The sequence below is a fragment of the Dactylosporangium maewongense genome (assembly GCF_039531485.1).
GTDB classification, from domain to species: domain Bacteria; phylum Actinomycetota; class Actinomycetes; order Mycobacteriales; family Micromonosporaceae; genus Dactylosporangium; species Dactylosporangium maewongense.
Window position 1 is genome coordinate 451,999 of sequence record NZ_BAAAQD010000002.1, and the last position, 110,659, is coordinate 562,657.

A 110,659-nucleotide genomic window follows, 5' to 3' on the forward strand; every position below is an offset into this window, starting at 1 on the left:
GAGATCTACACCGACGTCGACGGGATCTTCACCGCCGACCCGCGGGTGGCGAAGAACGCAAGACACATCAAGCAGATCACGTACGAGGAGATGCTCGAGCTGGCCGCCTGCGGCGCGAAGGTGCTGCACCTGCGCAGCGTCGAGTACGCGCGGCGGTTCAACCTGCCGATCCACGTCCGCTCGTCATACTCGACCGCCAACGGCACCATGGTCACCGGATCGATAGAGGACCTTTCTGTGGAGCAAGCACTCATCACCGGCGTCGCGCACGACCGCAGCGAAGCGAAGATCACCATCGTCGGCGTGCCCGACCAGCCCGGTGTCGCCGCGCGGATCTTCCAGACGGTCGCCGCCGCGGAGACCAACATCGACATGATCGTGCAGAACGTGTCGACCGAGGGCACCGGCCGCACCGACATCTCCTTCACGCTGCCGAAGACCGACGGCGCCACCGCCAAGGCCGCGCTCGAGCGCGTCAAGGCGACCGTCGACTTCCGCGAGATCCTGTTCGACGACCACGTCGGCAAGGTCTCCCTCATCGGCGCCGGCATGCGCTCCAACCCGGGCGTCGCGGCCAAGCTCTTCGCCGCCCTCGCCGAGGCCGGCGTCAACATCGAGATGATCTCCACCTCGGAGATCCGGGTGTCCGTCGTCTGCCGCGACACCGACCTCGACGTGGCCGTCCGTGCCATTCACGACGCCTTCGAGCTGGGCGGGTCCGAGGAAGCCGTGGTTTATGCGGGGACCGGACGGTAGGTTCGCTCTTTATGGGCGCGCTACCAACGCTGGCCGTCGTCGGTGCGACCGGCGCCGTCGGCACCGTCATGTGTGAGCTGCTCTCCTCCCGCAAGAACATGTGGGGGGAGATCCGCCTCATCGCCTCCAAACGCTCCGCCGGCCGCACCCTGGTCGTGCGGGGCGAGGAGGTCGTCGTCCAGGAGCTGTCCGGCGACGCATTCGCCGGCGTCGACGTGGCGATGTTCGACGTCCCCGACGAGGTCTCCGCCGAATGGGCCCCGGTCGCGGTCTCCTACGGCGCGATCGCGGTCGACAACTCCGGTGCGTTCCGCATGGATCCGGACGTCCCGCTGGTCGTACCGGAGATCAACCCCGAACAGTCCCGCAACCGCCCCAAGGGCATCATCGCCAACGCCAACTGCACCACCCTCGCGATGATCGTGGCGCTCGCCCCCCTGCACCGCGAATACGGGCTCAAGGAACTGGTCCTGGCGTCCTACCAGGCGGTCTCCGGCGCCGGCAAGGACGGCGTCGACACCCTGCTCAGCCAGCTCGAACGCGTCAGCGGCGACCGCAGCCTCGGCTCCCGCTCCGGCAACGTCCGCCAGGCCGTCGGCGACGACCTGGGCCCCTTCCCGGCCCCGCTCGCGCTCAACGTCGTCCCGTGGACCGGCTCCCTCCGCGACGCCGGCTGGTCGTCCGAAGAGCTCAAGATGCGCAACGAGTCCCGCAAGATCCTCGGCCTGCCCGACCTGAAAGTCTCCGCCACCTGCGTCCGCGTCCCCGTCGTCACCGGCCACTCCGTCGCCATCCACGCCGTCTTCGGCGTCGAGGTGGACGCCGAAGGCGCCCGCGAGGTCCTCCGCCACGCCCCCGGCGTGATCCTCGTGGACGACCCCGCCGCCGGCGAGTTCCCCATGCCGATCGACGCCGTGGGCACCGACCCGTCCTGGGTCGGCCGCATCCGCCGCTCGATCGACGACCCGCGCGCCCTGGACCTCTTCGTCACCGGCGACAACCTCCGCAAGGGCGCCGCCCTCAACACTGCCCAGATCGCCGAGCTCCTCTCCAAAGAGCTCCAGGCGCTGTAATGCTGTAAAGCTGTAATGCTGTAATTCCCCCACCGCTGCCGCGGCGGGGCCCGGCGGGGATTCTCACCCGCACCCCAATGCGCCGCTTCGCGACGCACTGCCCGCGCTGAGGCGCGAGGCAGGCCAAGCGGCGCATGCGCGCCGCATCCATCCGGTGGTCGCCCTCCGCAGTGGCTGGGTGGGGTGCTCCTCATGACTCCGTGTGGCTCTGATGGCTGGTCCGACCTGGTTCGGCCGGTTCAACTTGGTCCGCCCGATCCGACTTGGTCCGGTCGGTCCGACTTTGGTCCTCCTGTCTTGCCGGTTCGACCTGGTCCGACTGGTTCGACCTGGTCCAACCTGGTCCGGCCAGACCGGCCTGGTCCGGGATCGAGTCGGCTGTCAAGGCCCTAGCCGTCGGCGGCGAGCCGGTTGGGCGTGCCAGCTCGAGCGCATCGCCCTCAGTTCGAGTGCCCGACGCAGGCCGGCGCGGACCTGGTTCAGCAGTGCAGCCTGCAACCGCCGCCCGACCCGGCCCGACCAGCCAGGGCAGTTCGAGCCGAGCCGCCGCAGACCAGCCCCGCAGACCAGCCCCCGCAGACCAGCCTCCGCAGACCAGGCCCCACGGGCCAGGCCGCCGCGAGGCCGGTGGGGGTGGAGTCGGATTCGGAGCGGAGCTTGGGTCGTGAGGTCTACCGCCCGGAGTTGCGAGTGGTCGGACTCCGGGCGGTAGCGGCTGCGGTCTACGGGGCTAAGACGTCGTCGGCGTCGGTGATGGTGTACGCGTAGCCCTGCTCGGCCAGGAAACGCTGCCGGTGGGCGGCATACTCGGTGTCGATCGTGTCGCGGGCGACGACCGTGTAGAAGTGGGCCTGACGCTTGTCGGCCTTGGGGCGCAGGACCCGGCCGAGGCGTTGGGCTTCTTCCTGGCGGGAGCCGAAGCTGCCCGAGACCTGGATCGCCACGGCGGCTTCGGGCAGGTCGATCGAGAAGTTGCCGACGCGGGAGATGACCAGGGTCTTGAGCTCGCCGGTGCGGAACGCGTCGAAGAGGCGCTCGCGCTCCTTGTTGGTGGTCGAACCCTGCACGATCGGTGCGTCCAGGAACTCGCCCAGCTGATGCAGCTGGTCGATGTAGCCGCCGATGACCAGGATCTGCTCGTCCTTGTGGCGGTCGACGAGGGCGCGGACCACAGGCAGCTTGGTGCGGGCGGTGGCGGCGACCCGGTAGCGCTCCTCGGGCTCGGCGACCGCATAGGCCATCCGCTCGGCGTCGGTCAGCGTGACGCGGACCTCGACACACTCGGCCGGGGCGATCCAGCCCTGCGCCTCGATGTCCTTCCACGGTGCGTCATAACGCTTCGGGCCGATCAGCGAGAACACGTCGCCCTCCCGGCCGTCCTCGCGGACCAGGGTCGCGGTCAGGCCGAGGCGGCGCCTGGCCTGCAGGTCGGCGGTGAACCGGAAGATCGGGGCGGGCAGCAGGTGGACCTCGTCATAGACGATGAGGCCCCAGTCGCGGGCGCCGAAAAGGTCCAGGTGCGGGAACACGCCGCCCCGGCGGGTGGTCAGCACCTGATACGTGGCGATCGTGACCGGGCGGATCTCCTTGCGCTCGCCGGAGTACTCGCCGATCTCCTCCTCCGTCAGGCTGGTGCGGGCGATCAGCTCGCGCTTCCACTGCCGGCCGGCGACCGTGTTGGTGACCAGGATCAGGGTGGTGGCTTTGGCCTCTGCCATCGCGGCCGCACCGACGAGCGTCTTGCCGGCGCCGCAGGGAAGGACGACGACGCCGGAGCCGCCGGCCCAGAACGAGTCGACCGCCTCGCGCTGGTAGGAGCGCAGGACCCAGCCGTCCTCGGCGAGGTCGATCTGGTGGGCCTCGCCGTCGACATAGCCCGCGAGGTCTTCCGCCGGCCAGCCCAGCTTCAGCAGCGCCTGCTTGAGCCGCCCACGCTCGGACGCGTGCACGATGAGCGTGTCGGCGTCGATGTTGGCGCCGAGCATGCCGGCGAGCTTCTTGCTCTTCGCGACCTCGATCAGCACCGCCCGGTCCAGCCCGTGCAGGACGAGGCCGTGCACGGGGTCGTTGAGCAGCTGGAGTCGGCCATAGCGGTCCATCGTCTCGGCGATGTCGACGAGCAGCGCGTGCGGCACCGGATAGCGGGAGAACCGCAGCAGCGCGTCGACGACCCCCTCGGCGTCGTGCCCGGCGGCACGCGCATTCCACAGGCCGAGCGGCGTCAGGCGATAGGTGTGCACGTGCTCCGGCGAGCGCTCCAGCTCGGCGAACGGCGCGATCGCCATCCGGCACGCGAGCGCGTCGGGGTGGTCGACCTCAAGCAGCAGGGTCTTGTCGGACTGGACGATCAGTGGACCTTCGGGCACGGCACCAGTGTCGCATGCACCTCTGACAGTTCCCGATATGTGGGAGGATTGGAAATGCTGCAACCATCCGGGGGTCGAATCGCGTCTGTGCTTGTGACGGCCACGCGATGGATGCGATCAGATTCGCCTCCATCGCTTGTCTTGTCACTGCAGTGCCCGCAAGTCGGTGGTGGAGCCGGACGTCCGCGTTCGGATCGGAAGATGGCGGTGTGGTCGCGGGGGCTGGCGACCGCTGCCTTCCGATCATTGATCGGGGGTGGGCGCGGCGTCCGCTCCACCTCCTAGACTGGTCGGTGTGGGCCGGCGGTTGGGTGACAAGGCTGCCCTGACGTTCGGCGGGTTCGCCGCAGCGGCGGTGGCCGTCGGCTGGTTCCTGCTGTCCTCCCAGGTGGCGCACACCGACGTGGCGACCGCTGTCAGCGAGTCACTCGGCGCGATCCTCGTCCTCCTGCTCGTCGTCTCGGTGATCGGCTCCATCCGTCGCGGCTGATTTCGGACCGTGACAGTGGGCGATGAGTCGGTACGCTGTGGAAGGTGACCGACCTGGAGGGCACGCAAGCATCGTCCGTCGACGATGCCGCCCGGTCCGGCTTCTCCTTGTCGGCGTTGCTCGGCGTCGGCGCGGTCAGCGCGCTGGGCCTGACGTGGTTCCTCGTCTCGTGGCTCGTGCTCGGCAGCCCGCTCACCGACGCGATCGGCGAGACGGTCGGCAGCCTGGCCGCGATCCTGCTGATCGTCTCCATCATCGGCGCCGCCCGCGCATCGGACCCCACCGGCCGCGGCTGACGCCCCACACCCACCGGCGAGCTGATCGCTATCCGCCATGACAGGCCGCACCGCCGGTAGGTGCCGTACTCACACGCGCACCACGCCGCGCCGGGCGACGACCTCACCGACCGGGAATGTTGGCGTCGCGGGGCTGGTGGGCGGGTCATGGCAGCGGCCGACCGCAAGGTCGCGTCGTGGCCTTGGCCGGGTGGGTCGCGGAGGCGCCCGGCCGGCGGCCATGAAAGACCAGCTATGCGGGGCCCTCTTCGGGTGCGGCGGCGGTGATTCGGTGGAGGGCGAACGTGTGCAGCATCTCGGTCCGCTCGTCCTCGGCGCGCAGGTAGCCGCCGCCCATGGAGACGGGCCTGACCAGGCGGGACGCGGTGGCGCCGTGGGAGTCGACATAGCCGACCCAGACGCGGGTCTTGTCGCGCAGCGCCTGCTGGAGGATCTCCAGAGCCTCGGTGTGGGACGACGTGCTGGAGCCGTTGGCGCGGACGGTCACGGGGGCGCGGCGGGCGACCCTGGCGGCGGCGTCGCCCTTGCGGATCTGCTCGATGACGCCGGCGAGGCGGGGGCTGGAGAGGCGGGCCGCGGCGGCCGGGTCCTCGATGCCGCGGTGTGCCCAGCTGGGGCGGGGTGGGCCGCGGCGGGCCTTCGGGCGGGTGAGGACGGCGGCGCCGGTCGAGTCTTCCTGGACGGGCGGGTAGCCGGCGTCGCGGAGGGCCTCCAGCAGCCTCGCGGGGGTGTGGCGGCTGGCGAGGACGGTCGGTGCGAGGCGGCGCAGCGTCAGCGGCTGGAGGCGGCGGTCGGCGAGAACCTCGGCGATCAGGGACTCGTCGTCGCTGCGGACATAGGAGTTGGCGGAGCCGATGCGCATGCCGCCGTGGCGGCGGGCCATGTCGTCGATGAGGTAGGTGAGCGTCTGCGGGACGGGGGTGCGGGACCGGCGGGCGAGGAGGGCGTGCAGGTCGGCGGCGCTGTAACCGGCGTCGAGGCTGCGGCGGACCGAGTCGGCGGTGATGCGGAAGACGCTGGCGGACTCCTGCACGCCGAGGAGCTCCAGCTCGCCGGCGAGGGTCGGCTCGGGTGGGCCGGGGACGATGACGGACAGGTCGGCCTGCAGCAGGACGTGGTCGACCGGGGCGGGCAGGAGCGTGTCGAGCAGGGCGGCGGAGCCGGTGAGGGCGGTGCCGTCAGGGGCGTTGAGGCCGAGCGGGTCGTCGGTGTCGACGCTGCCCGACGTGACCTCGTCGAGGAGGAGCCGGCCATAGCCGGTGAGGCCGTCATAGCCGATCAGGCCGAGGAGGGCGGCCTCGGCGAGATTGGCCTCCACCACCGCGGCGGCGCCGCGGGAGACCCGGCGCGGGGTGCGCCACGACAGCAGGTCGACCACGTCGGACGGGGCGATGGTGGCGCCGGGCGGCAGCTCGGCCAGGACCTGCAGCGCGGCGCGGCGCTGGGCGGGTGCGCCGGGGCGGGACAGCTCGGGCGCCAGCGCGTTGAACGGGCGGTCGCGGTCGTCCCGCTGGCCGATCAGCGACGGGGCGCGGGTCATCGTCAGCCAGGTGACGGCGACGCGGTGCCAGCGGGCGGCGATTCCGCACGCCCGCCACACGTCATAGGCGACGGTCGGCAGGAAGACACTCTCGACCCGCTTGTTGTCGATGATCTCCTCGCCGAGAAGCCCGGCGGCGGCGGCGATCTCGATCATGAGGGCGGTGGCCTGCTCGTCGACGCCGACGAGCTTGGCGAAGCGGCGCAGCTCGCGCACGCCCATGCCGCCGGAGCGCAGCACCGACGGCGGGTCGGCGTTGACCGCCTCGATCAGCGTCTCGAGATTGCGCACCAGCTCCAGGACCTGGCCCGCGCCGGCGCGGTCGAGCTGGGCGGCGTCGCGGGTCGGCGTGTCGACCTGTGGCGGGTCGGGGTGCAGCTGGCCGAGCGGGCCGCCGTCGCGGCGCAGCACGAGCGACACCTCGACGGGCAGCTCGACGGCGTCGCGGCTGACGGCGACCAGCAGGTGCTGCTCGACCAGCCAGCGGACGGGGGAGTCGGGGTCGGAGCGCAGGCTGGCTGGGGTGACGGTGCCGACGGGCGGGCCGGCGGCGAGCCGGTCGAGCACCGCGCGGGCGGCGGGTGGCGCGGCGAGCAGCGTGCGGCGCAGCCTCGCGGCGTCGGCGACCAGGGCGCCGGCGAGCGGGTCGAGCTCGGCGGCGGGCCGGCCGAGCCCCGCCGGATAAGGCGAACAGACCTCGTCGACGGCGCCGACGATGCGCAGCGCGCTGTCGTGCCCGAAGACGATGCCGTGCTGCAGGAGCAGGTCGATCGCGCCCCGCACCCTCGCCGCCTCGACGCCGGACGCCGCTGTGAGCGCCAGGACCGTCTCGGTGGACGTGGTGTGGCCGATGCGTGTGTACCGCAGTGCGTCGAGGATCTCGAGGGTGAACGTGTCGAGCCCGTCGAGCGCCCGGGCCACCGCCACTCGGGACTGGGCGCGGTGCGCCAGCGCCGAGAAGTCCGACGGCGGGGGGATGACCAGGTCCGGGCGCAACCGGATGAGCGCCATCAGCCCGTCGTCGGGCAGGGCGCGGAAGTGGTCTGCGAGCGAGGTAGTCATCTCACCTCATACGCTAACCGCCCCGTATGACAAAAGAGGGCGGGGCCGACGGCCCCGCCCTCTTTCGAAGGGGTTGTTACTTCAGACCGTTGCTCACCGCGGTGATCAGTTCACCGTTGGTGGTGTCGCCCGAGAGCTCCCAGAAGAAGGAGCCGCCGAGGCCCTGCTGCTTGGCGTAGCTCATCTTGCCGGCGATGGTGGCCGGGGTGTCGTAGCTCCACCAGTTGCTGCCGCACTTGGCGTACGCGGTGCCGCCGACGGTGCCGGTGGCCGGGCAGGTGTTCTTGAGGACCTTGTAGTCCTCGATGCCCGTCTCGTACGTGCCGGGTGCGCCGCCGGTCGCCGTGCCGCCGGGCGCGGTCTGGGTGACGCCGGTCCAGCCACGGCCGTAGAAGCCGATGCCGAGCAGCAGCTTGTTGGACGGGACGCCCTTCGCCTTGAGCTTGGCGATCGCGGCCTCGGAGCAGAAGCCGGCCTGCGGGATGCCCGAGTAGCAGCTCAGCGGCGAGTGCGGGGCGGTCGGGCCCTGCGCGGCGAACGCACCGAAGTAGTCGTAGGTCATCGGCATGAACCAGTCGAGGTTGCCGACCGCACCGGCGTAGTCCGCCGCGTCGATCTTGCCGCCGTTGCTGCCGTCAGCCGTGATGGCCGCGGTGACCAGCTTGCTGGTGCCGAACTTGGCGCGCAGCGCCGAGATCACGTTCTTGAACGCAGCCGGGCCGCTCGCGTCGCACTGCAGGCCACAGGCGTTCGGGTACTCCCAGTCGATGTCGATGCCGTCGAAGACACCGGCCCAGCGCGGGTCGTTGACCAGGTTGTAGCAGGAGTTCGCGAACGCGGTCGGGTTGGCGGCGGCCTGGGTGAAGCCGGCCGACCAGGTCCAACCACCGAAGGACCAGATCACCTTCAGGTGCGGGTACTTCGCCTTGAGCTTCTTGAGCTGGTTGAAGCTGCCGCGCAGCGGCTGGTCCCAGGTGTCCGCGACGCCGTCGACCGAGTCGGCCGCCGTGTACGCCTTGTCGTAGTCGGCGTAGCTGTCACCGATGGAGCACTGGCCGCCGGTGGTGTTGCCGAACGCGTAGAGGATGTGCGTCAGCTTCGCCGCCGAGCCGCTCGTGTCGATGTTCTTCACGTGGTAGTTGCGGCCGTAGACGCCCCACTCCGCGAAGTAGCCGACGACCTTCTGGCCGCTCGGGGGGTTCGTGGTCGGCGGGTTGGAGGTCGGGGGGTTCGAGGTGGGCGGGTTCGACGTCGGCGGCTTGGAGGTCGGCGGCGTCGTGGTCGGCGGGTTGGTGGTGGGGGTGCCACCGCTACAGGTCACACCGTTGATCTTGCAGTTGGTCGGCGGCTTCGCGCCGCTGCCGTTCATGCCCCAGCTGAAGCTGGCGCCGGCGGCGAGCGACGAGGCCCACGACTTGTTCTTCGCCACGTAGTGCTGGCCGGTGCGCACGACGTCGGCGTCCCAGAAGCTGGTGATCTGACCGCCCGTGGGCAGGTCGAACTCGAGAGTCCATCCGTTGATGGCGCTTGAGGTGCCGTTGGTGATTTTGTACGTGGCGCCCCAGCCGCTGCCCCAGTCCTGGTCGACCGTGAACGTTGCGCTGAGGTTGCCGGCGGCGTTGGCGGTAGTGGTGACGATTGGGACGACGGCCCCGGCCACTGCCAGCGCGGCGGCGACGATGAGGCCGTTGCGGACGGATCGTTTCATCGCGTCTCCTGGATGATCCTTTAGGAAACTTTCCTAAAAGTATTGGAGACGTTAGTGGCCGAAGTCTCACCTCGTCAACTGGTGACCGGTGGGTATTTCGATGGCTTACCTATCGTGACCTGGGCATCCTTAAGGGTGTCTCAACAACCGGTTGTCATTGGCTTTGACCTTGACATGACGCTCCTCGACACTCGGCCAGGAATCGCGGCTGCGTATCGCGCCCTCACAGCGCGTACTGGCGTCCATGTCGACGCCGATCTGGCGGTGTCCCGTCTCGGACCACCGCTCAGGACGGAACTATCCGAGTGGTTCCCTCCTGAGTCGGTCGAGGAGGCTGTCGTTATTTATCGGAGTTTGTACGAGCATCACGCGATCGCTCCGGCGTTGGTGCTGCCCGGTGCCCTGGCCGCCCTTGCGGCGGTGCGCGCGGCCGGAGGCCGGATCGTGGTGATCACGTCGAAGCTCGGCAGGCTCGCTTCACTGCATCTCGCGCATCTGGACATTCCGGTCGACGAGGTGCATGGCGACGTCTTCGCCGCGGAGAAGTCGACGGTACTGAAGGCGGTGGGCGCGACGGCGTACGTCGGGGATCACGTCGCCGACATGCAGGCCGGAGTCCTGGCCGGCGTGCCCGTCCTGGGTGTCACCACCGGACCCTGCTCGGCCGCGGAGCTGCAGGCCGCGGGCGCGACGGCCGTGGCCGCCGACCTGCACGCGTTCCCCTCGTTTCTCAAGGGCGTGATCTCGGTTGGCCGTCCGCCAAGCGGTGACTAGCCTTGAGGTGTTGTGGGTGGGACGGGTCAATCACTGGGGAGCAGGACAGCGTGCCGACGGGTCGAGTGAAGTGGTACGACCAGGAGAAGGGTTTCGGGTTCCTCACCAGCGACGATGGCGGCGACGTCTTCGTGCACAAGGCGGCGCTGCCGACTGGTGCGGGTGAGTTGAAGACCGGCCAGCGGGTCGAGTTCGGGGTGGTTGACAGCCGCAAGGGCGCTCAGGCGATGCACGTCAAGTTCGTCGATGCGCCGCCCTCCGTGACCGAGGCCCGCGCTGTCGCCAGCCGCCGCCAGCCGGACGAGTTGCACGGCCTGATCGAGGACATGATCAAGGTCCTCGAGGCGAAGATCCAGCCTGACCTGCGGCGGGGGCGCTACCCCGACCGCAAGATCGCGAAGACCGTCGCCGAGGCGGTCCACCTCGTGGCGCGGGAGCTGGAAGTCTAGGTTTCTGTTGCTCGTCTGGGTTGCTGTTGCTTGCTCAGTGCTTTGTTCAGGCGCCGACGAGGGGTGTGGCTGGGACCAGCCCCTCGGCGGCGGCCCTGGTCAGCAGGGCGTCGACCGCTGCGTGGCCGTCCGGGCCGAGCGACGAGGTGAACTCGTTGACGTACAGGTTGATGTGCTGGTCGACGACCGGCTGCTCCATCTCCTGGGCGTGCGCCAGCACGTAGTCACGGCTGCGGGACGGGTCGGCCCACGCCTGCCGGACCGACTCCTTGATCCACGCGGTCGCCTGCTCCGGGTCGACGCGGTCGCGGTGCGCGATGATCGCCCCGAGCGGGATCGGCAGCCCCGTGTCACCCTCCCACCACTCGCCGAGGTCGGCGAGCGCGTGCAGGCCGTGCCGCTGGAACGTGAACCGCGCCTCGTGGATCACCAGTCCCGCGTCGAACTGCCCCTTGGCCACCGCCGGCATGATCTCCGCGAACGGCACGATCTCCACGCTCTTCGGCGGCGCCCCGGCCGACCACAGGCGCATCAGCAGATACGCGGTGGTGCGGTCACCCGGCACCGCCACCGTCCTGCCCTCCAGGCTGGTGATCGCCTGGTCCTTCACCAGCACCAGCGGCCCGCACCCCCGGCCGAGCGCCCCGCCGCACGGCAGCAGCGTGTATTTGTCGAGCAGCCACGGCAGCGCCGCATAGCTGACCTTGACCAGGTCGAACGCACCCCGCTCGGCAGCGGTGTTGGTGACGTCGACATCGGCGAACGTCACGTCGAACGCGGGCGCCCCCGGCACCAGCCCATGCGCGAGCGCATGGAAGACGAACGTGTCGTTGGGGCACGGCGAGAATGCGAGCGAGAGCGTCACAACCCCGAATCTAACGCCGTTCGCCGCCACCGCACGACGAGTCGCGAAACGCCCAGTGTGACCCTTACTACGCAGTCGACACCCGTGAATCCCGCCCTGTGCCCGGGGCGAGGATCACCGCCAGAGCCGCGCTGCTCGCCGACCACCCAGTCAATGGCGTGCCAGGCGGCGCCGCGCTGGGGCCGACACGGCTCGGCGTCCTCGATCACCTGGGGCGCCGAGTGGGCGACGTCACCCGGCGCCCGCCGAGGCTGGCCACGGTCACGGGTGACGCGCAGTGATCTGAAGATGGCGGATCCAGGCAGCAGGGGTGTGGGCCGTCAAGGCATGGGCGATCTCTCCGGCAGCCGCGGGGTCGGTCTTGTACTGGTGGCGGCAAGGGCTCTGGCTGTGCGGTGGCGGCGGAGGCTGGCCGCCGTCGACTCAGGCCCGAGGACTTGCGGCCGGTGCAGGCGGCGTGATCCGGTCCGGCCAGTCGGTGGTGCGGGCGGCTTGACTGGGCGCGGCCGAGTCGGTGGTGCGGAGGTGGCGTGATCCGGCCTGGCTGGGTCGGTGGTGGGGCGTGAGTGGGTTCGGCCGGTCGGTGGTGGTGCGGAGTGACGTGGTCGGGTGTGGGGTCAGCGGCCGGCGAGGGTGGCGAAGGCTTCGCGGAGGGTTTCGAGGGCTTGGGGGATGCGCCAGGCGGCTCGGTCGCGAGGGCCGACGGCGTTGGAGATGGTGCGGATCTCGCCGAAGGCGGTGCCTGGCCAGAGGCGGGCGGCGGCGGCGACGCCGAAACCCTCCATCGCCTCGGCGACGGCGTCGGGGTGCCGCTTCTGGATGGCCTCCTTGGTCTCGGCCGTGCCGGTGACCGTGGAGACGGTGAGGACGGGGCCGCCGACCGCCTCGGGGAGGGCCTGGCGCAGGGTGCGGAGCAGGGCCGGGTCGGCGTCGTAGCGGCTGGTGCCGAAGCCGAGGTCGTCGACGCTCTCGAAGCCGTCGGCGCCGGCGGCGCCCAGGTCGGCGCCGATGCTCTCGGTGGCGACGACGAGGCCGCCGATCTCGACGCGCCCGGCGAAGCCACCGGCGATCCCGGTGGAGAGGATCACGCCGAAGGGCCGGCCGTCGTGAACGGCGGTCGTCGCGAACTGGGCCGTCACGGCCGCCGCGGCGGCGGGGCCGACCCCGGCGGCGACGACGACGATCGGGGCGCCGGACTCGAGGTCGTCGGGCTGCGGGTCGGTGATGCCGAGGCCGGCGAGCACCTTGGCCCGCTCGACCTCGACAGCGGTGACGATCAGCGCGCGGTCATGTCCCAGGAACGGTCTCATCGGTCGTCATCCTCCAGGGACCTGGTCGAGTCGATGCCAGACGGGCGGTACAGCGAGTATCCAGGAGGTGCCAGCGGCGCCGTCCCGTCGTCCACGTCGACGGCGGGCATACGCCGGGTCGCGTCGGTGGGCCGGCGCGGCCCGGCCGGGCCACCCGCAGGCGAGTCACCCCGTGCCGGCGAGCCGGAGCCGCCACCCGAGCCCGCACCTGCGCCAGAACCAGAGCTCGAGCCGGAGCCGGCGGCTGGGCCGGTGCCGGCCGGTGTGTTCGCGGGGTCGGCGGAGCGGCGGCGCCACCCGAACCGGCGGCGGGAGCCATCGCCCCCGGCACTCTGATCGACGGTCTGGGTCTCGTCGCTCGTGCGGGACTGGAACGGCATCCGCCGGGTCGCCCCAGCCCCAGCCCCAGCGCCGGCCCGGGAACCGCCGGAGCCACTTGTCGCAGCGCCCGTCCCGCCGCCCGACGCCGAGCCGGCAGGACGGGGCACGGTGGTGGCATCGGACCCGCCCCGCTGGCCGGACCCGCCGCCGCTTCCGGACCCGCTTCCGGAACCGCTGCCGGAACCGCCCGGCCTGCCCGACCAGCCACCCGAGCCGGCGGAACCGCCGCCGGGCGCACCAGGCCCGCTGGCCGAGCTGCCGGCGGCGACAGGGTCAGTGGCCTGCTCGTCGTGGTCGAGAGGGGCGCCGCGGAGGCGCTCCTTGCGCAGGGCGACCGCCGACCAGACGGCCTTGACCGCGCCGAGCGTGATGAACACGGCGGCCACGATCATGCCCCAGCCGCCGGTGAACGGGATGAGCCCGACGGCGCCGCCGAGGACCCAGGCGACCATGAGCAGCGTCTCGGAATGGGCGAAGGCGCTGGCCCTCACCTGCTCGTCGGCGCGCTCCTGGATCGAGGCGTCGACGGCGAGTTTGGCCAGGCCGCTGGCGATGGCTGTGACCAGGCACAACAGCGCGACCGCGCCGAGCGAGCCGCGGTCGGCGGCGATCAGCGCCACGAACGCCGTCAGGCCGATGCCGACCGCCTGCAGCAGGGCGGGCCGATGGATGCGCAGCCGGGTGCCCACGGCGGTGGCCAGGAAGGAGCCCACGCCGAGTGCGCCGGCCACGATCACGACCGCCACCTTCTCGGACAGCTGCCACGGGCCGAGGCCGACCGGCAGCGAGCGCTCCTTGATCGCGAACGCCAGGAACAGCGTCAGGAACCCATAGAGCGCGCGCAGGGTCGCGCTGCCGATCAGGGCGCCGATGACGACCCGGCCGGCGAGCACCTTCGCGCCGCGGTGGCTCGGCCGCTGCAGGACACGCGGGACCTGCTCGGGCGGGTCGGAGTCGGCGCGCGGCGGCAGCCGCAGGGACGTTACCATCCCGTAGAAGAACACGATGATCGACAGTCGCAGCGGCCACTGCGGGCCGAACTGGGCCGCGATCAGGCCGACGGGCAGCACCAGAGCGCCCGCGAACGTGCCGTAGACGGAGGCACGGGCGCCGGCCTCGGACAGGCCGAGCCCCTTGGGCAGCACGCGGGGGACCGCGGCGCTGCGGGCCACGCCATAGGCCCGGGACAGCACGAGCATGCCGAACGCGGCCGGATAGAGCGCCCAGCCGGTGAGGTGCTCGGAGATCAGGACCGCGAGGAAGGCCCGCCCGAGCATCGTGACGGCGAGCGCGTAGCGGCGGCCGTGCCGGAACCGGTCGAGCACCGGCCCGACGATCGGCGCCAGCAGCGCGAACGGCAGCATCGTCACGATCAGATACAGCGCGACCCGGTCGCGGGCCTGGCCCGCCGGGACGGAGAAGAAGATGGTGCCGGCGAGCCCGAGCGCGACGAGGGTGTCGCCGGCGCAGGAGGCCGCGTGCAAATCGAGCAGGCGGAGCATGCCGGTCTCGCCGCCGGCGCCCTTCTGGCGGACGCGCAGCAGGTTGCGCCCCACGAAGCGGCTGGCCTTGGCGCCGCCGACGGTGGCGACCCGTGCTGCCCGCGCGGTCGTCACCACGGTCTGCGCCACACCTCGAATCACCGACATGCCCCCATCCTGAACCATGGGTGCGACAGTTTCCGGCCACGCCGGGGCCACCGTGCTCGCCGGGCGTGGCGATGAGGAACAATGGTGGGGTGACAGCCTCGACTTCCCAGACCCGTTCCAGCGGCCGCGCGGGGAAGCCCGACCAGGTCTGCGCGGACGCCGTGGAGATCGCCCGCCTCGGGCTGGACGTCGTCGATCCCGAGCACATCGGCGAGCATCTCGGCGTCGTCTCCGAAGGTGAGCGGCTCGTCACACATTTCTTCGCCTGTGGCCTGCCCGGATACCGGGGCTGGCGCTGGGCGGTGAGCGTCACCAGGATCCCGCGCAGCAAGCAGGTGACGATCTGCGAGTCGACGCTGCTGCCCGGCCCCGAGGCGCTGCGCGCCCCCGAGTGGGTGCCCTGGCAGGAGCGGCTCCAGCCCGGCGACCTGGGTGTCGGCGACCTGCTGCCGACGCCGCCGGACGATGTACGACTGGCGCCCGGCTATGTGCAGTCCGACGACCCGGCGGTCGAGGACGTCAACTGGGAGCTCGGTCTCGGCCGGGTCCGCGTGCTGTCGCGCGAGGGGCGGCTGGACGCCGCGCAGCGGTGGTATGACGGCGACCGGGGCCCCAACGCGCCCATCTCAGTGGCCGCGCCGAGCTCCGCCCGGTGCGGGTCGTGCGGCTTCTACATGCAGCTCGCCGGCTCGATGCGGCAGGCGTTCGGCGTGTGCGGCAACGAGTACGCGCCCGACGACGCCCAGGTCGTCTCCGTCGACCACGGCTGCGGCGCGCACTCCGAGGTGCTGATCGAGCAGGTCCAGGCGGTCGACGAGCTGCCAACGGTGTTCGACGACAGCGAGGTCGAGTCGGTGTCGGTCAGCCGGGCGCACGGCTCGGTCGACGAGTCCGAGCCCGCCGAGCCCTATGGGCACGGCTGAGTCCGGCTATCAGGAGCGACCGTCGCGGGTGCTGGCCGCGACGGTCTGGCGGCTGAGCCCGGACCCGGGCAACGAGGACGGCGAGTTCCGCATCCTGCCCGACGGCTGCATGGACGTCATCCATCAGCGGGGCGGCGAGCTGCTGGTGGCGGGCCCCGACACGGTCGCCAAGCTCGGGAGGAGCCCGGCCGGCCTCTCGTACACGGGGATCCGCTTCGATCCGGGGACCGCTCCGGGCCTGCTCGGAGTCCCCGCGGACGAGCTGCGCGACCAGCGGGTGCCCTTGGCGGCGCTGTGGCCCTCCGCGCGCGTCAGGCGCCTCACCGAGCTGCTCGACGAGGCCGCCGACCCGGCTCGCGCGCTCGAGGACGCGTTCCAAGGGGCGGCATCCGAAAGGAACGACAAACCGGACGAGCTGTGGGTGCCAGCGGTGGTCGAGCGGCTCAGGGCACGGCGGCCGGTCGCGGCGATCGCCGCGGACGTGGGCCTCAGCGAGCGCCAGCTGCACCGCCGTGGCCTGGGCCTTTTCGGGTACGGGCTGAAGACCCTCGCCCGGATCCTCCGCGTCAACGCGGCGCTGGACCTGGCCCGCGGCGGCATGCCGTTCGGCCTGGTGGCCGCCGCCAGCGGCTACGCCGACCAGGCGCACCTCTCGCGGGAGGTGAAAGCGCTGGCCGGCGCGCCGCTGCGGGAGGTCATCGGATAGCGCTGTAGAGGTCGACGGGGTTGCCGTCGGGGTCGTGCAGGATCGCGTACCGCTGGCCCCAGAAGGCGTCCCAGGGTGCCTTGTGCCCGCCGTACCCTGCGGAGATCAACGAGTCGTAGACCTTGTCGACCTCGGCGGGCGTGTCGCACTCGAAGCCGATGGCGGACCGGCCGGTGCCGACCGGCGGCGTCCATTCGGGGTCGAACGAGCGGATCGTCTCCTCCGTGTCCCACGCGATCCTCATGCCGCCGCCCAGGCTGCACTCGGCGTGCGGGGCGGCGTCCTGATCGGCCGGGATGTCCAGCCCGAGCTGCCGGTAGAAGGCCAGTGACCTGGCCATGTCCGTCACGACGATGCCGATGTAGTTCAGTGTGGGTGCCATACCCCAGAGGCTAGGCGCCGCCGGTCTCCCCGGTCTTGAACGAATCGGACGCCGCCCGCCGGCGCTTGCGGTTCCGGTCGTGGACGACCATGGTCAGCCCGCCCGGAATGCCCCACAGCACTCCGGCCACCGCGATGCCGAACCAGTCGCCGTGCCCGGCGTCGGCCAGCTCGTCGCGGAACGGCAGCATCACGAGCACCGCGAGGATCCACAAGCCGATCCCGGCGAGGGCGAACGGCACCATCGGCGGGTCGAGCGGCTTCGGCTGGCTGGTCACGCCCGACACGGTACTCCCGTGATCGCGAACACAGGTCGTTAGCCAAGCTTATTAGGTAAGCTAACGATTGTGATGGTGCGAACTCCGAAGATCACTGGCGCGCAGCTGGCGGCGGCGTTGCGGGACAGCATCACCCGGCTCAACCGCAGGCTGCGGCAGGCCCGGCCGATCGGCGACCTGACGATCACCCAGCTATCCGCATTGACCAGCCTCGAACTCAACGGCGCGCTGACACCCCGCGAGCTGGCCGACGCGGAGCGCGTGCAGCCGCCGACGCTCACCAAGATCGTCGCGAAGCTGGAGGAACGCGGCCTCGTCCAGCGGACCCCGCACCCGACCGACGGCAGGCAGGTCATCCTCGCCGCGACCGAGTCCGGCCGGGCGGTCGTCGTCGAACACCGCCGCGCCCGCGACGAGTGGCTGGCCAGGCGGCTTGCCTCGCTCTCCCCGGACGAGCGCGAGACGCTCGCGAAGGCGGCCGAGATCCTCGGCCGATTAGGTCGAAGCGAATGAGCGTCTTCAGTTCGCTGAGGGTCCGCAACTACCGGTTGTTCAGCACCGGACAGTTGGTCAAGCTCCTCGGCACATGGATGATGTTCGTCGCGCAGGACTGGCTCGTCCTGCAGCTCTCGCACAACTCCCCGACTGCGCTGGGTGTCGTCACCGCGCTGCAGTTCACTCCCGTTCTGCTGCTCACACTGTACGGAGGGCAGCTCGCCGACCGGTTCGACAAGCGCCGGCTGCTCCTCTTCGCCAATGCCGGATCGGCTCTGGTCGCGACCCTGCTGGGCGTCCTGGTCGTGACCGGCGTCGTGACCCTCTGGTGGGTCTTCGTGACGGCCGGCCTCTTCGGCGTGATCAGCGCGATCGAGACGCCGGTGCGGCAGGCGTTCGTCTCCGAGCTCGTCGGTCCAGAGCTGCTGCCCAACGCGCTTTCGCTGTCCGCCGCCACGTTCAATGCCGCACGGGTCGTCGGGCCGGCGGTCGCGGGGCTGGTCATCGGGCTGCTGCACGAGCGCACCGGCCCGATCTTCCTGTTGACGGCCGGGCTGTGTCTCGCGCCGCTGGTGGGGCTCTCCCGCATGCGCACCGCCGAGCTGTTCCGGGTGGACCGGCCGCCGGTGTCGGCCAGCGATGCCCGTACCGCCGACGGACTCCGCTACGTGAAGCGCCGCCCCGACCTCAGTCTCGCCATTCTCCTGGTGCTCGTCGTGGGCCTGTTCGGCTTCAACTTCCAGCTCACCCTCGCGGTCCTCGCCAAGGTCGAGTTCAAGGTCAACGCGGAGTACTTCGGCCTGCTCACCACCGCGCTCGCCGTCGGCGCGCTCGGCGGTGCCCTGGCCAGCTCCCGCCGCCGCGCCCGCCCCTCGGCCTACGTGGTGCTCGCCGCCGCGGTGCTCTTCGGGGGGTTCGAGACGCTGGTCGGGTTCGCGCCCACGTTCGTCACGGCCGTGCTGCTCCTCCTGCCGACCGGCTTCTTCATGATCTACTTCGCACAGGCCGCCAACCAGCGCGTCCAGCTCGGGACGGACCCGGAGTTCCGAGGGCGGGTGATGGCGCTGTACGTCCTGGTCTTCCTCGGCACCACGCCGCTGGGCGCGCTGGTCATCGGCTGGTGCTCCGAGCGGTACGGGCCGCGCTCCGGCATCTGGGTCGGCGGGCTGGTGTCCGTCCTCGCCACGCTGGTGATGGGCGCCATGCAGCTGCGCAGGGTCGGCGGGAAGGTGCGGGTGCACCTGCGGCCGAGCCCGCACCTGCACGTCTTCGAACCGGCCCGCAAGGACACCCCCGCCTTTGAGCTGCGGGTCCCGGCCGTTCGCTGATTTTTTGTCGTACCCATGTGGTTAGGTCGCGGGCATGGAGCGATCGCGATTGCTGGAGTGTCTTGCCGCTGACTACGGGCGGCTTCGGGAGGTGGCGGCGTCGGACCTGACCGCGGCGGTGCCGAGCTGTCCCGGCTGGACCGTCGCCGACCTGGTCAGGCACGTGGCCGAGGTCTACCTGCACAAGGCCGAGTCCATGCGGCTCAACGCCTTCCCCGACCCCTGGCCACCGGCCGGCCTCGACGCCGAGGGGCCGATCGCGCTGCTCGACCGGGGCTATGCCGACCTCGTCGCCGAGTTCGCGGCCCGTGCCTCCGACGAGCCGTCGCGCACCTGGCACGAGCCCGACCAGACCGTCGGCTTCTGGGTCCGGCGGATGGCACAGGAGACTGTCATCCACCGCCTCGACGCCGAGCTGGCGCTCGGGGTGCCGGTCGCCGAGATCCCCGACGACCTGGCGATCGACGGGATCGACGAGGTGCTGAAGCTCTTCGTCGACTACGGGTCGCACGCGTGGCGGGAGGAGTTCGAGTCGGTGCTCGCCGACGCCAAGGGCCGCACGGTGATCGTCGGCGTCAACGGCGGGCCGGGCTGGCTGCTCCGCACCGATTCGACCGGCGCCACCGTCACCGACGCCGACCCGTCGGCGTCCGCCACGATGCTCTTGGACGCCACGGTGAGCGGGACGGCGCCGGGCGTGCTGCGCTGGCTCTGGTCCCGCGAGTCCCCGGGCGTCTCGGAGGTCGTGCCCGAGGGCGACGACACCGCCTTGGCCGAGCTGCGCGGGCTGCTGGTGGCCTCGACGCAGTAGGCACGCCGTCACGCCCGCCTGCCGCTGTCCGGGCGGGCCGGTCGCCAGTCTGGCCGCCGTGTTGGTTGTCAGGTCGGTTGCCGGGTGGGGCTCGGTGGCCGGCTGTGCGAGCGCGGTGCATGGCGATTGCTGCACGGGCGCGACGGTCGCCAGGCAAAGCCGGGGCGAGCAGGCAAGGCCGGGGCGGGTGGGCGAGAGCCGTGGGGGCGCAGGGCCTCAAAGGCTCGGGCTGCGGGATCGGCCCGTGGGGGCGGCAGGCCTCACGGGTTCGGGCTGCGGGTTCGGCGTGCGGGTTCGGCGTGCGGGTTCGGCCTGTGGGGGCGGCCTGTGGGATCGGCCTGTGGGGGCGGCAGGCCTCACGGGCTCGGGTCGCGCGGGCTCGGGCTGTGGGGTCGAGTCGTGGGGGCGGATCACGGGGGTCTGGCCACCTGACTCGGAGGTCGGGCGTCGGACTGCGGGCTTCCGTGCCACGGCCGGCCGCGGGGGCTTCGGACTACCCCGGCGCGCTGGTGTCGTGGGGCAGGGCGTGGCAGTCGGGACGGTTGATTCAGAAGGGAGCGTGCGGGCGGCAGCAGGTTGCGGTTGCTGGTGGGGCGAGATCGGCCGACCGACGGGGGCGGCCGATCGAGCAGCGAAGGCGCCGTCGTGCGGCATCGCGTCCGGGTGAGATGCGGTCACGGCAGCGCCCGGAGCGACCACTTCGATCAAGCCGGACCACGAGGACCACGGGTCCGAGCCCGGCGCCCGGATTCGCTGGTCAGCGATGCCTCACAAGGAAGCCGGCAGCGGCACGGACACAGACCTGCCGGCATCCGCCGGGCGCTGCGGCGCTGGAGGAGTCAGCGCGGTGGCGGGGCGGGCTGCCGGGGTGAGGGTTGACGGGGGTGGGGATGATCGAGGGCCGGACGGCAGCACGGTCTCGGCGGGGCGGTCCGGTGGCGACGAGGGGTGCCACCGGACCGCCCCGGTTTCGTCGGGGGCGGGGGCTGGCGGAAGTGGGGCGCGGATGGTTGCGAGTCGGTGCCGAAGTTGGGTTGATCGGTGGCGGTCGCTGTCTGCGGGGGCTTAGCCTCGGAGTGTGGGCGTGCTGCACGGCCTGCTGGTCGTCGGTGCCATCGGGCTGATCGCCGTGGCGCCGTGTCTGGTGTGCCTGCTGCTCATCTCCGCGGACGAGATGCTGGAGCGCGGGGTGCGGGCGGTCAAGCGGGGCGGTCGGGGGATCGGTCGGGGGATCAGGAAGGTGCTCGTCCGGAAGGCGGGCAGGCCCGGGTGGCAGGACGGGCGGGTGCGGCGGTGGTGGCACCTGAGCTGGGCGGGGCGGGTGCTGCACACGGTGGCCGCGGAGAGCCCGCCGGCGCCGGCGGGGCCGCCGATCGAGCAGCTGGCAGGGGACCTGCGCCGGCTCAACAGGCTGCGGATGGGAGTGGCGACCAGGTCGCCCGTGTGGTTCAACGCGGTGCAGCGGGCCTATGACGAAGCGTTGCGGGTCGCGTGCGGACAGTTGGGGGTCGACCAGTACCTTGGCGAGGTGAGCGGGGTCGATCTGGAGGTCGAGCGGTTGCGGGTCGAGGGTGAGCTGCAGCGGGCGGGGCTGGCGTTGCGCGACACGAAAACCGGGCAGCGGTGAGGTTGTTCATCGCGGCGTACCTGCCGGCGGAGGTCGAGCGGCACTTCGCGGGGATGGTCGGCGGGCTCAACGTGGCCAGGCCGATGCCGGAGGGGCGCTCCGTGAGGCTCGTGCCGGCCGGGCAGTGGCACCTGACCCTCGCGTTCCTCGGTGAGGTCGAGGACGAGCGTAAGGACGACGCGGTCGAGCTGGTCCATGGGCTGCGGGAGCAGGGGCCGGGGCCGGTGGTGCGGATCGCCGGGGGTGGCAGGTTCGGGCGGGGGAAGTTCACCACGCTGGTCGCGAAGGTCGACGGGGAGGTGCAGCCGCTCGGCGACGCGGTGCGCCGGCAGCTGAAGAAGCGCAGGCTGCCGTTCGACCGGCGGCCGCTGCAGCCGCACGTCACGATCGCCCGGCCCGGGGACCGGTTGCCCGCGGGGGAGCTGGAGAGCGACCTGGAGACGCTGCACGGGTATCAGGGGCCGCAGTGGCACGCGGACGACGTACGGCTGATGAAGAGCGAACTCGGGCCGCGGCCCACCTACGAGGTGCTGGCCACGGCCCGGGACACGTGAAGCTTTACCAGGCCCAGGCTTCCGGGCCGGGGCCGCCGTTGCCGACGGGCGGGAAGAGCTCGTCGAGCCGCTGCAGCGTCGCCTCGTCCAGCGGGAGCGACAGGGCGCCGAGCGTCGAGTCGAGCTGCTCGACGGTGCGCGGGCCGATGATCGGGGCGGTGACGCCGTCCTGGGCCAGGAGCCACGCGAGGGCCAGGTTGGACGGGTCCACGCCGAGCGAGGCGGCGAGCTTCTCGTAGGCCTCGATCGCGGCGCGGTGCTTCTCCAGGCCTTCGGCGGCGCGGCCTTCTGAGGACCGGCCGGCGGAGCCCGCGGCGGCCTTCGCGATGGCGCCGCTGAGCAGGCCGCCGTGCAGCGGCGACCAGGGGATGACGCCCAGCCCGTACTGGCGGGCGGCCGGCAGCACCTCCAGCTCCACCGTGCGGGCCATGAGGTTGTAGATGCACTGCTCGGCGACCAGGCCGAGGAAGTGCCTGCGCTGCGCCGACTCCTGGGCCTGGGCGATGTGCCAGCCCGCGAAGTTGGACGAGCCGACGTAGAGGACCTTGCCCTGGGCGACGAGCACCTCCATCGCCTGCCAGATCTCCTCCCACGGCGTGCTGCGGGAGATGTGGTGCATCTGGTACAGGTCGATGTAGTCGGTCTGGAGACGCTTGAGCGACGCATCGGCCTCGGCGATGATGTGGCGCGCGGAGAGGCCCTGACCGTTGGGCCACTCCTGCATCTTGCCGTAGACCTTGGTGGCGAGGACGACCTTCTCGCGCCGGCCGCCGCCCTGGGCGATCCAGCGGCCGATGATCTGCTCGGTGACGCCCTCGCCGAGCTTCCACCCGTAGACGTTGGCGGTGTCGAAGAAGTTGATGCCGTGGTCCAGGGCCCGGTCCATGATCGCGAAGCTGTCAGGCTCGGTGGTCTGTGGCCCGAAGTTCATGGTGCCCAGGCACAGGCGGCTGACCGAGAGGCCGGTCCGCCCGAGGTTGGTGTACTCCATGACCACCAACCTATCCCGCAAACCTCAGCTGGTTTCCCGAGCGGCGGAAGGCGCCCCGCCGAACAGCACGTCGTCCCAGCTCGGCAGGCGCTTGCGCGGCTTCTCCGCGGTGGCCGGCTGCTCGGGAGAGGCGGCCGAGGGCGTGTTGCGGCGCGGGCGGAGCACGGCGAGCGACGGCACCGCCGGGATCTCCTTGCTCTGGTCGCTGTCGTCGTCGAACGGGGAGCGGCCGATCAGCGCGGCGGCGCCGCGGGCCCGGTTCTCACCCTGCGCGACCGGGGCGGGCGCGGCCGGCTCCTCGGAGGAGCCGGGAGCGGCGCCCAGCGGACGGTCGAGCGACGCGAGCAGCGCGTCCCGCCCGGCCCGGATCGGGTCGTTGGTGAGCGCGCCCAGCCCGCGGCCGCGGCGCTCCGGCTGGACGGTCGACGGCTGGACGTTGGACGGGCGGATCAGGTCGTGCCCGCCGCTGCCGTGCCGCAGCGGGTCGGGGCGCACGCCGAGGTCGCCGCGGCTGGTCTCGCCGCGGCTCGGCAGGGCGCGGTCCGGCGCCGGCGGCTCCTGGCCCAGCACGTGCGGGGCGCGCTCGGTGCACAGGTACTGCGCCATGTCGTCGTGCGGGGCGACCTGCTGGCGGGCCTTGTCGAGCTCCCACACGGCCTGCGCGGTCGCCTTGCCGCTCGGCCACGTGGCGGTGATCCGCCAGGTGCCGTCCTCGCGCCGGTACGCGTCCCAGGAGATCTTCTCGGTGTCGATGCCGTGCTGGCCGAGGCGCGCGTCGACGACCTCGGCGAGCGAGGAGCCCTTGTCGGACGTCTTCAGCCGGGTGCGGCGGGCGTGCTGCGCGAGCATCGCCCGCTCCTGCAGGACGGGGCCGGCATAGCGCAGGACGCGGTCGACGGGGACGCCGGCGACCCGGGCGACCTCCTCGGCGGACTCGCCGGAGCGGATGCGGGCCTGGATGTCGCGCGGCGCGAGCTGCGAGGCGGCGGTCTCCATCGTCGCGGTCGCATGGCTCTGGTCGGGGCGCAGCGCGCTCTGGACCCGGTCGTCGATCGGGAGCGCGAGCAGTCGGCCGACCTCATCGGCGAGGACGAACGCTTGGCCGTCCTCGGAGAGGGCGACGAATCGCACAGGCCGCATAGCGTGCCTCCGTCCCACCCGCATCGGCGCCGACTTTCCCGGCACCACTCGGTCACAGTACGCGTAACCCTAGCTGGAACGAAGTGTGCCGCGCCGACAGAAAGCAAACAGGAACGCCCGCCACCTCAGCAAACAGGCGGCGGGCATTCGTACACACAAACTAAAGTCGCTCGATGACGTAATCGATGGACGCCGTCAGCGCCTCGATGTCGGCGGGGTCGACGGTCGGGAACATCGCGATCCGGAGCTGGTTGCGGCCGAGCTTGCGGTAGGGGTCGGTGTCCACGATCCCGTTGGCGCGCAACACCTTGGCCAGCGCCGTCGCGTCGACGGACTCGTCGAAGTCGATGGTGCCGACGACGTTGGAGCGGACCGAGGCGTCGGCGACGAACGGCGTCGCGACCGGCGAGCGCTCGGCCCAGCCGTACAGGATGGACGCCGACTCGGCGCTGCGCTTGGTCGCGAACGACAGGCCGCCACCGGCCAGCATCCAGTCGACCTGCTCGGCGGTGAGGAAGATCGTCGACAGTGCCGGCGTGTTGTAGGTCTGCTCGAGGCGCGAGTTGTCGATCGCCGTCTGGAGGTCGAAGAAGTCGGGGATGTACCGGCCGGACTCCTTGATCTCCGCGACCCGGGCGATCGCGGCCGGCGACATGATCGCGATCCACAGGCCGCCGTCGGAGCCGAAGCACTTCTGCGGGGCGAAGTAGTAGACGTCGGTCTGCGACACGTTGACCTCGAGGCCGCCGGCGCCCGAGGTGGCGTCGGTCAGCACCAGCGCGCCCTCGTCGGCGCCGTCGACGCGCTGGACCGGCACGGAGACGCCCGTCGAGGTCTCGTTCTGCGGGGAGCAGTACGTGTCGACGCCGGCCTCGGCGCGCAGGAACGCGGCGGTGCCCGGGTCGGCCTTCACGATCGTCGGGTCGCCGATGAACGGCGCCTTCTTCGCGGCGCTGCCGAACTTCGCGCCGAACTCGCCGAAGCTCGCGAACTGCGCACGGTCGCGGATCAGGCCGAAGACCGCGATCTCCCAGAACGCGGTGCTGCCGCCGTTGCCCAGGACGACCTCATAGCCGTCGGGGATGCTGAAGAGCTCGGCGAAGCCACGGCGGAGGCGGGCGACCTCGTCGCGGACGGTCTTCTGCCGGTGGCTGGTGCCGAGGTACGAGGTCGCGACACCGGCGAGGGCCTGCACGGCCTCGGGCCGGACCTTGCTCGGGCCTGAACCGAAGCGGCCGTCGGCGGGCTTCAGCTCATCGGGAATGCGGATGTCGACCATGTGGGTACTCCGGGATGCGGCGGCGGGCGGGCAGGTACGGGTACCCCGCGAATCCTGCCACCTCCGCCGCCGCGATCCAGGTCGATTCAGCATCGAGGGCGACGCGCGTCACACCGGACGCGCGGCGCGTCACGCCACGTTGGACCAGCCCTCGACGTCCTGCGGCTTGCGCGGGCCGGGGCCGACGTACGTCGCGGACGGCCGGACCAGGCGGCCCAGCTCCTTCTGCTCGAGGATGTGCGCGCTCCAGCCGGCGACCCGGGCGCAGGTGAACATCGACGTGAACATGTGCGCGGGGACCTCGGCGAAGTCGAGGACGACCGCGGACCAGAACTCGACGTTGGTGGCGAGGACCCGGTCGGGGCGGCGGGCGTGCAGCTCGGCGAGGGCCGCCTTCTCCAGGGCCTCGGCGATCTCGAAGCGCGGCGCGCCGAGCTCCTTGGCGGTGCGGCGCAGCACGCGGGCGCGCGGGTCCTCGGCACGGTAGACGCGGTGGCCGAAGCCCATGAGCCGCTCGCCGCGGTCGAGGACGCCCTTCACGTAGCCCTCGGCGTCGCCGCTGCGCTCCACGGCCTCGATCATGCCCAGCACGCGCGACGGCGCGCCGCCGTGCAGCGGGCCGGAGAGCGCGCCGATGCCGGAGGAGATGCAGGCCGCGGCGTCGGCACCGGTGGAGGCGACGACCCGGGTGGTGAACGTGGAGGCGTTCATGCCGTGCTCGGCGGCGGAGATGAAGTAGGCGTCGACGGCCTTGACGTGCCGCGGGTCGGGCTCGCCCCGCCAGCGGCGCATGAACCGCTCGACGATCGTGTCGGCCTTGTCGATCTCCTTCTGCGGCACGGCCGGCAGGCCCAGGCCGCGGGCGGCCTGCGCGACGAACGACAGGGCGGTGACGCTGACCCGGGCGAGGTCCTCGCGCGCCTGCGTGGTCTCGATGTCCAGCAGCTGGCCGAGGCCCCAGTAGGGGGCGAGCATGGCCACCGCGGACTGCACGTCGACCCGGATGTCACCGGAGTGCACGGGCACCGGGAACGGCTCGGCCGGCGGCAGGCCGGGGCCGAACTTGCCGTCGACCAGGAGCGCCCAAACGTTGCCGAACGACACCTGGCCGATGAGATCCTCGATGTCGACGCCGCGATAGCGCAGCGCGCCGCCTTCCTTGTCGGGCTCCGCGATCTCGGATTCGAAGGCGATGACGCCCTCGAGTCCCGGCTTGAAATCGGACATCTCGCACTCCTGCTGGTCTGGGGTGTCTGACTAGGTTTGTTACCCGCCGGTGTTCCCTTTTGTCATCTTCGCCCCGGTGGGGTGCCAGCGCCGACTGAACGGGGGCTCAATGTGTCTTCCGTGACACATCTTCACGCATTTGCGACCGTCGGAGGAAGGATGTGAGCGTGAGACCCAGCACATCGCCGCAAGATTTGTCGCGGATGAGAAACGAGTACAGCGGCGAGCTGACCGAGCAAGGACTCGCCGGGACGTGGCTGGAGCAGTTCGCCACCTGGTTCGCCGACGCGGTCGAGGCGGGCCTTCCCGAGCCCAACGCGATGCTGCTGGCGACCGCCGACGGCAGCGGGCGGCCGAGCGCGCGGACGGTGCTCCTCAAGGGCTATGACCAGCGCGGATTCACCTTCTTCACCAACTACGAGTCGCGCAAGGGCCACGACATCGCGGCCAACCCGCGGGCCTCCCTGGTGTTCCCGTGGTACCCCCTGCACCGCCAGGTCATCGTCATCGGCGCGGTCGAGAAGGTGTCCCGCGAGGAGACCGAGGAGTACTTCGCGATCCGCCCCCACGGTGCCCAGGTCGGGGCGTGGGCAAGTCCACAATCGCGGGTCATCGGATCCCGCGACGAGCTGGAGGCGTTGGTCGCGTCGGTCGAGGCCGCCGAGGGCCCGCTGACGGCACCCCCGCACTGGGGCGGCTACCGGGTCAGCCCCGACGAGGTCGAGTTCTGGCAGGGCCGCCCCAGCCGGTTGCACGACCGCCTCCGGTACACCGGCGGCAAGGTCGAACGGCTCGCGCCTTGAGCGTGCAGGAGGCCCTGCGCAAGCACGTGATCGACGTCCGGCCGCTGCGGCACGTGGCCTACCGGCGGCTGTTCGTGGGCAACGCGGTGTCCTTCTTCGGCGTCCAGTTCACAGCCGTCGCCGTGCCGGTGCAGGTGTACGAGATCACCAAGTCGGCCCTGTGGGTCGGCATCGCCAGCTTCGTCGGCCTGGTGCCGCTGATCGTGTTCTCGATCTGGGGCGGCGCGATCGCGGACGCGTTCGACCGGCGCAAGGTGCTGCTGACCAGCTCGACCCTCATGTGGCTGACGACGCTCGGACTGCTCGCGCAGGCGGTCCTGCACGTGGACAACGCCTATCTGATGCTCGCGCTGATCGCGGCGCAGTCCGCGGCGTTCGGCGTCAACAGCCCCGTCCGGCAGGCGATCATCCCGGCGCTGATCGACGAGGGCGAGGTCGCCTCGGCCAACACGCTGAGCTTCACCGCCTCCAGCGTCTCCTCGATCTTCGGCCCGGTCGGCGCGGGTCTGGTCATCGCCAACGCCGACTTCGCCGTCGCGTACGCCGTCGACGCCGTCCTCTTCACGATCGTCCTGTGGGCGGCCCTGCGGTTGCCGGCCCTGCCGCCGGCCGGGGTCGCGAAGACCACGGGCGGGCTGCGGGACATCCGCGACGGCCTGCGGTTCCTCGCCGGCTCGAAAGTGATCCTGCTGACGTTCGCGATCGACATCGCCGCGATGGTCCTCGCGATGCCGAAAGCGCTGTTCCCCGTCGTCGCCGATCAGCGCTACGGCCCGGCGTCGCTGGGCTGGCTGTACGCGTCGATCGCCATCGGTTCGACGCTCGCCGGTCTCACGTCCGGCTGGATCGGCCGCGTGCACCGGCAGGGCGTCGCGCTCGTGCTCGCCGTCGTCGGCTGGGGGCTCGCGGTCGCGGCCGCCGGCGCGGTCCCGTGGCTGTGGGCGTGTGTAGCTTTCATGGCGCTGGCCGGTGCGGCGGACATGATCAGCGGGGTGTACCGGCAGACGGTGCTCCTCAGCGCCCCCGACGAGATGCGCGGGCGGCTGCAGGGCGTGTTCTTCGCCGTCGTCGCAGGAGGTCCACGTCTGGGTGACCTTCGGGCCGGCTCGATGGCCGACGCGACCGGCGCCACGTTCTCCTGGGTCAGCGGCGGGATCGCGGCCGCCGCGGTGGCCGTCCTCCTGGGCCTGACATTTCCCGTCCTGCTTCGGTACACCGACCGGTCGGACTGACGATATTGTCGCGGCCATGGACACCGCCGCCGCCGCGCAGCTCTCGCACGCCCCTTCCGGTACACAGTGGACGATCGCCTCGGGCGGCCATGAGGCCGTCATCGTCGAGGTCGGCGGTGGCGTGCGCAGTTACACCGTCGACGGCGCCGACGTCGTCGCCGGCTACGCCGAGGGGGAGCACGCGGTCGGCTGCGCCGGCCAGGTCCTCGCCCCGTGGCCCAACCGCATCCGCGACGGGCAGTACGCGTTCGGCGGCGACCACCTGCAGCTGCCGCTGACCGAGCCCGAGCGTCACAATGCCATCCACGGCCTGGTCAACTGGGTCCGCTGGCGGCTCGTCGACGCCGCGCCCGACAGTGTGACCGTCGAGCACGACCTGGTGCCGCAGCCGGGGTACCAGTGGCCGCTGCGCCTGCGCACGACCTGGTCGGTCGGCGAGGGCGGCCTGCGGGCCGAGCACGAGGTGACCAACGTCGGCGCCGAGGACGCGCCGTTCGGGCTGGCCGCCCACCCGTACGTGCTGGTGCCGGGCGTCGCGGTCGACGACCTCACCCTGAAGGTCCCGGCCCGCAGCCGCCTGCTCGTCGACGCGCGTCTCCTGCCGATCGGCGCCGCCCGGGTCGCCGGCAGCGAGTACGACTTCCTCGACGGCCGCCGGCTCGGCGGCACCATCCTGGACACGGCGTTCGGCGAGGTGGTCCCCGACGCCGACGGCGGCTCGCAGGTCACGGTCACCGCCCCCGACGGCCGCGGCGTCACGGTCTGGGCCGACTCGTCGTTCGGCTGGTGGCAGGTGTACTCCTCCGACACGCTTCCCGCCGATCGGCTGCGCAAGGCGCTCGCCATCGAGCCGATGACCTGCCCCCCTGACGCGTTCCGGTCCGGGCGTGATGTGGTGACCCTGGAGCCGGGAGCGTCCTGGCACGGGGTTTGGGGGATCCGTGGAACTGTCTGAGGCGATCCGCCGGCGGCGGATGGTCCGAAACTACGACGCGTCGCGGCCGGTGGACCCGGCCGTGATCGACAAGCTGCTGGGGTACGCGACGCACGCCCCCTCGGCGGGGTTCTCGCAGGGCTGGGAGTTCCTGGTCCTGACCTCCGACGAGGACCGGGCCAGGTTCTGGGCGGCGACCTCCCCGCCCGACACGGCCACGACCTCGTGGCTGGACGGGATGAGCCAGGCGCCGGTGATCGTCGTGCCGCACAGCCACCGCGACGCCTACCTCTCGCGGTACGCCGAGCCCGACAAGGGCTGGACCGACCGCGACGAGGCCCGCTGGCCGGTGCCCTACTGGCACATCGACACCGGGATGGCGAGCCTGCTGGTGCTGCTGGGCGCCGTCGACGAGGGCCTGGGCGCGTGCTTCTTCGGCATCCCGCCCGCCTCCGACGCGGCCTACCGGGCGGCGTTCGGGGTGCCTCCCGAGTACACCCCGATCGGCGCGATGACCATCGGCTACCGGGCTCCGGACGTGAAGTCGCCGTCACTCAAACGGGGCCGCCGCGAGTCCGGCACCGTCACGCACCGCGGCCGCTGGGGGTCTTGAACACGCTCGGCGGCGATTCTGTCGCACCTAGTCGGTACCCTGACACGGTCAGGGGGGTGAGACGTTCATGATCTTCAAGGCGGTCCGCGACGGTCGGCCTTATCCGGAACATGGGCTGACGCTGAAACAGTGGTCCGAGATCCCGCCGCGCCCGGTGCGGCTCGACCAGCTCATCACCACCAAGCGGGAGCTGGCGCTCGACAAGCTCCTCGCCGAGGACTCCACGTTCTACGGCGACCTGTTCCCGCACGTGGTCCAGTGGGAGAACGGGCTGTATCTGGAGGACGGCCTGCACCGCGCGTTACGCGCGGCGCTGCAGCAACGCACCTCGATCCACGCACGGGTCCTCCAGGCCTGAGACCCGCGCCCCGGTGCGGGCGGGCCTTCGGTGCCAAGGGTCGGAGACGGTCGCCTTCGAGAGGCCGTCTCCGCCTCTGCACGTTCGCGTCCTGCTGTTTCGCACGCCCCACCGACGCGGCCGGTCCGCGGGGTTGACCGCTGCAGAACGGCCCCCCGGCTTGCCTTCCTCCCACATGCAAGGCCCGTGATCCAAGGACGAGTCCGGTCGCCCGAGCAGCCACCTGACGACTTGGATCACGCCCGCCGCGCCGAGCCTCGTGTCCGCTCGGCGGTCCGGCTCCCGTGCTGTGATCCAAGGATGGAACTGGTCGTCGGGGCAGCCGCCTGGCGACTTGGATCACGCCGGGCCGCGCCGAGCCTCGTGTCCGCCTGGGTGTTCCGCCGTTCGCCCGTGATCCAAGGACGGATCTGGTCGCGGGGGTGGCCGCCTGGCGACTTGGATCACGCCCGCGGCGTCGAGTCTCGTGCCTGCCCGGGTGACCCGCCGTCCGTGCTGTGATCCAAGGACGGGACTGGTCGTCGGGGTGGCCGCCTGGCGACTTGGATCATGCCGGCCGCGTCGAGTCTCGTGCCGGGCGGGGTGACCGCCGCGCGTGCTGTGATCCAAGGATGGGACTGGTTGTTGGGGTAGCCGCCTGGCGACTTGGATCACGTCGGCTGTGTTGAGCGTCGTGTCCGCCCGGGTGTTCCGCCGGTCGCTCTGTGATCCAAGGAGGGAATTGGGCGGTGGGGGTCGGCCGGCGAGTTGGGTGGCGAGTGCTGTCGGGTGGGGTGGTTTGGGGGGTTGGGCGGCGTCTGGGCGGGAGAGGTGGCGGCTGACTTACAGTGTTAGTTATGACGATGCGGCCTCTGGACCTGCTGGACGTTGACGCGCTGCACTCGGAGGAGGAGCTGGCGATCCGGGCCGTGGTGCGGCGGGTCGTCGACGACCACGTGCGGCCCAACGTGGCCGGCTGGTACGAGCGCGGGCAGGTGCCCGTCCGGGACCTCGCCAAGGAGTTCGCGTCCATCGGGCTGCTCGGCATGCACCTGAGCGGGTATGGGTGTGCCGGGGCCAGTGCCGTCGCGTACGGGCTGGCGTGTCTGGAGCTGGAGGCCGGCGACTCGGGTGTCCGGAGCCTGGTCAGCGTCCAGGGTTCGCTGGCGATGTTCGCGATCTGGAAGTACGGCTCCGACGAGCACAAGGACCGCTGGCTGCCCGGCATGGCCGCGGGCGACCTGATCGGCTGCTTCGGGCTGACCGAGCCCGACCACGGATCCGACCCGGGCGCGATGACCACCCGCGCCCGGCGGGACGGCGACGACTGGATTCTCGACGGCACCAAGATGTGGATCACCAACGCGCCGGTCGCCGACGTGGCGGTGGTGTGGGCGCGGACCGAGGCGGGGATCAGCGGGTTCGTGGTGCCGATGGACACGCCGGGGGTGACGGCGCGCGAGGTCAAGCACAAGTTGTCGCTGCGGGCCTCGTGTACGGGCGAGATCGTGCTGGACGGGGTGCGGCTGCCCGGGGAGGCGCTGCTGCCGGACGCGAAGGGCCTGAAGGCGCCGCTGTCGTGCCTGACCGAGGCGCGGTACGGCATCGTGTGGGGCGCGCTCGGGGCGGCCCGTGACTGCCTGCACACCGCGCTGGACTACGCGGGGGCGCGGGAGCAGTTCGGCCGGCCGATCGCCGGGTTCCAGCTGACCCAGGCGAAGTTCGCCGACGCGGCCGTCGAGCTGCAGAAGGGGTACCTGCTGGCGGTGCACCTGGGGCGCCGGGCCGACGCCGGGGTGCTCAAGCCGGAGCAGGTCAGCGTCGGCAAGCTGAACAACGTGCGGGAGGCGCTCGCGATCGCCCGGCAGTGCCGGACCGTGCTCGGCGCCAACGGCATCAGCGCCGAGTATCCGGTCATGCGGCACGCGGCCAACCTGGAGACGGTCCTCACGTACGAGGGGACGTCGGAGATCCATCAGCTGGTCATCGGGCAGAAGCTGACCGGGCTGGCGGCGTTCGGCTGAGATCGATTCGCGGCCCTTTGCGGACCCCTCTACCGTGATAGCAAGAAGATCCTCCCGGAGGAGTCAGCATGGCCCGCAACGACGAAACCGTGACCCCCGACGACTCGGACGACGTGCCGACGCAACGGCGCGGGTCGGACCCGAAGACCTCCGAATACCCCGCGATCGCGTCCGGGCCCGCTGACGACGCGCCGACCACCGGGAAGGGCAAGGGCTGGTCGCCGAAGATCGGCGAACCGGTCGACCCGCGTGGGCGCGATGAGCGGGACGCGCCGATCGTCGTGCCGGTCAAGGCCGGCGGCGGGGCGATGCGGGGCCTGTTCTGGCTGGTGGCGACGATCGGGCTGGTCGTCGCGCTGGTGCTGGGCGCGAAGACGATCGGCCTGTTCCCGGACCTGAAGAACCCGTTCGCGAAGGAGCAGACCGACCGCAGCGGCCCCGCGCTGCTCAAGTCCGTGCAGGACCTGAGCCAGTACGTGGCGGCCGAGGGCAACTTCGAGGTCATCGTCGACGTGCAGAAGGACCGCAAGTACATCCCGGACTTCCTGCTCAACGAGCGGATCCTGTTCGTGGCCGCCGGGTCGGTGGAGGTCTACGTCGACTTCGCCGGGATCGGCCAGGGCGCGGTGAAGGAGTCCGACGACCGGCGGACGGTCGAGATCACGCTGCCGGCGCCGCAGCTGCGGCCGGTGCGGATCAACAACGACCGCAGCTACGTCTACCAGGAGGACCGCGGGCTGTTCAACCGGCTGGCGGACGCTTTCAAGTCGGACCCGAACCGGCTGCAGGAGGTCTACAAGCTCGCCGAGGAGAAGATCGGCACGGCCGCCAAGGAGGCCGGTCTCAGCAAGCGGGCCGAGGAGAACACCAGGAAGATGCTGCAGCAGTTCCTCGGGGCTCTCGGGTACACGTCGGTGACCGTAAACTTCCCCGCGTCGTGAGCGGCGGCCGTCACTGCCAACTTTCCTACCAGTAGTTGTGTGGTAACACGCTGAACACTGGTCATTTACCCGATGGACCAACTTGCGTGCCCCTCGTCACAGTACTTGACTCGGGGTGACTGAGTTATCCGCGAATTGCACTGCTGACTCGGGGTGGAGGTGACGGTGGCTACCGTCGCACTCAAAGATGTGATGAAGGTCTTCGCCGACGGCACGGTGGCCGTCGACCGAGTGAACCTTGACGTGGGACAGGGCGAGTTCATGGTGCTCCTCGGTCCCAGCGGCTGCGGCAAGTCGACCTTGTTGCGCATGGTCGCGGGCCTGGAGGACCCCACCTCCGGTGCGATCATGCTCGACGGCGACCTCGCCAACGATCTCCCGCCGCGCGAGCGTGGGGTCGCCATGGTCTTCCAGGACTTCGCGCTCTATCCGCACATGACCGTCGGGGAGAACATCGGCTTCCCCCTGCGGCTGTCGGGGGTGGAGCCGGAGCCGCGCGCCGAGCAGGTCGCCGAGGTGGCCAGCGCGCTGGGCATCGGTGACGTGCTGGCCCGCAAGCCCGGGCAGCTGTCCGGTGGCCAGCGCCAGCGGGTCGCGATGGGCCGTGCCATCGTGCGCCGCCCGAAGCTCTTCCTCATGGACGAGCCGCTGTCCAACCTGGACAGCGGCCTGCGGGCGGAGCTGCGGGCGGAGATCTCCGGTCTCGTGCGTGAGCTGGGTGTCACCACCATCTACGTCACCCACGACCAGGCCGAGGCGCTCACGATGGCGGACCGGGTCGCGATCCTGCGCAAGGGCGTCCTGCAGGACGTCGGGACGCCGACGCAGGTGTACGGCCGGCCCGCCACGCTCTACGTCGCCGCGTTCCTGGGCAGCCCCCGGATGAACCTGCTGGAGGCCGAGGTCTACGTGCACCTCGACCGCCACATCGCGCTGCACATGGGTGACCAGGTGCTCCACCTGCCGTGGAACGATCTGCGCTCGCGCCAGGTCGCGCACTTCCACGGCGAGCGGATCGTCATCGGCGTGCGGGCCGAAGCGCTGACCCCGGTGCCGGACACGACCGGCGGCGACGTGCTGCGCGGGCGCATCCGGTACCTGGAGCACCACGGCCACGAGTCGCTCGCGTTCCTGGACATCGGCGCGACCGCGGTGATCGTCGACGAGATCGGCGCGCCGCCGACCGACATCCCGATCAACGGCGGCGGGCTCAAGCGCTTCGTCGGCAAGCTCACCGGCCGCGGCGGCTCGGAGGACCTGGAGCTGGTCGGCGCCGGCGGCGGCCGCAACGGGCGGCGCGCCCCCCAGCGCGACAGCGTCCTGAGCGACCCGGGCCGGCACCACCGTCGCCCGGCGGAGCTCGCGGTGCGCCTCGCGCCGTACCCGGCGGTCACGCACGGTCACCCACTGACCGTCGCTGTGCGCATGGAAGCGCTGCACTTTTTCGATGAAAGGGGACAACGCATCGATGTGGGGTGGCGCTGAGTGACGCGGCTGCTCTAGCCTGCGGCGAACTGGCCCTCCGACATAGGGGATGCTCCGATGGCGGCATACGGCACGACGGGCGGCGGTCAACAACCCGGGAGCGGACTGCTCATCATCGAGCGGATCCTCCGCGACCGGGAGTCGATCTGGCGCCAGATCGGTGAGGAGCGGGACCTCGGCAAGCTGACGTTGCAGATGCTCACCAGCTCGGTGCTGGCGCTCGCCTGCTACGGCGCGGTGCTGGGGGCTTCGCACAGCTTCGCTCAGGCGGGCCTGTCCGCGCTGAAGCTGCCGCTGCTGTTCCTGATGACGCTCGCGATCTGCCTGCCGACGCTGTACCTGTTCAACCTGGTGTTCGGCGCCAGGTTGCAGGTCCGGCAGGCACTCGCGCTGGTCATGGTCACGATCACGGTGACCGCGGTGCTGTCCCTGGCGTTCGCGCCGATCAGCCTGTTCTTCCTGCTGACGGCGTTCAGCTACTCGTTCTACAAGATCCTCAACGTGGCGATCCTGGCCATGACGGCGTTCGTCGGGCTGAAGTTCCTCACCAGCGGCATGCACGCGCTGAACGCCCACACGGCCACGGTCGCGGCGGCGCGGCGCGCGGAGCAGGAGGCGCGGGAGGCGCGGGAGCGGGCCGAAGCGGAGGCGATGGCCGAGCTGGCCGACGCGTCGCAGGACGCACCGGTGTCGCCGGCGCCCGCCGGTGCCGACGCCGCAGACGATGACAAGGCGGCTGTCCCGGCCGCGTCGGTGTCGGCCGGGGCCGCGGCATCGTCTCCGCAGGCCAACGGGGCGGTCCAGATCGCGGCGGCGCCGCCGGTGGTGTACCCGCCGAAGCAGCCGCTGCTGCTGCCCGACGGCCGCTACGCGTTCCCGGTGGCGCCGCCGCTCCCCACGCCGCGCACCGGGGCCGTCACGCTGGCGCCCGGCGAGCGCCCGGCCAGCATGACGCTGCTGCACGTGTGGATCCTGCTCTTCGGCTTCGTCGGCACCCAGCTCGCGTGGACGCTGCGACCGTTCGTCGGCGAGCCGCACGAGCCGTTCCAGGTGTTCCGGCCGATCGAGGGCAACTTCTACGTCAACATCATCCACACGATCGGCGAGCTCTTCTAAGTCTTGCTACCGGTCGGTAACCTCGGCGCATGACCGTTGATGCCAAGGTACTGGCGACCAACCTGATCTCCGCAGTTCCGTTCGCGCGCACCGTCGGAATCGAGATCACCGACGTGCGCGTGGACGGCGACGACATCAGCGCCACCGCCACGCTCCCGGACGAGGAGCGGCTGCACAACCACGTCGCCGGGCCGCACGCCGGCGCTATTTTCACGCTTGGCGAGACCGCATCCGGTGCCGTCGTGATGGCGGCGTTCGGCGAGCACCTCGCGCTGGGCACCCCGCTGGCGGTGCGGTCCGACATCGCGTACCGAAAGCTCGCCGCCGGGCCGGTCCAGGCCGTCGCCCGGCTCGGCCGGCCCGTCAGCGAGGTTCTGGCGGAGCTGGCCGCCGGCGAGCGCCCCGAATTTCCCGTCGCGATCGAGGTCACGAGGGCCGACGGCGCCGTCACGACCGAGATGACAGTGGTCTGGACCATCCGCCCCCATCGATGACCGGGCCGTTAACTACTGGAAGGTTTCTTGACTATTACGGAGCTGTGATGTGACCATTCTCGCCAGGCGCGAAGGGTGGTTGACGCATGGACGCAAGCACGGGGGACGACCTGGTCGGCATGGCGAACGCCGTGCTTCAGCCGGGATTCGTGGGCAAGGAGCCCCCGCCGTGGGTCCGCCGCCGCCTCGCCGAGGGGCTCGGCGGCGTCGTGCTCTTCGCTCGCAACGTCGTCGACCGTGACCAGGTCGCGGAGCTGACCGCGGCGCTGCGCGCCGAGCGCGAGGACGTCATCGTCGCCATCGACGAGGAGGCCGGCGACGTCACCCGCATCGATGCGCACAGCGGCAGCCCGTGGCCCGGCAACCTCGCCCTCGGCGCCGTCGACGACACCGCGCTGACCCGCGAGGTCGCCTGCCACATCGGCCGCGACCTCGCCTCGGTCGGCATCACCTTCGACTACGCGCCCGACGCGGACGTCAACTCCGACCCCAACAACCCGGTCATCGGCTCCCGCGCGTTCGGCGCCGAGCCCGAGCGCGTCGCCCGGCACACCGCCGCGTGGATCACCGGCCTGCAGGAGGCGGGTGTCGCCGCCTGCGCGAAGCACTTCCCCGGGCACGGCAACACCAGTGTCGACTCGCACCTGGACGTGCCGATCATCAAGGCCGGGCGGGCCGACCTCGACGCGACCGAGCTGGTGCCGTTCCGTGCGGCGATCGCCGCCGGCGTGCGCGCCGTCATGAGCGCCCACCTCCGCGTCCCCGCGCTCGACCCGGACCTGCCGGCCACCCTCAGCCCGCGGATCATGACCGACCTGCTCCGCGGCGAGCTCGGCTTCGACGGCCTGATCGTCACCGACGGCATCGAGATGCGGGCGATCTCCGACCGCTACGGCTTCGCGCAGGCCACCGTCCTCGCGCTCGCCGCGGGCGCCGACGCGATCTGCGTCGGTGGCGACCACGCCGACGAGGAGACGGCCAACCTGCTCCGCGACGCGATCGTCGCCGCAGTGCGCTCCGGCGAGCTGCCCGAGTCGCGGCTCGCCGACGCCGCCGCCAGGGTCGCGCGGCTCGCCGCCTGGTCGTTGAACGCGTCCCGCACGCCGCCGGACCCGCAGGCGGGCGCCCTCGGGCTGTCCGCGGCCCGCCGGGCGCTGCGCATCACCGCGCCCGACGCCACGTTCCCGCTCGCCGCGCCCGCGTACGTGATCGAGTTCCAGCCGGAGCTCAACTTCGCGATCGCCCCGGAGACGCCGTGGGGGCTCATCGCGCCGCTCGCCGAGCTGGTGCCCGACACCTCCGGGGTGCGGCTGTCCTCGGAGGAGGGCCTGCCCGACGCGTTGCGCTCGTCCATCGGTCGTCCGTTGCTGCTGGTGGTACGGGACCCGCACCGCTACCCGTGGATCACCGACGCGCTGAAGGCGTCCCTTGCCGTGCGCCCCGACGCGGTCGTGGTCGAGATGGGCGTGCCCGCCGCACCGCGGGGCGACCTGCACATCGCCACGTTCGGCGCGACGGCCGCATCCGGCCGGGCGGTCGCGGAGCTGCTCGCGGGGCGCTAGACCTGCCGCTCGGTGACTTCGCCGCTGCCCAGGGTCACGGCTCGCCCGTTGTTTCGTTGCGCGGTCTAGCATGCCGGTATGCCCCGCACTCGTGCTCTGCTGGCCGGTTTCACGGCCTTGCTCTTCGTCCTGACCGGCTGCACCAGCAAGTCCAAAGAGGACGACGCCGGGAAGGCGGATCCCAACCTGCCGGCCGCAGACGGGCTGCTCAAGGAGTCCGCGACCGCGATGGGCGGGATCACGTCCGCGAAGTTCCTCATCACCGCCGACGGCACCATCGCCGGCGTGGCGCTCAAGCGCGCCGACGGCGTGCTGACCAAGGAGGGCAACGCGCAGGGGACCGCCCAGGTCGAGCAGATGGGCGCGACGGTCGACATGGCCTTCACCATCGTGGGGCAGACCATGTGGCTGAAGGGTCCCACCGGCGACTACCAGCAGCTTCCGCTGGCCCTCGCGGCGTCGGTCTACGACCCGTCGGCGATCCTCTCGCCCGACCGCGGCATCGCCAAGGTCCTGGGCACCGCCACCAACGGCAAGACCGAGGCCACCGAGAGCGTCGACGGCCAGGAGGCCTACCGGGTCTCGACCGACAACTCCTCGCAGACCCTCGCCAACGTGGTGCCCGGCGTCACCGGCTCCGTGCCCGGCAAGTTCTGGATCGCCAAGGACGGCAAGAAGCTGCTGAAGGCCGCGTTCACCCTGCCCGCCGTCGGTGAGGCCAAGGGCGGCACGGTCACCATCACGTTCAAGGAGTTCGACGCCCCGGCCACCATCGCCCCGCCGAAGTAAGCAGATGACGTCGACTGCGCCCGCCTCCGGGGGCGGGCGGCGGCGGCTCGCCGTCAGCGTGGGCGGGGTGGCGGTGCTGCTCGCCGCGCTCGACGCCTACGTGATCGTCGGGGTCCTCACCGACATCATGGACTCCCTGCACATCGCCGACACCCGGCTGGAGCGGGTCACCCCGGTCGTGACCGGCTTCCTGCTCGGATACGTCGCCGGGATGCCGCTGCTCGGGTCGCTCTCCGACCGGTTCGGCCGCCGGGCGCTGCTGGTCGCGAGCCTGCTCGGGTTCGCCGCCGGCTCCGCGCTCACCGCCGCGTCCGGCGTGCTCACGGCCGCCTCCGGCGGCGAGATCTGGCTGCTCACCGGCGGCCGCACGCTGCAGGGCATCGCCGGCGGCGCGCTGCTGCCCGTCACCGTCGCCCTCGTCAGCGACCTGTGGCCCGACCGCGGCCGCCACCTGGTCCTCGGCAACATCGGGGCGGCGCAGGAGCTCGGCAGTGTCCTCGGCCCCCTGTACGGGGTGGCGGTCGCCGCCGCCCTCGGCACCTGGCGCGGCATCTTCTGGCTGAACCTGCCGCTCGTCGCGGTCGCGATCGTCCTCGTCTGGCGCACGGTGCCCGGCGGCCCGCCGCGGTCGTCCGCCCCGCGCAGGACCGACCTGGTCGGCGGGCTGCTCCTGGCGGTGGCGCTCGGCGCGGTGGTCGCCGCGCTGTACAACCCCGACCCCGAGCGCTCCGTCCTGCCCTCGTGGGGCTGGCCCGTCCTCGCCGGCGCCGCGGTCGTGACGGTGCTGTTCGCGCTGTGGGAGCGCCGGGCCCGCACCCGCCTGCTGGACCTGACCGGCGCTGCCAAGCTGCCGTTCTTCGCTGTCCTGGTGGCGAGCTGGTGCGCCGGCGTCGCCCTCATGGTCACGCTGGTCGACGTGGAGCTGGTCGCGCAGACCCTCCTGCGCAAGTCCGGCGTCGAGGCCACCCTGGTGCTGACCCGCTTCCTGGTCGCCCTCCCCGTGGGGGCGGTCCTGGGCGGCCTGCTGCTCCGCCAGTCCCGCCGGGCAGCCGTGCGGGACGTCCCTTCCGGCGCGGGAGCCCTCGACCTGGCCGCCGCTCCCGCTGGCGAGGGCCGGCTCACCCCGGGCGGCCCGGACGCGTGGGACAGCCCCGCCCGCCCCGGCGCCGCCATGCTCGGCGCTGCCGAACTTCCGGCCGTGGGCAGCCCCGATGCCGCCGGTGCTGGCGCCGGTGCTGCCGATGCCGGCGCTGGTGCTGCTGCCAGTGCCAGTGCCGCTGGCGGTGGCGGTGGCGGCGACGCTGGTGGTAGTGGCGGTGCTGGCGCCGGTGCCGCTGGCGGTGGCGGTGGCGGTGGTGATAGTGGCGGTGCTGGTGGGTGGGGTGCGGGGCGGGTGCGCGAGCGGGCGGTCGCCGTCGGTGGGCTCGTGCTGGCGGCGGTCGCGTATCTGCTCATCGCGGGCTGGCCGGAGGACGTGCTCGCCGCGCGGCACCTGGGGTTCCTGCCCCGGCTGGACACGGACCTGGCGCTCGCCGGGCTCGGGCTGGGGCTGGTCATCGCTCCGCTGTCGGCGGCGGCGCTGCGGGCGACCCCGGCGTCGCAGCACGGGGTGGCCTCGTCGGCGGTGGTCGTGGCACGGACGATGGGCATGCTGATCGGGGTCGCCGCCCTGACGGCGTGGGGACTGCACCGGTTCCACGAGCTGACCGCGAACCTCGACTTCCCGCTGGTCTTCGGCAAGCCGGCCGAGGAGCAGCGGCGGCTGATGTCCGCGTACGCGAACGCACTCCAGGACGCCCTACGCACCGAGTACCGCGAGATCTTCCTGATCACCGCGGCCGTCTGCCTCGCGGGCGCCGTCGCGGCCGCGTTCATCGGCGGCCCACGCAAAACCCCTCCGCCGCCCGGCTAGCAGCGGTCCGGAAGAGGTGGGGGAGGTGGGTCAGCTGTGGCCGGCGGAGCGGGCCAGGGTGCAGATGGCGATGAGGCGGACCGTGGGCCACTCGGCCTTCGACCAGTCGAGCTCCGAGGTCGGCGGCAGCTGCCACTGGGCCTCGATGAGAGCGTCGCGGACGCCGGTGGCGTAGCTGGCGAGGGCGACGGCGTTCGGGCCGTGCTCCGGGTCGCCGAGGGCGTCGCGGACCGAGGCGGCGTGCTGGTCGACCGCGGCCTGGAGGCCGGCCGAGGCGGCGGCGGCCGCCAGGCCGGACTCGCCGAGCCAGGTCATCAGGCCGTTCAGGGTCGCGCGGGCGGCGGTGTGGCGGGTGGCTTCGGCGAGGTCTTTGAACATGCCTCCGAGTTCGACCGGTCGGCCGGCCGGTTGACCGGCGAACCCGGAGCGCACCCGTGCGGACCTCAGTTGTAACTGGGCGACTTCGACTCGTCGGGCATCAGGACCCACAGCACGATGTAGATCACGAACTGCGGGCCCGGCAGCAGGCACGAGATGAGGAAGATGAGCCGCATGACGTTGGGCGACATGCCGAACCGGCGGGCGAGGCCGGAGCAGACGCCGGCGATCCAACGGTTGTCCCGGGGCCTGACCAGAGTGGACATTGCTGCTCCTTCGACGGGCGGATCGTTGTTGTAGCTCAACGGTATGAATGCCCGGGGCCGTCGCCCTCCAACCTTTGATGGAACTTCGGCGGCCGGTCCACTAGGGACCCACCCGCACGGGTAGCCGGTCGGTTGCCGACCGTTGCGGGCCAGTTGACCTGCTCACGAGCGCTGCGAGGCACCCGATACCAACTCCGTCAAGCTCACCGACGGAAGGTTTTCCCATCGTGACCCGGTTCCCTCGCCGTGCCACCATCCTCGCCGCCGTGCTGCTCGCGGCGCCGCTCGGCTTCACGCTCACCGCCACCGCCGCGACGGCCGCCCCCGCCGCCGCGCAGGTCGTCACCGCCGCCGGTGACGCGGTCGCCGGTGCGGACGTCACCGCCGCGGTGTCCAAGAAGAAGAATAAGAAGAAGAAGTCGACCGCCAAGAAGCCGGTCACCACGCCGACGAAGAAGCCGACCACCAAGCCCACCACCAAGCCGGTCACCACGCCCACCAAGACGCCCACCACCGCGCCCACGACGCCCGCCACCAAGCCGGTGGAGAGCAGCTCGCTGGAGAGCGAGGTCGTGACGCTGACCAACAACTACCGCAAGGCCAACGGCTGCGGCGCCCTGCGCATCGACTCGCGGCTGGTCGCGGCGGCGCGCAACCACAGCACCGACATGGTGACGAACAACTTCTTCAGCCACACCGGGTCCAACGGCAGCACGTTCGTGCAGCGTGAGGTCGCCGCCGGGTACACCACCGGGGCGTCGGCGGAGAACATCGCCTGGGGCTACCGGTCGCCGCAGGAGGTCGTCACCGGCTGGATCAACAGCGAGGGCCACCGGGCCAACATCCTCAACTGCAGCAGCGTCGCGGTCGGTGTCGGCCTCGCGTACAAGGCGGACGGGACCCCGTACTGGACCCAGGACTTCGGCCGCGTCTGAAAACCGTGTAGAAACACTGCGTGACCATTCGTAAAGCCGTGCTGTCGGCGGGCGTCGTACTGGCGCTCGCCGGCTGCGGCGACGACCCGGCGGGGCAGGGCAGTCCGCAGGACGCGAAGCGCAACGGCGCCGTCTACGACACCGCCGACATGTGCAGCATCGCCACCGACGACCAGCTCAAGGCCGCGCTCGGCGAGGCGCCGGGCACCAGGGAGCGCCGCGACACCGACTCGCTCAAGGCGTGCGCGGTCGACGGCGCCTCCGGCGACTTCTACCTGTTCCTGACGCTGGTCCGCCCCTCGTCGGGCGCCGCGCAGCAGGTGGCCTACGACAAGAACGCGGCGCAGGACGCGAAGTCGATCGACGCGTCGACGTTCTCGGTCGCCGGTGAGGGCGAGGCGTACGTGGAGGCCGCCAGCGGCGAGCTCGTCGTGCGCGTGTCGTTCGTGTACTACCAGGGCGGCGGCAGCATCACCGACGGGCCGGCCGTCGTCGCGCGGCTGCGCACGCTCCAGGAAGCGATCACCAAGAAAACGTAGGCCGATCACCGGAAGCACCTGGGTGGTTCACCCGGGCCGCCTAGCGTCGCGGCCCATGAGGAATCTCCGACGTGCCGGTGCCGGCCTGGGTATCGGCGTGCTGACGCTGGCCCTCGCCGCGCCGAGCGCTGAAGCACACGACACCTACGGCCGCGCCACCCTGACCGGCTTCGCCGCGCTGCCGGCGGCCACGTTCGTCTCCGCCAGCGACCCGTCGGGCTCGCTGCTGGGCGGCACGCCGTCCAACGGGATCACGCCGCCGTTCGCCGACCAGCCGGTCCAGGGCTTCAGCGGCATCGCCCAGCTTGGGGACGGCACGTTCGAGGTGCTCTCGGACAACGGCTACGGCAACAAGGCCAACAGCGCCGACTTCGTGCTGCGCATCCACCGGGTGGCCCCGGACTACGGCAACCACACGGTGGACGTGGTCGGCGGCATCAACCTCACGGACCCGAACGGTCTCGTGCCGTTCGCGCTGACCCGCCCCGACCGGGTGCTCACCGGCTCGGACTTCGACGTCGAGTCGATCCAGCGGGCGAAGGACGGCACGTACTGGATCGGCGACGAGTTCGGCCCGTACCTGCTGCACTTCGACCGCGCCGGGCGGCTGCTGCAGGCGCCGATCCCGCTCGACGGGGTCCGCGCGCCGGAGAACCCGGCCGGCAACCCGAACCTGAACAGCAGCAAGGGCTTCGAGGGCCTCGCCCAGTCGCCCGACGGCCGGAAGCTGTACGCGCTGCTGGAGGGCGTCGTCGCCGGCGACGCGCCCGGCGGCCTGCGGCTCAACGAGTTCGACGTCGCGTCCCGCGCGTACACGGGCAAGCGCTGGATCTACCAGCTGGAGGACCCGGCCAACGCGATCGGCGACGCGATCGCCGTCGACGATGACCGCTTCCTCGTCATCGAGCGCGACAACGGCCAGGGCGCGACCGCGAAGTTCAAGCGGATCTACCTCGCCGACAAGCGCGACCGCAACCGCGACGGCAAGCTCGACAAGACCCTCGTGGCGGACCTCATGAACCTCGCCGACCCGCGCCACCTCGGTGGGGACACGGGCACCTTCACGTTCCCGTTCCAGACCATCGAGGACGTCGTCATCCTCGACGACAAGACCCTCGGCGTGGTCAACGACAACAACTTCCCGTTCTCCAACGGGCGCACGCCGGGCCAGCCTGACAACAACGAGTTCATCACCATCCGGCTGACGGACCCGCTGCACGCCGACAAGCGCTTCCTGAAGTAAGCGCCTGAGGCGAGCAACAAGTAGGCGCCTACGAGGGGATCAGCGAGCAGACCGCCAGCAGGCGGAGCATCGCCCAGGTCGGGCGGGACCAGTCGTCGAGGGTCTCGCCCGCGTCCCTGGCGGCGTCGCGGATCGCCGCCGCGTAACCGGCGAGGGCCACCGGGTCGAGCAGCGTGCCACCGAGGGACTCGCGGACCGCGGCGGCGTGCTGGTCGACCCGCGCCAGCAGGTCGGGCCGCATGGAGACCGCCACACGGCCGGGGCGCCCGACGGCGGAGGCGAGCTCGGCCAGCCCGGCCCGGGCGATCCACGCGCGTCGACCGGACGTCAACTCATCGAAGGGTGCGCTCACGTTCGCGACCATATGCCCAGCATGCAACCGGTCGCAGCCCCGACGCGCCGGGTTTGACCCGATCGCCAGTTTCGTTCTGGCGACCGGTTGGGTAAAAGAACCCGCATGGCCGATCGCGACGAGAGCCCCGTTGAGCGTTCCGACCGGAATTGGACCGAATTGCTGCAGGAGCTGCGGGTCGCGCAGACCGGCGTGCAGATCTTGTTCGCCTTCCTGCTGACGATTCCGTTCAGCCAGCGGTTCGCGGAGATCACGGCCGTCCAGCGTGGAACGTACATCGTGACGCTGGTGCTCACCGCCCTGGCGACGCTGTGCCTGATCGCCCCGGTCAGCCATCACCGGATCCTGTTCCGCCGGGGGCGCAAGGAGCAGCTCGTCGAGACGAGCGACACGCTCGCGCAGATCGGCCTCGTGTTCCTGTGGCTCTCCGTGGTCGGCGCAGTGTTCCTCGTGTTCGAGGTCGTCGTCGCGGTCTCGTGGGCGATCGTGGCGGCCACCACGCTCGGGGTGTTGTTCGTGCTGGTTTGGTACGTGTTTCCCACCCTGAAACGCTAGGCAGCTTGAGTATTGACACCCTTGTGTGCGGTGAGACACAGTGGGAGCGCTCCCAATTCCCTTCCGCCACAAGGGGTGTCTGTGTGAAGCGCAAACTCTCGCTCGCCTTAGTCGCGGCGGTCCTGGTCGTGCCGATGACCGCGTCCGCCGCACTCGCCGATCCGGCCGAACAGCTCGTCAACGGCACCTTCGACAGCGGCACCGACCCGTGGTGGTGGACCGGCAACGCGCCGGCCTCCGTCGTGGGCGGGCAGCTGTGCGCGGCCATCCCCGCCGGGACCACCAACCCGTGGGACGCCATCATCGGGCAGAACGCCGTCAAGCTGCAGGCCGGCGAGTCGTACAAGCTCGCCTTCAAGGCCAGCGCCAGCACGCCGGTGACGATCCGGGCCAACGTCCAGCTCGCGGCGCCGCCCTATACCCAGGAGCTCTCCGCGGCACCGGCCCTCACCGCGGCGCAACAGTCCTACAGTTACACGTTCACCGCGGCGGCCGACACCGACGCGGGCCAGGTCGCGTTCCAGGTCGGCGGCAGCGCGACCGCCTGGACGCTGTGCCTCGACGACATCTCGTTGCAGGGAGGTGCTCCGCCGCCTGTGTACGTCCCGGACACCGGCCCCCGCGTGCGGGTCAACCAGGTCGGCTACCTCGCCGACGGCCCGAAGGCCGCCACCGTCGTCACCGAGGCGACCACCGGCCTGCCGTGGCAGCTGCGCAGCGCCGCCGGCACGGTCGTCGCCACCGGCACGACCACGCCGGCCGGGGTCGACGCCACCTCCGGCCAGAACGTCCAGACGGCCGACTTCAGCTCGTACAGGGTGAAGGGCGCCGGATACACGCTGACCGCCGACGGCGAGACCAGCGTGCCCTTCGACATCGGGGTCAACGCCGCCTACGAGAAGCTGCGCACCGACTCGCTGTCCTGGTACTACACCCAGCGCAGCGGCATCGAGATCCTCGACAGCATCGCCCCCGGCTACGGCCGCGCGGCCGGCCACCTCGGCGTCGCGCCCAACCAGGGCGACACGGACGTCCCGTGCCAGCCGGGCCTGTGCGACTACCGGCTCGACGTGCGCGGCGGCTGGTACGACGCCGGCGACCACGGCAAGTACGTCGTCAACGGCGGCATCTCGGTGTACCAGCTGCTGAGCACCTTCGAGCGGACCAAGGTCGCCGCCGGCGCCCGCGCGGACAAGCTCGGCGACGGCTCGCTGCGCGTCCCGGAGCACGGCAACCAGGTGCCCGACGTCCTCGACGAGGCGCGCTGGGAGCTGGAGTTCATGCTGCGGATGCAGGTCCCGGCGGGCAAGCCCCTGGCCGGCATGGTGCACCACAAGGTGCACGACGCCGCCTGGACCGGCCTGCCGCTCGACCCCGCCGCCGACCCGCAGCCGCGGGAGCTGCACGCACCGTCGACGGCCGCGACGCTGAACCTCGCCGCGACCGCCGCCCAGGGCGCCCGGCTCTTCCAGCCCTACGACAAGGCGTTCGCCGCGAAGCTGCTCGCCGCGGCGAAGACGGCGTACGCGGCCGCGGTCGCCAACCCGGCCCGCTACGCCCTCGTCACGGACGGCACCGGCGGCGGCGCGTACGACGACGACAACGTGACCGACGAGTTCTACTGGGCCGCGGCGGAGCTGTTCATCAGCACCGGCGAGAAGGTCTACCAGGACGCGGTCGTGGCGTCGCCGTGGCACACCGCCGACGTGTTCCGCCCGGAGGGCTTCGACTGGAAGTTCACCGCGACGGCCGGCCGGCTCGACCTCGCGACCGTGCCCAACGCGCTGGCCGACCGGGCGCGGGTGCGGCAGTCCGTTGTGGACGGTGCCCGCGGCTACCTGCAGACGCTGCGGGGCAACGCGTACAACATCGCCTACAACCCGTCCAACGGGAAGTTCGACTGGGGCTCCAACGGCCTGGTCGTGAACAACCTGGCCGTCATCGCCACGGCGTACGACATCAGCGGCGACACGGCGTTCCGCGACGGTGTCCTGACGGGCATGGACTACCTCCTCGGCCGCAACGCGCTCAACCAGTCCTACGTGACCGGCTACGGCGAGCGGGCGTCGCACAACCAGCACTCGCGGATGTACGCCCACCAGCTCAACCCGGCGCTGCCCAACCCGCCGGCCGGGTCGCTGTCGGGCGGGCCGAACTCCTCGATCCAGGACCCGGTCGCGTCGAAGATCCTGGCGGGCTGCAAGCCGCAGTTCTGCTACGTCGACGACATCGAGTCGTGGTCGACCAACGAGATCACGATCAACTGGAACTCGGCGCTGTCGTTCGTGGCGTCGTTCCTGGCGGACCAGGGTGAGGGCGGCGCGGTCGCGAAGCAGCCGTGCACCGTCACCTACACCAGGGTCCTGGACCTCGGCGGCGTCTACATCGCCTCCGTGACGGTCCGCAACACGTCCCGCCAGACGCTGAACGACTGGGCGCTGGGCTTCGCCTACACCGGCACGCAGAAGGTCGACCTCGCGGTCAACGGCACCGCGACGCAGACCGGCGCCTCGGTGAAGGTCAAGCCGTGGCAGAGCCGGCTGAGGCCGGGCGAGTCGACGACGATCCTGCTCGTCGGCAAGGTGGCGTGGGGTCCGAACGCGGCCCCGGCGGTCTTCACCTGCGGTTGATTGGGCGGCCGCATCGGATGGGGTGAGGAAAGGCGAGGGGCACCGGTCGCGATCCGACCGGTGCCCCTCGGCCTGTTCAGACCAGCCAGACGACCAGCGCGACGACCGCCGCGACGAGGATGACGACCGGCACCGCGATCTTCACGAGGTTCGTGGTCCCGGCGGTCTCCAGCAGGTTGACGGGTGCCGCGTCAGGACCGTCGATGACGCGGACGGCCTGCTGCGCGGGCGCGGTCGTCACGCCGTTCGCGTCGGGGACGGGAGCGGTCGGCAGAACCGCCTCGACCTCCTCCACACGATCTGCAGGCGAGGCCGCGGGGGTGGACTCAGCCAGCTGCGCCTCCAGGTTCGTCACGAACTGGCCGAGCAGCCGGGTGCTGATGTCGCCGATCGTGCTGCGGCCCATCTGCGCCAAGGGGCCCGCGATCGTCAGATCCGTCTCGACGGCGACCTTCGTCGATTCGCCCTCCGCCGTCAGCACCGCCGTGACGAGCGCCGACGCGCGGCCCTTGCCGGACGCGTCGCGGCCGCGGGCGTCGATCACCGCCCGGTGCGCCGCGTCGTCGCGCTCCTTGAAGGTGGCCACGCCCGAGAACTGGGCGGTCATCGGGCCGACCTTCACCTTGACCTTGCCGTGGTACTCGTCCCCCTGCACCGACGTCAGCTGGGCGCCGGGCATGCAGGGGGCGATCCGCTCCAGGTCGGTCAGCACTGCCCAGGTCTCTTCGAGGGGCCGGTGGACGACGAACTCATTGGTGAGCAGCATTGACGGTCACGTCCTTCGAGAATGGCCTTCGAGCGCGGCCAGGAGGGGGTCGAGAGCGGTGAGGGAGTGGGCGCTGACCACCGCGTCGCAGTAGGGCCACGCGGCGGCCATGCCACCGACGAGGGGCCGGTAGCGGGGGCTCTGGGTCCGGGGGTTGACCCACACGATCCGGTGGGCGAGGCGGGACAGCCGGGCCATCTCGACGCCGACCTGCGCCGGGTCGCCGGTCTCCCAGCCGTCGGAGACGATGAGGACGATCGCGCCGCGGGCCATCCCGCGGCGGCCGTAGCCGTCGTTGAAGGCCTTCAGCGCGGCCCCGATGCGGGTGCCGCCGGACCAGTCGGGGGCGGCCTGCCCGGCGCGGGCGAGCGCGACCGCCGGGCGGGTGCGGGCGAGCACCTTCGTGAGGCGGGTCAGCCGGGTTGCGAACGTGAACACCTCGGCGTGCGAGGTGCCGGCCGCGCAGTACAGCAGCTGCAGCATCGCCCTGGCGTAGGGCTCCATGGATCCGGAGATGTCGCACAGCGCGACGAGCCGCCGCGGCCGCAGCCGGGGCTCCCGGCGCATCAGCCGCACCGGATGCCCGCCCGAGCGCCTGGCCCGCCGCAGGGTGGCCCGGAGGTCGACGGCGGCACCGAGCGGCCTCGCGCGCATGCGGCGGGTCCGGCGCGGCGGGGTGGCGACGGCGAGCCGCCGCATCAGGTCCTGCAGCGCCGCGAGCTCCTCGGGCGTCAGCGTGGCGAAGTCGCGGGAGGCGAGCCGCTCCGCCGCGCTGCCGACGGTGGCGACCGGGATCTCGACCTCGCGGGCGGGCGCCTGCGAGGAGGACGGCGACTCCGACGACGGGCCCGCGCTGGAGAAGCCGCCGGACCTGGTGGTCGTGGACGTGCCGGTGGCGTTGGGGTCGCCGCGGAAGTCGGCCGGGTCGTCGGCGTAGCCGCGGAAGACCGCGTCGAAGACCCGGTCGAGGATCTCGAACTGCTCGGGGTGGCAGGTCAGCGTCGCCCGCGCGCAGCGGTGCAGCTCCGCGGTGGTGGTAGGTGCGAGGAGCGTGACGGCGCGGGCGAAGCGCTCGCCGCGGTCCGGTCCGACGGGCAGGCCCGCGTCGTGCAGCGCCGCGCCGAAGGCGGCGACGAGCCCGGCCAGGTCACCCCGTGGCAAGGTCCGCCAGTCCCGTCCGGCGGGCCAGCTCCTCGTCCTCGCGGTACTTCAGGACGGCGCCGAGGGTCGCGCCGGCGGACTTCTCGTCCAGGGGCAGGCCCAGCAGGCGCAGCGCGTTGGCCCAGCTGATCGCCTCGGCGACGCCGGGTGGCTTGGTGAGGTCCAGCCCGCGCAGCCGCGACACCGCGCCGGCGACCTGGGCGGCGAGGAGCTCGTCGGCGCCCGGCACCCGCTGCCGGATGATCGCCGCGACCCGGTGCGCGTCGGGGTAGCCGATCCAGTGGTACAGGCAGCGCCGCAGCAGCGCGTCGTGCAGGTCGCGGGTCCGGTTGCTGGTCAGCACGACGATCGGCGGCACCACGGCGGTCCGCGTCCCCAGCTCGGGGATGGTCACCGAGCCCTCGGCCAGGAGCTCGAACAGGAACGCCTCGAACTCGTCGTCGGCCCGGTCGACCTCGTCGATGAGCAGCACCGCCGGGCGCGGCCCGGGGTGCTCGATCGCGGCGAGCAGCGGGCGGCGCAGCAGGTACTCGGGGGCGAACAGGTCCGCCTCCCGGGGCACCTCGCCGCGCGCCTCGGCGAGCCGGATCCCCAGCAGCTGGCGCGGGTAGTTCCACTCGTACAGGGCCTCGGCGGCGCTGAGCCCCTCGTAGCACTGCAACCGGATGAGCGGGGTGTCCAGCGACGCGGCGAGGGCGCCCGCGGCGGCGGTCTTGCCGACCCCGGGCTCGCCCTCCAACAGGATCGGCTGGCCGAGCCGCACCGACAGGAACAGCGCCGTGGCGAGCCCCTGGTCGGCGAGGTAGCCCTGCTCGGACAGGCCGTCGACCAGCTCCTCGACCGACGCCGTCACAGGTACCGGGCCGGGTTGTCGATGAACGCCCGCCGGCAGCCGGAGCCGCAGAAGTAGTACATGGTGCCCTCGTGCTCGTACTGCAGCGCGTCCGGCGAGATCGCCACGTCCATCGCGCAGATGACGTCCTTGGCGACCGCGACCTTGGAGACAGCGGCCTTGGCGACCGGCTGGAGCAACGGCAGCTCGATCCGGCCGGGCGGCGGGGCGGTCTGCCGGGGCCGCTTGGAGATGACCTCGGCGAGAATGGACAGCGCGATCTCCGGCGCCGTCCGCGCGCCGATGTCCAGCCCGGCCGGCGCGTGGATGCGCGCCTTCTCCAGGTCCGTCAGCGGCAGTTCGCCGATGACCGCAAGAGCCCGCTTACGGCTGGCGACCAGCGCGATGTACGGCACGTCCGCCCTGACCGCCGCGGTGAGGGACTCGATCTCGTCGCGCCCGTGGGAGGCGACGACGACCGCGGACGCGTCCAGCGGCACCGCCGAAGCGGGCCCGCTGACCGCTTCCCAGCCGATGGATCGCGCGACGTCCACCATCGCGCGGGCGACGGGAGCCTCGCCTTGCACGTACACGAGCGGCGCCGGAATCATCGTCTCCAGGAAGATCTCGAGGGTCCCGCCGGACAGGCACGGGTTGGAGACGGTGAGCAGACCTTCCCGCTCGGAGGTGACGTCGGCGCCGTCGGGCGTGATGCGCAGCAGCGTCGACTCGCCCGTCTCCAGCAGCCGGAGCCCCTGGAGACGGACGGTCGACTCGGCGCAGGTGCCACCGACGAACCCCTCCATCGTGCCGTCCGGCAGCACGAGGGCGCGGTCTCCCGCCTTGGCACTGGTCGGCCGCTCGGCCCGCACGACCGTCGCGAGGACGAACGGGGTGCGGTCGGCGCGCAACCGGTCGGCGCGATGAAGGAGGTCGGTCATGAGATGGCGAGGTCCGTTCGGATCGGGCGGCCCTGCGTGGCGCGCCACACGTTGGACGGGGTGAGGGGCATGTCGGCGTGCCGGACCCCGAGGGGCTTCAGCGCGTCGAGGACCGCGTTGACCACGGCGGCCGGCGAGCCGACCGTCGCGGACTCGCCGACGCCCTTGGCGCCGATCGGGTGGTGCGGCGACGGCGTGACCGTCTCGCCGAGCTCCCACGACGGGCACTCCAGCGAGGTCGGCAGCAGGTAGTCCATGAGCGACGCGCCGAGGTGGTTGCCGTCCTCGTCGAACGCCATGAGCTGCATGAGCGCCATGCCGATGCCGTCGGCGAGGCCGCCGTGCACCTGGCCCTCGACGATCATCGGGTTGATCCGCACGCCGCAGTCGTCGACGGCGATGAACCGGCGGACCTTGACCTGGCCGGTGGCCGGGTCGACGTCGACGACGCAGATGTACGCGCCGAACGGGTAGGTCAGGTTCGGCGGGTTGTAGACCGTCGTCGCGTCCAGGTGGCCCTCGACGCCCTCGGGCAGCTCCAGGCTCGAGTGCGCGGCCATCGCGATCTCCTGGATCGTCTTGGCCTGGTCGGGGTCGCCCTTGACGAAGAACTTCCCCTTCTCCCACTCCAGGTCGTCCGGGGACACCTCGAGCATCGCCGACGCCACGATCCGGGCCCGGTCGCGGACCTTGCGGGCCACGATCGCGGTCGCCGCGCCGGAGACCGGCGTCGAGCGCGAGCCGTAGGTGCCGAGGCCGAACGGGGTCTGGTCGGTGTCGCCGTGCACGACGTCGATGTCGTCGGGCGAGATGCCCAGCTCCTCGGCGACGATCTGCGCGAACGTCGTCTCGTGGCCCTGGCCCTGCGTCTGCACCGACAGCCGCAGCACCGCCTTGCCGGTCGGGTGGACCCGCAGCTCGGCGCCGTCGGCCATGCCCAGGCCGAGGATGTCCATGTGCTTGCGGGGGCCGGCCCCGACGCCCTCGGTGAAGAAGCTGATGCCGATGCCCATGTACTCGCCGCGGCTGAGCTTGTCGGCCTGCTCCGCGCGGAGCTTGTCGTACTCGACCATGTCCATGGCGAGCCGGAGCGCGCGCGGGTAGTCGCCGGAGTCGTACTCCCAGCCGGTGGGCGTGGTGTACGGGAACTGCTCCGGCTTGAGCAGGTTCTTCAGCCGCAGCTCGGCCGGGTCCATCTTCAGCTCGAACGCCAGCACGTCGATCATGCGCTCGACGAGGTACGCGGCCTCGGTGATCCGGAAGGAGCAGGCGTACGCGACGCCGCCCGGGGCCTTGTTGGTGTAGACGCCGGTGACGTCGCAGGACGCCGCCTCCAGGTCGTAGGACCCGGTGAAGATGTGGAAGAAGCCGGCCGGGAACTTGGTCGGCTGGGCGGTGCCGTTGAAGGCGCCGTGGTCGGCGAGGACCTTGACCCGCAGGGCGCGGATCCTGCCGTCCTTCGTCGCCGCGATCTCGCCGCGCATGTGGTAGTCGCGGGCGAACGCGGTGGCCGTCAGGTGCTCGTTGCGGTCCTCCATCCACTTCACCGGCTTGCCGGTGACGATGGAGCCGACGATCGCCAGGACGTAGCCGGGGTAGATGCCGACCTTGCCGCCGAAGCCGCCGCCGATGTCGGGGGAGATGACCCGGATCTTGTGCTCCGGCAGCCCCGCGACGAGCGCGTAGACGGTCCGGTGCGCGTGCGGCGCCTGGGTGGTCGAGTAGATCGTCAGCTTGCCGCTGACCTTGTCGAAGTCGGCGACCGCGCCGCACGTCTCCAGCGGCGAGGGGTGCACCCGCGGGTACAGGATGTCCTCGCTGACCACGACCTCCGACGAGGCGAAGACCGCGTCGGTCTTCTCCGCGTCGCCGGCGGACCAGTCGAAGATGTGGTTGTCGGTCTTGCCCTCCTTGTCGTCCCGGATGACCGGGGCGTCCGGGGCGAGGGCCTGCTTCGCGTCCGCCACGACCGGCAGCGGCTCGTACTCGACCTCGATGAGCTCGAGCGCGTCCCGCGCGATGTAGTGGTTCTCGGCGACGACGAAGGCGACCTCCTGGTTCTGGAAGCGGACCTTGTCGGTCGCGAGCACGGCCTGCGTGTCGTAGGACAGGGTCGGCATCCACGCGAGCTTCAGCGTCTCCAGGACGGCACCCGTGATGACGGCCTTGACGCCCGGCAGCGCCTCCGCCGCGCTCGTGTCGATCGAGACGATCTTCGCGTGGGCGTACGGGCTGCGCAGGAACGAGCCGTGCAGCATGCCGGGCAGGTTGACGTCGTCGACGTAGTTGCCCTTGCCGCGCACGAACCGCGCGTCTTCCTTGCGGTGCATGCGGCCGAAGCCCATGGGGGTCTCGGTCACGGTCATGACGTCACCTCGGCCTTCGCTGCAGCCTCGTGCTCCGCCGCCCAGCGGACCGAGCGGACGATGTTCTCGTAACCCGTGCACCGGCAGAGCTGGCCGGAGATCGCCTCGCGGATCTCCTGCTCCGACGGGTCGGGGTTCTTGTCGAGCAGGCAGCGGGCGGTGAGCATCATGCCGGGGGTGCAGAAGCCGCACTGCAGCCCGTGGCACTGCACGAAGCCCTGCTGGACCGGGTCCAGGCCGTCCGCACGCTCGAGCCCTTCGACGGTGCCGACCTGCTTGCCGTCGGCCATCACCGCCAGGACGGTGCAGGACTTGACGGGCACGCCGTCCAGGGTCACGGTGCACACGCCGCAGTTGGACGTGTCGCAGCCCCAGTGCGTCCCGGTGAGGCCGAGCTCGTTGCGCAGGAAGTGCACCAGCAGCAGCCGGGGCTCCACGTCGCGGGTGTGGCTTTCGCCGTTCACCGTCACGGTGATCTGCATGATCAGGCCTCCTGCCCACGCGCGCGGGCGGCCGCGGCGCGCAGCGCGCGCACGGTCAGCTCCCCCGCGAGGTGGCGCTTGTAGTCGACCGGTCCGCGCTGGTCGGCGACCGGGTTGCTGTGCTCGGCGGCGATGCGCCCCGCCTCGGCGAAGCTCTCCTCCGTGGCGGGCCTGCCGACGAGGTACGCCTCGGCCTCCGCGGCCCGGAAGTGCTCGGCGCCCACGGCGGCCAGGCCGATGCCGACGTTGCTGACGGTGCCCGCGGCGTCGGTCCAGATCGCGGCGCCGGCCGCGGCGACCGCCCAGTCACCGACGCGGCGCTCGACCTTCGTGTACGCGGAGCCGCCACCCGGGCGGATCGGCACGCGCACCTCGGTGAGCAGCTCGCCGGCCTCGACGACCGTCTCGTAGGGCCCGACGTGGAACTCGGTCAGCTTCACGGTGCGCGACCCCCGCGGACCGTGGATGACGACCGAGGCGTCGACGGCGGCGAACGCGGCGGAGAGGTCCTCGGCCGGGTCCGCCTGGCACAGCGACCCGCCGACGGTGCCGCGGTTGCGCACGATCGGGTCGGCGATCACCCGCTCCGCGTCGCGGAAGATTCGGTAGTGCTCCTCGACGAGCGCGGAGTCGAGCAGATCGGCGTGCCGGGTCAGCGCACCGATCCGCAGCTCGCCGCCCTCGACCCGGATGTAGGACAGCTCGCTGACGTCGTTGATGTCGATCAGCGCGGTCGGCCGGGCCAGTCGGAGCTTCATCATCGGGATCAGACTGTGACCGCCGGCGATGACCCGGGCGTCCTCGCCCCACTGGGACAGCAGTTCGAGGGTCTGGCTCACCGTCGTCGCTTTCGCGTATTCGAATGCGGCGGGTACTTGCATCGCGCCTCCGCGTGAGGAGTGTCGTTTGGGCACCAACGGGACGATGTTCGTCCTAAAGGCGACATTGAACAACACCCGATGACAAAAATTCTTCTCGTGAACTGTAACTACGGTGTGATCCATGGGTCGTCAGAAGCGTGGGTCCGGCATCGTCAGTGAAATCGACGGCGGTGTCGCCGAGCTGCTCCCCGACGACGGGCGGCCGGGCCGGTGGACGCTGCTGGTCGACGGCTACCCGCAGTCGGCCGTCGACCTCGACGACCCGAGCCGGCTGGACTTCGAGTACATGCGCCGCCTCGCCTCGATCGTCGACGGGATCGCACCCGCGGGCACCCCGCTGTCGGTGCTGCACCTCGGCGGCGGCGCGCTGACGATGGCCCGTTACGTCGCCGCGACCAGGCCCGGCTCGTCGCAGCGGGTCGTCGAGCTCGACGCGGCGCTGATCGACCTGGTGCGGCGGGAGCTGCCGCTGCCCCGGGGCGCCGACATCCGCGTCCGGGCGATGGACGCCCGGGCCGCCGTGGAGTCCATGTCGGGTGGCCGCTTCGACCTGGTCATCACGGACGTCTACCGCGGCGCCCGGGTGCCGGCGCACCTCGCGTCACTGGAGTTCGTCACCGCCGCGGCCCGGCTGCTGCGCCCCGGCGGCGTGTACGCCGCGAACCTCGCCGACGGCACCGGCCTGGCGTTCGCGCGCGGCCAGGTCGCGACGCTGCGCCGGCTCTTCGCCGACGTGTGCCTGCTGGCCGAGCCGGCCGTGCTGCGCGGCCGCCGCTTCGGCAACGTCGTGCTGGCCGCGTCGGCGGCCCCGCTCCCCGTCGCCGGCTTCGCCCGGGCGGGCGCCGGGGACGCGTTCCCGGCCCGGCTCGTCCACGGCGACGACCTGGACCGTCTCGTCGCCGGCGCCCGCGTGGTGACCGACGACGTCGCCACCCAGTCGCCCCTGCCCCCGAAGGACCTATTCTGAAGCGACCGCCGCTGAACCACCGCCGCTGAATCACCGCCGCGGAAGCTACCGCCCAGTCCCCGGGAAGGAGCTTAGGCATCGTTCAGTGAGCGAATACAGTCGCGGGATGCTCGAATTCGCCACCGTCGCCGCCACCCGCCGTTCTGCCGCGGAGCGCGCCGCCCTGATGAGCGACCCCGGTTTCGGTCGCGTCTTCACCGATCACATGGTCACCGTGCGGTATGCCGACACGAAGGGCTGGTATGACGCGAAGCTGGAGCCGTTCGGCCCGCTCGCGCTCTCGCCGGCGACCGCCGCCCTGCACTACGGGCAGGAGATCTTCGAGGGTCTCAAGGTCTACGCCCAGCCCGGCGGCGGCGTCGCGTTCTTCCGCCCGGACGCCAACGCCCGCCGGCTCAACGTCACGGCGGAGCGCCTGGCGATGCCGCGGCTGCCCGAGGAGCTCTTCCTGCGGTCGCTGCGGGTGCTCGTCGAGGCGGACCGCGACTGGGTGCCGACGAGCGAGGGGCAGAGCCTTTACCTGCGCCCGTTCATGATCGCGACCGACCCGTTCCTCGGGGTCCGGCCGTCGTCGGAGTACCTGTACGCCGTCATCGCCTCGCCGGCCGGCGCCTACTTCGCCGGCGGTGCGAAGCCCGTCACGATGTGGGTCTCGCAGGAGTACTCGCGGGCCGCGCCCGGCGGCACCGGCGCGGTGAAGACCGCCGCCAACTACGCCGCCAGCCTCCGCGCGCAGGCGCAGGCCCAGGAGGCCGGCTGTGACCAGGTGGTGTTCCTCGACTCGGTCGAGCGCCGGTACATCGAGGAGGCGGGCAGCAACAACCTGTTCTTCGTCTACGACGGCGAGCTGGTGACCCCGCCGCTCAACGGCTCGATCCTGCCGGGCGTCACCCGCGACTCGGTGCTGCGCCTCGCCGCCCACCTGGGCTACACGGTCACCGAGCGCCCGTACAGCCTCGACGAGTGGCGCGACGACGCCCGCTCCGGCCGGCTGAAGGAGACCTTCGCCAGTGGCACCGGCGTCGTCATCAGCTCGATCGGCACGGCCCGCACCGCCGACGGCGAGTTCGCCATCGCCGGCGCGGTCGAGGGCCCCTTCACCGCGAAGATCCGCGACACGCTCGTCGGGATCCAGCGCGGCACCGAGGAGGACCCCTTCGGCTGGCGGCTGCCCCTGTAGGCGGTCAGATCATTGACAGGTGCACGTGGTTGGTGTGGTCGCTGGACGGGTCGCCGTTGCCGCCGCTGTACGAGTGCCAGCCGGCGGCCGGCGTCCACACCTGGCGGAACCAGATCACGTAGAGCACCCCGAGCGCGCTCGCGTTCTTGACGAAGTAGGCGGCGAGGTTGGTGCCGTAGGTCTTGTCGCCGCCGCTGGCCACCCCGCCGAAGCCGCCCGACTGGGCGGCGAAGTCGCAGGCCCGGCCCTTCGGATGCTCATACGGTCCGGAGGGCCGGAAGCACGAGTAGTAGCGCGTGAAGCCGGCCTTCTGGGCCTCCTTCACCGCGTGGATCATCCGGGGAGTGATGCAGCCGGTCGTGGTCGGGTCGTCGATGATGCAGTTCTCTTTCGGCCACGAGCCGTTGGCGTTGCGCGGGGCCGGGGTCGCCAGCGGTGAGTTGGCGTTGACGTAGCCGTTGGCCCGGCCGCCCATCTTCACCAGCGCCGTCTCGGCGTCCTTCTTCTTCTTGGCCATGATGTCGGTCTGCGCCTGCTGCTGCGCGACCTCCGCGTCGACGGCCTTCTTCGCCTCGCCGAGCTCCTTCTGCAGCTTCGTCAGCTGCCCGATCTTCCGGTCGTTGTACCGGGCGACGGTGTTGACCATCATCGTGCGCTCGATGAAGGACTCGGTCGATTCGCTCTGGATCAGCGCCGCGGTGGTGCGGATGCCGCCGCTGCGGTAGGCGGCGCCGGCGATGATGTTGACCTCGGCGAGGATCACGTCCAGCTCGGCCTGCATGGCGGCGACCTTCGTGGTGAGCTCCGCCTGGCGCTGCTTGGAGACCTCCAGGATGCCCTGGGCGTCCAGGAACTCGCCGTTGGCCTTGTCCAGCAGCTCACCGAGGGTCATGTTGGCGCTGCCCTCGTCGGGGGCGGCCGTCGGGTCGCCGGGCGCCGCGCCGGCCGGCACCGCCCAGCCGCCGACCACGATGAGCGCCGCGAGGAGCGAGGCGATGATGCGCTTGCGCAACGGAGTCCCTTCCGGGGGCTGGTCAGCCGTCAGATTACCGACTGTCACCCGGAAGCACAGGACCGAGAAATGCGTCCGATCAGTTACTGACCGTAGCCGCCAGCTCTGCACCGTTTACGGCGACTATACGGCGGGTCGTGAAGAGCGCCACCCAGCCGAACGTGAGGCCGAAGCCGATGGTCGCGACCGTGGTCAGGTTGCCCGTGGGGAGCAGCCCCGACAGCCGGGTCGCGAGCACGCCCAGCCCGACGTAGAGCCCGCCCCACAGCGCGGAGCCGAGCGCGGCGGAGCGCAGGAACCGCAGGTACGGCATCCGCAGCCCGCCGGCCGCGAGCGGCACCAGCGTGTTGAGGAACGGCAGGAACGGCGCGGTCACCAGGATGCGGCTGCCGCCGGTGCGCACCACGTGGTCGGCCTTCGCCCAGCGCGCCTCGCCGATCCAGCGGCCGAACCGGCCCTCGCGCAACCGCTGGCCGAAGGCCCAGCCGGCCAGGAAACTCAGTGACCAGCCGGCGAGGCAGCCTGCGATGATCCAGCCGAGGCTGCTGACCGGGTCGGCCGCGCCGGCCGTGGTGAGGATGGCGACGTCGGCCGGGATCAGGATGCCGAGCAGCGGGATGGAGTCGAGCAGCATGACGAGCCCCAGCGCCAGCCCCAGCAGGGCGGCGGGCAGGCTGTACAGCGGTTCGAGCCACTCGGTCATGTGGATGACGCTATGGCCGCGCGGATAAGAGACGCATCAGGGAGCGACCCCGAGACAACCCCGAGGGGTCTGGGTGTCCTTCTCGGGGCGCGCGGCATCTCGTACGCCGGCGACACCCTCAGCATGGTCGCATTGATGCTGCACGTCGCCGGCGCGACGGGTCAGGGGCTCGCGGTCGCCGCGCTGCTGCTCGCCGGGGACTTCGTGCCGTCGCTCGTCGCGCCGTTCGCGGGGGCGCTCGCCGACCGGTTCGACCGGCGCCGGCTGATGATCGGCTGCGAGCTCGCCCAGGCGCTGGTGGTCGCCGCCATCGCGCTGTTCCTGCCGTCGCTGTGGCTGCTGCTGGCGCTCGTCGCCGCCCGGGCGGTCGCCGGTCAGATCTTCCAGTCGGCGTCGCGGGCGGCGGTGCCGTCGCTGGTGCCGGCCGAAGGGCTCGCCGCCGGCAACGCCCGGCTCGGCCTGGTCACCAACGTCGCCGAGCTCGCCGGGCCGCTGCTCGCCGCCGCCCTGCTGCCGTGGCTCGGCACCCGCGGCGTGCTCGCCGCCGACGCGGCGTCGTTCGTGGTCTCGGCGGCCCTGCTGACCGGGCTGCCGCGCATCCGGCCGTCCGTGCTGGACGCCGAGTCGCTGTGGAAAGGCGCCCGGACCGGTCTGGGGTATCTGGCCCGGCACCGGACGGTCCGGGTCGTCGCGCTCGGCTTCTGCGCCGTCGTCCTGTGTACGGGCGTCGACGACGTCGCCCTCGTCGTGCTCGCCAAGGACGACCTGCGGGCGGGCGACTCCGTGGCGGCGCTGCTGCTCGGCGCGGTCGGCTTCGGCCTCACCGCCGGCTACGCGCTGCTCTCGGGGCACGCCGGCCGGGCGCGGATGACCGTGCTCTTCGCCGCCGGCCTCGCGGTCAGCGCCGCCGGCAACCTCCTCACCGGCGCGCTCGCGCACGTCGCCGGGGCCGCCGCGGTGGTGTTCGCGATGCAGGCCGCGCGCGGGCTCGGCATCGCCGCGATCGACGTGGGCTGCAACACGCTGCTGCAGCGGCTCGTGCCGGACGCGCTGCTCGGGCGGGTCTTCGCCAACCTGTACGGCGCCGTCGGGGCCGCCGCCGCGCTGTCCTACGTGGCCGGCGGCCTGCTGATCGACGCCGCCGGCGCCCCGGCGACGCTGATCATCGCCGGGGCCGGTGGAGTGACGTGTGCCTTACTCACCGGGGTCGCCCTGCGGGGTCGGCGCGTCGATTGAGGATATCGACGCGTCCTTTGCTAGCGTCCCCGCTAGCAAACGGCTAGCAGGAGTGTGGGTTGGAACTGACAGACAACGCGGTGGCGATGCCGCCGCAGCGCGCCCGGTCCGAGCGGGTGCAGCTCAACACCCGGGTCAGGGTCGAGATCGAGCAGGCCCTGCAGCGCTTCGTCGAGGACCACAACACCACGGTGCAGAGCTCCGTGGACCTCGCGCTGGCCGAGTTCCTCGCGGCGCGGGGTTACCCGCTGCCGGCAACGGATGACAGGAGAAACCGGTGACCGCACCGGACGCCCACCGCACCTCACGACCCGGAATCGTCGAACTCGACGCCGACCTGCAGCGCACGGTCCGGCGCACGTCATACATGCGGCAGCTGTTCTACTTCGTGGTGCTGCTGGTCGCCCTCGCCGGGCAGGTGTCCGGGGCGGTCGAAGCGCTCGGCATCCCGCTGCTGTGGGCCGTCCCGGCCGTCGGCGCGCTCGAGCTGGGCGGCATCGTGGTCCTGGCCAACGCCGACGTGCGGCGCCGGCTCGGCGAGCGGGCGACGGCCTCGCGGGTGCTGTCCGCCGCCATCGCCGGCTTCGCGGTCGCCTTCAACTGGCTGGCGCACGAGAACAAGCTGCTCGCCGGCTTCTTCGCGGGCATGTCCGCGCTGGGCTACCTGGTGTGGCTGATGCACACCGAGAACCAGCGCCGCGACCGGCTGCGGGCCACCGGCGACCTGCCGCCCACGACGCCGGCGTACGAGGTGGTCGGCCACTGGATCCGGCACCCCTGGATGACCCTGCGCGCGAAGAACCTGGCGAAGGCCGACGACCGGCTCGGCCTCTACACGTCCCTGGCCGCGGCCCGCGCGGAGAAGCGCAAGGAGGTGCGCACCAAGGCGATCGCCAAGGTGCTGCACCGCAAGATCCGCGCCGCGGTCGACCCGACGACGGCGGACATCGCGGTCGCCGTCTACGACCTGGACGAGATCGCCGTGCGGCTCGCCGACGGCGCCGACTACGACGGGCTCACCGCGCTCATCGCCGCCGACCTGTCCCCGGCCCGCCTCGCGTCGGACGCCCGGGTGATCTCGGTCGTCGACGAGCCCGCGCGGCGCCCCGCGCTCACGGAGGCCCTGGTCAAGGAGCCCGTCGAGGAGCCCGCCGAGGAGCAGCTGACCCTGCCCGAGGCGCCCGAGGTCGCCGAGGCGCCTGAAGCGCCCGCTCCCGCGCCCGTTCCCGCGGCTGAGCCGCGGGAGCCCGCCGCCTCGCCGCTGGGTGAGTGGCGCGGCGAGATCGCCGAGATCCTCCCGCCGCCGACGCCCCGGCGCCCCCGCGGCCAGTCCAAGGTGACGACCACCGTCGACATCGCCGAGGAGCCCACGCTGACGCCGACCAGGTCGATCCGGGAGGGGTCCCTGCGCAGCCAGGTGCATGCGGCCCTGCACGAGCACGTCCCGGACAACGACCCCCGCGACACGATGGCCCTGACCTCGTTCGTCGGGGACCTCCTCGAGCTCAACGACGTGGAGCGGCTGACCGCGTCCAACTACGTGCGCACCTGGAAGCGCGAGGTCGACGCCGGCCGCCGGTCCTCGGTCAACGGCCGCCACCTGCAGGACGTCGTTCCCACGAAACGCTGAACATCGGCCCCCCGCCTGTCGATCAGCAGGAGGACAGGCAGGGGGCCGACATGGCACGGATTCTCGTCGTGGACGACGAGCAGGACGTCCTCGAGCTGATCGTCAAGCGCCTGCGCGCCGACGGGCACGAGGTCCTCGCGGCCGGCACCGGCGCCGAGGCACTCGATGCGGTCGCCACGCACGGGCTGCCCGAGGCGGCGATCCTCGACGTCGACCTGCCCGGCATGGACGGCATCGAGCTGCTGCACCTGCTCCGCCGGCAGCGCGCCGACCTGCCCGCCATGTTCCTCACCGTGCTGTGGGACGGCACGGTGGTGGCCCGGGTCCGCGACACCGGCGCGCTGTACCTGCGCAAACCCTTCACCAGCGAGAGCCTGCGCACCGCGCTCGACATGGTGCTGGTGCCCGGATGACGGGCTCGCTCGCGCGGACCGCGGCCTGGTCCCTGCTCTGCCTCCTCGCCACGTTCGCCGGGCGGCTCACCATCATGGACGGCACGAGCCTCAGCCTCGTGTGGCCGGCCGCCGGCGTCACCGTCCTGTGGTTCTCCATGCAGCGCAGGGCGCGGCTGCGCTGGGCCGACCCGGTGATGCTCGCGGTCATCACCGTGGCGGCCAACGTGGCGACCGGCGCGCCGCTCGTCCTCGCGCTGTGGTTCTTCGTCGCCAACCTGGTCCAGGTCGCCGTGTTCCTGCGGGTGCACGCGCGGCTCAGCCCGCGGCTGTGGGGCGCCGGCGGGGACGAGCCGCTCGCCCGCTCCTCCGACCTCTGGCGGATGCTGGTCGCGACCGGCGCCGGCGCGCTCGCCGGCGCCACGATCGGGCCGACCGCGGTCTGGCTCGTCTCGGGCCACTTCTCCTGGATGGACGCGGCCGTCTGGCTTACCCGCAACACCGTGAGCATCCTGCTCATCCTGGCCGTCGGGCTCCGGGTCGGTCACCACTGGCGCAACGGCATCCGCCTCAGGCGGGTCGCGCCGGTGCGGCTCGCCGAGTACCTCGCGCTGGTCGTGTGCTCGATCAGCGCGTACGTCGTCGGCTTCGCCCTCAACCACGGCCTGCCGCTGGCGTTTCCGCTGCTCGCCGTCACCGTCTGGGCGGCGCTGCGGCTGCACACCACGTTCGTCGTCCTGCACGACCTGTGCCTGGGCACCCTCGCCGTGCTGTTCACGCTGCACGGCGACGGCCCCTTCGCCACGATCGCGTCGCACCAGACGCGGGCGCTGGTCGCGCAGGCCTTCGTCGGCATGGTCGCGATCGTCGGGCTGTCGATCGCGCTGGGCCGCGACGAGCGCGCCGAGCTGCTGGACCGGCTGACCGAGACCGGCCGGGCTGCGGCGGCGCAGGCCGGCCTGCTGACCACGATCGTCGACTCGATGAGCGACGGCCTCGCCGTGATCCGGGCCGACGGCAGCTGGGTCATGCGCAACCCGGCCGCGGTCGCCCTGCTCGGCGGGGTGACCAGCGGCACCGCCGCCATCGCCGACCCGGACCACTACGGCCTCTTCCTCCCCGACGGCACCCGGCTGCCGCAGGAGGAGATGGCGCACACCCGCGCCCTCGCCGGCGAGGACGTGCGCAACGTGGAGCTGCTGGTGCGCAACAGCGGGGTCCCCGACGGGCGGATCGTGAGCGTCAGCGCGCGCCGCCTGCACGGCGACGACGGCGTGGTGGTCGTCTTCCACGACGTCACGGCCGAGCGCCGGCAGCGCGACGAGCTGGCGTCCTTCGCCGGGGTCGTCGCGCACGACCTGCTGAACCCGCTGACCACGATCGACGGCTGGGCCGAGAACCTCGACGACACGCTGCGCGGCATGTCCGAGTCGGCCGAGCGGCACGACGCCACCGACAGCCTCAGCCGGATCGTGCGTGCCTCCGGCCGCATGCGGCACCTGATCAACGACCTTCTCGCGTACACCACCACCCGCAGCGCCGTCATCGCGCCCGTCGACGTCCCGCTGCGGGACCTCGTCGCGGACGTGACCATGGCCCGCGCGGACCTGGCGGCGGCGGGCGCCGCGGCCGCGCCGCAGTTCGTCCTCGGCCGGCTGCACGACGTGCACGCCGACCCGGTGCTGCTGCGCCAGCTCGTCGACAACCTGGTCGGCAACGCGGTGAAGTACACCGCGCCGGGCGTCGTGCCGCGGATCGAGATCGGCTCGGAGCGCGTCGAGGCGGAGCTGGTCCGGGTCGAGATCGCCGACAACGGCATCGGCATCCCCGCCGGGCAGCACGAGGCGATCTTCAACAACTTCCACCGGGCGCACCGCTCCGCCGGTTACGCCGGCACGGGCCTCGGCCTGGCGATCTGCAAGCGGATCGTGGAGCGGCACGGGGGCCAGATCGTGGCCGTGGACAACCCCGGCGGCGGCACCAGGTTCGCGTTCACGCTGCCGAAGGCGACGCGGAGTGTCGTACACCACGCCGCCAAAGCGAACGTTCGTTCTTGACGCGTCCCAGGGGGCGGCGCATGCTCGTTGTACGCGAACGAACGTTCTTTTTAGGAGACTTCCGATGGCAACCACCGCCGCACCACCGTCGGCCTGGCCCCGCGTCGGCGCGCTCGTGCTCCTGCTCACCGCGCTGCTCAGCGTCATGATGATCGCGTTCGCCTGGCCCGCGAGCCGCTCCAGCGTGCACGACATCCCGATCGCCGTCGCCGGCCCGGCCGCCGCCACCGCGCAGGTCACCCAGCAGCTGGCGGCGAAGCGCCCCGGCACCTTCGACGTGACCGTCGTCGGCGACACCGCCGCCGCGGAGCGGCTGATCCTCGACCGCGACGTCTACGGCGCCATCGACCTCTCCACCGGCCGGCCGCAGCTGATCATCGCCTCGGCCGCCAGCCCGTCCGTCGCCCAGGCCCTCCAGCAGGTCGCCCAGGCGCTCGGCGCCACCGAGCCGGCGGTCCCGGTCCGCGACCTGGTCCCGCTGCCCGCCGACGACCAGCGCGGCGCCGGCCTGGCCGCCGGCGCGCTCCCGCTCGTCCTCGGCGGGATCGCGGCCGCGGGCCTGCTCACCACCCTCGTCGTCGGCGCCGGCCGGCGCCTCGCGGGCGCGCTCGCCTTCTCGGTCACCGGCGGGCTCGCGCTCGTCGGCATCCTGCAGTTCTGGCTCGGCTCGGTCGAGGGCTCCTACTGGCTCAACGCCGGCGCCGTCGCCCTCGGCATCGCCGCCACCGCCCTGACCATCCTCGGCCTGGAGTCCCTGCTCGGCCCGGCCGGCCTGGGCCTCGGCGCGGCGACCATGATGCTGCTGGGAAACCCGCTGTCGGGGCTGACCAGCGCCCCGGAGATGCTGCCGTCGGGCTGGGGCGCCCTGGGCCAGTTCCTCCCGCCGGGGGCGGCCGGCTCCCTGCTGCGCAGCACCGCCTTCTTCGACGGCCACGCCGCCGCCGGGCACGTCTGGGTCCTGCTCGGCTGGGCGGCCTTCGGCCTGGCCCTCGCCGGCCTGGCGGCGCTGCGCACCGCTCGCCGCCCCGCCGCGGCGGAGCCGGCGGCTGATCTCGTGACCGTCTAGCTTCCGCTTCGACACCGGGCGGGGCGCTCCGGCGCCTCGCCCGGGCCGCGTCCGGGGGCCGGCAACAGTGGCGGCCGGGCTCATGGCGATCGGCCGCACCGCCGGCCCCGGGGTGGTAGGCGTGGTGGTGACATCCGGTCTTTCCGGCTAGCCGTAAGGTCAGCGGGCGGCTGGGCTGGCACCGTTCAAGGTATGACGATCCGCTGCGTCATCGTCGACGACTCGGAGCGCTTTCGCGCGGGAGCCAAACGTCTGCTGACCGCGCAGGGGATCGCCGTGGTCGGGGACGCGGCGGACAGCCGGGGGGCGCTGCAGGCCATCGACGCGCAGCGCCCGGACGTCGTGCTGGTGGACGTCGGCCTCGGGGCGGAGAGCGGGTTCGACCTCGCCGCCCGGATCGAGGAGAGCCCCGTCATCATGGTGTCGGCGTTCTCCGCGGAAGAGGTGGCCGACCTGCTCGCGGACAGCCGGGCGATCGGCTTCCTGCCGAAGGAGCACCTGTCCGCCGCGGCGATCAAGTGCCTGCTGACGCGGCTTCAAGGAACGTGAGCACCGCCAGGACCCGGCGGTGGGTCTCGTCGGTCTCCGGCAGGTCGAGCTTGGTCAGGATCGACCTGACGTGCTTCTCGACGGTGCCCTCGGTGACCCACAGCTGCTTCGCCACCCCCGCGTTGGACCGGCCCTCCGCCATCAGCGCGAGCACCTCCCGCTCCCGGGGACTCAGCACGTCGAGCGGGTCCCGCCGCCGGTGCGCCGCGACGAGCTCCTGCACCACCGCCGGGTCGACCACGGTCCCGCCGTCCTGCACCCGGTGCAGCGTCTCCAGGAACTCCTCGACGTCGGTGATCCGGGTCTTCAGCAGGTACCCGATCCGCTCGCCGCTGGCCAGCAGCTCGATCGCGTGCTCCACCTCGACGAACGCCGACAGCACGAGGATCGCCACGGACGGGAACCGGCTCCTGATCTCCCGTGCCGCGGCCAGCCCCTCGTTGGTGTGTGTCGGGGGCATGCGGATGTCCACCACCGCGAGGTCGGGCCTGACCTCCTCGACCAGCCGCAGCAGGTGCGATCCGTCGTCGGCAACTCCGGCCACGGTGTACCCATGACGGTCGAGCAGGCTGGCGAGGCCCTCTCGGAGCAGCACGTCATCGTCAGCGACCACCACAGATGTCATCAAATCCAACATATCCCCGCGTTAGGGGGTAAGGACACCCCATGCACGGGGGGTTGACGCTCCGCCTAGGGGTCACCTGCGCGCTGTTCACACTGCTGATCAGCACGGCGTTCGCCGCCATCCTCCTGTCCGTCTACCAGCTGCGCGAATCCGTCCTCGCAGTCACCCGGGCCGAGCGATCGGTCTCCGCCGCCACCACCCTCGAGCGGCTCCTGCTGGACGTCGAGGCCGGCCGCCGCGGCTTCGCGCTCACCCGTGACCCCGCGGTGCTCGTGCCGTGGAAGGCCGCCCAGGAGCAGATCCCGGCACAGCAGCAGGAGCTGGCCGCGACCGTCGCCGGCGACCGCGTGCAGACCGCCCGCGTCGCCGTGCTCAACCTGGACATCACCGACTATCTCGACGACTACGCCGACCCTTCCATCGCCCTGGAGGAGGGCGCCGTGCCGAAGAACATCAGCCCCACATCGGTCCTTCAGGGGCAGCGGCAGATCTCCGCGCTGCGCCAGGAGTTCGACGACTTCGCCGCCGCCCAGCGCCGCACCGTCGAACAGAGCCGCCGCGAGTCGATGCTCGCCGGGCGGCGGGCCCTCGTCGCGGGCATCGGCGGCTTCACCACCGCCATGTTCGGCGTCGCGATCCTGACCCGCTCCCTCGCCGTGATGGTGGTGCGGCCACTGCGCCGGCTCGTCTCGGCGGCCGACGAAGTCGCCCGCGGCGACCTGAACGTCCGGGTCGCCACCGACGGGGCGGTCGAGATCGGCAGCATGCAGCGCACGTTCAACTCGATGGTCGGCGCCATGCGACGCAGCCGCACCACGCTCAGCTCGGTGGCCGCCGAACAGGCGGCACTGCGCCGGGTGGCGACCGTCGCGGCCAAGGGCCGGCCGGCGGTGGCCGTGTTCGGCGCCGTGACCGAGGAGGCCGGCAAGCTCTTCGGCGCCGACGCCACCGCCCTGGTCCGCTTCGAACCCGACGGCGAGGGCACCGTCGTGGCGACCTGGAGCGCCGACGCCGCGCACCGCATCTCGCCGGGCAAGGTCATCCTGGATCGTGAGGGCGTGGCCGGGCGGGTGCTGCACTCGGGCAAGCCGGTCCACATCGAGGCCCCCCCGAACGCGGGCTTCCTCGCCCGGGAGTTCGGCGACCTCTCGATCCGCTCCGCGATCGGCGCGCCGGTCCTCGTCGCCGGCCGCACCTGGGGCGTGCTGAAGGCCCTGTCGACCAGCGCCCGGCCGCTGCTGCAGCACGACGCCGCCCGCGCCGCCGAGTTCACCGACCTGGTCGCCAGCTCGATCGCCAGCTCGCAGGCCCGCGCCGACCTGACCGCCTCGCGGGCCAGGGTCGTCGCCGCCACCGACGAGGGCCGCCGCCGGATCGAACGCGACCTGCACGACGGCACCCAGCAGCGGCTGATCGCGCTGCTGCTGCAGCTGCGGGCGACCGAGACGCAGGCCGGCGGCGAGCTGCGGGAGCGGCTGTCGCACATCGGCACCGACCTGGCCGAGGCGATCGACGAGCTGCGCGAGCTCGCCCGCGGCATCCACCCGTCGATCCTGTCCGACGGCGGGCTGGTGCCGGCGGTCAAGTCGCTGGGGCGCCGGTCGCCGGTGCCGGTGGAGGTCCGGCTCGACCTGCCCACGCGGATCGACACGAAGATCGAGATCGGCGCGTACTACGTGATCGCCGAAGCGCTCACCAATGCGATCCGGCACGCCCACCCCACGCTGATCTCCGTCCGCGGGTCCGTCGCCGACGACCTCGACGGCGGCGCGCTGGAGTTCTCGATCGAGGACGACGGCGCCGGCGGCGCCGACCCGCACCTGGGCACCGGCCTGATCGGCCTCGGTGACCGGATCGCCGCGCTCGGCGGCACGATGCACATCGCCAGCCGGCCCGGTCACGGCACCACATTGTCCTGCAGAATTCCCCTGAGGGACGAGTCCGTGAAGGGTGAGGCCAGTTGAGATGCCGGTGGCTGCCAGCCGGTATCTCCGGGTCCGGAAACCCGCAGCCCCGGACGCATGCTGGCGCAGATGCCCCGCCCCCTCACCCGAGCGACGGTGGACAGGACAACAACGACCTCTCCGAGAGGTGAGCCACCATGACGACCTGCCTCGTCGACCCGGTCCTGTGCATGGCCCTGTTCGTCTCCGACACTCCCAACCACGCGGACCTGGACGACGCGACCGTCCGCGACACCGTCGACCGGACCCTCGATCAGCTCGGTCCCGACGAGTGCTACGCCCGCGCCGCCGAGGTCTTCGGCGACCGCCCCGAGGTGGCCCTGGACCGCATCCAGTGGGCCCGCACGCTGTGCACCCGCGCCCTGGCCGACGCCTGATCCCCCCGATGTTCCTCAGTTCCCCGCAGGAACGGTGGCGGTGATGGCGGTGGCGCTCGCGGTGTCGCCCGTGACCGTGCCGACCACGGTCACGGTGTCGCCGACCTGCACGTCGCCGATCGTGCCTCCACCGCTGACCGTCGTCGCCGACGTCACCGCGAACGTGGTCGCGTGGCCGTCGGCGCTCTTCGCGGTGATCGACGTGGCGCTCACCGCGGTGACCGTTCCGGTCTGCATCCGCCTGGTGACGTAGCCGCCGTTGCTGTCGGAGGCGACGAAGTCGCCGTACATGACACCGGCGAGCCCACCGGCACCCCGCCCCATCCCGCCGCCCATCGCGCCGCGCCCACCCTGACCGCCGTCCGGTGCGCCGCCCTGCGCCCCTTGGGCCCCCTGACCGTCCTGCGCCCCCGGGGCTCCCTGCTGCCCCCCTTGAGCCCCCTGCGCCCCCTGGGCTCCCTGCGCTCCCTGACCGCTCTGCGCGCCGGCCTGCTGGCTCGCCGGCGCCGCGCTGTCCTCGGACGCCCTGATCACCGCGAACCCGCCGCCGCCGATGACGAGCGCCGCGACCGCCCCGACGATCGCCGTCTTGAGCCGCGACGACCTGGCCGCCGGGCGCTGTGCGGGTGGCCCCTCGATGACCGCGGCCGGAGTCTGGCCCTGGTAGGCCGGGGCCGTCATGTCCGGCACAGGCGTGTTGTCGACGGGGGTGGCCCAGACGGGGGTGGGCTGCTCGGTGCTGGTCATCATGTCGCTCCCGGTCTCGGTCGGCCCGCTCCCGGAGGGCCGCTGGAAGCAACTCTCGGCCCCGTCCCTGTGCACACGGTCCGGCGAGGTTGGCAGCCGGCTGTGAAACCCGGCTGTGGACCCGGCCATCCCTGAACAGCGGAATGGCCACCCGTGGCGGCGGGTGGCCATTCCGAGTTCTTGCGGGAAGCGGCTAGAAGTTGCCCGCCGAGTTGCACTTGTAGCCCTGGTCGAGGCAGTCCCGGACCCGCCGGGCCAGCTCCTCCGGCTCCCACGCGTTGAAGAAGTCCGCGTGCATCGAGTAGCCGTTGCCCGACGAGAGCGTGATCCCGGTGGTGTTGGTGTTCAGCGGGTACGCGATGACGAACGACACCGACGGGATCGGCACCGGGTGCGACTTCGGGCAGGCGCCGGTGTAGTCGCCGTTGGCCATGTGGTCCTTGTGGTTCGGGCTGTCCAGGTGCACGCCGTCCCAGCAGTCGGGGAACGTGATCTGGCGGACCAGCTCGGCCGTCGGGGCGCAGACCGGGTACTCGCCGTCCGGCGTGCGGCCGGTGGCGCCGCCGATGCCCGCGCACCAGAAGTGGTTGCCCTGCTTGTCGGGCGTGTCCGTCTGGGTCTTCGCGTCGCCGGCGATCATCCGCAGCCCGGTCGGGAAGGGCTGCGTCTTGCTCGGGTCCTTGAGCCGCGAGCCGTAGTAGACGGTGACCGCGCCCTTCGGGTCGACGACCTTGCCGTTCTGGTACAGCGTCGGGATCCAGTACGCCGAGTGGTCGCCGGTCGGGTTGCAGGTCGTGTTGCCCGCCAGCAGGCTCTCGGTGGTCGAGGCCGCGTCGGTGGTCTTGTTGCCGAAGAACGTGTGGTTGTGCGCGGCGCCGGTCAGGCCGGGGAAGACGATCGGGTCGTCGTTGTTGTGGTGGCTCACCGTGCACTGCGCGTTGAACTCGGGGACCTTCACCGGGTTGTTGGTGACCGGCTTCGGCTTGCGGGCGAAGAACGCGGCGGTGTCCGCGGCCTGCTTCGCCGGGTCGACGGTCGGCCAGCCGGTCTGCGGCGCCGGCGGCGCGCTGGTCGGCGGCCTGGTCGTGGGCGCGGTCGGCGGCGTGGTGGTGCCGCCGGTCGGCGAGCCGGGGACCGTCGCCGTCGGCGTCCGCTTCAACTGCAGCCAGTTGATGTTGATGAAGTCGCTCTGCTGGTCGCTCTTGAGCACGACGAAGACCGTCTGCTTGCCGGTCAGCGCGGTCGGGCTGACGGCGGTCTTCGTGGTCCACGTCTGCCAGCCGCCGGTGTAGTTCACCGGGTAGCTGGCGAGCAGCTCACCGGTCTGCGTGCCGGCGCGCAGCTCGACGGTGCCACCGGCGCGGCTGGCCGCGGCGACCCGGACACTGGCGGTCAGCGAGCCGGTGCCGCCGAGGTCCACGCCGTCGTAGCGCATCCAGTCCCCGTTGGCGAGCCAGCCGACGTTCTTGCCGCCGCCGGTGTCGCCGGTGTTCTCGGTCCTGGCGCCGGACTGGGCGCTCCACGCCTCGGCCTGCAGCAGCCCGGCGGTGTCGGCCTGCTCGGCGCCGGCGGTGGTGGTGACGATGACGGTCGTGGCGACCGCGCCGACGACCGGCACGGCGAGAAGTGCGAGCAAGGTGCGTCGTCTGGTCTGCCGCTGGGTCGGCATGAGCCCTCCGGAACGGGTCTGGTCGATGCGAGCACCGCGACCGTAGACACCAGGAGAGCGCTCTCTCAAGCGTTCCGGGGAGATCTAAGTCGAACGTAAAGGTGGCCTAAAGCTCGGTCACGACCCGCAATGCGTGCGTCACCGTGTCGGCCATCGCCTGCCGCGCGGCCTTCAGGTACTTGCGCGGGTCGACCACGGCCGCGTCCTCCAGCGCCGACCGCACCGCGCCGGTGAACGCGACGTTCAGCGCCGTGCCGATATTGATCTTCACGAGGCCGCCGCGGACCGCCGCGCGCAGCTCGTCGTCGGGCACGCCCGAGGAGCCGTGCAGCACCAGCGGGACGGGCACCGCCGCCGTCAGGGCGGCGATGAGTGCGTGGTCCAGCGCCGCCGTCCGGGTCGTCATCGCGTGGCTCGACCCGACCGCGACGGCGAGCGCGTCGACGCCGGTCGCCGCCACGTACGCCGCCGCCTCCGCCGGGTCGGTCCGCACGCCGGGCGCGTGCGCGCCGTCCTTGCCGCCGACCTCGCCGAGCTCGCTCTCCACCCAGATCCCGGCCGCCCGGCCCCGCTCGGCCGCCGCCTTCGTCGCGGCCACGTTCGCCTCGAACGGCAGCTTCGACGCGTCGTACATCGCGGATCCGAACCCGTGCGCCGCGGCCTGGTCGAACAGCTCGTCGCTCTCCACGTGGTCGAGGTGCAGCGCCACCGGCACCGACGACAGCTCGGCGACCCGGCGGGCCGCGGCCGCGATCGGCGCCAGGCGCCCCCCGTGGAACTTCACCGCGTTCTCGCTGATCTGCAGCACGACGGGGCAGCCCGCCGCCTCCGCCCCCGCGACGATCGCCTCGGCGTGCTCGACGGTGATGACGTTGAACGCGCCGACGCCCACGTTCGCGCTGCGTGCCGCTTCGACGATCTCACCCGTGGGGCTGAACATGGACCCGTTCCCTCGTTGCTCGGTAGTGGTTGATGTCGATCTCTCCGGCGACCGGTGCGGCGACGGCGGCGCCCGCCAGGGCGACCGCGTCGGCGAGCAGCTCCGGCCAGGGCGTGCCGTCCCGCAGCCCCCGTGCGAGGGCGGCCGCGCACGCGTCGCCGGCGCCGGTCGGGTTGCCGGTCACCACCTCGGGCGGGGTCGCCCGCCACGACCCTTCGGGCGTCCGCGCGATCAGCCCTCGCGGGCCGTGCGTCTCGACGACCGCCCGGAGCGGTGTCTGGATGTCGTTCAGCTCGGCCGCGTTGGGCTTCACGACGTCCGGGCCGGCGGCGGCGCCGATCCGGAGCGCGTCGCCGCTGGAGTCGAGGACGCTGCGGCAGGTGTACCGGCGGGCGAGCCCGACCAGCGTCGCGTAGGCGTCCGCCGGCAGACCCCGCGGCAGCGACCCGGACAGCACCACCACCTCGGCGTCCTTGACGAGCGCCGCGTAGTGCTCCTGGAACGCGCCCCACTCGTCCGGCGTGACGGCCGGCCCGGGCTCCCACAGCCCCGTCGCGTCGGCCCGGTCGACGACCGTCACGGTCCGCCGCGTCTCCCCGCCGATGGCCGTGAAGCTGTGCGGCACCGCGGTCCTGGCGGCGACGGCCGCGCCCGTCATCCCGCCGAGCAGCCCGGTGGCGAGGACCGGCTCGCCGAGCGCGTGCAGCACCGCGGCGACGTTGAGCCCCTTGCCGCCGGCCCGCTCCCGCACCGCCGTGACGCGGTGCGTGGCGTGCGGCACCAGCGCGTCCACCGTGTACGTGACGTCGAGCGCGGGGTTCAGCGTCACCGTGAGGATCATGGCTGGGTAAGGATCACGGACCGGGTCAGCAGTCGCGGCCGGTCCGGGTCGAGGCCCTTGTGCTCCGCGAGCGCGACGGCGAAGCGCTGCGCCAGCACGAGCTGGGCCAGTGGGTCGAGGCCGTTGCGCACCGGGGTGGCGCCGGCGCCGCGGATCGTGTCGTCGAGGCTGTCCGGCACCGCGCCGAACGCCCACACCAGGCTCTCCGGCCCGGCGACCGCGACCGGGCCGTGCCGGTAGTCCATCGCCGGGTAGGACTCCGACCAGGCCTGCGCGGCCTCGCGGACCTTGAGCGCCGCCTCGTGGGCGAGCCCGACGGTCCAGCCGGTGCCGAGGAACACCAGGTGCCCGACGTCCCGCACGCCCGCCGGCAGCTCCGCCGCCAGCGCCGCCGCGCCGTCCCCGACCAGGTGCGACAGGTTCTCGCCGTACGCGTGACGGGCCACCGCCAGCAGCGTCGTCGGGAACCTGGTCTGCACGACGCTGCGCTCGTCGGCGAAGTCCAGCAGGATCCGCTCGTCGACCAGGTCGTCGACCGGCTCCCCGTCCACCGCCGTCACCGCCACCCGGTGCGGGCTCCCCGGGAGGCGCCGCAGCGCGTCCAGCACCTCCGTCGAGGTGCCCGACCTGGTGAGGGCGATGACCCGGTCGTACCGGCGGCGCGGCACGAACTCGGAGGCGCACACGGCGTCGGTCTCGCCGAAGCCGGCGGCCTCGCGCAGCTCGGCCAGGCTCTGCGCCATGAACCACGAGGTGCCGCAGCCCAGCACCAGGGTGCGCTCGCCCCGTCCGGTGAGCGCGCTGCCGTCCACGGTCGCCGCTCGTGCCCAGGTCTCGGGCTGGCTGGCGATCTCCCTCGCGGTGTCCGTCATGCCAACCAGGGTTGCGCGTTTCCTGTTCGCTTCACAAGGTATCTTGCACAAGTGGACATTCTGAACTGCGCGTTTTGTTCGGTGATCGGGTGAGCCGCCGCCGCGCCGACCGCGTCTCGGCGATCCTGTCCCGCGTCTCGGGCAGCGGCTCCATCGACGCCGGCGCCCTCGCCTCGGAGTTCGGCGTCTCCACCGCCACGATCCGTCGCGACCTGCAGACGCTCGAGGACCAGCAGCTCCTCGCCCGCACCCACGGGGGCGCGGTCGCCGCGTCCCCGTCCCTCGCCGAGCTCCCGGTCCGCTACCGCACCGGCCAGCACCGCGAGGCCAAGGCCCGCATCGCGCAGCGCGCGTTCGAGCTGCTCCCGCACGGCCCGCTCACCCTGGGCCTCACCGGCGGCACCACCACCCACCTGCTCGCCCGGCTCCTGGCGACCCGCGTCGACCTCACCGTCGTCACCAACGCCGTCAACATCGCCGCCGAGCTGGCGCTGCGCCCCCGGCTGAAGCTGATCATGACCGGCGGCGTCACCCGCACCCAGTCCTACGAGCTCGTCGGCCCCATCGCCGACCGCACCCTGAACGGACTCCACCTCCAGGTGGCCGTCATCGGCGTCGACGGCATCACCGCCGCCGGCGGCCTCACCACCCACGACGACATCGAGGCCAACACCAACGCCACCATGCTCCGCCGCGCCACCCAGGTCATCGTCGTCGCCGACGGCTCAAAGATCGGCCGCGACTGCCTGGCCACCATCGCCCCGCTGGCCGAGGTCTCCACCCTGGTCACCGACTCCACCGCCGACCCCGCCGAGCTCGCCGCCGTCCGCGCCACCGGCGTCGCCGTCATCTGCGTCTGACCTGCGGCGGAGCGCCGGGCCGGGCGCCGGGCGCTGGGCGGGGATCCGGGTGGCAGTGGTGGGCGGAAGGGTGGGCAGGAGCCGGGACCAGACGGCGAGGTAGGGCTCGGCCTGGTGGTCCCAGGACAGGAAGGTCTCGAAGCGGTGGCGGCCGACGGCGCTCATGGCCGCCCGGCGGGGCGGGTCGTCGAGCAGCGCGTCGAGGGCGGCGGCGAAGGCGGCCGGGGTGGCCGCGGGGACGTAGAGCGCCGCGCCGGCCGCGGTGCGGCGGGTCTCGGTGAGGTCGGCGGCGACGACCGGGACGCCGCGGGCCAGGTACTCGACGGTCTTGGCCATGGTGGACCGGTCGTTCATGCGGGTCGGGAGGTCGGGCTGGATGGCGACGGTCGCGGTGCGCAGGAGGGCGTCGACCTCGACGGCGTCGAGCCAGCCGGGCAGCTCGACGACGTCGGCCAGGCCGCGGTCCGCGGTGAGCTTCATGAGGGCGGGCCTGGACTCGCCGTCGCCGGCGATGACCATGCGCCAGCCGGTGCGGCCGCGGCGGCGGGTGAGCTCCTCGGCGGCGAGGACGGCGCCTTCGACGTTGTCCTGGGGGCCCAGCACGCCGAGATAGGCGATCCGGTGCTCGGCCGCGGGAGCGGGGGACGCCACGCCGACCTCGCGCGCCGACGGCCCGTTGCGCACGACGGTCACCTTGTGCGCGGGGACGCCGCGGCGCAGCGCGTTGGCGCGGAACGACTCGTTGGTGGCGAAGACCGCGGTCGCGGTGCGCAGGGTGAGCCACTCGAAGAGGACGAGGACGCGGAACGCGAGCCCCCCGCCGTCCGAGCCGCTGCGGGTGGCCAGGATCTCGGGGCACAGGTCGTGGTGGTCGAAGACCCAGGGGCGGCGCAGCAGCCGGAACACCAGGGCGAGGGGCCAGTACACGTCGGGCGGGTTGCAGACCTGCACCGCGTGGGCGCGGCCGCGGAGGACCTCACCGGCGAGGCGGACGGCGACGCAGAGGAAGGACCACACGAACTCGAGGGCGAAGGTGACGACGCCGGAGCCGGTGACCAGCAGCGGATACGGGCGCAGGCGCACGTCGCGGCTGCCCGGCAGGGTTCCGCGCGCGGCGCCGCGCGGGGCGATGATCGTCACGCCGTAGCCGCGCGACTCCAGCGACAGGCTCTCGCGGATGACGCGGCGGTCCCGCTCGGCGGGCAGGTTGGCCACGACGATCGCGATGTGCCGGACCCGCGGCCGGCGGGGAGGCCGAGGCATCCGGCTACCGGCTCGCCGAGCGGTCGAACACGACGATCGCCGTGCGGGCGAGGATGCGCAGGTCCAGCCAGAGCGACCGGTTGTCGGCGTAGTGGACGTCGAGCCGCAGCGCGCTGCGGAAGTCGAGCGTGCTGCGGCCGCTGACCTGCCACAGCCCGGTCATGCCGGGCCGCACGCTGAAGCGCCGCTCGACGTCGGCGGGGAAGAGCTCCGCCTCCCACGGGACGTAGGGGCGCGGGCCGACCAGCGACATCTCGCCGCGCACGACGTTCCACAGCTGCGGGAGCTCGTCGACGCTGTACTCGCGCAGCAGCCGCCCGACCGGGGTGATGCGGGGGTCGCGGGCGAACTTGTAGATGCCGGGCTCGCCGCCGGTGGGTGGCACCTCGGCGACGAGCTGCTCGCGCATGAGGCGGCGGTGCTCGGTGTCGTCGTTGCCGTCGTACATGGTGCGGAACTTGAACATCGTGAAGACCTGGCGGCGCAGGCCGACCCGGTCCTGCCGGAACAGGGCGGGCCCGGGGCTGGTCAGTGCGACCGCGGCGTAGGCCGCCAGCAGCAGCGGCGAGAAGAGCACGATGAGCGCGAGCGCCGCCACCGACTCCGCGAGCTGCCGCGCCGATCGCCTGGCGAGCACTTCCCCCTCGGGAACCGCGGCGAACTCAACCGTCAAGCTCGGTCACCCCCGTGACTGTGCAAGGCGTACGGATACATCGCGGTCAGTGAAAGTACGAGTGCACGCTGTCGTAGTCGGCGACCGGTTCGCAAGCCCGTGTCGCATTGCTTACACGAAAACTGACGCAACCTTCTGGTTGCGTTCAGTCCGAGATTGTGCAACCGTTGGGTTGCTACAGGAGACCGGAGTCAGGGGGAAGAGATGATCGACCACAAGGTCGGGACGCGCGAGGAGTGGCTGGCGGCGCGGCTGGAGCTGCTCGAGGCCGAGAAGGAGCTCACCCGGCGCGGCGACGCCGTGGCCCGGCAGCGGCAGGAGCTGCCGTGGGTGCGGATCGACAAGGAGTACCGCTTCGACACCGAGGACGGGCCGGCGACCCTCGCCGACCTGTTCCGCGGCAGGTCACAGCTGCTGATCTACCACTTCATGTTCGGGCCGGACTACACCGCGGGCTGCCCGTCGTGCTCCTCGATCGCGGACGGTTTCAACGGGTCCGTCGTCCACCTCGCGAACCACGACGTGACGCTGCACGCCGTGTCGCAGGCGCCGCTGGCGAAGCTGCTGGCCTACCGGGAGCGGATGGGCTGGACGTTCCCGTGGGCGTCGTCGGCCGGCAGCGACTTCAACTACGACTTCCGCGTGACGCACTCCGCCGAGGAGTGGCGGTCCGGCAGCGTGGAGTACAACTACCGGCAGATGGACGTCCGGCCGGCGGAGTCTGGGGAGATGCGCCCCGACGTGCTCGAGCTCGCCGGCGGGGTCGGCGTCGACTGGTCCACCTACCGGCAGCAGGGCCCGGGCCTGAGCGCGTTCGTGCGCGACGAGGACGGCGTCGTCCACCACACGTACTCCACCTACGAGCGCGGCGTGGACGCGATCTGGGGCATGTACCAGTGGCTCGACCGGGCGCCGCTGGGGCGCAACGAGACCGGCATCTGGTGGCGGCGCAAGGACGAGTACTGACCTTTTTCGTGGGCCGCCCGATCGCTCAGGACCGCGCCTCGTAGGCCGCCCGGCTCGCCTCGATGTGTGGGACGTGCTCCATGGCCCAGCCGGCGAGGGCGAGCGCGGGTCCGATGAGGCTCTTGCCGGTCGGGGTCAGCGTGTACTCGACGCGGGGCGGGACCTCGGCGTGCACCGTCCTGGCGACCAGTCCGTCGCGCTCCAGGTGGCGCAGCGTCAGGGTCAGCATCCGTTGTGAGATGCCCGGGATCTGCTGGTGCAGGTCGGTGAAGCGGAGCGTGCCCTGGTCGAGGGTGGCCACGATCAGCAGGGTCCACTTGTTGCAGATCTGGTCGAGGATCGCGCGGATCGTCCGGCCGCCGTCGCCCCGGATCATGCAGGTGTGCTCGTACTCGGACATGACCATCCCTTGTGCGTCACGCACACGCGTGTGCCTTTTGTAAGCCCCTCAATAGTGACGCACCATGTGGTCACTTACGACTGGTAACCATCCTGGTGAGGGGCGCACATGGAGATCGCGTACTGGATCGTCGGCGGGCTGCTCGCGGTGTTCTACCTGTACGCCGGCGGCAAGAAGATCACGCAGAGCCAGGAGCGGCTGCTGCCGATGATGGGCTGGGTCGACCGGGTCCCGATGCCGCTCGTCCGGACGATCGGCGTGCTGGAGGTCCTCGGCGCGGCGGGCCTGATCCTGCCGCGGCTGACCGGGATCGCGCCGTGGCTGGCCGTCGCGGCGGCGGCGGGTCTGGTGCTGATCCAGGTCGGCGGCATCGCGGTGCACCTGTCGCGCGGCGAGGCCCGGCTGATCGGGCTCAACATCGGCCTGCTCGTGGCCGCGGCGGCAGCCGTCTGGCTCGCCTTCTGACATCCCCACCCTCCGCGGGCGATGACGTGGCCCGTGCGCGGGTGAATCGTGGGGTGGAACGAACATGAGAAGGAGGGGACATGGCGACGTTCTCAGCGAGACACGGCGGTGCGGTTCAGAAGTCGTCGCAGGCGGCGGCGGTGCCGTTCCGGCAGACCCTGGTGCTCGGCGTGGCCACCGCGCTGTTCGGGCTCGTGGTGCTCGTCTGGCCGGGCGAGACCCTGCGGGTCCTCGGCGCGCTGGTCGGCATCTGGCTGCTCGTCGCGGGCGTGATGCGGCTCGCGGCGGCTCTGACCGACCATCAGGCGGCGGGGCGGCGACTGATGACCGGCGTGGTGGGCGCGGCGATGGTGGTGGTGGGCATCGCGTGCCTGCGCGACGTCATCGCCGGCGTAACGGCCCTCGCGCTGATCGTCGGGCTGGCCTGGCTGCTGACCGGGCTGTCGGAGATCGGCATCGGGCTGATGACGCACGGCAGGACGCGGGTGTGGCTCACGACCATGGGCGTGGCCTCGCTGGTCGTCGGGCTCGTGTTCGTCATGTGGCCGGGCGCCACGCTCACCGCGATGGTGTTGCTGGCCGGGATCAGCGCGCTGGTGATCGGGTGCGCGGAGATCGCGTGCGCCTTCGTCATGCGCCGCGACGCCGCCGCGGTCCGGCCGGTGGCCCACCCGTAAACAGCATGCACGTGCCGAGCAAGGCGGCCGCTCTCCTGTGGGGGAGCGGCCGCCGCGCTATTTCGACTCTGACTTGCGGGTGTGTGACCGGCTCGGCGTCTTCGCGGGCGTCCGCGCGTCGCCGGCCGGCTCGTCCTCCGCGTTGCCCTGCAGGACCTTCATGATCCTGGGGGCGAGCGCCTCCGCCAGGGCGGGTGCGAGCGCGTCGGCGAGCACCCCGGCGAGGGCCTCGGCCATGAGCAGCCGCTCCAGCGTCGAACCGCCCCGTGCCATGCCGCCCTGTGCCATGCCGGCCCGGAGACTCTCCAGCAGGCCTCCCGGCATCGGGCCGCGGCCCCGGGCCCGGCCGGGGGCCTTCGTGATCTGTCCCTGGTCGGCGCTGTCGAGAATCTCCAGGATCAGTTCGTCGATGAGCGCCTCGACCTGCTGTGGCTGGTCGGGATCGTGTGGTGTCGACGATTCAGCCGCCACGATGGTGCCTCCCTTGAAATCGGCGAATGTCCCGTCCCCGGCCGCGGTACGGCCGGGGACGGGACCGGGATGATCGGGTCAGTTGCGCGCCATCAGCGCGGCGAGCAGGAGTGGGTGCTCGACGATGTTCTTGCCCCGCCGCTTCCGCGAGGCGAGCGCGGCGAGCAGCAGCGGGTGCTCGATGATGCTGCCTTCGCTCTCCTCGCCGCGGCGGCGGGCGAGCATCGCGAGCAGCAGCGGGTGCTCGATCATGCTGCCTTCGCTCTCCTCGCCGCGGCGCCGGGCGAGCATCGCGAGCAGCAGCGGGTGCTCGATCATGCTGCCTTCGCTCTCCTCGCCGCGGCGCCGGGCGAGCATCGCGAGCAGCAGCGGGTGCTCGATCATGCTGCCCTCGCCCTCCTCGCCGCGGCGCCGGGCGAGGGCCGCGAGAAGCAGCGGGTGCTCGAAGATGCCCTCGCCGCGCTCCTCGCGGCGGGACATGAGCGCGGCCAGCAGCAGCGGGTGCAGCGGGCCTTCCTCTTCGCGCTCGCTGGTCTCGGTGCGGCCACGCTCGGCAGTGGAACTGGTCATGGGTACTCCCTGATCAGCGATCCGTCGTCACGGGCCATGGCGTCGGCCCGTGCGCTTACGGGTTCCAGCATTCCGGCGGTGCGCGAGCACGCACCCCACCCGAGCGGCATGACAGTTCGTCCGGTCAGGCCGGACTGGGGCTGGCCTCGTTGTGGTGCAATCATCGGCGTGACCGTTGCGATCCTGGCCCGAGGGCAGAACACGGCGTTGCCGGTGGCGGCGTCGTACACCGTGGAAGTGAGCCACTCGGCGGGACCCGAGGTCGACCTGGTCGCGTTTCTGCTCGACGAGTCCGGCCGGGCCCCCGGCGACGAAGCGATGGTCTTCTACAACCAGCCCGGCGGGGCGGGGGCGCGGTGGATGCCGCCGCAGACCGTCGCCGGCGTCACCCGGCACCAACTCCAGGTCACCCCGGGCGGCTGGTCGGGCTCCACGGTCCGGGTCAGAATCGGCCTGACCGTCGCCGGTGGCACCTTCGCCGCGGTGCCGGGGCTGCGCGCCTCGGTGCACGGTCCGGACGGCGAGCTGTACGGCCTCGACCTCGGCACCCCCGACGTCCAGGACGCCCTCATCGTCGGCGACGTCTACCGCCACCGCGACGCGATCAAGGTCCGCTGCGTCGGCGACGGCTTCACCGACGGCCTGCGCGGCCTGGTCACCGACGCCGGCCTGACGGTCGACGAGGAGCCCGCGCCCCCGGCTTTCGCGCCCCCACCGTCCTCGGCCGCTCCGGCCGTGGCTCCGGTTGGTTTCGCGCCGCCACCGCCTGCTCCGGCCGCGGCTCCGGTTGGGTTCGCGCCGCCGCCCGCTCCGGCCGCCGCGCCGGTCGGTTTCGCGCCGGCGCCACCGTCGGCGGGCCCGTCGCCTGCGGCGCCGGCCGTCGGCCTCACGAAGGCCAAGCAGATCAGCCTTGCCAAGCCCGCGCCCGGCGCGTCGAACGTCGACCTGCGCAAGTACGCCGTCGCCGTCTCCCTCGTCAAGAGCGGCCTCGACGGGCGCACGTTCCGCGTGGTGCTGGCCATCGACTGCAGTGGCTCCACGAAGAAGCTCTTCCGCAGCGGCGTCATGCAGCGCTCCCTGGAGCGGATGGTCGTGATCGCCGACCTCCTCGACGACAACGGCGAGATGGAGGTGTGGTTCTTCGGCGACTTCCCGGTCCGTTCCGCCCCGGTCCGCGTCGCCGACGCCGACGACTACCTCGACCGCCTGGCCGCCGACAAGAAGCGCGCCGAGGGCGGCAACTTCGAGCCCCGCGTCATGAGGGAGATCCTGGACTGGACCGCCGCCGAGCCGTCACCCCACCCGACGCTCGTGCTGTTCTGGTCCGACGGCGGCGTCCACGCGGAGAAGCAGATCACCGAGCTGCTGGTCCGTTCGAGCGACCGCCCCGTGTACTGGATGTTCCTCGGCCTCGGCGTGGCCGACTACGGCGTCCTCGCCCGCCTCGACAACGTCCGCGGCGGCCTGGTCGACAACGCGGGCTTCATCCCGATCGACGACATCGACCAGTTCTCCGACGACGACCTGTACGGCCAGATCTTCGGCTTCGTCAGCCGCTGGCACACCGCCGCCGCGGCGGCCCGCATCCTGCCCTCATGAGGCGAACCGTAAGCACCCGGTAAGCACGCGGAGGCTGGCCGCGCGGAACGGGTGGCCGGTTCACTGAAGCGCATGAGATGGAAGCTGGCCGTCCCGGCCGTCGTCCTCGTCGCCGTGCTGGGGTTCGGCCTGTACTGGTTCGCGCCGTGGCGCCTGTTCACCGACACCACCGTCCACGAGGCCCTGACGGCGCCGACCGGGCCGACCGCGACGGGCCAGGCGCAGGGCGGCGCCGTCGCGACGCAGAGCGGCACCGCCGCGCCGGTCGTCGTGGCGCCGGTCGTCGTGGCCAGCGGCACGTTCGTCACGCATGAGCACGAGACGTCGGGGACGGCGCGGCTGGTCCGGGCGGCCGACGGCACCCACCGGCTGGAGATCGCCGGGCTGAGCACCTCCGACGGGCCGGACCTGCGCGTCTGGCTCACCGACCAGCCCGTCGTCGCGGGCAAGGCCGGCTGGTCGGTCTTCGACGACGGCAGGTACGTCGAGCTGGGCAGGCTGAAGGGCAACAAGGGCGACCAGGCCTACGCGATCCCCGCCGGCACCGACCTCGCGAGCCTGCGCTCCGTGACGATCTGGTGCAAGCGCTTCTCCGTGTCGTTCGGGGCGGCGCAGCTCGCCTAGGCTGCTCAGTTGTGACGATCCGGGTGCTCATCGCCGACGACCAGCCGATGGTCCGCGACGGGCTGCGGCGGATCCTCGGCGCCGAGCCCGACCTGGACGTGGTCGCGGAGGCGGCCGACGGGGTGGAGGCGCTGCGGCTGGCCCGCGAGCTAGCCCCCGACGTGGCGCTGCTCGACATCCGGATGCCACGGATGGACGGGCTGACCGTCACCCGGCACCTCGCCGGCGGCCCGACCCGGGTCGTCGTGGTGACCACGTTCGACCTCGACGAGTACGTGTACCCGGCGCTGCGCGACGGCGCGTCCGGCTTCCTGTTGAAGCGGTCCGGCCCGGCCCTGCTGGCCGAGGCGGTCCGCGCCGCGTACGCCGGGGACAGCCTGATCAGCCCGTCGATCACGGTGCGGCTGCTGAAGCACGTCACGGGACCCCGCCCGGCCCGGCCCGCGCCGGTCGAGGCGCTGACCGAGCGGGAGCTGGAGGTGGCCGCCCACGTCGGGGCGGGCCGGACCAACGCGGAGATCGGCGCCGAGCTGTTCATCTCCGCCGGCACGGTGAAGACCCACGTCGCCGCCATCCAGCGCAAGCTCGGCGTCCGCAACCGCGTCGGCATCGCCGTCTGGGCCTGGGACACCGGCACCGTGGCGTGACAGGCCCGCGCCGGCGCGTCAGGTGACGAGCCGGTCGGCCCAGGTGGACGGGTCGAAGGGGGCGCGGGCCACCCGGATGCCCTCGGCGATCGTCAGGAGCGCCGGGCTCGTGTACGTGCCGGTGCCGGCGATGTGGATCCGCAGGCCGTTGACGTCGGGGAACTCGACGGAGGGGCGGAACCGGTCGTCGGTGAAGACGGCCGCGGGGTGGCCGCCGATGGTCAGGGTGGGTGCGGCCGAGGTGGCCGACAGGCCGACGCGCATCATCGAGATCTCGGCGCGGTCGACGGTGTTCTCGCCGGCCCAGAGGGTGGCGAAGAGCAGGCGGCCGGGGAGGTCGTTGCCGGCGAGGGTGGTCTCGCAGCCGAGGAGTCCGGCGCCGGCCGGTAGGGCGGTGAGCTGGACGGGCGCGGCGCAGCGCAGCGTGACGTCCAGGCGGACGCGGGCCTTGATGCGCGCGGCGTCGGCGGTGGCGGCGTCCTCGGCGAAGAGCTGCGCCCACACGCCGGGGACCGGCTGCCAGCGCTGGTAGTAGAAGCGCTGCATGGGGCCGGAGGTGAAGACGAAGAGGCCGTCGCCCCGGTCGGTGGCGGTCGGCAGGTGGCCGGCCGGGTCGCGGTTCTCGTCCTCCAGGAGCCGGTCGAGGAGGGCGGTCGTCTTCGCCAGGGACACCTTGTAGGTCGCGCCGTCCCGGGCGAACTCGATCGTCTCGACACCGCCGGTCGAGCGCCACGTGGCGTACGGGGACACCACGCTCCACTCGTCGACGGTGAAGTGCAGCAGCGCCGGGTCGGTGCCGATCCTCGACGGGTCGGCGGGCACCGCGACCGCGGGCAGGCCGGGGACGGACCAGCCGCCCGGCGGCGGGTATCTGATCCAGTCGGCGCCGGCACTCTGGGACGCCTGCGCGGCCGGGCCGGGCACGCCCGGGGACCGCGAGACGGTGACCGCGCCGGCGGCGGCGACGACCGCCACGAGCGCGGCGCCGCGCACCGCATAGGCGCGGGCCCGCAAGCGGCGGCCCCGGCGGGCGGCGGCGTCGGCGAGGGCGGACGTGTCGACGACGTCGCCGTCGTGGGCGCCGAACGTGGCCGCCAGGTCCTGCTCGAGCTGGGTGCTCATGAGACGCTCCGGGAGGAAGAGGGCTGGTGACGGGCGCGCAAGGTGGTGAGGGCGCGCAACGCGGTGGTCCGGACGGTGACGGCCGAGCAGCCGAGGATCTCCGCGATCGCGACGTCGTCGAGATCCTCGTAGTAGCGCAGGACCAGGACCGCCCGCTGGCGCACCGGCAGGGCGAGGACCATCCGCCACAGGGCGTCCCGCTCGGCCACCGCCACCCCGATGTCAGGGGCGGCGGTGGGCGACGCGACCAGGGCGACGGTGACCTCGCCGCTGGAGCGACGGCGCCACCAGGAGGTGTTGGCGTTGACCAGCATCCGGCGGACGTAGACGTCGGGGCGCTCCGCCGCCGACACCCGCCGCCACTGCACGAACGCCTTGGCCAGGACCTCCTGGACCAGGTCGTCGGCCCGGTGCTCGTCGCCGGTCAGCAGCCGGGCGAAGCGCACCAGGGCCGCGCCCCTGCTGTGCACGAACTCCTCGAACGTCACCCCCAACAGACGCTTCCACGGCCGCCGAATGTTCTGACGGTCCGGAAGAAGAACACGATTCCCAGCAGCGCCAGCGCCGAGGCCGCGACCAGAGCCGGCGGCGGGCCGCCCGAGGGCAGGGCGCCCATGAAGTCCACCGCCGCGACGTCGTTGATCAGCATGTACCAGAGGATCGTGTAGACCGCCTGGAAGGTGCGTGCGGCGCCGGTGAGGGTGCCGAGGGCCAGGGCGAGCGCCGGGATGAACAGCGCGCCGGCCGCCCAGGCCGCGAGGCCCGCCCGGTCCGCCTCGACGGCCATCCGGATCGCCGATGGCGCGGCGGTGCCGGCCGTCAGCAGTACACCCGCGGCGAACTCGGCGAGAAGGCGCCGACGCGGACCGGGATACGCCGCGAGGATCGCCCCCGCCTCGCGCCGGGTGCCCAGCCGCGACCACAGGATCACCGGCCAGATCCACACGACGGCGAGCACGGAGCCGGGATCGACCGGGGAGGCGAGCCCCAGCAGGGCCAGCAGCGCCGCACCGGTCCACCACCACCATGGCGTGCCCCGTAGCAGGACGCGGAGCTCGGCGAACGGCAGCCGCACCGCGGACCCGGTCACCACGGCCGGCGTCTGCGGGAGTCCCTTGTAGACGGTCCTCGGCTCGCCGGCGGAGACCGCCGCTGCGGGGCCACGGGCCGCGATGTCGAAGCGGTGGAACCACAGCGCCGGCAGCAGGGCCACGGCCACCGCGAGCAGGGTCAGCGCGACCCGGCCGGCCACGAACGGCGGATCCAGCGGCAGGCCCGGCCAGTCGAACGTCCGAAGTGGAGCGTCCACGTACATCAGACCCAGGCCGAACGAGTCGGACGTCGCCGGCATCGTGCCCGCCAGCTGCGATACACCGATCCCGCCGAGCGGCGCCGACGCGGACTGGCCGCCGATGGCGCCGACCATCCACACGAAGCACCACAGGATGTTGCCGAAGCCGGAGCGCAGCACCGGCGTCGCGTCCCACAGCAGCGCCGCGGCGGCGGTCACGGCCAGCATCGGCAGCGCCAGGAACACGAACGGCGTGAGCAGCCCCACGAGGTCGACGGTCCGCGACTCGCCGCGCAGCAGCTGGAGCGCGAGGGCGGTGACGGCGAGCGTCGCCGCCATCGAGCCGAGCACCAGCAGGTTGCTGGCGAACTTACCGGCCAGGTACACCGGCGTGCGCAGCGGCGACGCCGCGAGCAGCTGGCCGACCCCGGTGCGGACGTCGCGGGCGACGGCGTCGCGGACCAGGTAGAACCCGACGAACGTGAGCCACAACGCGCTGGTCAGGGCGGTCACCAGGCCGACATAGGCGCTGGTGTAGGTGCCGCGGAAGCCGCCGGCGTCGAGCACCACCCAGCGGGCGTCGGTCGGCGGCACCGCCAGCCAGCCCAGGCCGACCGCCGAGATCAGCATCACGAGGTACGCGGGGCGGCGCACCCGCTCCCGGAAGTCGGCGACCGCGAGGCCGATGACGGCGGTCACCGGGTCACCGCCAGGTAGGCGTCGGAGAGGTCCGGCGCGACGGGAGTGGCGTCCGGGGCGGGGCGCTGCGTGGCGAGCACCCGGACCCTGACGTGGCCGCCGGTGCGGATCTGCCTGGTCACCGGCATGCGCTGCTGGACGCCCGGCAGGTCGGCGGGGGCGACCGGCAGCTCCCACACGTGCCCCGCGACGCTGCGCACCAGGTCGCCGGGGTCGCCGTCGAACCGGATCCGGCCGGCGGCCATGACGACGATCCTGGTCGCGACCGACTCGACGTCGGAGACGATGTGCGTGGACAGCAGCACGGACCGGTCCGCGGACAGGTCGCTCAGCAGATTTCGGAAGCGCACCCGCTCCTCGGGGTCGAGGCCCGCGGTCGGCTCGTCGACGACGATGACCCGCGGGTCGGCGAGCAGCGCCTGCGCGATGCCGACCCGGCGCAGCATGCCGCCGGAGTAGCCGCCGAGGGGGCGCTTCGCGGCGTGGGCGAGGTTGACGAGGTCGAGCAGCTCGCCGACGCGGGCGCGGGCGGAGCGGTGCGAGAGGCCGCGGACCGCCGCCAGGTAGGTGAGGAACTCTTGGCCGGTGAGGTGCGGGTACACGCCGAAGTCCTGCGGCAGGTAGCCGAGCGCTCTTCGCAGCGGGGCGGGCCTGGTGACCGCGTCGGCGCCGTCGAAGCGGACCTGCCCCCGGGTCGGCCGGGTGACCGTCGCCGCGATGCGCAGCAGGGACGACTTGCCCGCGCCGTTCGGCCCCAGCAGCCCCACCAGGCCGGGCCCGAGCCGCAGCGTCAGGCCGTCGACCGCGCGCTTCTGCCCCTTGTAGACCTTGGTGATGTCGATCAGCTCAAGCATGGGTCCAGCCTCGCGGTCGCACGTGGTGGGCACATCTGCCGAACGGGAGAGACGGCGCCCCCCATTTGGGGGTGGGATGTCGTAGCCTGTTGCCGCTTCCACGGGAGGAATGAACCATGGCCATCTCGGCTCAGCAGCAACAACAGGCCGCGCAGCTCACCCCCTGCCGGTTCTGCAACAACGTCCCAACCGCGCAGACCAAGTTCCGCGGGCACCGGGGCCTGATCATCATGATGCAGTTCCGTCACGTCGACGGGCCGTTCTGCCGCGACTGCGGCATGGCCACGTTCCGCGAGATGACGTCGAAGACCCTCATCCAGGGTTGGTACGGCTACGGCTCGTTCTTCATCACGCCGTTCGTCGTGCTCTGGAACATCATCAACCGGCGCAAGGTCGCGAACCTCGCGCCGCCGCAGCCCTCGCCGTACGGCGGCGCCCGCCAGCCGATGAACCCGGGCAAGCGGCTGCTCGCCCGGCCGATCAGCATCATCGGGCTGCTCATGCCGTTCATCCTGGTCTTCGCCGCCATCCTGCTCATCACACTCACCAGCGACGCGTGACCTCACCGGCTGGCAGGTGACAGGTCACCTGCCAGCCGTCGCCCCGCGGCCCCGCGTGCAGCTCGCCGCCGAGCGCCTCGACCCGCTCCCGCAGGCCGGCGAGCCCGCTCCCGCCACCGTCCCTGACCGCCGTCGATCCACTGCGGTCGTTGACGATCACCAGCCCGACCCGGCCGTCCGCGACGCTCACGGTCACCGTCACCTCGGTCGCGGCCGGGGCGTGCCGGCGGACGTTGGTCAGCGCCTCGATCACCACGTGATAGGCCGCCTTCGAGGCCTCGGCCGACATCGCCGGGATTTCCGTCATGTACAGGTGTGCCTCGGCGGGACCGGTCGCACCGAAGCGCTCCACCACCTCCGGCAGGTCCCCGACGCCCAGGACGCGCTGCGACGCGGGCCCCCGCAGCGCGCTGACCATCCGGTCCATCCCGTCCAGGGCGCGCAGGCCGGCCGCCTCGATCTCCGGCAGGCCCGCCGCCTGCGCCGCGATCACGATCCCGGTGACCTCGTGCGCGACCAGGTCGTGCAGGTCCCTGGCCAGGTCGAGCCGGTGCGCGCGGCGGGCCCGCTCCTCGGCCTCGCGCCTGCGGTGGTCGCCGAGCCGCAGGTACAGCCCGGCGCCGGCCACGCACACCGTCGCCCCGAACGCGCCGCTCACCAGCAGCACCGACGCCTCGACCCGGTCGCCCGGCACGTGCAGCGACATCCGCAACGGCAGCGCCGTCATCGCCACCCCGACGGCGACCCCGGCGGGCGCGGGCGCCCGCCGGGCGAGCACCACCAGCAGGACCCCCAGCCCCACGAACTCGAACGGCGCCCACAACGCCGCCGGCTCCGGCGCCCCCCGGTACACCACGTCGGCGAGCACCGACCCCGCGGCGACGGCCATCGCGGGCCGCGGCGCCCGGGCGAGCGCCGCGACGGCGACGGCGGCGAGCGCGGCCGCCCCGGCCACCACCCCCGCGCCCCCGGTCCACGGCAGCGCGCACAACCACAGCGCCCCGACCGGCAGCACCAACAGGACCAGCAGGAGCACCTTCGCCCGCTTCTCGGGCCCGGCCCACCCCTCCCGCTGCCGGCCCATAGCAAGCGAGAATAGTGCTTCGCGCGAGGCGTGATGCCGTACTTCATCGTGCTGCTGCTGACGCCGATCTGCGTGGCGATCGCGCTCCACCGCCGCTTCCCGGGCGGCCCCACCGAGGACGCGCCGCTGCGCCTCCTGCGCTGGACGGCCGGTCTGGTCTCCCCGCAGCGGGCCGAGTTCGGCGAGCTCGCCCACCTCGACGGTCGCTGGGCCCGGCTGCGCTTCGCGCTCGGCTGCACCGGCGCCGCCGCGTGCTGCGGGATCGACGCCATCTCCACCGACCCCGCCCTCGTCGAGGCGTGGTGCCGTCAGGCGGGGGGAGCGCGCGGTGACCGAGGCCCGGCTGCAGCTCGCCGAGCTGATCGAGCTGGTCGAGGACCGCACGCACCGCGTCACGTCGACCTTCCTGAACTACCACACACCCACCGAAGCCGCCCGGCGCGAGCTGCTGGACTTCCTGGCCGCCCTCGACACGGCACTGACGGCCTGCGACACACCATGAACCTCAGCGCGGCACCTCCGCCAAGGCGCCGCACCAGTTCAACGAAGAGGTGGCGACGCACCTCGACAAGGTGGCGCGGAAGGCTAGTGGCACGCAAGATCAGGAAGAACGTGCCATAAGCCTGTGACCTGGTGCCCCCGGCAGGATTCGAACCTGCGACACACGGTTTAGGAATTCAAGTCGATCAAGCGAGGCGCGGTCTCCCACCTGCGGTGACCTGCGCCTCGTCGGCGTTCCTGCCCTCGCTGAGTACCCGCGATTGACCGCTGTTGACCCTGGGATCGGGCACGCAACGGGCACGCCAGCCAACCGGTTCCCGCGCGATCCCCAGCCCCCAAGCTCCTCCGTACACCCGTCATGCACCCTTGGGAAGCGGGCCGCCGGCGGGGGTGCCTCGCCTCGCGCGGACGGTCAGGTCCCGTGCGGACGCTTGGCGCCCCCGCCGGCGGTCTGCTTGGCCTTGCCTGCGTGACGGGGGTACGGAGGAGCGCCCCCTCCGGGACCCAGAGGCCCGCCGGGAGGCAAGAGGGCAACTACACGCGGAGGGCAACGCTGCGGGAGCGACGGTCTGTCGCCCGGCGGACGTCGCGGTAGCCCAAATCTGGATGAGCCGCCTCGACCGTCACGGGCGTCTCGGCCTGTGCTGTCGGCGTGCCTGGCTGTCCTTCTCAAGCGCTCTCTGTACGGCTCGGGCGTGGCGTCCCGGCCGGGCGGGCTTCCGGCGCCGGCCCGCAGGGCCGGGCGTCGCTTGCCCGCCGAGCCGGGTGTCCACGTCCGAGCCTGCGCCGAAGGCGCCTTGATCTAGTACAGCCAAATTCAGCAGTCAGCGGGACCTTCTCCATCAGTCTCGATGAACACGCCTACACCGGCCTGCAGTCGGCGACACGCCATGTGTGTCACACATGGTGGCGCGCACCTCGATGCTAGTGTGGTCCGCCACGAGCTGACGGGAGAGGTGAGTGCACCGCCTACGTCAGTCGACCTTCGCCGAAGAAAAGTTTGACTCTGGCAAGTTCAACCTTCACTGTCACCCATCCGGTCAACGCACGCTTGTGGTGCTAGCCCATGGCCTCAGCGGTAGTGGCTACGGCACATGGGGAACAGTGCCACGACGTCTCTTCTCTGGCACCAACGGGATGCCCGTCGACGTCGGGATTTTCGACTATCGGAGCGGAGCTCGCAGACTTCGCGGCGGCCGGGCTGACATCGACTTCTGGGCGAAGCAGGTGGCCGATCAAGTTGCTGATCTCGAACCGGAATACGATCATATCTTTCTTATGGGCCATAGCTTGGGCGGTTTGGTAATTGAGACCGTAGGCATGAAGCATCGAACGAGCCGAGCCTTCGCCGGGAAGCCTGGTTGTGGCGCACTGGCCGGTCTGATCCTAATTGCGTCCCCACGAGCTGGATCGGGTTGGGCGGATATACCAGTCTTAGGTCGGTTGTCGGAAATGCAATTGTTGAAACGGCTCAGCAATCGAAGTGCGGAAATCGACTCCTTCTACTCTACACACATTGAGAGACGAAACTTCACCAGCGCGCCAGGTACGGTGGCAGTACTGCCATTCTATGGAGCCATCGCAGGGAATGATCGTCTCGTCAACAAATTCAGTTCGATCTTCTCAATCCCAGAATCGCAGCGTCGCAATATTGATGCCAATCATCGCTCGATTGTGAAGCCAAAGGAAGACGATCACGAACTTATGGACTGGATTTGTAAGGTGATTGCGGAACGAATAGAATCGAGAGAGCAAGCCGACCGCCTTGATCGGCATGAGTTAAAGTTCAACCGGAAGGCTCCACGCCGGATCATCGTTACACGTTTCATTTCTGACTCTGGCGGGGCCCAGTGGGAGCGTGCATATAACCGAGCTCGCCGCATTGCCACCACTGACGGTGTCGCAGTCGAGGACTACAGGGAGGCCGGCGGAGCCGAAGCTCTCCTTCTCGTCGCGGTCTTTGATGCGGCTTCTCTGGTCGGAAGCGTTCATTCCGTACAGAATGTATTGCGGCGCATTGACCAGATCCGCCAGCAAAGCCCCGGTATGACGGTGGGCATCTGTCTCGTGGGCCTTGAATGCGACGCAGCCGAGCGAGATCTGAGGAAAGTCCTGGCGAGCACGGCAAGCGAAGAGACGTTGTACATCGAGAAGGTTCCGGCACCGATGGATGTCGAACGCACGGTCGCGGGTCTGATACACCTGGTTGTGGACCGCGTGCCCAGAGGAAGCGGCCGCTCAGTGCTTGCTGATTCATGGCCCGGCGCATCGCAGGATTACGATGCCATAGCGAAAGACGATCTGTGATGAACCTTGCATGGCTCGTAGCCGTTCTAGAACCTCACGAAGTCGCGATCAATTCTTCGAGTCCAGACGACTCATACGACGTTAGCGGCCCGGCTCGTCTCGCGACGACACTCCTTGGCGAAATGTCACGAACGGTGCGTTTGAGCGAGCTTCCCGAACCACCAGACGGGGATGTAGTTGTTCTCGCGGGCCGATGCCTCGCTACCGATTCGATTGAGTCGGCCGTTCCCGAGCTGGGCAATCGCCTGCTTGGTTCTGACTTTAGCGATGCAGCTGAAGCTGCTGCGCTTTCGCTGGTCTTAAGCAGTGCTGCCACCGAACTTGATGACTTTGACCTTTCTATCAGAGTACTAGACAGGCAACTGGCGAACCTTGGGAAACCGCGTCGCCCCGACGACGCACTTGTTCGAGGAGCCCTTCTCCAGCAGAAGGCTCTTAGGCAATACGATATAGGTCGACTTGATATTTCGGTTGTGGCAGAAGTGGTTTCCCTGCTGGCGAATCTCGATGCAAGAAGCTGCAGCCAGTTCGCGACAGGCCCCGCTACACGCAAAACACCCGAAGCTATTATTGAGACAATTCGGCGCAATTTACTGGAAGCTGCGGATAGCGTTCTCCCCTTCCAAAGTACAATCTTGGAAGAGGCTGGATTGCCTAGTTGGCAGGAGCGTCGTAGGCAAGGCTGGAGCAGCATTGCGGCTCGCATAGACGCCAAAAATGCTCGGGAATACTCTCGATATGTGAAGCAGGCATTCGAAGATAAGTTTCGGAGGTCTAACACGATCACTTTCGGCAGAACCAGTCCAGACATCTTCTACGGCCTACTTGCGCTTGAACTGCTTGGGCATGCAGGTGCTCGGTCCGCAAGGGGAGAACTGGCGCTTTTCCGTCTCACGCAAGATGGTCGCGCAATGGCGGACGTCGCGGACGCCCTTCGCCTGCTACGTCAGGCATCGGCCAAGACGGAGCTGGAAAGCATACTTAATCATCTCTATGTGTCGGGCCCTCTTGCAGCGCTAAGCCGAGATGGTCGACAAATCCTAGCGAAACGCGCCTCGCAAGACACACTTTCGGTTCTTGAAATGCAGGTTCTAAAGACTGCTGCTGACTTGTTTGCGCCGTCAGAAGCTCGTATCGGACTCGACGGTGTGTTGAATGCGCTGAAAAGTGGAAAAGCGATTTCCGCGCCTGGGTCAAGTGAGATTCCAGTAAGGCAGAATGAGATCGCCTGGATAGCTGTGGCCTCGTTGGCAAACGTGTGCCAAGCGCATGACGAGGCAGCTCTCTTTCTTCTGAGTGAGACAGTTAAGCATGTTGAGGAGGACGTTGACCGAACGATGTCGCGTGCGCTTAGCCAGCTAGAGTGGGAGTTGGTATCAACCAAGGTCCAGGGGCGCTGGCTTGACTTTATTACGAACTATTCGGAGCAGACACGAGGTATCGCGGAGGTAATGCACGCGCGCTTCGGTATGTCTGTGCCCGAGCCGGATGCCTCCCCGGGCATCCACTCTCTGGTCTACGCACTGAATAACGTCATTCATGGCGGGACTGTTGACGACGATTTGGTGGAGAACGCACTTCCACAGATCGTCGATTCGCTGCATGATATTCGGAGGCGAGCAGCGAGCGGTGCCTACACTTTTGGCGGCGTCGACTATGGGGATATCGCGGTCGCCTTGATTGTCAACTGCACTGCCGATCAGCTTTGGCAGCCTCTTGCGGATTTCTTGCTGGACTTTCGAGTTCTACAGGAAGACCGAAAGGGTGCGTTTGAACGACTGGCCCGCTCAAATCTGGTTGTTCCCGATGAAATTGCTGCTCGGTTTCGTGAGAACGCCGTTCGGCTAGTCTCTGCGCCTGGGCCGAGCATGTCCGACGAGCCGACTTTGCCATTTCCGCCAGCAGTGCGGTTCCTTGGCGCGTATCGGCTGATCGATGAGGCGGAGCTTTATTTTGCGCTTGCGGGACTCGCAGGTTCCTCTAACGTGAAGTCGCGTCGAGAAGCCGCAGTAACCCTAGCAACTCTTGCGCGTCACTCGTCTCATGAGTACCTCTTGCCTCTGGCGCTTCCTCTCACAGGCGACAGCGACTCCGATGTTCGAGCGAATGCTGCCCGATCATTGACTCTTCTGTCGCGATCGGGTGGAGTACTGGCTACCGTTGCGATGAAGCGGCTCGAAGAAGTTCTAGACGATGATGGTGTCCTTACACCAGTTCTGGCGCTGAAGGCATTGAAGGATCAGCCTCTTATTCTTCCGCCTGCTTTCCGGGCGAAATTGGTGTCTCTTGGCAGGGATCACCCATCGAGGCTGGTAAGGCAGGAAGCTATCAAACTAACTTCGAGAGCAGAGGGTACATCCGAGATTCTTCCGTCATCGGGTGACGCCTAGGGGGCGCCTTGTATGCACGCTGAGGGTCGCCAAACTATGCAGGGTTTCGGATTTATTTAGCACCCACATGCGTGAGCCGCGGGCCGTCTTAAGAATCATAGATAGTTCGATTGTGCGAGGATAGACACGGTTGCTGTCGGTAGCGTTCGCTGCAGTGCGGTTTGTGGGCGCGGTGCGGGGCGGCGGAATCGAGATTCAGATGAATCTGACATCTGCATGCATTGTGGTGCGAAAACCTGTGTCATCGTCGTACATGTCGACTGAAGCGTCGTTGAACAACGATGGCGTGCACCGTAAGAACGGACTTGTGAAGGCGCTTCCCTTCAGCGTGCGTCTACCCGTTGTCGATTCAGTTGCGCACCATTCCCAGGTGTTTCCGCACATGTCGTAGACGCCGTAGGGGCTGACGCCGCTGGCGTAACGGTCGACTGGGGTGGTGCTGCGGATGCCGTTTTCGCGGCAGTTGCACTTGGCTGGGGTGCGTTGGCTGCCCCACGGGTAGATGTCGCCGCGGGTGCCTCGGGCGGCCTTCTCCCACTGCTGGCTCGTCGGCAGCGACTTGCCCGCCCACTGCGCGTACGCGTTGGCGTCGTGCCACGTCACGAATACAACCGGGTGGTCGAGCTGGTCCGCCGGCGGCTTGCCGTCCTCCCAATGCTGGGGCGGCGTCGCACCGGTAGCGGCGATGTAACGGGCGTAGTCGGCGTTCGTGGTCGGGTAGACGTCGATGTAGAACGCCGGGAGGTAGACCGGTTCGTTGTCCGGGCCAGCGAAGTAGATCCCGGCGTCGACGAGGGTCATCAGTTTGCCGTCGACGGGGTGGCGGATGTGGTGCTCGTCGCCGACGGGGATGTCGTCGTCCTGGGGCTGGCCGTTGGCGGGGTGCGTCATGTTGGTCTCCTGTGCCTGAGGGGTCGGCGCAGGTCCAACGGTGTCCGCGAATCTGGCCTGAACGTCCATGCTGGACGCGGCGAGTGACGTATCAAGAGCGGACTGGTTCACTGGCCGAGGGATGATCGCCTCGCCGCCGGCTTCCCACTTGGAGATCATGCGTTCGCTGACGCCGAGGTGGCCGGCGAACTCGCGGATGCTCATGCGCTTGGCTTCGCGGAGGGCTCGAATCTCGCGGCCGGTCCAGCGTTGGACGGTGATCGTCGCCATGACCAGAAAGCTCCGTTGGGCGTCGCGGTGCTCTACAGGGACTCAGCCGGGATCTCCTCGTACTCCTTGCGGAGCGTTTCGAGGATTGGGTGATCCGCCGGAAACTCTACGTGGTCGATGGCTGTGATGGCACGTACGCCGATCGTGGTGTTCGTGGCGAGCGCTGCCTGCATCCCCGCCAGCTCCTGCAACCGGACCGGGGCAAGGGTGGTGTGCTCGTGGACCTGTTGCAGGAGGCGCATCGTGACGCCCGGCAGAACTTCGGCGTTCGGCCAGATCACCTGCTCGCCGTCGTAGAACGCGATGTTCCACGTCGGGCCTTCGCTGATGTACCCCTCGGCGTCGGCGAACACCGCGTCGTCGAATCCGGCGAGCTGGGCGTTGCGGCGGTGCCATAGCGCGCCGAACAGGCCGATGTGCTTCACCTCGGGCAGGTCTCGCGTGTACGTCGCGGACCGCACCCGCCACGGGTCGACCGGGCCGGACGGCACCTCGCGCGTGGTGACGAGCACCTGTGGCGTAGCGGCAGCGCTGGGCCGGCCGAGCGGAAGGTGAGGATCGAAGACGGTGACCCTGGCGACGAACACGCCGTCGCGGCCGGCGATGGCCTGGCGTACCCAGGCGCGGATCTGCTCGCGGTCGAGCTCGGCGCCGAACAGGAGCCGGCTGTCGCGGACGAGGCGCTCAAGGTGGTGCGAGAAGCCCCGGATGTGCTGGTCGTCGACGCGCATGGACGTGAAGTGTCCGTAGTTCACCATCGCCAGCGCCCGCAGCTCGTCGGGGGCTACAGGTTCGCCGTTCAGCTCCGCCATGGGACCAGTCTTGCAGCGGATGCACCACGAGTGGGACATCGGGTGCAGTGAAAGTTCAGTGCTGAGGCAGCGTGAGGGCGTGGGGTCCGAACCGTACAGACGGGACCCTTGAATCATGAGCAGCGAGCGTCGTATCTCGATGGTGGTCCCGGCCAGTGCCACCGATGCCGGGGTTGGTCGCGGTGCCTGCTGGGGGTGCGAAGGTCGCGGGTTCCGGGTCGCTTCCCGGCTGCGGCAGTTGAGCGTTGATGACGCCGGCGTTCGTTATGCCGTCCGGGTGTGCCCGGAGTGTCTCGGTCGACCGCTCCTCGCTGCCTGACAGGTCACTCAACGCCGAACGGAGGCCCGCGTGCGATCTTCTACCTTCATGGTGGCCGAGATGCCCGTTGCACCACAGCCCGACCTCGATGTCGACGTCCGTGCGCTCCGATCCTGGCAAGCGGTCGATGAGGACGGCGACCCGGTCCTCGTCGTCAAGGACGATGACGTCACGGTGGTCATCGACATGGGCTTCGGCGGTTCGTGGAACGCGGCGATCCGGGCGGCGGAAAGTCTTGGTGCGGAGGCGTTCAAGTACGCGTTGCGGCTTCGGGCGCTCCAGGAGCGAGCGGTAGGGAACGGCTCATGACCGTGACCGCCGATCGGGTCCAGGTGGACGGAAGCGACGGCGCAGAGCTGCTGTACGAGATCGCGGTGACGCTCCTACCGCTGATCGGGCGATGCGTCGAACTGTCGGCTGGTGAGTTGGTGTCCCGGCACGGCAACCGCCTCGACGATCCGGAAGACCGGCGGCTGGTCATTGCCGACATCGCCCGGCGATGGGAGCGGCTCGGCTACGCGGACCGTGCAAGCTTCGGGCGTGACTGGCGGGCTGCGGTCGCCGCGTTCACCGTCGACTACGTGGACACCGTCGAACTCGACGCTCCCGCATCGGGCGAGTACGAGCAGTGGGGGCACGAGGCGACGATGGCGCTCGTCTGGCGTCAGCACGCGGAGCACCTGCGCAGCCCGTAGGCCCGCTGTACAGCGACCCCGATCTCTGAGCGCGCCGCTCGGGTCGGGGTCGCTCTGTTGGTTCGACCGATTGTGGGATGACAGGGCCGAGCGACAAATATAAGCTCTTGACAAGCTATGTTGTCGTCTTGAGGTGAGCCGGTATGCCGATCGAGTACACGCCGCCGAAGTACGTGACGATCGTCAACGCGCTCCAAGCCCGCATTGAGGACGGCACCTACGCGTCCGGCGAGATGCTGCCCAGCGAAACAGCGCTGATGAAGGAGTTCGACACCTCCCGTCCGACCGTCGTGCGGTCACTGGAGATCCTGCGGCAGGCCGGCTGGATCGAGACTCAGCAGGGCAAGGGCAGATTCGCCCGGTCGAAGCCGGCGGAGCCACGAACGTTGCCCGCCCATGCTGCCGCGCTCCTGTCGGACGAGGTCGCCGGCGGCATTCGGGTCGTCGACGTCGCGGAGGTCCCGGCCCCACCCCGCGCCGCCTCCGCCTTGGACATCAGCGAAGGCGCGCCGATCGTCGTGCGCCGGCGCCTCGTCAGCGTCGACGAGGTCGGCCCTGTCGAGCTGGGCACCGTCTACATGCCGGCCGCGCTTGCCTCCGGTACCGATGTGGGCGCGCCCGGTCCGCTGCCCGACGGGCTGCTGCGTCACGTCGCGGCCCGCAAGGGCGTGCAGTTCGACCGGGCAACTGAGCGGATCTCGGCTCGGCCTGCGACCGACGAAGAGTGCGAACTCCTGAAGATCGAACCTGGGGAGTGGGTGCTCACGGCCTTGTTCTCCGTGTTCCTGCGAACCGGTCAGCCCGCCTTCGCGCTGGAGGTTGCCGTGCCGCCGGCTCGGCAGGAGTTCGAGGACTCGTTCTCGATTGCTTAGGCTGCGCGTCGGCGTTGCTCAATCTCGGCGGGATCGCCAAATTTCTCTGTCTAACTACTTAACAAGCTAGGTTCCATCGCTACACTAGAATCACCTAACAAGTTAAGCGGTCAAATGGAGGAGCTAAGTGGCACTCAAAGGTGGTAGCCGGTTCTCGATCCGGTTCGAGGACGTGTTCCCTGCGGGGTGCGTGCTGGTGCCGGACTCGATCGTCGAGGCGCAGGACTACAACGAGGCGACGAAGGCCCGCACGCCCGCACTTGACAAGTTGACCGGTCAGCGGGTGTGGACGGTCCGCGTCCTGGACATGGACCCCGACCTCGCCGGTCGGGCTCGTGAGGTGGCGGTCAAGGTGTCCGCGCCCGTGCAGCCGGTCCCGGACAACGGTGCGCCGTTCGCGCCGGTGGAGTTCGAGGGCATGACGGTCACGCCGTACGTCGGTCCGACCGGCCGGCTCGCGTACTCGTACCGCGCGACCGGGTTCAAGTCGTCAACGGCTGCCCGCAAGGCGGCCTGAGCAACACAGCGCGGGGCGGTCTGTATGCCGTAGGAAGCCGGACCGCCCCGCTGCCAACCAAGCCCATCGCTGAGGTGTGGAAGGCGGATTCATCATGCCCATTTCTGGGCGGCGTCGCCAAACCTGCCCCGGCCAACTCCTGCTGCTCATGCCTGTTGCGCGCGACGCGCGGGGCCGCTTCACCCGCTGGTTCACCGGCATGCCACGCCAATGGCTGGCGGTCCGCCGGGACGCGCGGGGGCGGTTCGCTGCGCTGGCGCCTGCGTAGGAAAGGTCGAAGGTGAACAAGAACACCAACGTCCCACTGGTCAACTTCCGGCGCCTGTCCATCCCGGCGCCGTGGTGGCTGGTCATGTGGATCGTCATCCCGTACCTACTGTTCAAGACCATCGTCTGGCTCGTGCGGTCGCTGCCGGTGCTGTGGCGCAACCGCACCTCCGTCACCCTGACCGTCCTCGCGCTCTGGCTGTGGCACGAGCACGGCTGGGAGATCCTCGCCCTGTTCGCCGGGGTGGCCGGCGCGACGGTCGGCGTGTGGTGGTGGCGGTGGCGGCCGTGGTGCGAACGGCTGATCGTGCTGCCGGTGCTGTCCTGGTGGCAGCGGCTGTTCGTGTACGGCCTGCACTGGCGCGAGGCGATGACCGTCTGCCGCCTCGCCGAACGCTTCGACACCAAGCTGAACGTGCCAAAGCTGCTGCGGGTGCGCTGCACGTACGCCACCGATGAGGTCCTGTTGCGGATGCCGCGCGGCCAGAACCCTGACGACTACCACGCGGCGGCAGCGAACCTGGCGTACTCGTTCGGCGCGCGCATCTGCCGCGTATACTCCGGCCGGCGCGAACAGCCACCCGCCCGCACCAACCGGTTCCTGCGGCTGGTCGACCGGTTCCGCTACCGCGACCGCCCGCGCCTGGTGTGGCTGGTGTTCGTCCGCCGCGATCCGCTGCGCCGTACCGTCCCGGCGTTCGACGTGCCCGAGGAGACCAACCTTGAGGCACTGCCGCTCGGCGTGCGTGAGGATCTCGTCCGGTATGTGCTGCGCCTCCTCGCCACCCACGTCCTGATCGTCGGCGCGACCAGAGCGGGCAAGGGTTCGGTGCAGTGGTCGCTGATCCGCGCGCTCGCCCCGGCGATCCGGTCCGGCCTGGTCCGACTGTGGGGCATCGACCCCAAGGGCGGCGTGGAACTGTCCCTCGGTCGGGACCTGTTCAGCCGGTACGAGTACGCCGAAGTCCCGCCGATGGTGGCCATGCTCGAAGAGCTGGTGGAGGTGATGCGGGAGCGTCAGGCCCGCATGCAGGGCAAGACCCGCGCCCACACGCCGACCCTCGACGAGCCGCTGTACGTGCTCATGGTCGACGAGATCCTTGCCTTGGTCGCGCTCCTCCAGGACGCCGACCTCCGCGCCCGGGCCAAAGCCGCGCTCGCCATGCTCCTCACACAGGGTGCGGGTCTCGGGGTGCTGGTCATCGGCGCGACCCAGGACCCGCGCAAGGAAGTCGTCGAGCTGCGCGACTTCTTCCCGACCCGGATCGCGTTGCGGCTCAACGAACCCAACCACGTGGACCTCGTCCTTGGGCAGGGTTCCCGGGCTCGTGGGGCGCTGTGCGACCAGTTGTCGGCGCGGCCGTCGATGCGTGGCATTGGGTACGTCGTGCTGGACGACCGACCGGAACCGGAGCGGGTGCGGTTCGCGTACGTCACCGACGACGAGATCCGCGACATGGCGGTTGCCTACGCCGCGCCGAACGTCGTCCAGCGGCCGGCGGTCGTACCGGAGCAGCGGCGGGACCCGAAGCACCTGTACAAGCCGGGACGGCACGCTCAGGGGCCGCTGCTGCCGGACTCGCTGACGACCTTCCTCGACGGGGAGGCGGCATGACCCGCCGCTTCTACCGCCTCCGCGCACCCCACGTCACCAACGGCTCCTCCGCCGTCACGGTCCGCGTCACCGACGACGAAGACCTCTACCTCGCGGTCGGCGCGGGCCGCCGCCGGATGTACGTCACGCCCGCTGAGGCATGGGCGCTGTGGCGGTGCCTGTCCGAAGCCGTCGCCTCCACCGGCGAACCACCCGAGTGGATTCGCGTCCCGATCACCCCTAAAGCGAAGTGAGGCAACGCATGCGGCTCAACGTCGAAAGCGTCGTCCTCGCCGCCATCGTCCTCGTCGTCGCGGGCATGGCCGGCGCCGCGTCGTTCACCCACGTCCACGACTGGACCATGGCCAACTCCCCGGCCGGTACGGCGGACTGGTTCGGCTGGGCCAACGCCGCCATCTCCGAACTTGTCCCGATCGCCTGCGCGCTCGTCATCCGGCGTCGGCGCCGGACCGGGGAGTCAACGCTGTACCCGTTCGCCGTGCTGACGGCCGCGGTGGTGCTGTCGCTGTCAGCGCAGCTCGCGGTGGCGAAGCCGGGCATCTCCGGTGGCCTGCTCGCCGCCGTCCCGGCGCTGGCGTTCATGGCCCTGGTGAAGCTCGTCCTCTCCACGAAACCGCAGCCCACAGCGGCAGAGCCGCCGCCGGTGGTTATCGACCAGGTCCCGATGCCCGAACCGGTCCCGCCGGCGGCGCCCGTCCCGGTGTTCCAGCGCCTCAACGGCGCGATCCCGTCCGGTGTCGTCAAGTGAAGGAGGCTCCCATGTACCTGCTCCGAACCCTCGTCGAACGGGTCGCCGACCGGCTGCACGCCTCCAGCGACGCGCACGCCCGCGCACAAGGCTTCGTGGTCCAGCGGCTGCCGTGGGGCGGACGGCGGATCGGTCACCCGATGGTCGGCCGGTTCACCGCCGCCCGCCGCGAACGCCTGCTACGCGGCGACGCCGACCCCATCGACCGCATGTTCCTCGACCCCCGGCAGCCGGCGGGCCGCCGATGACCGTCGACACCCTGCCCGGCCTCGAAGCACCTCAGGAGGCCGGGCCGCGCCCCGGCTCCCGCGCCGCCCGCATGCTGATGCCCCTCGCCGCCGACGTCGTCAAGGACATGGCCACCGAGTACGGCGTCTGCCTCCGCCCCATCGGCCTACGCCGCACCGACCTCGCCACCGGCCAGACCGAAATCATCGACGTCCCGTGCGGCGCCACCCGCGAAGACAAGTGCGTCCCCTGCGCCAAGCGGGCACGGCGACTCCGCAAGACGCAGATCCGGGAGGGCTGGCACCGCGTCGACGAGCCGTCACCCGGGCCGGCTCCCGCGACGGACGAGCAGCGCTCGCTGATCAGTCTCCGGGCGAACCTGGAGTACTTCCGCGACCAAGCGGTCCGAGAGTCGGCATGGGATCAGGTCGGCGAGGTCGACGACGCAATCCGCGAGGTGGAGGAAGCCATCGCAGCAGAAGGGCTTCGCGGCACCGTGGCGCCGGCGCACGACAAGCCCGAAGAGCCGAAGCGGCAGCGGTCCACCCGACGGCGGCAGGACGCACCGGCACTCCCGCGCCAGAAGGTCCAGCCGCGCACGGTCGGCCGTGTCTACACCGCCCCGGACGGCACCGAGCACCGGCCGTCGATGTGGTTGACGATGACCCTCGACTCGTACGGTCCCGTACGGGAGGACGGCTCGCCGCTGGACCCGTCCCGCTACGACTACCGTCGCGCCGCCTGGGACGCGATCACGTTCCCGCGCCTGCTGGACCGGTTCTGGCAGAACCTGCGCCGCTGCGTCGGCTGGAACGTCCAGTACGCCGGCTGCGTCGAGCCCCAACGCCGCCTCGCCCCACACGCCCACTTCGCCATCCGAGGCACCATCCCCCGCACCGTCCTGCGCGAGGTCGCGGCGGCCACCTACCACCAAGTGTGGTGGCCCCGCGTCGACAAGCCCACCTGCCGACCGACCTGGAACGGCGAGACCTGGTGCGACAGCGACACTCAAGCGCCGCTGCCCAGGTGGGACGAGGCGCTCGACGCGATCGACGAAGACCCCGACGCCGAACCCGCGCACGTGATCCGGTTCGGCAAGCACGTCGACGCCCGCGGGGTCGCGGCCGACAGCAAGGACATCGACCGCACCGTCGGCTACATCACGAAGTACATCACCAAATCGGCAGCGGACTGCCACACCGTGACCACCGATCGGCAGCGGGCGCATCTCGAGCGCCTGTGGCAGGAGCTGCGGGTGACGCCGTGCTCGGAGCGGTGCGCGAACTGGCTGTTGTACGGCATTCAGCCGAAGAAGGCCCACGGCAAGCTCCGACCTGGCAACTGCAAGGGCAAGGTCCACCAGCGCGCAACGCTGGGCATCGGCGGCCGGCGCATCCTCGTGTCCCGCGACTGGTCCGGCAAAACCCTCGCCGACCACCGCCACGACGCCCGCGCCTGGGTCAAGGCCCTCCTCGGTGTCGCCGACGGTATCGACCAGGTCCCGGCCGCCGACGGCCCGGACGGCACGCCGTCGCCCGTCGCGTGGGAGCTGGCGAAGCCCAACGACCCGGACATGCCGCCGATGCGGCATCGCCTTCTGCGCGCGCTGGCGCAACGGATGCAGTGGCGCAGCGCCATCAATGCCGCCAGAGACCGGGCGGCGCAGTACTCGAACGCAACGGATGACAACGGGGAGGAACCGCACGGTGGATGACCGGCTGTTGAACGTGGCTGAGGTCGCCTTGCAGCTCGGGACGAAGGAACGGTTCGTGCGTCGCCTCATCGCGGAACGCCGGATCGCTTACGTGAAGGTCGGCACGCATGTCCGCATCCAACAGAGCGTGCTGACCGCCTACATCAAGGAGGCAACGGTGGACGCCGTCGACATGCACTGGCACGGCAACGGGCTGGTGGCGTGATGACACAAGAGAAGGAGAAGAAGCGCCGCTTCGGTCGCATTCGGCAACTGCCGTCCGGCCAGTGGCAGGCGCGGTACAAGGGACCGGACGGCAAGGACCACCCGGCGCCGACAACGTTCGCAACCGAACGGCTCGCGGAGCGGTACCTCAGCATCGTGGAAGGCGAGATCACGCAGGGCCGGTGGATCTCCCCTGCGGCGGGCAAGACGACGGTTCAGGAATGGGCAGATCGTTGGTACGCCTCGGCGCTGTCGCGCTGGAAGCCCAAGACGAAGGAGAGCTACCGCTCCGTTCTGGACCGCCTGATCTACCCGCACCTGGGCAAGGTCAAGTTGTCGGCGTTGAAGCCGATCGCGGTGTCGAGCTGGGTGGGCAAGCTGTCCGAGAATGTGTCCGCCTCGCAGGTGAGGCAGGCGTACCGGCTGCTGTCGCAGGTGATGACGTCAGCGGTCGACAACGACATGGTGCCGGTGACGCCTTGTCGCGGTGTCCGGCTTCCTCGCCTCCCCGAGGCCGACCCCCGCATTCTCACGGTGCAGGAGGTCAACAAGCTTTCGGCAACCTGCGAGCTGGGTGACCGGGTACTGATCTTCCTCCTGGCTTACGGCGGTCTCCGGATCGGTGAGGCTCTGGCGCTGCGGCGGCGGCATATCGACGTGGAGAAGGGCCGGCTGCTCGTCGCCGAAGCGGTGACGCAGGTGGCCGGCGGTCCGGTGATCGGGACCCCGAAGTCGCACCAGCGGCGGACGCTGACCCTCCCGTCGTTCGTGGTGGAGGAAGCACAGAATCTGCTCGGCAACCTGCCCGATGATGAGGACACGTTCCTGTTCGGTGGTCGCCAACAGCACACGAAGGAGCGACAGCAGAGCTACTACGGGTTCCGCCGCCGGTTCGGGGTCGCAGTCGAGGCCGCCGGTCTCGGTGACGTGACGCCGCATGATCTGCGGGCCACCCACGCAAGCTGGGTCGCCGACTCGCACGGCGTCCTCGTCGCGGCGCGTCGGCTCGGGCACGCCAACGCCAGCATCACGACCAGGCACTACGCGCGGGCGATGGACGGCAGCGACGACCAGGTCGCAGCTCACCTGGATATGACGGCCCGCAAGACATCGGGCACGCAACGGGCACGCAAGATCCGTAAGAAGGCCGAGTAAGTGCTGATCAAGGCCTTGACCTGGTGCCCCCGGCAGGATTCGAACCTGCGACACACGGTTTAGGAAACCGTTGCTCTATCCCCTGAGCTACGAGGGCGCGGAGCACAGTGTACCGACGCCCACGCTGACCTGCGTCGGCATATCCCGCCCCCGCGTGACCTCGGTGCGTTCGGGCTGGTGAGACCGGCCGCCGATCACCCAATCGGCGTTTGCGACCAATGCGGTACGTCCGGTATGCCGGGTTGGCCCGCCATGACCTTCGCTGGTCCGCTTCGCCGAGCACTCATTGAGCAAGCTGATGCCGGAAGGCGTTCTTCGGGGTGGTGTGGGTGCGGTACAGCGGGCTGCACGGCGTGGCGGCCAGCCAGGCCTCCAGGTCGTCAAGGTCCCGTCCTCTACTGTGATCGGCGAGGAACGTGAACTCGGTCATGATCCCGACGACGCTACGGTTGGCGGTCGGGACGATCCGGCGGGTGCGCATCTGTTCGACCTCGTCGGCGATCATCGCGTCGTCGGCGCCATATGTGGCCATGGTCGCCGCGATGCGGTCGGCAGCGCGGGACAGGGCGGTGGCGGCGGGTGCGAGCGGCAGGAGGATCGGTAACAGGGTCGGCTCGTTGACCAGCAGCAACACGTCCAGTCGCCACGCGAACCGGGTGGCGTACCACTCGCCGAGTGCGGTGGTGGACTGCTCACCCACGCGCAGGTCCGGCGCGCCGATCCGGTCGCGGAGCTTCTTGGTCGCACGCAGGATCAGCACCGCAACATCATGTCCGTGACGTAGCCGTTCGATGGTTGAGCGCATCGGTGGCGGCAATCGGCCGGCCCGGTGATTACGCCGGTCGTCTTTGGCGGTGCCGATCTTCTTCAGCCAGAAGAGTGACAGGTTGCTACCCCTGCACTCTCCGGCACGAACCCTCAGCTTGCTGGATGAGAGCGCAGGTATTCGGCGAGCGCAGCGCGCATGACATCGCTCGGCGTGGTGTCGTGGCCGCGGGCTTTGCTGGCTTTCACAAAGTCGTCAAGCTCCGCGTTGAGTGTTACTGACAGCCGGAAACGGCGCACTGGTGAGGCCTGTCCCGGCTCATTCTGCGCATCGAGCGCCGGCCTGCCGGCGCGAGCAGCGCGCAACAGCGCCCGCCCGCTCTCGGCGGCGGCAGTGCCCGACTCCACCGTTGCGTCTGCATCAATCGTGGCCGTTTCGGCCCATCGCGCCGCTGCTTCGTAGTCGTCGGCAGTCGGTACCTGCTCGTCCGCCACCCGGGCGGCTTGCAGCAAGGCGCGCCCGCTGGCGGCGGCAACCTCGCCTCGCTCCACGGTGGGATCGTTCGGATCGAAGGTGGCGTTCTCCGCCCACCGTGCCGCTGCTTCGTAATCGTCGACCGGCAAGGGAGTGTTAGCCGTATGCGGCTCGGAGGTCATCGATAACTCCTTCCGATCAGGTTGAGACTGCGCTTCTGGGCCTCCATGACATGGAAGACCGTGACCGTACTTCCTCGAACTTCGAGGAAGACCTCGAGCAACGTGTGATCCGTGAGGCTGCGTGGACCGACGAACAGATGGGGTCGAATATTGGCCGGAGGCTGAGGATCCGTGAAGTGCTGGACGTGTCCCACCGCGTTCTCGATGGCGTACACCGCCTCGTCCTCGGTAAAGCCATGCTTCCTTGCACTTTCGGTGAACCGGACCGACATGTCAATACTGTAGCACAAAATTATTTATGTGCCACAGAGGAGGCCATATGATGTCGTGTGGAGACCGGCTGGCTTTGTGCGCTCGAACGCAACAGATGGGAGGCTCATGACTGAGTTCCACGACTGGGACGACATCCGCGCCGAGCTCGACGACGGAGACAGCGACGCGCTGAGCGCCGAACGGGCACGAACCGAGGCGTGGGTCAGCGCCTTCCACCTCGCCGAAGAACGCAAGCGCATTGGACTCACGCAGTGCCAGGTCGCGGACCTCACCAATGCTTCGAACTGGCGGGACGTAAAGGCAAAAGCTCGAGTTGCCGACCCGCTCCGGAACGACGCCGAGCGGATTGCTCGCCGACGGCAGATGCGAGAGCAGATGCTGGCATCGGTCAACCGCGCGGAACGGTTGCGCGACCTGCAGGCCGAAAGTGACAGCCGGCTCGCGGAGCTGGATGTCCACGCCGGGGACCTTCCGGGCCTCATCAGCGAGGCATGCAAGGACTGGATATGGCCAAGGAGCTCATCGATGTCGCCTTGGATGCGCTGGCGGAGACGAACGCCCTGCTCGGAACGAAGACGCAGAAGGACCTTGTCAACACCGCGCTGCGTGAGGTGGCCGCTATCCAGAGCCGGGCCAGGGCCCTGGATGAGCTGACCGAGATCGCCGCTACCGGGGCGTTCGATCATCTGCTGGACAAGGGCAACTACCGGCCGTGAGCACAGTTCGGTTGGCCTGGACCGCGGCGCGGGCTCTTCCGATCAGGTTGAGGCTGCGCTCCTGGACCCCGCGCTCATGTCGTACTCAGCCAGCCGTGCTCACGTACAGACCGGCGCGTTCCAGGCAGTCCAGCAGGCTCGGCTTGCGGGCGTGCGCCTGGCACAACTGATGGATCCGTCCGCGGAACGCCTTGCGTTGGCCGTCGCGCTCGCCGAGTGCTTTCAGATCGGCCAGTAGTGCGACCGCGGCGTCGTATTCCTTGGGCTTCTTGGTCGCGATCAGCTCCGCCACCCGCTGCCACGCCTGTTCCGGGTCGGCGGCCAGTTCGTCAAGGCGCTGCTCGCTGGCGGCCGCGGCCGCCGCTTCCCGGCGTGCCTGTTCGGCCGCCTTGCGCTCCTGGGTCTGCCGCTCCCGTGCCGCCCAGCGACGCTGCGCGCCGGCCAGCAGCTCACCCACCGTGCGGCCGCCGCCTGCGGGCTCGATAGGCGCGCCGCCGCCGTACCGGCGCAGCAGCTCGGCACGGAGGTGCGCGCCGTCACCGCGGAGCAGCCGCACGATGACCTGGTCCTTGTCCGCCGCCGGCAGGTGCTTCACCCATTTGGTCAACGCCGCTGCGGAGGGCGCCTTCGTGGTCAGCGGCGCGCTGGTCTCCGCCGCCGTTTCGAGCAGGTCCTCGTCCAGGCGGAGGAAGTCGGCGAGGCTGCGCAGCGGACCTGACAGGTCGGCCAGGCCGGGTGGTACCGCCGGCTCCAGCGAGTCCTCGTCCAACTCCTGGTTCTGCACGCACAGCAGCCACGCCAGATACAGCAGGCGGGTGTCGCCGGCGGCCAGTTCCGCCCGGGCGGGGACGATCGACGCGAGGGCGGCCTCGTCCTCCCACCACTCCTCATCGCCGTCCTCGTCCTCACTGTGCAGGTCGAGGATCACATGCTCGCCCGTGCTCACCGAGGATGCGGAGTGACCCACGCAGTAGGTCGCCGCGAGCGCCGGGTCCAGCAGTGATGTCGGCAGTCGCAGCGCGATCCGGCGGGTGCCCCAGTTCGCCAGGTACAGGTGGGCGTCGAAGTAGCGTTTCATCCAGTCGCGGGGATCGGCCTTCAGGTCGCCCCACTGGTAGTCGTTGACGAAGCTCGACGCGCTGATCCGGCCACGGGTCGACACCGCACGCAGCTCGTTCTGCTCCGTTGCGGTCAGCGGCCGGTCGATCGCCACGAACTCGTAGTACTGGTACTCGCTCACGGGTCATCCGCCCCAGTGCCGGTACGCCTCGATCCACTCCGAACCGTCCGGCGGCGGATCGGGCAACGGGAGGTCCAGGATGGCGATCGCCTGCCGCTCCCGACCACGGTGGCAGATCGCCACGATCCGTTGGCCCCTCAGGTCCACCTTCCGGACCGTGACCTCGACGCCGAGGACCTGCGTGGCGAATGGCATGGCGAGGTTGTCTTCGATCATGGTGTACAGGCCGGTCAGCTGCTCATCTTCGTTGCAGCAGTCGACGGTCGCGTCTTCGACCAGCGCATCGAGTTCTTTCCGGCTCAGCGAACCCACCGCCGGAGGATAGCGGAGACCATCGGTAGCGGTGATGAAGAGCGTGCGACGATCCTGCCATGGGCGCCGACGTGACGGTGGAGAGCGAGCTTGCCCGGCTGCGCCGTGAACTGGAGCGTTTGCGGGCGGAGAACGTCCGCCTGTCGCGTCTGCTGGACCTGCGGGGTCAGGACACCGCTGCACCGCCGGAGCAGCTGTCCGCGGCCGTCGCACCGCCGGGCCTGGTCCATATGGCGTCGCCGGTGGCGGACAAACTGGCCCTGTACGCCGACCGGTTCCGGGCCCGGGCCGACGTGTACGCGGTGCGGTGGGAGAACAACCGAACCGGCACGAGCGGATGATGCCCGCGGTCGCTGGCGGCTGACGCAAGGGAGCCGATCGGAGAGCTGCCACGTATCTCCCGCTCACCGCCGAGGTCCTCTCGGCGCACCTGGTGGGTGACATCTTCATCGGGCTGTACCCCCTGCTCAGCGACAACTCATGCCACTTCGTCGTGGCGGACTTCGACGGCTCGGCCGCGATGCTCGACGCGCTCGCCTACACCAAAGCGGCTCGCGCCGGCGGGGTACCGGCGGCGCTCGAGATCTCCCAGTCCGGGCGTGGCGCACACGTGTGGGTGTTCTTCACCGAAGCGATCTCCGCAGCCACTGCCCGCTGCGTCGGCACCGCGCTGATCCACGAGGCCACGGTGCTGCGCGGCACGATGGACCTGCGGTCCTACGACCGGCTGTTCCCGAACCAGGACGTCCTGCCCGAGGGCGGCTTCGGCAACCTGATCGCCGCGCCGCTGCAGGGCCGGCGCCGCAGGGACGGGCTGACGGCGTTCCTCGACCTGGCGACGCTGGAGCCGCACTCGACACCAGGCAGAGCGCGGCGGTCGGCGCGTTGCTCGCGCATGACGACGGCCTCCTCGTCGCACCGCCAGGGTCGGGCAAGACAGTCATGGCCTGCGCGGTGATCGCCGAGCGGGGAACGGCGACCCTGGTGCTCGTCGACCGGAAGGCACTGGCCGAGCAGTGGCGCGCCCGGATCGAGCAGTTCCTGGGCTTCAAGCCAGGGCAGGTCGGTGGCGGCAGGCGCAAACTCAGCGGGGTGTGGACATCGCCATGCTGCCCTCCCTGGCCAGGCGTGACGACGTCGCCGAACTCACCAACGGCTACGGGCACGTCATCGTCGACGAATGCCACCATCTCGCGGCCGCCGCGTACGACCACTCGGTCAAAAGCATCGCCGCGCAGTTCTGGCTCGGCCTCACCGCCACCCCGGCGCGGCGTGACGGACTCGGTGAGCTCGTCCTCTGCAACTCGGACCCGTCCGGCACACGATCACGCATGACCCGCCCGGCAACGATCAAGGCACACTGCTGGACGCCTGGGAGGCCGACGCGGGACCACGGCGGCTGCTGTACCTGCGCGAGACCGCCTTCGAGTTCCGCTCCGGTGACGCCGAGCCGTCCGCTGCGATCGCCGAAGCGCACCGCGCCATCGCCGTCGACCAGGCACGCAACGCCCAACTCGTCGCCGATGTGACCGCCGCCCTGCAGCGCGGGCGCGACTGCCTGGTGCTCACCAGGCGAGTCGCACACGTGGAGGCGCTGAACTCCGCGTTCGCTTCGCGGGGCCGCCAGGCGTACGTACTGCAGGGTGGCATGTCGACCAGCGACCGGCGCGCCATCGTGAGCCAGCTCGCCGACGCCAAAGCCGGAGACGGCGTACTGGTCATCGGCACCACGCCGTTCATCGGTGAAGGCTTCGACGCGCCGGCCCTCGACACGCTGTTCCTGGCTGCGCCGGTCTCCTACGACGGGCTGCTCGTCCAGTGCGCCGGCCGGGTGATCCGTGCCGCGCCCGGCAAGGCCGTCGCTGAGGTCCATGACTACCACGACCGCGCCACGCCGATCCTCGCCGCCTCGCTCCAGCGCCGCATGCCCGGGTACCGCGCGCTCGGCTTCACCAGCGCCTGGGCATGTTGATGAAGCGACAGCGAGGGCATGTGCCGCGAGACCGCGCCTGCTGCTCGGCGACCGTGTCCGTCACCCGCCGTCGCGTTCGGCGACCGTGTCCGTCACCCGCCGTCGCGTTCGACGATCATGCGGGTGGGGCGCTGTCGGCGACGATCGCTCGTAGGTCGTCGCACGGGGCGGGGCGCGGTGGCACGCCGGTCCGTCCGGGTGTTGTGGGCGCGGGAAAAGTTGGCGGGCTCGGGGGTCAACAGGTGGGGGTGGGCGGGGACTCTGTGGGGTGGAGGCCTACCGAGGGAGACGAAGCGTGGTGACCCTGCAACCGTCCGAGGTGCACGTCGTGGGGTTTGAGGCGTTCGTCGCGGCTCGGGGGGTGGGGCTGGTGCGGTTCGCGGTGTTGCTGACCGGGGATGACCATCGGGCCGAGGATCTGGTGCAGGAGGCGCTGGCGAAGGCGTACCTGCGGTGGGAGGGGATCCGGCGGGTCGATGACCCTGAGGTGTACGTGCGGCGGTTGATCCTCAACGGGTCGCGGTCGTGGTGGCGGCGCA

Annotated in this window: 116 protein-coding genes, 1 tRNA gene and 3 pseudogenes (2 of these 120 running past the window's edge); 71 read left to right on the forward strand and 49 right to left on the reverse strand. The window is 71.0% G+C overall.

The features are described 5' to 3' along the window. Together ABD332_RS08930 and ABD332_RS08935 are read left to right on the forward strand one after the other, a co-directional pair. Positions 1–756, forward strand: the 3' portion of a protein-coding gene (locus tag ABD332_RS08930; RefSeq protein WP_344501314.1) for an aspartate kinase. The gene continues 510 nt to the left of window position 1, outside the view; the window shows 756 of its 1,266 coding nt (coding positions 511–1,266); its start codon lies beyond the left edge, outside the window; the stop codon is at positions 754–756. Positions 757–767: 11 nt separating this feature from the next. Then, a complete protein-coding gene (locus tag ABD332_RS08935; protein WP_344501315.1) occupies positions 768–1,829 on the forward strand; it encodes an aspartate-semialdehyde dehydrogenase in 1,062 nt (353 codons plus the stop codon). Positions 1,830–2,551: 722 nt separating this feature from the next. Here ABD332_RS08935 and ABD332_RS08940 read toward each other — a convergent pair. Further along, complete coding sequence (locus tag ABD332_RS08940; RefSeq protein ID WP_344501316.1) at positions 2,552–4,195, reverse strand: DNA repair helicase XPB; 1,644 nt, start codon at positions 4,193–4,195, stop codon at positions 2,552–2,554. 295 nt (positions 4,196–4,490) lie between these two features. Here ABD332_RS08940 and ABD332_RS08945 point away from each other — a divergent pair, with 295 nt between their 5' ends. After that, positions 4,491–4,685 (forward strand): hypothetical protein, encoded by a 195-nt coding sequence (locus ABD332_RS08945; RefSeq protein ID WP_344501317.1) that lies wholly within the window; start codon positions 4,491–4,493, stop codon positions 4,683–4,685. Between the two features lie 44 nt (positions 4,686–4,729). Next, complete coding sequence (locus ABD332_RS08950) at positions 4,730–4,981, forward strand: hypothetical protein (protein WP_344501318.1); 252 nt, start codon at positions 4,730–4,732, stop codon at positions 4,979–4,981. Positions 4,982–5,213: 232 nt separating this feature from the next. Here the strand turns inward: ABD332_RS08950 and ABD332_RS08955 are convergent, their stop codons facing one another. After that, on the reverse strand, positions 5,214–7,583 hold the full coding sequence (locus ABD332_RS08955; protein WP_344501319.1) for a helicase-associated domain-containing protein: 2,370 nt from the start codon (positions 7,581–7,583) through the stop codon (positions 5,214–5,216). A 76-nt stretch (positions 7,584–7,659) separates the two neighbouring features. Then, positions 7,660–9,291, reverse strand: a complete 1,632-nt coding sequence (locus ABD332_RS08960) for a glycosyl hydrolase family 18 protein (protein WP_344501320.1) — start codon at positions 9,289–9,291, stop codon at positions 7,660–7,662. Positions 9,292–9,465: 174 nt separating this feature from the next. On the opposite strand from ABD332_RS08960, the gene ABD332_RS08965 reads away from it, so the two are divergent. Next, positions 9,466–10,065, forward strand: a complete 600-nt coding sequence (locus ABD332_RS08965; RefSeq protein ID WP_344501321.1) for an HAD family hydrolase — start codon at positions 9,466–9,468, stop codon at positions 10,063–10,065. 50 nt (positions 10,066–10,115) lie between these two features. Continuing rightward, entirely contained in the window at positions 10,116–10,514 is a 399-nt protein-coding gene (locus ABD332_RS08970) for a cold-shock protein (protein WP_344501322.1), read from the forward strand. A gap of 46 nt (positions 10,515–10,560) precedes the next feature. On the opposite strand, the gene ABD332_RS08975 is transcribed toward ABD332_RS08970, so the two are convergent. From ABD332_RS08975 to ABD332_RS08985, 3 genes and pseudogenes are all read right to left on the reverse strand, one after another. Further along, positions 10,561–11,379 carry a 1,4-dihydroxy-6-naphtoate synthase gene (locus ABD332_RS08975; RefSeq protein WP_344501323.1) on the reverse strand — a complete coding sequence of 273 codons (819 nt, stop codon included), beginning with the start codon at positions 11,377–11,379 and terminating at the stop codon, positions 10,561–10,563. 617 nt (positions 11,380–11,996) lie between these two features. Continuing rightward, the gene (locus ABD332_RS08980) at positions 11,997–12,689 is read right to left on the reverse strand and encodes a futalosine hydrolase (RefSeq protein WP_344501324.1); all 693 of its coding nucleotides are present in this window, start codon (positions 12,687–12,689) and stop codon (positions 11,997–11,999) included. A gap of 476 nt (positions 12,690–13,165) precedes the next feature. Further along, positions 13,166–14,719: pseudogene (locus ABD332_RS08985) on the reverse strand (MFS transporter); the annotation flags it as partial. Positions 14,720–14,790: 71 nt separating this feature from the next. Between ABD332_RS08985 and ABD332_RS08990 the strand changes: the two are divergent. Next, positions 14,791–15,642, forward strand: coding sequence for a DUF3027 domain-containing protein (locus ABD332_RS08990; RefSeq protein WP_344501325.1), 852 nt, complete (start codon positions 14,791–14,793; stop codon positions 15,640–15,642). Beyond that, on the forward strand, positions 15,629–16,348 hold the full coding sequence (locus tag ABD332_RS08995) for a DUF6597 domain-containing transcriptional factor (protein ID WP_344501326.1): 720 nt from the start codon (positions 15,629–15,631) through the stop codon (positions 16,346–16,348). The genes ABD332_RS08990 and ABD332_RS08995 overlap by 14 nt, the downstream gene beginning before the upstream one ends. Here ABD332_RS08995 and ABD332_RS09000 read toward each other — a convergent pair. Together ABD332_RS09000 and ABD332_RS09005 are read right to left on the reverse strand one after the other, a co-directional pair. Then, positions 16,338–16,730: a VOC family protein gene (locus ABD332_RS09000; RefSeq protein WP_344501327.1), complete on the reverse strand. Its 393-nt coding sequence runs from the start codon at positions 16,728–16,730 to the stop codon at positions 16,338–16,340. The two genes, ABD332_RS08995 and ABD332_RS09000, sit on opposite strands and share 11 nt — an antisense overlap. A 10-nt stretch (positions 16,731–16,740) precedes the next feature. After that, entirely contained in the window at positions 16,741–16,974 is a 234-nt protein-coding gene (locus ABD332_RS09005) for a DUF2530 domain-containing protein (RefSeq protein ID WP_344501459.1), read from the reverse strand. Positions 16,975–17,079: 105 nt separating this feature from the next. Here ABD332_RS09005 and ABD332_RS09010 point away from each other — a divergent pair, with 105 nt between their 5' ends. The 5 genes from ABD332_RS09010 (at position 17,080) to thpR (ending at position 21,822) form a co-directional block, all read left to right on the forward strand. Then, positions 17,080–17,520 (forward strand): MarR family winged helix-turn-helix transcriptional regulator, encoded by a 441-nt coding sequence (locus tag ABD332_RS09010; RefSeq protein ID WP_344501460.1) that lies wholly within the window; start codon positions 17,080–17,082, stop codon positions 17,518–17,520. Continuing rightward, entirely contained in the window at positions 17,502–18,830 is a 1,329-nt protein-coding gene (locus ABD332_RS09015) for an MFS transporter (RefSeq protein WP_344501461.1), read from the forward strand. The genes ABD332_RS09010 and ABD332_RS09015 overlap by 19 nt, the downstream gene beginning before the upstream one ends. Before the next feature lie 34 nt (positions 18,831–18,864). Beyond that, entirely contained in the window at positions 18,865–19,641 is a 777-nt protein-coding gene (locus ABD332_RS09020) for a maleylpyruvate isomerase family mycothiol-dependent enzyme (protein WP_344501328.1), read from the forward strand. Between the two features lie 1,078 nt (positions 19,642–20,719). Then, positions 20,720–21,268: a hypothetical protein gene (locus ABD332_RS09025; RefSeq protein WP_344501329.1), complete on the forward strand. Its 549-nt coding sequence runs from the start codon at positions 20,720–20,722 to the stop codon at positions 21,266–21,268. Further along, positions 21,265–21,822 (forward strand): RNA 2',3'-cyclic phosphodiesterase, encoded by a 558-nt coding sequence (thpR, locus tag ABD332_RS09030; protein ID WP_344501330.1) that lies wholly within the window; start codon positions 21,265–21,267, stop codon positions 21,820–21,822. Before ABD332_RS09025 ends, thpR begins: the two co-directional genes overlap by 4 nt. A gap of 4 nt (positions 21,823–21,826) precedes the next feature. On the opposite strand, the gene ABD332_RS09035 is transcribed toward thpR, so the two are convergent. The 4 genes from ABD332_RS09035 to ABD332_RS09050 form a co-directional block, all read right to left on the reverse strand. After that, positions 21,827–22,813, reverse strand: coding sequence for an aldo/keto reductase (locus ABD332_RS09035; protein WP_344501331.1), 987 nt, complete (start codon positions 22,811–22,813; stop codon positions 21,827–21,829). Between the two features lie 24 nt (positions 22,814–22,837). Then, complete coding sequence (gene sepH / locus ABD332_RS09040) at positions 22,838–23,953, reverse strand: septation protein SepH (protein ID WP_344501332.1); 1,116 nt, start codon at positions 23,951–23,953, stop codon at positions 22,838–22,840. 160 nt (positions 23,954–24,113) lie between these two features. Continuing rightward, entirely contained in the window at positions 24,114–25,232 is a 1,119-nt protein-coding gene (gene serC / locus ABD332_RS09045) for a phosphoserine transaminase (protein WP_344501333.1), read from the reverse strand. A 129-nt stretch (positions 25,233–25,361) separates the two neighbouring features. Next, a complete protein-coding gene (locus ABD332_RS09050) occupies positions 25,362–26,459 on the reverse strand; it encodes a citrate synthase 2 (RefSeq protein WP_344501334.1) in 1,098 nt (365 codons plus the stop codon). Between the two features lie 203 nt (positions 26,460–26,662). Between ABD332_RS09050 and pdxH the strand changes: the two genes are divergently transcribed. From pdxH to ABD332_RS09115, 13 genes are all read left to right on the forward strand, one after another. Continuing rightward, on the forward strand, positions 26,663–27,262 hold the full coding sequence (gene pdxH, locus ABD332_RS09055) for a pyridoxamine 5'-phosphate oxidase (protein ID WP_344501335.1): 600 nt from the start codon (positions 26,663–26,665) through the stop codon (positions 27,260–27,262). Next, positions 27,259–28,494, forward strand: coding sequence for an MFS transporter (locus tag ABD332_RS09060; RefSeq protein WP_344501336.1), 1,236 nt, complete (start codon positions 27,259–27,261; stop codon positions 28,492–28,494). The genes pdxH and ABD332_RS09060 overlap by 4 nt, the downstream gene beginning before the upstream one ends. A gap of 16 nt (positions 28,495–28,510) precedes the next feature. Beyond that, on the forward strand, positions 28,511–29,449 hold the full coding sequence (locus ABD332_RS09065) for an aldose 1-epimerase family protein (RefSeq protein ID WP_344501337.1): 939 nt from the start codon (positions 28,511–28,513) through the stop codon (positions 29,447–29,449). Next, on the forward strand, positions 29,436–30,041 hold the full coding sequence (locus tag ABD332_RS09070; protein ID WP_344501338.1) for a nitroreductase family protein: 606 nt from the start codon (positions 29,436–29,438) through the stop codon (positions 30,039–30,041). Before ABD332_RS09065 ends, ABD332_RS09070 begins: the two co-directional genes overlap by 14 nt. Positions 30,042–30,108: 67 nt before the next feature. Continuing rightward, positions 30,109–30,399, forward strand: a complete 291-nt coding sequence (locus ABD332_RS09075; RefSeq protein WP_033364898.1) for a type II toxin-antitoxin system VapB family antitoxin — start codon at positions 30,109–30,111, stop codon at positions 30,397–30,399. An 842-nt stretch (positions 30,400–31,241) separates the two neighbouring features. After that, the gene (locus tag ABD332_RS09080; RefSeq protein ID WP_344501462.1) at positions 31,242–32,402 is read left to right on the forward strand and encodes an acyl-CoA dehydrogenase family protein; all 1,161 of its coding nucleotides are present in this window, start codon (positions 31,242–31,244) and stop codon (positions 32,400–32,402) included. A 68-nt stretch (positions 32,403–32,470) separates the two neighbouring features. Continuing rightward, positions 32,471–33,343, forward strand: coding sequence for a DUF4230 domain-containing protein (locus tag ABD332_RS09085; RefSeq protein ID WP_344501339.1), 873 nt, complete (start codon positions 32,471–32,473; stop codon positions 33,341–33,343). A 165-nt stretch (positions 33,344–33,508) separates the two neighbouring features. Beyond that, positions 33,509–34,828, forward strand: coding sequence for an ABC transporter ATP-binding protein (locus ABD332_RS09090; protein ID WP_344501340.1), 1,320 nt, complete (start codon positions 33,509–33,511; stop codon positions 34,826–34,828). Between the two features lie 57 nt (positions 34,829–34,885). Further along, positions 34,886–35,944, forward strand: a complete 1,059-nt coding sequence (locus ABD332_RS09095; RefSeq protein ID WP_344501341.1) for a hypothetical protein — start codon at positions 34,886–34,888, stop codon at positions 35,942–35,944. A 29-nt stretch (positions 35,945–35,973) separates the two neighbouring features. Next, complete coding sequence (locus ABD332_RS09100; protein WP_344501342.1) at positions 35,974–36,438, forward strand: DUF4442 domain-containing protein; 465 nt, start codon at positions 35,974–35,976, stop codon at positions 36,436–36,438. Positions 36,439–36,524: 86 nt separating this feature from the next. Continuing rightward, entirely contained in the window at positions 36,525–38,000 is a 1,476-nt protein-coding gene (locus ABD332_RS09105) for a glycoside hydrolase family 3 protein (protein ID WP_344501343.1), read from the forward strand. A 78-nt stretch (positions 38,001–38,078) separates the two neighbouring features. Then, a complete protein-coding gene (locus ABD332_RS09110; protein ID WP_344501344.1) occupies positions 38,079–38,789 on the forward strand; it encodes an LppX_LprAFG lipoprotein in 711 nt (236 codons plus the stop codon). A 4-nt stretch (positions 38,790–38,793) separates the two neighbouring features. Beyond that, entirely contained in the window at positions 38,794–40,701 is a 1,908-nt protein-coding gene (locus ABD332_RS09115) for an MFS transporter (RefSeq protein ID WP_344501345.1), read from the forward strand. A 30-nt stretch (positions 40,702–40,731) separates the two neighbouring features. On the opposite strand, the gene ABD332_RS09120 is transcribed toward ABD332_RS09115, so the two are convergent. After that, entirely contained in the window at positions 40,732–41,079 is a 348-nt protein-coding gene (locus tag ABD332_RS09120; protein ID WP_344501346.1) for a DUF6401 family natural product biosynthesis protein, read from the reverse strand. 65 nt (positions 41,080–41,144) lie between these two features. Then, the gene (locus ABD332_RS09125; RefSeq protein ID WP_344501347.1) at positions 41,145–41,345 is read right to left on the reverse strand and encodes a PspC domain-containing protein; all 201 of its coding nucleotides are present in this window, start codon (positions 41,343–41,345) and stop codon (positions 41,145–41,147) included. Between the two features lie 227 nt (positions 41,346–41,572). On the opposite strand from ABD332_RS09125, the gene ABD332_RS09130 reads away from it, so the two are divergent. Genes ABD332_RS09130 through ABD332_RS09140 form a run of 3 tightly spaced genes read left to right on the forward strand, consistent with a single transcriptional unit; the run spans position 41,573 to position 44,062 of the window. Beyond that, a complete protein-coding gene (locus ABD332_RS09130) occupies positions 41,573–42,280 on the forward strand; it encodes a CAP domain-containing protein (RefSeq protein WP_344501348.1) in 708 nt (235 codons plus the stop codon). 20 nt (positions 42,281–42,300) lie between these two features. Next, a complete protein-coding gene (locus ABD332_RS09135) occupies positions 42,301–42,819 on the forward strand; it encodes a hypothetical protein (RefSeq protein WP_344501349.1) in 519 nt (172 codons plus the stop codon). A gap of 55 nt (positions 42,820–42,874) precedes the next feature. Then, positions 42,875–44,062, forward strand: coding sequence for an esterase-like activity of phytase family protein (locus ABD332_RS09140; RefSeq protein ID WP_344501350.1), 1,188 nt, complete (start codon positions 42,875–42,877; stop codon positions 44,060–44,062). Positions 44,063–44,090: 28 nt separating this feature from the next. Here ABD332_RS09140 and ABD332_RS09145 read toward each other — a convergent pair whose 3' ends face one another. Then, positions 44,091–44,414: a DUF6401 family natural product biosynthesis protein gene (locus ABD332_RS09145; protein ID WP_344501351.1), complete on the reverse strand. Its 324-nt coding sequence runs from the start codon at positions 44,412–44,414 to the stop codon at positions 44,091–44,093. A gap of 105 nt (positions 44,415–44,519) precedes the next feature. Between ABD332_RS09145 and ABD332_RS09150 the strand changes: the two genes are divergently transcribed. Beyond that, the gene (locus ABD332_RS09150; protein WP_344501352.1) at positions 44,520–44,969 is read left to right on the forward strand and encodes a DUF6328 family protein; all 450 of its coding nucleotides are present in this window, start codon (positions 44,520–44,522) and stop codon (positions 44,967–44,969) included. Between the two features lie 134 nt (positions 44,970–45,103). Then, entirely contained in the window at positions 45,104–47,599 is a 2,496-nt protein-coding gene (locus ABD332_RS09155; protein WP_344501463.1) for a glycoside hydrolase family 9 protein, read from the forward strand. A gap of 76 nt (positions 47,600–47,675) precedes the next feature. Here the strand turns inward: ABD332_RS09155 and ABD332_RS09160 are convergent, their stop codons facing one another. The 7 genes from ABD332_RS09160 to ABD332_RS09190 are packed head-to-tail and all read right to left on the reverse strand — an operon-like array spanning position 47,676 to position 55,028. Further along, positions 47,676–48,365, reverse strand: coding sequence for an SRPBCC family protein (locus ABD332_RS09160; protein ID WP_344501353.1), 690 nt, complete (start codon positions 48,363–48,365; stop codon positions 47,676–47,678). A 6-nt stretch (positions 48,366–48,371) separates the two neighbouring features. Further along, positions 48,372–49,526 carry a vWA domain-containing protein gene (locus tag ABD332_RS09165; protein ID WP_344501354.1) on the reverse strand — a complete coding sequence of 385 codons (1,155 nt, stop codon included), beginning with the start codon at positions 49,524–49,526 and terminating at the stop codon, positions 48,372–48,374. Further along, complete coding sequence (locus tag ABD332_RS09170; RefSeq protein ID WP_344501355.1) at positions 49,513–50,379, reverse strand: AAA family ATPase; 867 nt, start codon at positions 50,377–50,379, stop codon at positions 49,513–49,515. Before ABD332_RS09170 ends, ABD332_RS09165 begins: the two co-directional genes overlap by 14 nt. Continuing rightward, complete coding sequence (locus tag ABD332_RS09175; protein WP_344501356.1) at positions 50,376–51,299, reverse strand: XdhC family protein; 924 nt, start codon at positions 51,297–51,299, stop codon at positions 50,376–50,378. Before ABD332_RS09175 ends, ABD332_RS09170 begins: the two co-directional genes overlap by 4 nt. Then, entirely contained in the window at positions 51,296–53,665 is a 2,370-nt protein-coding gene (locus tag ABD332_RS09180; protein WP_344501357.1) for an aerobic carbon-monoxide dehydrogenase large subunit, read from the reverse strand. Before ABD332_RS09180 ends, ABD332_RS09175 begins: the two co-directional genes overlap by 4 nt. Further along, a complete protein-coding gene (locus ABD332_RS09185) occupies positions 53,662–54,147 on the reverse strand; it encodes a (2Fe-2S)-binding protein (protein WP_344501358.1) in 486 nt (161 codons plus the stop codon). Before ABD332_RS09185 ends, ABD332_RS09180 begins: the two co-directional genes overlap by 4 nt. 2 nt (positions 54,148–54,149) lie before the next feature. Continuing rightward, positions 54,150–55,028, reverse strand: coding sequence for an FAD binding domain-containing protein (locus ABD332_RS09190; protein ID WP_344501359.1), 879 nt, complete (start codon positions 55,026–55,028; stop codon positions 54,150–54,152). Positions 55,029–55,149: 121 nt separating this feature from the next. On the opposite strand from ABD332_RS09190, the gene ABD332_RS09195 reads away from it, so the two are divergent. Together ABD332_RS09195 and ABD332_RS09200 are read left to right on the forward strand one after the other, a co-directional pair. Further along, positions 55,150–55,995: a spermidine synthase gene (locus tag ABD332_RS09195; RefSeq protein WP_344501360.1), complete on the forward strand. Its 846-nt coding sequence runs from the start codon at positions 55,150–55,152 to the stop codon at positions 55,993–55,995. 106 nt (positions 55,996–56,101) lie between these two features. Then, the gene (locus ABD332_RS09200; protein ID WP_344501361.1) at positions 56,102–57,175 is read left to right on the forward strand and encodes a branched-chain amino acid aminotransferase; all 1,074 of its coding nucleotides are present in this window, start codon (positions 56,102–56,104) and stop codon (positions 57,173–57,175) included. Positions 57,176–57,179: 4 nt separating this feature from the next. Here ABD332_RS09200 and ABD332_RS09205 read toward each other — a convergent pair whose 3' ends face one another. Together ABD332_RS09205 and ABD332_RS09210 are read right to left on the reverse strand one after the other, a co-directional pair. After that, the gene (locus ABD332_RS09205) at positions 57,180–58,187 is read right to left on the reverse strand and encodes a coiled-coil domain-containing protein (protein WP_344501362.1); all 1,008 of its coding nucleotides are present in this window, start codon (positions 58,185–58,187) and stop codon (positions 57,180–57,182) included. A gap of 79 nt (positions 58,188–58,266) precedes the next feature. After that, positions 58,267–58,890: a DedA family protein gene (locus ABD332_RS09210; RefSeq protein WP_344501363.1), complete on the reverse strand. Its 624-nt coding sequence runs from the start codon at positions 58,888–58,890 to the stop codon at positions 58,267–58,269. 12 nt (positions 58,891–58,902) lie between these two features. Between ABD332_RS09210 and ABD332_RS09215 the strand changes: the two genes are divergently transcribed. The 7 genes from ABD332_RS09215 to ABD332_RS09245 all read left to right on the forward strand — a co-directional run bounded on the left by ABD332_RS09215 (position 58,903) and on the right by ABD332_RS09245 (position 65,820). Further along, complete coding sequence (locus ABD332_RS09215; protein WP_344501364.1) at positions 58,903–60,126, forward strand: MFS transporter; 1,224 nt, start codon at positions 58,903–58,905, stop codon at positions 60,124–60,126. A 59-nt stretch (positions 60,127–60,185) separates the two neighbouring features. Then, positions 60,186–60,407 (forward strand): hypothetical protein, encoded by a 222-nt coding sequence (locus ABD332_RS09220; RefSeq protein WP_344501365.1) that lies wholly within the window; start codon positions 60,186–60,188, stop codon positions 60,405–60,407. After that, positions 60,404–61,756, forward strand: a complete 1,353-nt coding sequence (locus tag ABD332_RS09225; protein WP_344501366.1) for a hypothetical protein — start codon at positions 60,404–60,406, stop codon at positions 61,754–61,756. Before ABD332_RS09220 ends, ABD332_RS09225 begins: the two co-directional genes overlap by 4 nt. A 50-nt stretch (positions 61,757–61,806) precedes the next feature. After that, complete coding sequence (locus tag ABD332_RS09230; protein ID WP_344501367.1) at positions 61,807–62,169, forward strand: response regulator transcription factor; 363 nt, start codon at positions 61,807–61,809, stop codon at positions 62,167–62,169. Next, a complete protein-coding gene (locus ABD332_RS09235; protein ID WP_344501368.1) occupies positions 62,166–64,205 on the forward strand; it encodes an ATP-binding protein in 2,040 nt (679 codons plus the stop codon). Before ABD332_RS09230 ends, ABD332_RS09235 begins: the two co-directional genes overlap by 4 nt. 64 nt (positions 64,206–64,269) lie before the next feature. Continuing rightward, the gene (locus ABD332_RS09240; protein WP_344501369.1) at positions 64,270–65,271 is read left to right on the forward strand and encodes a hypothetical protein; all 1,002 of its coding nucleotides are present in this window, start codon (positions 64,270–64,272) and stop codon (positions 65,269–65,271) included. 192 nt (positions 65,272–65,463) lie between these two features. Then, positions 65,464–65,820, forward strand: a complete 357-nt coding sequence (locus ABD332_RS09245; RefSeq protein WP_344501370.1) for a response regulator — start codon at positions 65,464–65,466, stop codon at positions 65,818–65,820. Here ABD332_RS09245 and ABD332_RS09250 read toward each other — a convergent pair. Further along, positions 65,786–66,445 carry a response regulator transcription factor gene (locus ABD332_RS09250; RefSeq protein WP_344501371.1) on the reverse strand — a complete coding sequence of 220 codons (660 nt, stop codon included), beginning with the start codon at positions 66,443–66,445 and terminating at the stop codon, positions 65,786–65,788. The genes ABD332_RS09245 and ABD332_RS09250 overlap by 35 nt on opposite strands. A 41-nt stretch (positions 66,446–66,486) precedes the next feature. On the opposite strand from ABD332_RS09250, the gene ABD332_RS09255 reads away from it, so the two are divergent. Next, positions 66,487–68,409, forward strand: a complete 1,923-nt coding sequence (locus tag ABD332_RS09255) for a CHASE3 domain-containing protein (protein WP_344501372.1) — start codon at positions 66,487–66,489, stop codon at positions 68,407–68,409. Between the two features lie 137 nt (positions 68,410–68,546). Further along, entirely contained in the window at positions 68,547–68,786 is a 240-nt protein-coding gene (locus ABD332_RS09260) for a hypothetical protein (protein WP_344501373.1), read from the forward strand. A gap of 15 nt (positions 68,787–68,801) precedes the next feature. Here the strand turns inward: ABD332_RS09260 and ABD332_RS09265 are convergent, their stop codons facing one another. From ABD332_RS09265 to ABD332_RS09285, 5 genes are all read right to left on the reverse strand, one after another. Continuing rightward, positions 68,802–69,533 carry a hypothetical protein gene (locus tag ABD332_RS09265; RefSeq protein WP_344501374.1) on the reverse strand — a complete coding sequence of 244 codons (732 nt, stop codon included), beginning with the start codon at positions 69,531–69,533 and terminating at the stop codon, positions 68,802–68,804. A 193-nt stretch (positions 69,534–69,726) separates the two neighbouring features. Beyond that, positions 69,727–71,169: a DUF1996 domain-containing protein gene (locus ABD332_RS09270; protein ID WP_344501375.1), complete on the reverse strand. Its 1,443-nt coding sequence runs from the start codon at positions 71,167–71,169 to the stop codon at positions 69,727–69,729. Between the two features lie 139 nt (positions 71,170–71,308). After that, positions 71,309–72,142, reverse strand: coding sequence for a class II fructose-bisphosphate aldolase (locus ABD332_RS09275; protein ID WP_344501376.1), 834 nt, complete (start codon positions 72,140–72,142; stop codon positions 71,309–71,311). After that, entirely contained in the window at positions 72,123–72,971 is an 849-nt protein-coding gene (locus tag ABD332_RS09280) for a 1-phosphofructokinase family hexose kinase (RefSeq protein ID WP_344501377.1), read from the reverse strand. The genes ABD332_RS09275 and ABD332_RS09280 overlap by 20 nt, the downstream gene beginning before the upstream one ends. An 8-nt stretch (positions 72,972–72,979) precedes the next feature. Next, the gene (locus ABD332_RS09285) at positions 72,980–73,855 is read right to left on the reverse strand and encodes an SIS domain-containing protein (protein ID WP_344501378.1); all 876 of its coding nucleotides are present in this window, start codon (positions 73,853–73,855) and stop codon (positions 72,980–72,982) included. A gap of 89 nt (positions 73,856–73,944) precedes the next feature. On the opposite strand from ABD332_RS09285, the gene ABD332_RS09290 reads away from it, so the two are divergent. Next, a complete protein-coding gene (locus ABD332_RS09290; RefSeq protein ID WP_344501379.1) occupies positions 73,945–74,715 on the forward strand; it encodes a DeoR/GlpR family DNA-binding transcription regulator in 771 nt (256 codons plus the stop codon). Positions 74,716–74,823: 108 nt separating this feature from the next. On the opposite strand, the pseudogene ABD332_RS09295 reads toward ABD332_RS09290, so the two are convergent. Together ABD332_RS09295 and ABD332_RS09300 are read right to left on the reverse strand one after the other, a co-directional pair. Continuing rightward, a pseudogene (locus ABD332_RS09295) lies at positions 74,824–75,978 on the reverse strand (glycosyltransferase family 4 protein); the annotation flags it as partial. A 4-nt stretch (positions 75,979–75,982) separates the two neighbouring features. Further along, positions 75,983–76,651 carry a sugar transferase gene (locus tag ABD332_RS09300; RefSeq protein ID WP_344501380.1) on the reverse strand — a complete coding sequence of 223 codons (669 nt, stop codon included), beginning with the start codon at positions 76,649–76,651 and terminating at the stop codon, positions 75,983–75,985. A gap of 204 nt (positions 76,652–76,855) precedes the next feature. Here ABD332_RS09300 and ABD332_RS09305 point away from each other — a divergent pair, with 204 nt between their 5' ends. Further along, on the forward strand, positions 76,856–77,617 hold the full coding sequence (locus tag ABD332_RS09305; RefSeq protein WP_344501381.1) for a DUF899 domain-containing protein: 762 nt from the start codon (positions 76,856–76,858) through the stop codon (positions 77,615–77,617). Between the two features lie 25 nt (positions 77,618–77,642). Here ABD332_RS09305 and ABD332_RS09310 read toward each other — a convergent pair whose 3' ends face one another. Then, the gene (locus ABD332_RS09310) at positions 77,643–78,017 is read right to left on the reverse strand and encodes a winged helix-turn-helix transcriptional regulator (RefSeq protein ID WP_344501382.1); all 375 of its coding nucleotides are present in this window, start codon (positions 78,015–78,017) and stop codon (positions 77,643–77,645) included. Between the two features lie 108 nt (positions 78,018–78,125). Here ABD332_RS09310 and ABD332_RS09315 point away from each other — a divergent pair, with 108 nt between their 5' ends. Both ABD332_RS09315 and ABD332_RS09320 read left to right on the forward strand, forming a co-directional pair. Beyond that, positions 78,126–78,482 carry a DoxX family protein gene (locus ABD332_RS09315; RefSeq protein WP_344501383.1) on the forward strand — a complete coding sequence of 119 codons (357 nt, stop codon included), beginning with the start codon at positions 78,126–78,128 and terminating at the stop codon, positions 78,480–78,482. An 80-nt stretch (positions 78,483–78,562) separates the two neighbouring features. Further along, on the forward strand, positions 78,563–79,159 hold the full coding sequence (locus ABD332_RS09320; RefSeq protein WP_344501384.1) for an HdeD family acid-resistance protein: 597 nt from the start codon (positions 78,563–78,565) through the stop codon (positions 79,157–79,159). Between the two features lie 57 nt (positions 79,160–79,216). Here ABD332_RS09320 and ABD332_RS09325 read toward each other — a convergent pair whose 3' ends face one another. Continuing rightward, the gene (locus ABD332_RS09325; protein ID WP_344501385.1) at positions 79,217–79,630 is read right to left on the reverse strand and encodes a hypothetical protein; all 414 of its coding nucleotides are present in this window, start codon (positions 79,628–79,630) and stop codon (positions 79,217–79,219) included. Between the two features lie 78 nt (positions 79,631–79,708). Further along, positions 79,709–80,200 (reverse strand): hypothetical protein, encoded by a 492-nt coding sequence (locus tag ABD332_RS09330; RefSeq protein ID WP_344501386.1) that lies wholly within the window; start codon positions 80,198–80,200, stop codon positions 79,709–79,711. Between the two features lie 168 nt (positions 80,201–80,368). On the opposite strand from ABD332_RS09330, the gene ABD332_RS09335 reads away from it, so the two are divergent. The 3 genes from ABD332_RS09335 (at position 80,369) to ABD332_RS09345 (ending at position 83,070) form a co-directional block, all read left to right on the forward strand. After that, positions 80,369–81,799 carry a VWA domain-containing protein gene (locus ABD332_RS09335; RefSeq protein WP_344501387.1) on the forward strand — a complete coding sequence of 477 codons (1,431 nt, stop codon included), beginning with the start codon at positions 80,369–80,371 and terminating at the stop codon, positions 81,797–81,799. A gap of 72 nt (positions 81,800–81,871) precedes the next feature. Next, complete coding sequence (locus tag ABD332_RS09340) at positions 81,872–82,423, forward strand: DM13 domain-containing protein (protein ID WP_344501388.1); 552 nt, start codon at positions 81,872–81,874, stop codon at positions 82,421–82,423. 11 nt (positions 82,424–82,434) lie between these two features. Continuing rightward, the gene (locus ABD332_RS09345; RefSeq protein ID WP_344501389.1) at positions 82,435–83,070 is read left to right on the forward strand and encodes a response regulator; all 636 of its coding nucleotides are present in this window, start codon (positions 82,435–82,437) and stop codon (positions 83,068–83,070) included. 18 nt (positions 83,071–83,088) lie between these two features. On the opposite strand, the gene ABD332_RS09350 is transcribed toward ABD332_RS09345, so the two are convergent. Genes ABD332_RS09350 through ABD332_RS09365 form a run of 4 tightly spaced genes read right to left on the reverse strand, consistent with a single transcriptional unit; the run spans position 83,089 to position 87,036 of the window. Next, complete coding sequence (locus tag ABD332_RS09350; protein ID WP_344501390.1) at positions 83,089–84,192, reverse strand: hypothetical protein; 1,104 nt, start codon at positions 84,190–84,192, stop codon at positions 83,089–83,091. Further along, on the reverse strand, positions 84,189–84,680 hold the full coding sequence (locus ABD332_RS09355) for a SigE family RNA polymerase sigma factor (RefSeq protein WP_344501464.1): 492 nt from the start codon (positions 84,678–84,680) through the stop codon (positions 84,189–84,191). The genes ABD332_RS09350 and ABD332_RS09355 overlap by 4 nt, the downstream gene beginning before the upstream one ends. After that, complete coding sequence (locus tag ABD332_RS09360; protein WP_344501391.1) at positions 84,677–86,182, reverse strand: hypothetical protein; 1,506 nt, start codon at positions 86,180–86,182, stop codon at positions 84,677–84,679. The genes ABD332_RS09355 and ABD332_RS09360 overlap by 4 nt, the downstream gene beginning before the upstream one ends. Continuing rightward, positions 86,179–87,036 carry an ABC transporter ATP-binding protein gene (locus ABD332_RS09365; protein ID WP_344501392.1) on the reverse strand — a complete coding sequence of 286 codons (858 nt, stop codon included), beginning with the start codon at positions 87,034–87,036 and terminating at the stop codon, positions 86,179–86,181. The genes ABD332_RS09360 and ABD332_RS09365 overlap by 4 nt, the downstream gene beginning before the upstream one ends. Positions 87,037–87,152: 116 nt before the next feature. Between ABD332_RS09365 and ABD332_RS09370 the strand changes: the two genes are divergently transcribed. After that, positions 87,153–87,596 carry a hypothetical protein gene (locus tag ABD332_RS09370; protein ID WP_344501393.1) on the forward strand — a complete coding sequence of 148 codons (444 nt, stop codon included), beginning with the start codon at positions 87,153–87,155 and terminating at the stop codon, positions 87,594–87,596. Here the strand turns inward: ABD332_RS09370 and ABD332_RS09375 are convergent. After that, positions 87,580–88,680, reverse strand: coding sequence for a sensor histidine kinase (locus tag ABD332_RS09375; protein WP_344501394.1), 1,101 nt, complete (start codon positions 88,678–88,680; stop codon positions 87,580–87,582). The two genes, ABD332_RS09370 and ABD332_RS09375, sit on opposite strands and share 17 nt — an antisense overlap. A 328-nt stretch (positions 88,681–89,008) precedes the next feature. On the opposite strand from ABD332_RS09375, the gene ABD332_RS09380 reads away from it, so the two are divergent. The 3 genes from ABD332_RS09380 to ABD332_RS09390 all read left to right on the forward strand — a co-directional run bounded on the left by ABD332_RS09380 (position 89,009) and on the right by ABD332_RS09390 (position 93,878). After that, the gene (locus ABD332_RS09380) at positions 89,009–89,182 is read left to right on the forward strand and encodes a hypothetical protein (RefSeq protein WP_344501395.1); all 174 of its coding nucleotides are present in this window, start codon (positions 89,009–89,011) and stop codon (positions 89,180–89,182) included. 959 nt (positions 89,183–90,141) lie between these two features. Next, a complete protein-coding gene (locus ABD332_RS09385) occupies positions 90,142–91,488 on the forward strand; it encodes an esterase/lipase family protein (RefSeq protein WP_344501396.1) in 1,347 nt (448 codons plus the stop codon). 140 nt (positions 91,489–91,628) lie between these two features. Beyond that, a complete protein-coding gene (locus ABD332_RS09390; RefSeq protein ID WP_344501397.1) occupies positions 91,629–93,878 on the forward strand; it encodes a hypothetical protein in 2,250 nt (749 codons plus the stop codon). 195 nt (positions 93,879–94,073) lie between these two features. Here ABD332_RS09390 and ABD332_RS09395 read toward each other — a convergent pair whose 3' ends face one another. Together ABD332_RS09395 and ABD332_RS09400 are read right to left on the reverse strand one after the other, a co-directional pair. Continuing rightward, positions 94,074–95,039 (reverse strand): SUMF1/EgtB/PvdO family nonheme iron enzyme, encoded by a 966-nt coding sequence (locus ABD332_RS09395; RefSeq protein ID WP_344501398.1) that lies wholly within the window; start codon positions 95,037–95,039, stop codon positions 94,074–94,076. A 32-nt stretch (positions 95,040–95,071) separates the two neighbouring features. Further along, the gene (locus tag ABD332_RS09400) at positions 95,072–95,851 is read right to left on the reverse strand and encodes an aminotransferase class IV family protein (RefSeq protein WP_344501399.1); all 780 of its coding nucleotides are present in this window, start codon (positions 95,849–95,851) and stop codon (positions 95,072–95,074) included. A 367-nt stretch (positions 95,852–96,218) separates the two neighbouring features. Between ABD332_RS09400 and ABD332_RS09405 the strand changes: the two genes are divergently transcribed. The 11 genes from ABD332_RS09405 to ABD332_RS09455 all read left to right on the forward strand — a co-directional run bounded on the left by ABD332_RS09405 (position 96,219) and on the right by ABD332_RS09455 (position 104,185). Then, positions 96,219–96,479, forward strand: a complete 261-nt coding sequence (locus tag ABD332_RS09405; protein WP_344501400.1) for a hypothetical protein — start codon at positions 96,219–96,221, stop codon at positions 96,477–96,479. Continuing rightward, a complete protein-coding gene (locus ABD332_RS09410) occupies positions 96,476–96,865 on the forward strand; it encodes a hypothetical protein (RefSeq protein ID WP_344501401.1) in 390 nt (129 codons plus the stop codon). Before ABD332_RS09405 ends, ABD332_RS09410 begins: the two co-directional genes overlap by 4 nt. A 143-nt stretch (positions 96,866–97,008) precedes the next feature. After that, positions 97,009–97,737, forward strand: coding sequence for a GntR family transcriptional regulator (locus ABD332_RS09415; RefSeq protein ID WP_344501402.1), 729 nt, complete (start codon positions 97,009–97,011; stop codon positions 97,735–97,737). 127 nt (positions 97,738–97,864) lie between these two features. Next, positions 97,865–98,254, forward strand: a complete 390-nt coding sequence (locus ABD332_RS09420) for a transcriptional regulator (RefSeq protein ID WP_344501403.1) — start codon at positions 97,865–97,867, stop codon at positions 98,252–98,254. 280 nt (positions 98,255–98,534) lie between these two features. Beyond that, entirely contained in the window at positions 98,535–100,136 is a 1,602-nt protein-coding gene (locus ABD332_RS09425) for an FtsK/SpoIIIE domain-containing protein (protein ID WP_344501404.1), read from the forward strand. Continuing rightward, entirely contained in the window at positions 100,133–100,369 is a 237-nt protein-coding gene (locus tag ABD332_RS09430; protein WP_344501405.1) for a spread protein, read from the forward strand. The genes ABD332_RS09425 and ABD332_RS09430 overlap by 4 nt, the downstream gene beginning before the upstream one ends. Positions 100,370–100,377: 8 nt before the next feature. Continuing rightward, positions 100,378–100,884 carry a DUF2637 domain-containing protein gene (locus tag ABD332_RS09435; protein WP_344501406.1) on the forward strand — a complete coding sequence of 169 codons (507 nt, stop codon included), beginning with the start codon at positions 100,378–100,380 and terminating at the stop codon, positions 100,882–100,884. Positions 100,885–100,895: 11 nt separating this feature from the next. Further along, entirely contained in the window at positions 100,896–101,132 is a 237-nt protein-coding gene (locus tag ABD332_RS09440) for a hypothetical protein (RefSeq protein ID WP_344501407.1), read from the forward strand. After that, positions 101,129–102,826, forward strand: a complete 1,698-nt coding sequence (locus tag ABD332_RS09445; protein WP_344501408.1) for a replication initiator — start codon at positions 101,129–101,131, stop codon at positions 102,824–102,826. Before ABD332_RS09440 ends, ABD332_RS09445 begins: the two co-directional genes overlap by 4 nt. After that, positions 102,819–103,031, forward strand: a complete 213-nt coding sequence (locus tag ABD332_RS09450; protein WP_344501409.1) for a helix-turn-helix domain-containing protein — start codon at positions 102,819–102,821, stop codon at positions 103,029–103,031. The genes ABD332_RS09445 and ABD332_RS09450 overlap by 8 nt, the downstream gene beginning before the upstream one ends. Beyond that, positions 103,031–104,185 carry a site-specific integrase gene (locus tag ABD332_RS09455; RefSeq protein ID WP_344501410.1) on the forward strand — a complete coding sequence of 385 codons (1,155 nt, stop codon included), beginning with the start codon at positions 103,031–103,033 and terminating at the stop codon, positions 104,183–104,185. The genes ABD332_RS09450 and ABD332_RS09455 overlap by 1 nt, the downstream gene beginning before the upstream one ends. A gap of 21 nt (positions 104,186–104,206) precedes the next feature. Here ABD332_RS09455 and ABD332_RS09460 read toward each other — a convergent pair. The 5 genes from ABD332_RS09460 to ABD332_RS09480 all read right to left on the reverse strand — a co-directional run bounded on the left by ABD332_RS09460 (position 104,207) and on the right by ABD332_RS09480 (position 106,339). After that, positions 104,207–104,282: transfer RNA gene (locus ABD332_RS09460), tRNA-Arg, on the reverse strand. A 186-nt stretch (positions 104,283–104,468) separates the two neighbouring features. Then, entirely contained in the window at positions 104,469–104,945 is a 477-nt protein-coding gene (locus ABD332_RS09465; RefSeq protein WP_344501411.1) for a DUF6933 domain-containing protein, read from the reverse strand. A gap of 158 nt (positions 104,946–105,103) precedes the next feature. Continuing rightward, positions 105,104–105,607, reverse strand: coding sequence for a hypothetical protein (locus ABD332_RS09470; RefSeq protein ID WP_344501412.1), 504 nt, complete (start codon positions 105,605–105,607; stop codon positions 105,104–105,106). Continuing rightward, positions 105,604–105,879 (reverse strand): hypothetical protein, encoded by a 276-nt coding sequence (locus ABD332_RS09475; RefSeq protein WP_344501413.1) that lies wholly within the window; start codon positions 105,877–105,879, stop codon positions 105,604–105,606. The genes ABD332_RS09470 and ABD332_RS09475 overlap by 4 nt, the downstream gene beginning before the upstream one ends. A gap of 1 nt (position 105,880) precedes the next feature. Continuing rightward, a complete protein-coding gene (locus ABD332_RS09480; protein WP_344501414.1) occupies positions 105,881–106,339 on the reverse strand; it encodes a hypothetical protein in 459 nt (152 codons plus the stop codon). 47 nt (positions 106,340–106,386) lie between these two features. On the opposite strand from ABD332_RS09480, the gene ABD332_RS09485 reads away from it, so the two are divergent. Further along, positions 106,387–106,596 carry a DUF2191 domain-containing protein gene (locus ABD332_RS09485; protein WP_344501415.1) on the forward strand — a complete coding sequence of 70 codons (210 nt, stop codon included), beginning with the start codon at positions 106,387–106,389 and terminating at the stop codon, positions 106,594–106,596. An 85-nt stretch (positions 106,597–106,681) separates the two neighbouring features. Here the strand turns inward: ABD332_RS09485 and ABD332_RS09490 are convergent, their stop codons facing one another. Further along, positions 106,682–107,836 carry a hypothetical protein gene (locus ABD332_RS09490; protein WP_344501416.1) on the reverse strand — a complete coding sequence of 385 codons (1,155 nt, stop codon included), beginning with the start codon at positions 107,834–107,836 and terminating at the stop codon, positions 106,682–106,684. A gap of 3 nt (positions 107,837–107,839) precedes the next feature. Further along, complete coding sequence (locus ABD332_RS09495) at positions 107,840–108,148, reverse strand: hypothetical protein (RefSeq protein WP_344501417.1); 309 nt, start codon at positions 108,146–108,148, stop codon at positions 107,840–107,842. Between the two features lie 59 nt (positions 108,149–108,207). Between ABD332_RS09495 and ABD332_RS09500 the strand changes: the two genes are divergently transcribed. From ABD332_RS09500 to ABD332_RS09520, 6 genes and pseudogenes are all read left to right on the forward strand, one after another. Next, the gene (locus ABD332_RS09500; RefSeq protein WP_344501418.1) at positions 108,208–108,489 is read left to right on the forward strand and encodes a hypothetical protein; all 282 of its coding nucleotides are present in this window, start codon (positions 108,208–108,210) and stop codon (positions 108,487–108,489) included. Between the two features lie 92 nt (positions 108,490–108,581). Beyond that, positions 108,582–109,106, forward strand: coding sequence for a TOTE conflict system archaeo-eukaryotic primase domain-containing protein (locus ABD332_RS09505; protein WP_425552156.1), 525 nt, complete (start codon positions 108,582–108,584; stop codon positions 109,104–109,106). Further along, positions 109,073–109,153: pseudogene (locus tag ABD332_RS60030) on the forward strand (hypothetical protein); the annotation flags it as partial. The gene ABD332_RS09505 and the pseudogene ABD332_RS60030, both read left to right, overlap by 34 nt. Positions 109,154–109,254: 101 nt before the next feature. Further along, positions 109,255–109,677: a DEAD/DEAH box helicase gene (locus tag ABD332_RS09510; RefSeq protein WP_344501465.1), complete on the forward strand. Its 423-nt coding sequence runs from the start codon at positions 109,255–109,257 to the stop codon at positions 109,675–109,677. Continuing rightward, positions 109,674–110,120 carry a DEAD/DEAH box helicase gene (locus ABD332_RS09515; RefSeq protein WP_344501419.1) on the forward strand — a complete coding sequence of 149 codons (447 nt, stop codon included), beginning with the start codon at positions 109,674–109,676 and terminating at the stop codon, positions 110,118–110,120. Before ABD332_RS09510 ends, ABD332_RS09515 begins: the two co-directional genes overlap by 4 nt. A 328-nt stretch (positions 110,121–110,448) precedes the next feature. After that, positions 110,449–110,659, forward strand: partial view of a SigE family RNA polymerase sigma factor gene (locus ABD332_RS09520; protein WP_344501466.1) — the 5' end (the start) only. Its footprint extends 311 nt past the window's final position; the window shows 211 of its 522 coding nt (coding positions 1–211); its start codon is at positions 110,449–110,451; the stop codon falls past the right edge of the window.

Bases quoted from the DNA above. Each gene is read 5' to 3' on its own strand.
- ABD332_RS09475 (WP_344501413.1), bottom strand. From the start codon at position 105,879: ATGTCGGTCCGGTTCACCGAAAGTGCAAGGAAGCATGGCTTTACCGAG.
- ABD332_RS09285 (WP_344501378.1), bottom strand. From the start codon at position 73,855: ATGACGGACACCGCGAGGGAGATCGCCAGCCAGCCCGAGACCTGGGCA.
- ABD332_RS08955 (WP_344501319.1), bottom strand. From the start codon at position 7,583: ATGACTACCTCGCTCGCAGACCACTTCCGCGCCCTGCCCGACGACGGG.
- ABD332_RS09455 (WP_344501410.1), top strand. From the start codon at position 103,031: ATGACACAAGAGAAGGAGAAGAAGCGCCGCTTCGGTCGCATTCGGCAA.
- ABD332_RS09110 (WP_344501344.1), top strand. From the start codon at position 38,079: ATGCCCCGCACTCGTGCTCTGCTGGCCGGTTTCACGGCCTTGCTCTTC.
- ABD332_RS08980 (WP_344501324.1), bottom strand. From the start codon at position 12,689: ATGAGACCGTTCCTGGGACATGACCGCGCGCTGATCGTCACCGCTGTC.
- ABD332_RS09430 (WP_344501405.1), top strand. From the start codon at position 100,133: ATGACCCGCCGCTTCTACCGCCTCCGCGCACCCCACGTCACCAACGGC.
- ABD332_RS09175 (WP_344501356.1), bottom strand. From the start codon at position 51,299: ATGACCGACCTCCTTCATCGCGCCGACCGGTTGCGCGCCGACCGCACC.
- ABD332_RS09020 (WP_344501328.1), top strand. From the start codon at position 18,865: ATGGAGCGATCGCGATTGCTGGAGTGTCTTGCCGCTGACTACGGGCGG.
- ABD332_RS09330 (WP_344501386.1), bottom strand. From the start codon at position 80,200: ATGACCAGTTCCACTGCCGAGCGTGGCCGCACCGAGACCAGCGAGCGC.
- ABD332_RS09140 (WP_344501350.1), top strand. From the start codon at position 42,875: ATGAGGAATCTCCGACGTGCCGGTGCCGGCCTGGGTATCGGCGTGCTG.
- ABD332_RS09180 (WP_344501357.1), bottom strand. From the start codon at position 53,665: ATGACCGTGACCGAGACCCCCATGGGCTTCGGCCGCATGCACCGCAAG.
- pdxH (WP_344501335.1), top strand. From the start codon at position 26,663: ATGAGAAACGAGTACAGCGGCGAGCTGACCGAGCAAGGACTCGCCGGG.
- ABD332_RS09320 (WP_344501384.1), top strand. From the start codon at position 78,563: ATGGCGACGTTCTCAGCGAGACACGGCGGTGCGGTTCAGAAGTCGTCG.
- ABD332_RS09155 (WP_344501463.1), top strand. From the start codon at position 45,104: ATGACCGCGTCCGCCGCACTCGCCGATCCGGCCGAACAGCTCGTCAAC.
- ABD332_RS09250 (WP_344501371.1), bottom strand. From the start codon at position 66,445: ATGACATCTGTGGTGGTCGCTGACGATGACGTGCTGCTCCGAGAGGGC.
- ABD332_RS09305 (WP_344501381.1), top strand. From the start codon at position 76,856: ATGATCGACCACAAGGTCGGGACGCGCGAGGAGTGGCTGGCGGCGCGG.
- ABD332_RS09195 (WP_344501360.1), top strand. From the start codon at position 55,150: ATGGGTCGTCAGAAGCGTGGGTCCGGCATCGTCAGTGAAATCGACGGC.
- ABD332_RS09190 (WP_344501359.1), bottom strand. From the start codon at position 55,028: ATGCAAGTACCCGCCGCATTCGAATACGCGAAAGCGACGACGGTGAGC.
- ABD332_RS09445 (WP_344501408.1), top strand. From the start codon at position 101,129: ATGACCGTCGACACCCTGCCCGGCCTCGAAGCACCTCAGGAGGCCGGG.
- ABD332_RS09125 (WP_344501347.1), bottom strand. From the start codon at position 41,345: ATGTCCACTCTGGTCAGGCCCCGGGACAACCGTTGGATCGCCGGCGTC.
- ABD332_RS09255 (WP_344501372.1), top strand. From the start codon at position 66,487: ATGCACGGGGGGTTGACGCTCCGCCTAGGGGTCACCTGCGCGCTGTTC.
- ABD332_RS09095 (WP_344501341.1), top strand. From the start codon at position 34,886: ATGGCGGCATACGGCACGACGGGCGGCGGTCAACAACCCGGGAGCGGA.
- ABD332_RS09160 (WP_344501353.1), bottom strand. From the start codon at position 48,365: ATGCTGCTCACCAATGAGTTCGTCGTCCACCGGCCCCTCGAAGAGACC.
- ABD332_RS09185 (WP_344501358.1), bottom strand. From the start codon at position 54,147: ATGCAGATCACCGTGACGGTGAACGGCGAAAGCCACACCCGCGACGTG.
- ABD332_RS09210 (WP_344501363.1), bottom strand. From the start codon at position 58,890: ATGACCGAGTGGCTCGAACCGCTGTACAGCCTGCCCGCCGCCCTGCTG.
- ABD332_RS09265 (WP_344501374.1), bottom strand. From the start codon at position 69,533: ATGACCAGCACCGAGCAGCCCACCCCCGTCTGGGCCACCCCCGTCGAC.
- ABD332_RS09065 (WP_344501337.1), top strand. From the start codon at position 28,511: ATGGACACCGCCGCCGCCGCGCAGCTCTCGCACGCCCCTTCCGGTACA.
- ABD332_RS08935 (WP_344501315.1), top strand. From the start codon at position 768: ATGGGCGCGCTACCAACGCTGGCCGTCGTCGGTGCGACCGGCGCCGTC.
- ABD332_RS09510 (WP_344501465.1), top strand. From the start codon at position 109,255: ATGCTGCCCTCCCTGGCCAGGCGTGACGACGTCGCCGAACTCACCAAC.
- ABD332_RS09080 (WP_344501462.1), top strand. From the start codon at position 31,242: ATGCGGCCTCTGGACCTGCTGGACGTTGACGCGCTGCACTCGGAGGAG.
- ABD332_RS08995 (WP_344501326.1), top strand. From the start codon at position 15,629: ATGGGCACGGCTGAGTCCGGCTATCAGGAGCGACCGTCGCGGGTGCTG.
- ABD332_RS09310 (WP_344501382.1), bottom strand. From the start codon at position 78,017: ATGTCCGAGTACGAGCACACCTGCATGATCCGGGGCGACGGCGGCCGG.
- ABD332_RS09405 (WP_344501400.1), top strand. From the start codon at position 96,219: ATGGTGGCCGAGATGCCCGTTGCACCACAGCCCGACCTCGATGTCGAC.
- ABD332_RS09470 (WP_344501412.1), bottom strand. From the start codon at position 105,607: ATGACCTCCGAGCCGCATACGGCTAACACTCCCTTGCCGGTCGACGAT.
- ABD332_RS09200 (WP_344501361.1), top strand. From the start codon at position 56,102: ATGCTCGAATTCGCCACCGTCGCCGCCACCCGCCGTTCTGCCGCGGAG.
- ABD332_RS09340 (WP_344501388.1), top strand. From the start codon at position 81,872: ATGAGATGGAAGCTGGCCGTCCCGGCCGTCGTCCTCGTCGCCGTGCTG.
- ABD332_RS09370 (WP_344501393.1), top strand. From the start codon at position 87,153: ATGGCCATCTCGGCTCAGCAGCAACAACAGGCCGCGCAGCTCACCCCC.
- ABD332_RS09050 (WP_344501334.1), bottom strand. From the start codon at position 26,459: ATGTCCGATTTCAAGCCGGGACTCGAGGGCGTCATCGCCTTCGAATCC.
- ABD332_RS08960 (WP_344501320.1), bottom strand. From the start codon at position 9,291: ATGAAACGATCCGTCCGCAACGGCCTCATCGTCGCCGCCGCGCTGGCA.
- ABD332_RS09150 (WP_344501352.1), top strand. From the start codon at position 44,520: ATGGCCGATCGCGACGAGAGCCCCGTTGAGCGTTCCGACCGGAATTGG.
- ABD332_RS09240 (WP_344501369.1), top strand. From the start codon at position 64,270: ATGGCAACCACCGCCGCACCACCGTCGGCCTGGCCCCGCGTCGGCGCG.
- ABD332_RS09120 (WP_344501346.1), bottom strand. From the start codon at position 41,079: ATGTTCAAAGACCTCGCCGAAGCCACCCGCCACACCGCCGCCCGCGCG.
- ABD332_RS09350 (WP_344501390.1), bottom strand. From the start codon at position 84,192: ATGAGCACCCAGCTCGAGCAGGACCTGGCGGCCACGTTCGGCGCCCAC.
- ABD332_RS09395 (WP_344501398.1), bottom strand. From the start codon at position 95,039: ATGGCGACGATCACCGTCCAACGCTGGACCGGCCGCGAGATTCGAGCC.
- ABD332_RS09315 (WP_344501383.1), top strand. From the start codon at position 78,126: ATGGAGATCGCGTACTGGATCGTCGGCGGGCTGCTCGCGGTGTTCTAC.
- ABD332_RS09400 (WP_344501399.1), bottom strand. From the start codon at position 95,851: ATGGCGGAGCTGAACGGCGAACCTGTAGCCCCCGACGAGCTGCGGGCG.
- ABD332_RS09105 (WP_344501343.1), top strand. From the start codon at position 36,525: ATGGACGCAAGCACGGGGGACGACCTGGTCGGCATGGCGAACGCCGTG.
- ABD332_RS08990 (WP_344501325.1), top strand. From the start codon at position 14,791: ATGAGGAACAATGGTGGGGTGACAGCCTCGACTTCCCAGACCCGTTCC.
- ABD332_RS09365 (WP_344501392.1), bottom strand. From the start codon at position 87,036: ATGCTTGAGCTGATCGACATCACCAAGGTCTACAAGGGGCAGAAGCGC.
- ABD332_RS09275 (WP_344501376.1), bottom strand. From the start codon at position 72,142: ATGTTCAGCCCCACGGGTGAGATCGTCGAAGCGGCACGCAGCGCGAAC.
- ABD332_RS09005 (WP_344501459.1), bottom strand. From the start codon at position 16,974: ATGGTGCCGTTCGCCCTCGCCGGGATCGGCTTGTGGATCCTCGCGGTG.
- ABD332_RS09035 (WP_344501331.1), bottom strand. From the start codon at position 22,813: ATGGAGTACACCAACCTCGGGCGGACCGGCCTCTCGGTCAGCCGCCTG.
- serC (WP_344501333.1), bottom strand. From the start codon at position 25,232: ATGGTCGACATCCGCATTCCCGATGAGCTGAAGCCCGCCGACGGCCGC.
- ABD332_RS09440 (WP_344501407.1), top strand. From the start codon at position 100,896: ATGTACCTGCTCCGAACCCTCGTCGAACGGGTCGCCGACCGGCTGCAC.
- ABD332_RS09245 (WP_344501370.1), top strand. From the start codon at position 65,464: ATGACGATCCGCTGCGTCATCGTCGACGACTCGGAGCGCTTTCGCGCG.
- ABD332_RS09000 (WP_344501327.1), bottom strand. From the start codon at position 16,730: ATGGCACCCACACTGAACTACATCGGCATCGTCGTGACGGACATGGCC.
- ABD332_RS09235 (WP_344501368.1), top strand. From the start codon at position 62,166: ATGACGGGCTCGCTCGCGCGGACCGCGGCCTGGTCCCTGCTCTGCCTC.
- ABD332_RS09075 (WP_033364898.1), top strand. From the start codon at position 30,109: ATGATCTTCAAGGCGGTCCGCGACGGTCGGCCTTATCCGGAACATGGG.
- ABD332_RS09230 (WP_344501367.1), top strand. From the start codon at position 61,807: ATGGCACGGATTCTCGTCGTGGACGACGAGCAGGACGTCCTCGAGCTG.
- ABD332_RS09100 (WP_344501342.1), top strand. From the start codon at position 35,974: ATGACCGTTGATGCCAAGGTACTGGCGACCAACCTGATCTCCGCAGTT.
- ABD332_RS09410 (WP_344501401.1), top strand. From the start codon at position 96,476: ATGACCGTGACCGCCGATCGGGTCCAGGTGGACGGAAGCGACGGCGCA.
- ABD332_RS09260 (WP_344501373.1), top strand. From the start codon at position 68,547: ATGACGACCTGCCTCGTCGACCCGGTCCTGTGCATGGCCCTGTTCGTC.
- ABD332_RS09010 (WP_344501460.1), top strand. From the start codon at position 17,080: ATGGTGCGAACTCCGAAGATCACTGGCGCGCAGCTGGCGGCGGCGTTG.
- ABD332_RS09415 (WP_344501402.1), top strand. From the start codon at position 97,009: ATGCCGATCGAGTACACGCCGCCGAAGTACGTGACGATCGTCAACGCG.
- ABD332_RS09485 (WP_344501415.1), top strand. From the start codon at position 106,387: ATGGCCAAGGAGCTCATCGATGTCGCCTTGGATGCGCTGGCGGAGACG.
- ABD332_RS09085 (WP_344501339.1), top strand. From the start codon at position 32,471: ATGGCCCGCAACGACGAAACCGTGACCCCCGACGACTCGGACGACGTG.
- ABD332_RS09435 (WP_344501406.1), top strand. From the start codon at position 100,378: ATGCGGCTCAACGTCGAAAGCGTCGTCCTCGCCGCCATCGTCCTCGTC.
- ABD332_RS08965 (WP_344501321.1), top strand. From the start codon at position 9,466: ATGACGCTCCTCGACACTCGGCCAGGAATCGCGGCTGCGTATCGCGCC.
- ABD332_RS09500 (WP_344501418.1), top strand. From the start codon at position 108,208: ATGGGCGCCGACGTGACGGTGGAGAGCGAGCTTGCCCGGCTGCGCCGT.
- sepH (WP_344501332.1), bottom strand. From the start codon at position 23,953: ATGCGGCCTGTGCGATTCGTCGCCCTCTCCGAGGACGGCCAAGCGTTC.
- ABD332_RS09115 (WP_344501345.1), top strand. From the start codon at position 38,794: ATGACGTCGACTGCGCCCGCCTCCGGGGGCGGGCGGCGGCGGCTCGCC.
- ABD332_RS09375 (WP_344501394.1), bottom strand. From the start codon at position 88,680: ATGGGCCGGCAGCGGGAGGGGTGGGCCGGGCCCGAGAAGCGGGCGAAG.
- ABD332_RS09215 (WP_344501364.1), top strand. From the start codon at position 58,903: ATGGCCGCGCGGATAAGAGACGCATCAGGGAGCGACCCCGAGACAACC.